The sequence below is a fragment of the Pseudomonas sp. GW456-E7 genome (assembly GCF_059424105.1).
This window is the reverse complement of the sequence record NZ_JBWKZB010000002.1, coordinates 115344-230686: the sequence shown is the minus strand read 5'-3', so window position 1 is coordinate 230686 and position 115343 is coordinate 115344. Positions and strand designations below refer to the sequence as shown.

Below are 115343 nucleotides of genomic sequence, written 5' to 3'. Positions count from 1 at the left end.
GTTGAGCTGCGGGCTGTTGATCAGGATGAACTCCAGGCGTCGGTCAGTGACCTGGCTGGTCTCCAGCAGGCGGTAAACGCTGGATTCCACGTAATTCTTGAGTTGCGGGTCGTTGAGCTGCGAAACCTGGCTGCGCAACATGGCCAGCCAGGCGCGGCCGAGCTGGTATTCCTGTTGTGGCGAGACAATGGCAGAACTGGCGTCGCCGAGTGACGGCAGGTCGTCGGCGAAGCCCGGTGAGGCGAGCAGGCAAGCGAGCGTCAGCAGGGTAGGGCGCAAAAATGTCATGCACAAAGCCTTAGTCGACAAAGACCTTACTGTAGCCGGACACCGGCGTTGCGACCAGATATTCTAGGCAACTCAACCACCTGACCCGGAGTGATGCAATGACCGATGCTGTAGAGCATGACGTTGAACTGGACGCCAGCGGCCTGAATTGCCCGTTGCCGTTGCTCAAGGCCAAGATGGAGCTCAACCGGCTGGCCAGTGGCGCAGTACTCAAGGTCATCGCCACCGATGCAGGTTCGCAGCGCGACTTTCGCACCTTTGCCCGATTGGCCGGTCATACCCTGCTTCGTGAAGAAGATGAGGCGGGTGTCTACCGCTACTGGTTGAAAAAAGCCTGAAGTCTGCTGCGTTTGCTCCTAAGGATTACTGATGTTCAAAGTGTTACGCGACTGGATTCAGCGCTATTTTTCCGATGAAGAAGCGGTGGTGCTGGCGGTCCTGCTGTTTCTGGCGTTCACCGCCGTATTGACCTTGGGCGGCATGCTGGCGCCGGTGCTCGCCGGGATGGTGCTGGCGTACCTGATGCAGGGGCTGGTGGTGACGCTTGAACGCCTGCGTGTGCCGGGCGGGGTCGCGGTGGGGCTGGTCTTTGCGTTGTTCATGGGGCTGTTGCTGGTGTTTATCGTGGTGGTCGTGCCGTTGTTGTGGCATCAACTGATCACGTTGTTCAACGAGTTGCCCGGCATGCTCGCCAAGTGGCAGTCACTGTTGCTGCTGCTGCCCGAGCGCTATCCGCATCTGGTGTCTGATGAGCAAGTACTGCAGGCCATCGAAGTGGCGCGCGGCGAAATCGGCAAGTTTGGTCAGTGGGCACTGACGTTCTCGCTGTCGAGCCTGCCCTTGCTGGTGAACATCATGATCTACCTGGTGCTGGTGCCGATCCTGGTGTTTTTCTTCCTCAAGGACCGGGCCATGATCGGCCAGTGGGTGCGCGGTTACCTGCCCCGTGAACGGGCGCTGATCACCCGGGTCGCCCATGAGATGAACCGGCAGATCGCCAACTACATTCGCGGCAAGGTCATCGAAATCTTCATTTGCGGTGGCGTGACCTACATCGCCTTTGTCGTGCTTGAACTCAACTACGCGGCGTTGCTGGCCCTGCTGGTGGGGATTTCGGTGGTGGTGCCTTATGTCGGCGCCGTGGTGGTGACTGTGCCCGTGTTTCTGATTGCGCTGTTCCAGTGGGGCTGGAGCGACCAGTTCATCTACTTGATGGCGGTCTACGGAATCATCCAGACGCTCGATGGCAACGTGCTGGTGCCCTTGCTGTTCTCGGAGGCGGTCAACCTGCACCCGGTGGCGATCATCTGCGCAGTGCTGTTGTTTGGCGGGTTGTGGGGCTTCTGGGGGGTGTTCTTTGCGATTCCCCTGGCGACGCTGTTCAAGGCGGTGCTGGATGCCTGGCCGCGCAAGGAGCCGGAGGTGGCGCCGTTGCTTTAGCGGCCAGCCTTGATTTTTCAGTGAGGGTGATGGCCTCTTCGCGGGCAAGCCCGCTCCCACAGTTGACCGAGTTGTTCAGGCGAACAAGGTCCAATGTGGGAGCGGGCTTGCCCGCGAAAGCGTCCGGATAGGCGCTATATAAGAATCAGGCTTTATCGAGGGCCTGAGCCGCCGCCAGAACAGCATCGACATGCCCCGGCACCTTCACACCACGCCATTCCTGGCGCAGCACGCCATTCTTGTCGATCAGGAAGGTGCTGCGATCCACGCCCATGTATTCCTTGCCATACAGCTTTTTCAGCTTGATCACGTCGAACAGCTGGCAGATGGCTTCGTCCTTGTCGCTGATCAGCTCAAAGGGGAATTCCTGTTTGCACTTGAAGTTCTCGTGGGACTTCAGGCTGTCGCGAGACACGCCGAACACTTCGGTATTGGCGGCCTTGAACGCAGCATACTGGTCACGAAAGCCCTGGCCCTCGGTAGTGCAGCCCGGTGTGCTGTCCTTCGGATAGAAGTAGATCACCACCTGCTTGCCCTTCAGGCCTGCGAGGCTGACGGTCTGCCCGCTGGTGGCGGGGGCTTCGAAATCGGCAACCGGTTGGTCGATGGCAACGGCCATGAAAGCTTCCTTACATTGGGTTCTGTGGGCGCCAGGGTTCGATCAGGGCGTCCAGGTTCAGCGCGTCGGCGAAATCCAGGAACTGATCGCGCAGCCAGCTGATCTGCACGCCGGCTGGCAAGGTCACGGTAAACGTGGCGTTGAGCATGGTGCCGCCGGTCTGCGGAGCCTGATAGGTGTCGCAGGTCAGGTTCTCCAGCTCGACATTGTGGTCCATGAAGAACTGGCACAACTCGTTGATGATGTCCGAGCGGTAGGCCGAGCTGACATAAGCGACGTACGGCAGGGCCTGTGGGCGGTTTTCCAGGGCGGCGCTGCGTACCACGTTGACGGTGAATGCGTGACGCTTGGCCAGCACGGGCAGGCTGCCTTCCAGGCGCGCCAGGGCATCCCAGCTACCGGAGATTTCCAGCACCAGGGCACTGCATTCGCCATGGCGGGTCAGGCGAGAGGTGACTACGGCGCAGCGGTTTTCATGGCTGGCGCGGCACAGGACGTTGGTCAGCTCCATGGGGTTGGCGCCGAGGGCACTGATAACAAGGAATTGTTCGCGAACTGTGGGGGTGGACATGCAGCATTCCTAAAGCGATGAGCGGTCGGTACGTCTAAGGGCTGATTGGCCGGGAGCGAGCCTGCGGATGCGAACTCAGAAAGTCCCAGTGACAGGTTGCGAACAGGCTCCGCCGGGGCGGGAGCGAGACGTGGCAACGCTGGATCAGGACTTGTGATGCCGAAAATGGAGGCTGAAACCCGACGGACGAGCTTGTCTGTAACGATCAAAGTCTGAAGGGTAGCGAAAACCGGCGCCAAGGGGAATGGCGGCAGCACAGTACTTCGCTTGTGCAAGCAACTTGGCGCCAGTACCATTACGGCTCTCTTTTTCCGGCAGGAGCGGTTTCATGATTGCGGGCAGTATGGTGGCACTGGTCACTCCCATGGATGCACAGGGGCGTCTTGACTGGGACAGCCTCAGCAAACTCGTGGACTTCCACCTTGAAAACGGCACCCACGCCATTGTCGCCGTCGGTACCACCGGCGAGTCGGCAACCCTTGATGTCGATGAACACATCGCCGTCATCAAGGCGGTAGTCAAGCAGGTCAATGGTCGCATTCCGGTGATTGCCGGTACCGGCGCCAATTCGACCCGCGAAGCCGTCGAATTGACCCGCAATGCCAAGGAAGCCGGCGCCGATGCCTGCCTGCTGGTCGTGCCGTACTACAACAAGCCGACCCAGGAAGGCCTGTACCTGCACTTCAAGCACATCGCCGAAGCGGTCGACATCCCGCAGATTCTCTATAACGTTCCCGGCCGCACCTCCTGCGACATGCAGGCCGAGACCGTGATCCGCCTGTCCACCGTGCCGAACATCATCGGTATCAAGGAAGCGACCGGCGATCTCAAGCGCGCCAAGGCCATCCTCGATGGCGTCAGCAAGGACTTCATCGTGCTGTCCGGCGATGATCCGACCGCGGTCGAGCTGATCCTGATGGGCGGCAAGGGCAACATCTCCGTCACCGCCAACGTCGCTCCGCGTGAAATGGCCGACCTGTGCGAGGCCGCCCTCAAGGGTGATGCCGAGACTGCACGGGCAATCAACGAAAAACTGATGCCGCTGCACAAGGACCTGTTCATCGAAGCCAACCCGATTCCGGTGAAGTGGGCTTTGGTCGAAATGGGCCTGATGCACGAAGGCATTCGCCTGCCGCTGACCTGGCTGAGCGCACCTTGTCACGAAACGCTCCGCACGGCCCTGCGCCAGTGCAGCGTCCTGGTTTAATTGAGGAAGTACAACGCATGAAGCGAATGGCCGGACTTTCCGCACTTGCCTTGATTATCTCCAGCACCAGTGGCTGCGGATGGATCTGGGGCCCGGAAGGTTATTTCCGTGACCGTGGTAGCGATTACCTGGAAGCGCAACAGACTGCACCGATGCAAATTCCGCCGGATATCCATACCGCCAAGCGTCTGGATCCGCTGTTGCCGATCCCGCGCAACGTGGCCGATGACACCGCCACGGGCGAATACATCGTTCCTCGTCCCCAGCCGCTGACGGCGGCTGCCGACGCCAGTCCCTATTCGCTGCAGAAGAGCGGCGGCACCAGCTCCATCCTGGCGCAGAACCCGCCGGCCGAAATCTGGCCTGTGGCCGTTCAGTTCTTCCAGGACAACGGTTTCCGTCTGGATGAACAGCGCCCGCAAACCGGCGAATTCACCACGACCTGGCAGCATGCCGATGAACTGTCTGCGGCCATGGCCAAGCGCCTGGGCGCGGCCGGCGTCAGCACCGACAGCGAAACCCGCGTGCGGGTGCGCATCGAGCCGGGCGTGCAGCGCAACACCAGTGAAGTCTACGTGGTCAGCGCCGAGCGTCCTGCCGGCAGCACCGCCGACGTCGAGTTCACCAACCGTTCGGTCAACACTGGCCTGGACGCGGCACTGGTCGACGACATGCTCGCGAGCATGAGCCGTATCTCGGAGAAGGGCGGTTCGGTCTCCATGCTGGCTTCGCGTGATTTCGACGCGCCCAGCCGTGTCAGCCTGAGTGAAGACGGCAGCGGCAACCCTGTGCTGAACGTCGGTACCGATCTTGACCGTGCCTGGTCGAGCGTAGGTCGTGCGCTGGAGCAAGGCGAATGGCGCGTTGAAGACATCAACCGCAGCCTGGGCCTGTACTACATCAACCTGGCCGAAAAAGCCGAGAGCAAGGACGACAAGCCAGGCTTCTTCAGCAGCCTGTTCGGCAGTGCGCCGACCAAGGAAGAGCTTGAAGCCCGTGCCGAGCGTTATCAGGTTCGCCTGAGCAAGGTTGGCGAGAACGTCCAGGTCACCGTCGAGAAGAACATCAACACCGTGGCGCCGGCAGATGTGGCGCGTAAAGTGTTGAGCAAGATTCAAGACAACCTGGGCTGATCCTATGCGTTTTGCCGTTCTCGGCAGCGGCAGTCAAGGGAACGGCACGCTGATAGCCAGCGCTGATACGTACGTGCTGGTGGATTGTGGTTTTTCCCTGCGGGAAACCGAAAAACGCCTGCTGCGACTGGGTGTGAACCCTGCGCAGCTGAGCGCGATACTCGTGACCCACGAACATGCCGACCACGTGCATGGCGTGGGTTTGCTGTCTCGGCGCTACAATCTGCCTGTCTACCTCAGTCGCGGGACCTTGCGCGGGATGCGCAAACCGATTGAACCCGCAGGCTTTCTGGCCGGCGGCGAGCAGTTGCAAATCGGCGACTTGAGCATCGGTGTCATTGCCGTGGCCCACGATGCACAGGAACCGACGCAGTATGTCTTCAGTGACGGTTCACGGCGTTTCGGCCTGTTGACCGACCTGGGCTCCTATTGCGACAAGGTGCTGGACGGTTACCGGGACCTCGATGCATTGATGATCGAGTCCAACCATTGCAGGGACATGCTGGCTCGCGGTCATTACCCGTACTTTCTCAAGCAGCGGGTGGGCGGTGAACTGGGACATTTGAACAACCATCAGGCGGCATTCCTGGTGGCCGAGCTGGGCTGGAAGGACCTGCAACACCTGGTCCTGGCCCATCTGAGCAGCAAGAACAACCTGCCGCAGCTGGCCCGGCAATGTTTTGTCGACACCCTCGGGTGCGACCCGGACTGGCTGCAACTGGCCGATCAAGATTCAGGGCTCGACTGGCGTCACATCGCCTAGCCCATCTACTTAGCAAGCGGAGCCCATCATGGAAAAACGTGAAGAACTCTACCGCGGCAAAGCCAAGTCGGTTTACAAGACCGACGACGCTAACCGTTTGATCCTGCTGTTTCGCAACGACACTTCGGCGTTCGACGGCAAGCGTATCGAACAGCTCGACCGCAAGGGCATGGTGAACAACAAGTTCAACGCCTTCATCATGCAGAAGCTCGAAGCGGCCGGCGTGCCGACCCAATTCGACAAACTGCTGGGCGACAACGAATGCCTGGTGAAGAAGCTCGACATGATCCCGGTCGAGTGCGTCGTGCGTAACTACGCCGCTGGCAGCCTGGTCAAGCGCCTGGGTGTCGAGGAGGGCATGAAGCTCAACCCTTACACCTTCGAACTGTTCCTGAAGGACGACGCCAAGGGCGACCCGTTCATCAACGAATCCCACGTCGTGGCTTTCGGCTGGGGCACCGCCGAGCAACTGGTTCGCATGAAAGAACTGTCGCTCAAGGTCAACGAAGTCCTGAGCAAACTGTTCGACGACGCCGGCCTGCTGCTGGTCGACTTCAAGCTGGAATTCGGCGTGTTCCACGATGGTTCCATCGTGCTGGGCGACGAGTTCAGCCCGGACGGCTGCCGTCTGTGGGACAAGGCTACCGGCAAGAAAATGGACAAGGACCGCTTCCGTCAGGGCCTCGGTGACGTCATCGAAGCCTACGAAGAAGTCGCCAACCGTCTGGGCGTACCGCTTTAACCGACGCAAGCATCTGAAAGCACAGAAATATTTCGCTTAGGGGGTTCGCTTCCGGCGAAAGTGTTGTTATGATGCGCGCCGTTGGAGAGATGCCAGAGTGGCCGAATGGGACGGATTCGAAATCCGTTGTACCTTCACCGGTACCTAGGGTTCGAATCCCTATCTCTCCGCCATTACATAGAGAAAGCCCCGTAGCTGAAAAGTTACGGGGCTTTCTCGTTTCTGAAGCTTTTTCAGTGGACTATCGCTGCCGGCATCTGATTAAGGGGACCCGCGAACAGACCTCGATCAAGGAAATCGAGTTGCCTAAACGTGAACCGCATCAGACTGTTGAACTTGAGTTGGATAGACGGCAGTTGCCCCGGCTACCTAAACTGTCAGCAGATTTGGGGATCGGGGACACTGGATGAATCGCAACGAACTTCGCAAGGCGGATATCAACCTGATGGTGGTATTCGAAACGCTGATGCTGGAGCGCAATGTCACCCGGGTGGCGGAGAAGCTGTTTCTCGGTCAGCCGACCATCAGTTCTGCACTCAACCGCTTGCGTGCGATGTTCAATGATCCGCTGTTCATCCGTGTTGGCCATCGCATGGAGCCGACGGCACGGGCAGAGGAGATCATCAGGCACCTGTCGCCGGCGCTGGATTCCTTGTCCGTGGCCTTGAGCCTGACCCATGATTTTGACCCGGCCAGCAGCACGATGACGTTCCGCATCGGGTTGTCCGACGATGTCGAGTTCGGCCTGTTGCCGCCCTTGCTGCGAACCCTGCGCCAGGAAGCGCCAAAGGTGGTGTTTGTGGTGCAGCATGTCGATTACTGGCGGATTCCCGACTTGCTGGCGTCCGGCGATATCACGGTGGGTATCAGCCAGACCCGTGGCTTGCCGGCCAATGCCAAGCGCAAGTTGCTGCGGCACATCCAGCCCAGCATTTTGCGCGCCGATGCCTCCGACACTCCGCTGACGCTCGATGAATATTGCGCGCGACCGCACGTGCTGGTGTCCCATACCGCCAACGTCAGTGGCTACGCCGACGAGTGGCTGGCGGAAATCGGCCGCACGCGCCAGGTGGTGCTCTCGGTGCCGCAATACAGTTCGTTGCCGGCACTGCTCGCCGGGACGGACCTGATCGCCAGCCTGCCGGACTACACCGCCGAGGCGATGGCTGCTTCGGGAGCGCTATTCAAGGAGCCCTTTCCGTTCAAGACACCGACCCTGGATTTGTCCATGGTCTGGCTCAGTCATGTCGATACCGACCCTGCCGAGCGCTGGTTACGTTCGCGCCTGGAGGCGTTCATGAGTGAGCGTGCCGTTTTGCCGCTGCCCGAATGAACAGGGCATGTTATACGTACGAGCTTTCCATCCCCTTCCAGGAGCCAACTCATGCCTCACCTGCACATGGAATACACCGCCAACCTGACTGACCTGAATGCCGATGTGGCGTTGATGCGGTTGAACAATACGCTGGTGGGTTCCGGTCAGTTTGCTGCCGAATTCGACATCAAGAGCCGCGCGGTCAGGGTCGAGACGTTCAAGGTTGGTACTGCTCTGGCTGAACGGGCATTCGTGCATGTGAAACTGGCACTGTTGAGTGGTCGTTCCGCACAGATCAAGAAACAACTCTCCGAAAGCCTGCTGGCGGTGGTTCAGGACCTGTGTGAGTGGCCGAGCGGCGTTGAAGTCCAGCTGTGCGTGGAAATTCTCGACATCGATCGCGATTCCTACAGCAAGACCGCCATCAGCCACTGAGTATCAGGCCGTTTCCTGCACGGCGCAGGCCTGGATCACTTGCGCTCGCAGCCAGGTGTTGGCGCTGTCCTGATCGACACGCTGGCTCCACTGCATGTCGAGGGTGAAACCCGGCAAACCCTCGGGCGCTTCACAGTGATTGAAGGTGTCGGTACTGGCCAGCAGCCGCTGGATGCGCCGAGGCAGGGTCAGGGCATAGTCGGTGCCGTTAATCAGCTTCAGCGCTGCGCTGTAACTGTTGGCGCGCGCGACGATCTGGCGCTGTTTGGCCTGCTGCGCGAGCCAGCCGTCGACCATGTTGGTGGCGGACGTCCAGGGTGTCGGGAACACGTGTCGACGTTCGACATAGGTTTGCAGGCTCAAACGCGGTTCCGCCGGGGTGGCGCGTTTGTCGAACACACAGACCAGATCATCTTCAAGCAGCGTCCGGGATTTGAAATCGACGTGGCTGCGATGAAAGTTCGGGCCGAAACACATCACCAGGTCGAGATTGCCTTCGCGCAACGCTTCGGCCGGGATGTCGGCTTCGAGTTTGAACACATTGACCGTCACCGGAAGATCGGCGAGGGCGAAGGTTTTCAACAGGCGCGGCAGGATCAACTGCTCGAAATATTCCGGGGCGCAGAGGTTGAACGTCACGGCTTGCAGGCCTGGGTCGAACGCGGGTGAGCCGGCGTGACACAAGTTGATGCTTTCCAGGATTTTCAGCGCGTGAGGGTACATCGCGCTGGCTTTGCCGGTGGGCTGCATGCCGCCGGTACGGGTATTGATGAACAGTTCGTTCTCGAAGCTGTTGCGCAGTTTTTTCAGGCAGTAACTCACTGTGGACTGGCTGACGCTAAGCATCTCCGATACGCCGGTGACGCTGTTCTGCTCGTACACGGCGACGAACACCATGAGGTCCTGCATGTCGAGTTTTCTAAGCGAATTACTGTTCAGCATCCATTGCGTCTCGCTGCGTCCCTTGCACTGACCCTGTGCAGGGTGGATGAATTATCCTAACGGAATGAGCGAACAGGGAAAATGCCTTGCAGGAAGTTTCGCCCTGGAGCCCTTCAACTCTGGACCATCGCCGACACGGCGCGGCGGCTGGAGATCAACAGCGCGAACATGCCGATGCCCACCAGCAGCGCGCCGGCCAACTCCAGCGGCAGCGGCATCTGTCGTCCCCAAAACCAGTGAAACAAGGTGATGAACAGCGTGCTCAGGTAGATGTAGGAAATCACCGAGGATGGCGCGATCACGCCGATGGCCCGATGCAGCAGCCAGAACGTCGCCAGGGTGGCGAACACCGCCAGGTACATCAGCCAATAGAAATCCTTGAGCGTCAGTGATGATGTCGAGCGCCAACCACCACTGAATCCGCAGAACACCAGCAGGAACAGCGCGCCGAACAGCATGTTCCAGAACGTCATGGGCACCGGCCCGCGTCCCTTCAGGCTATTGGATTTCAGGCGTTGGCTGAGCGGGGCGTAGAGTGCCATCGCCAGGCAACCGATGCCGTACACGGTCAGTGCATACGGCGATGGCAACTCGCCGGGGCCGGTGCCTTTCATGATCAGTAACACCGCCCCGGCAGCGGCGAGCAGCATCGGCACAATCCGTTGTTTCAGGCGGCTGTCAGGTATGAGCACGGCTTCGAAAGCCAGGGTCATCAGCGGCACCAGCGTAAACATCGTCCCGGTATTGACGGCGGAGGTGTAGCGCAATGCTTCGAACAGCGAGCCGAAGTACAACGCCAGCAGCAGGCCGAGCACCGCGTGACCCAGCAGCCCGCGGGCGGTCATGACGGCATTGCCTTCACGCAGCAACAGCGGCAGAAACACCAAGGCGCAGAACAACAGGCGCAAGCCGGTCAGCAGGATCGGGTCGATGGCCTGGCTGACTTGCGCCGCTGCGGAAAAGGAGACGGCGATCAACAAGGCCCAAAGCAGCATGCTGGCGTGAGCGGCGGCGAAACCGGTGGTTTTCATGGCAGGCTCCGGGTCAGTGGATGTGGCGGCTGTAGTGCCTTGGGTTGAAGCGCAAAACCATCAACATCATCAGCGCCATGACCGCCGCGAGCGACCACCAGGCCCATTCAAAGCTGCCGAGCCGGTCGCGGATGATCCCCGCCAGCAGAGGCGACAGGCTGGCGATCAGGTAGCCGATGCCTTGCACGAATGCGGTCAGGCCACCGGCGCGCAATGGATTGTCCAGGTGATCCAGCGATACGATCAGGCTCATCGGGAACAGCCCGCCAATGCCCAGCCCCAGCAGGCATGGCCACATCAGGCTCAAGTGCTGCGGGCTCAGAATCAGTCCGCAGAAACCGGTGATGATCAGTGCCAGCAAGACCATCAGCACGACGCGGCGGTCGCGGCTGCGATTGGCGATGAAGGGCGTCAGCAGGCCCGACAGCACTTCCATTGCGGTCAGAAACCCGAGCAGCAATCCGGCGTGTTGCTCGCTCCAGCCCTTTTCCACGTAGTACGGCGCCAGCCAGGCCAGAACGCAGGTGTAGGACGCAGTGCCCAGGCCAAAGAAGATCGCGAGTAACCACGCGCGGGAATTGGCGAAGAACGAACCTTTTTGGGGAGCCCTCGAGTCCAGTGTGGGCATCCCCGCGCTTTGGCTGCGCCAGAAGCGCAATGCCAGCACGGCGAGAACGGCCCAGATCGCCAGGCCCATACGCCAGCTGCCGCTAGACCCCATCACCAGCGGCGCAAAGGACGCACCCATGGCGGCACCGCCCATGATCGATGTGACGTAGAGCCCCATGCACAGGGCAACGTGTTCGCTGAAGCGGGATTTGATCAGCGCAGGCATCAGGGCCTGGATCAGGGCGATGCCGATACCTGCCAGCACGGCGCTGAGGATCAATTCGGCTACCGAATCGAGAAACAGGCGCGACACCGTGGCCACGCCTATGATCAGCAACGAAAGTACGACAGTGCGCTGTTCACCGAGACGCTGGCTGACACGCAGTCCGAAAAACATCGCCAGTCCCATGGTCATGACCGGCAGCAGGGTCAGCAGTGATGCCAGGCTGAAACTCAGCGGGATGTCCTCGCGAATCGCCGAGAGCAACGGCCCGACGGCGGCCATGGAGGGACGCAGGTTCAGGGCGACGAGAACAATGCTGAACATCAGCCAGAGGGCAGGGCGGGTAGTCGCGCGGGTGTTTTCCATGATCGGACCTTGAACGGTAGGGTTGCGATTAGGCGCGCGAGGCCGCAAGGCCGCAAATCAGAAAGTCTGGTGATGTATTTGGAAATTAAATAAGCGTGCGGTCATACGGACGCCGTTGAATGTTTAGTCAGACGACATCCAAGGTTCTTCAAATCCTGATTTAACGACCGAACCCATCGTGTGACGCTGCGGGTCATCTGTTTTCTGCGGTTCTCTCTATGGACGGTTGGCCAGTCGCAATCCACTTCAAGGCAACCATCGGCGCTCGAGCGTCGAGCCTTGGTCGTCGATTCACGCCCGCCACCGCGCCAAGCCTCTCTGCACTTCCTTCTGAACTGGCCTTCTGGGCGCTGTGGCATTGCCGACATGCGCGCCCGCCGGATTCCCGCTTTTTCCGCTGATTGTTCCTACATATTCCGGTTGGTACCGGAATTAAAGTGCGGGTGCCTTTGCGCACCCGTCAGACACGGAAAAAGAGAGTTTCCATGAGTACTGCCACGACCTCGTTTGCCACCCGTCTTGAAGCCCTGACCTTTCTGGAACAGAACCCGGATATTGAAATGTTCGAGCTGTTCATCCTCGACAACAACGGTGTACCGCGGGGCAAGCTGCTGCACCGTGACGAGCTGCTGGCGGTGTATGAAAGCGGGCGGCCATTGCCGAGCACCATCCTGGGCCTGACCATCAACGGCGATGACGTGGAAAACTCCGGGCTGGTCTGGGATGTCGGCGATATCGACTGCCGGGCCTACCCGATCAGCGGCAGCCTCATGCGTATGCCGTGGCGTCTGATACCGACCGCGGCCGTGCAGGTCAGCATGCACCCGACTGAGGGGATGCCCGCTACCATTGCCGATCCCCGTCACTTACTGGCGAAAGTCATCGAAGGTTTGCAGGCAGACGGCTATTACCCGGTCATGGCGGCGGAACTGGAGTTCTATCTGCTGGATCAGCAACGCGACAGCAATGGCCGGCCGCAACCGGCACGGGATGTCGATGGCGGGCGTCCGCGCGGCACCCAGGTCTATGGGTTGCGCGAGCTTGAGCAGATCGAGCCGTTCCTGGCTGATCTCTACAGCGCCTGCAAGCTCCAGGGGATTCCGGCGCGAACGGCCATTTCCGAATACGCGCCAGGCCAAGTGGAAATCACCCTCGAACACCGCACCGACGCGTTGCAGGCAATGGACGAAGCGGTGCGCTACAAGCGCCTGGTCAAAGGGGTGGCGCACAAGCACGGCATGACAGCGTGCTTCATGGCCAAGCCATTCGATGACCTGGCCGGCACCGGGATGCACATGCACGTGAGTCTGGCGGACAAGGACGGCAACAATCTCTTTGCCAGCGAAGCCCCGGATGGAACGCCCCTGCTCAAGCAGGCTGTCGCCGGCATGCTCAGTACCTTGCTCGATTCACTGTTGCTGTTCTGCCCCAACGCCAACTCCTACCGTCGATTCCAGGCCAACAGCTATGCGCCGCTGGCAGCCACCTGGGGTGTGGACAATCGCACCGTGAGTTTGCGCGTCCCTGGCGGGCCGGCGTATTCCCGGCACATCGAGCATCGAATTTGTGGCGCGGATGCCAACCCCTATCTGGCGGCGGCGGCGATTCTGGCCGGTATTCATCGCGGTATCCGCGAACAACTCGACCCGGGTGCGCCGGTGGAGGGCAATGGCTACGCCCAGGCCGCGAAACTGTTGCCGACGGACTGGCTGACCACATTGCGTTCGCTGGAAGGCTCCAGTTGGGCCAGGGAAGCCTTCGGCGGCGAGTTCCTCGGTGTCTACCTGGCGGTGAAACGCGCCGAGTATCGCCAATTCATGGGGGAGGTCGGCGAGCAGGACTGGCGCTGGTACCTGCACCAGGCTTGAGCCGAAACTGAACAAAAGCTGAACTATTCTCAAATAGTCTGAAGTTTCAGGCAGGCGTTATAAGCCAACTAATTGTTGGCTTCTTTTTCACAAAAAATTGATGGTTGGCTTCCTAAAATTTGAATGGTCTCGGTAAATGAAATTTTCACATTTACCGAAGGCACTTCTTTTCAGGACTCGCCGAACCTCATGTTTAAGATTAAAGCCGTGCGCCCCGAATGGGTGACACTGATTGCCAGTGCATTTTTGTTGGTTGGCTTCAACTTTGTACTCTGGCAACACCTGTTCGAAATCACCACGTCCGAGGGCAAAGGCATCGTCATGCGCGTGGCCTTCGGGATGATGATTTTCGCGGCTTTCAACATCGTGCTGACCCTGCTGGCCTTCCGGCCGGTGCTCAAGCCGGTCCTGACCCTGCTGTTCATGGTCAGCGCGGGCGTGGCGTATTTCATGAGCCAGTATGGTGTCCTGATCGACACCGGCATGTTGCGTAACTTCGCTGAAACCAATGCCACGGAAGTGCGCGACCTACTGTCGTTCAAGTTGTTTGTTTATATTGTACTGCTCGGTGTATTGCCGTCATGGCTATTGTGGAAAGCACCAATTAACTATCGTCGCTGGCATCGTGAGCTGCTCAGTAAAGTCCTGGTGATGTTTGCTTCGGTGGCCGTCATTGGCGGTGTCGCACTGGTTAACTATCAAGGCCTGTCTTCGCTGTTTCGCAATCACCACGAGTTGCGCCTGATGGTGGTGCCAAGCAACTACATTGGTGCCTCGGCTGGTTTCCTGCGCGAGAAAGTAGCGACTGCGCGGCAACCCTTTGTCAAGATCGGTGAAGATGCCCAGCGCAATACGGCCTGGCAAACTCATGGACGCAAATCCTTGACGGTGCTTGTCGTCGGTGAAAGTGCCCGGGCAGAGAACTTCGGCATCCTGGGTTATAACCGCGACACCACGCCGAAACTGAGCAAGGAAGATGGCCTGATCGCTTTCACCGATGTGCACTCCTGTGGGACTGAAACCGCTGTATCGGTGCCTTGCATGTTCTCCAACATGGGGCGCAAGGACTACAACGCCAGCAAGGCCAAGAATGAAGAAGGCCTGCTGGATGTGCTCAAGCATGCGGGTATCGACGTGATCTGGCGTGACAACCAGTCGGGCTGCAAGGGTACATGCGATCGCGTCACAATCCAGGACGTCAGCAATCTGAAAGACCCGGCGCTGTGCGCCAACAGCGAATGCCGCGATGAAATCCTGCTGCAGGGACTTCAGCGCTTCATCGATACCCTGGACAAGGACACCGTGCTGGTATTGCACCAGATGGGTAGCCACGGTCCGGAGTACTTCAAGCGTTATCCGAAAGAGTTCGAGCGTTTCACTCCGGTTTGCGAGAGTAATGCCCTGAACAATTGCAGTCGCGAAAGTATCGTCAATGGTTACGACAACACCTTGGTCTATACCGACCATGTGCTGTCGACCCTGATCGATCTGCTGCGCAGCAACCAGGACAAAGTGGACACCGCGATGCTGTACTTGTCGGACCACGGCGAATCCCTGGGGGAGTACAACTTGTTCCTCCACGGCACGCCTTACATGCTGGCGCCGGAGCAGCAAAAGCATGTAGCCATGTTTGCCTGGTTCTCCGACAGCTATAAAAAGTCGTTTGCGGTAGATACCCACTGCCTGCAACAGAGTCGTGAAAAGCCCCTGAGCCAGGACAACCTGTTCCATTCGATGCTGGGGCTGCTGGAGGTCAACAGCAAGGTCTACAACCAGGATCTGGACATGTTTGCCGGATGTCGTGGCCCGGTGACCGACGGCGTGTTGGCCAAGGACTGAGTGCTTCGATTTTGTTTCACGCGGCGGCTGCCGACCTGCGGCCTGTTGAACGTTTATCAAGAGCCCTTGCACATGTCCGCTCAGCCCCCATCCGCCATCGAACTCGAGATTGCCCGGCGCTACGACCAGGAACACGCGCGCGTCTGCCTTCAGCCGCAAGCGCCGGGCCTGACCGGGCGTCTGCTGCTCTGGCGTGAGGCGCGCCTGGTGCGCAATGCACTCAAGGTCGCCGGTGAACCGGGGCTGATCCTCGACGTGGCCTGCGGGGTGGGGCGTTTCTGGTCGGTGCTGGCCGAACATGCCAATCGGGTGATCCTCGCGACGGACCCGTCCCAGGACATCCTCGATCATGCCCGCACCCATCACCCGCAAAGCCTGTTGAAGCGGATCAAGACCTTTCAAAGCTCCGCCTTCTCGATTGGTTTGTCGGAGAACGCGGTCGACTGCATTTTTTGCATGCAACTGTTTCAGCACCTTTACAGTCCGGAGCATCGTCTGGCGATGCTGGGCGAGTTTTACCGGGTCAGTCGCGATACAGTGATTGTCGCGGTGCACCTCGACGGACGTTTCAAGGGCGCGCATTCAAGCGTGGAGGGTGCGCTACCGAGCAAGGCCGGGGTCGAAAGCGAGTTCAGGCAGGCGGGATTCCGTTTGCTCAGCCATCAGGATTTTTTTCCCGGTTGTGCACAAATGCGGGTCTACGTGCTGGGTAAGACCCGCTAGGCCGAGCTTGTCGGACTATTCTTCATGTCACGCAGTCATTTTCGCTAACGCTCTTGTTCAGTGGATGCGCGGAAATCGCCGGGGGCGATATATACTGCGCGCCATTCTTCAAGGGAGAGCCGTGTGGCCATCGATATTCACTGGATTCGCGACAACGATAGCCTCGATCGGTTTTGTGCCGAGTGGCAGCAGCTGCCATTCGTTGCCCTCGATACCGAATTCATGCGGGTCGACACCTTCTACCCGATCGCAGGCCTGCTGCAGGTCGGCGATGGCGAACGTGCCTACCTGATTGATCCGCTGACCATCGACAACTGGCAGCCTCTGGCCGCGTTGCTGGAAAACCCGGCCGTGGTCAAGGTTGTCCACGCGTGCAGCGAAGACCTCGAAGTGCTGCTGCGCCTGACCGGTAGCCTGCCGGCGCCACTGTTCGATACGCAATTGGCAGCCGCTTACCTGAACCTCGGTTTCTCCATGGGCTATTCGCGCCTGGTACAGGAAGTGCTCGGCATCGACCTGCCCAAGGGTGAAACCCGTTCCGACTGGCTGCAGCGTCCGCTCTCCGAAACCCAGATCAGCTATGCCGCTGAAGACGCCGTGCACCTGGCCGAAGTGTTCGTAAAGCTGCGTCCAAAGCTGTCTGACGAGAAATACGCCTGGGTTCTGGAAGACGGTGCCGAACTGGTGGCCAACCTGCGCCGCGAGATCGATCCGTACGAGGTCTATCGCGATGCCAAGCTGGCCTGGAAGCTGTCCCGTGCCCAACTCGCTGTATTGCGTGAGCTCTGCGCCTGGCGCGAAAAGGAAGCCCGTGCCCGCGACCTGCCGCGCAACCGGATCATCCGCGAGCATTCGTTGTGGCCGCTGGCGCGTACGCAACCGGATAATCTCGGCGCCCTGGCGAAAATCGAAGACATGCACCCGCGTACCGTGCGTCAGGATGGTGAGTTTCTGCTTGATCTGATCAAGCGCTCTGGCAGTGTGTCGCCAGATCAATGGCCGCCAGCCGTGCCGGAGCCGCTGCCGGTGGACGCTGCCGTGTTACTCAAGCAGCTCAAAGCCATCGGCCAGGCCGAAGCCGAGCGCCTGAACATTGCGCCGGAACTGATGCTGCGCAAGAAAACCCTGGAAGCGCTGCTCAAGAGCGGCTTCCCCAATGGGCCCTACCAATTGCCTGATTCGCTGCGTGGCTGGCGCCGCGAATTGATGGGCCAGGCGCTGCTGGACAGCCTGGTCACCGCCGGAGAACAGCCTTGAAACGTATTTGCTCCATCTACCGCAGCTCGAAAAGAAACGAAATGTACCTGTATGTGCTCAAGAGCGATGCTCTGGAGCGCGTGCCGGAACCCCTGATGGCAGCCTTCGGCAAGGCCATCCACGCCTTCGACCTGGTGCTCAGCCCCGAGCGCAAGCTGTCGCGCGAGGACATCACCGTCGTGCTGGATAACCTCGAAAAACAGGGTTATCACCTGCAAATGCCGCCTGCCGAAGACGAGTACATCGAGCACTTGCCGGAAGAATTGTTGCGCCGCAACGATCCAGTGTGAATGGCAGACAGGCTCTGTTCAGAGTGGTTATGAAACACTGATTGATTTTAGCGATGGCAGCATCGACCGAGCAGCGCTCTGTCGGCTGCCGTCTGCACCGTTTTTGAAAGGTTTGAAGCATGCGCGTCCTGATTGCTGAACACGACCACCCCGTGTACGCCCAACTGTTGCGCGAGGCGGCACCGGACCTGGAGGTGCTGACCAGCGGTGATTCCGCCGAGCTGGCCAGCCAGGCGGCCGATTGTCCGGTGTGGCTCGGCCAGCCTGATCTGCTGGCGACCCTGTTACGCCAGGGCCATCAACCGCAATGGCTGCAATCGACCTGGGCCGGCATTACGCCGCTGCTGGCCGATGGCTTGCCACGGCACTATCGATTGACCCGTGCAGTCGGCATCTTCGGGCAAGTCATGGCCGAGTACGTGCTCACCTATATGCTCGGTCATGAACGTGAAGTGCTGGCGCGACTGGTCAGCCAGGTCGAGCGCAAATGGGACAGCCGCCATGGCCAGAGCCTGGCGGGGCGCAAGGTGTTGATCGTCGGCACGGGTGATATCGGCCAGCGTGTCGCGCAGTTCCTCGTGCCGTTTGGTGTCGAGTTGTATGGCGTTGCCAGCAGCGCGCGGGAACAGGCGCCGTTCATCGAGGTCGGTTCACTGGCGGATCTGCCGCGGCTGGTCGGTGAAGTCGATTACGTGGTCAATCTGCTGCCGAACACGCCGGAAACCCACGATATCTACGACGCAGCCCTGTTCAAGCAATTCAAGCCGACCGGTTTGTTCATCAATGCCGGGCGCGGTGTGGCGGTGGTCGATGCGGATCTGGTGGAAGCCTTGAAGGAAGGGCATCTGGCGGGCGCGGTGATCGACGTGTGCCGTCAGGAGCCATTGCCCCAGCGGCATCCATTCTGGACAGCCTGGGGCCTGCTGCTCACCGGCCACAGCTCGGCACCGACTTCGCCGTCGATGATGGTGAAGCTGTTTGTCGAAAACCTGCGGGCGTTCGAGGCGGGAGAGGCGTTGCGCGGGGAAGTGGATTTCGATCGCGGGTATTGAAAGCACCCTCAAAAACTGTGGGAGCGAGCTTGCTCGCGATGAGGCCATTAGCTTCAACATCAATGTTGACTGACTGGCCGCCATCGCGAGCAAGCTCGCTCCCACAATGTTTTTTGCAGTGGCTTAGAGGGTGAAGTCGCCTTCAGCCGCCAGCTCGCTCAACGGACGACGCGGGCTTGGTACTTCACGAGCCTGCAGGTAATCCGCCAGGCTGGCCTTGTCCCCCAGCTTGCCCACCGCGACGGCGGCGTGCAGTGCGTAGCCTTCAGGAATGTTCAGCTCCTTGCGGGTCAGTTCCTGGTCGAAGCCGGCCATGCCGTGGGTGTGCCAGCCGCTCAGGCTCGCTTGCAGGGCCAGGTGGCCCCAGGCGGAACCGGTGTCGAAGGTGTGCCACAGGGCCGGGGTTTCTTCAGTGGCGCCAGGCGCGACGAAGGTGGTTTTCGAAATCACGATCACCAGGGCCGAGGCATGTTGCGCCCAGCTGCGGTTGAATTCGTTCAGCAGTCCCAGGTAGCGCTCCCAGTTCGGCGTGTCGCGACGTGCGTAAAGGAAGCGCCAGGGTTGCGAGTTGTAGGCCGAGGGTGCCCAGCGCGCGGCTTCGAAGAAGCTCAGCAGGGTTTCTACGGCAATGGCTTCGCCCGTGAAGGCGCGGGGCGACCAGCGATCGGTGAACTGAGGGTCAATGGTGTAATCGGCTACGCGTGGGTTGGCACTCATCAAGAGATTCCTTGCTACGTTTGAAAGTGGGAGCGACGAAAAACCCTACTTGGCAGCGCAGAAACTGACAAGCCCGTTATACCGACAGTCGCCAATGCTTGGCCCACGGGGCTTCGGGCACTAGACTGGCGGCCTTTTCACCACCTGATGTCGATGCTCGAACCATGGCCGCCAAAGTAGAACCGTTCTGGATACGCAAGACCCTCGATCAACTCGATCAGGAGGAATGGGAGTCGCTGTGCGACGGCTGTGGATTGTGCTGTCTGCAAAAGCTTGAAGACGAAGACGACAACAGCGTCTATTACACGCGCATCGCCTGCAAACTGTTGGACCTGAAAACCTGCCAGTGCACGGATTATCCTAACCGTCGCGACACTGTGCCGGACTGTATCCAGCTCACGCCGGGCAAGGCCGACGAATTCAAATGGCTGCCGCCGACGTGCGGCTATCGCCTGGTCAGCGAAGGCAAGGACCTGCCGTTGTGGCATCACCTGGTGTGCGGTGATCGCGATGCCGTGCATCACGAGCGGATTTCCCAGTCCGGACGCATGCTCGCCGAAGGCAGCGTGCCGGAAGACGACTGGGAAGATCACCTGATTTTCCGCGCAGGCTGACTGCCAGAGGCTCAACCTTTCACGAAGGAGTGTGTATGGCTGTGGGATGGCGGCAGGTGTGGGGCGTTGGATTGTTGGCCGTGAGTGCGCCCGTATGGGCCGCGAACAAGGTCGATCTGGATTATCACGTGCGCCTGTTGCCGCAGAACGATCAGGCCGAAGTGCGCCTGACGCTCGCCCAGGGCTCGGCGGTACGCAGCCTGGATTTCGACCTCGGCGACAGCAGCCACTACAGCGATTTCAAGGCCGATGGCCAATGGCAACTGACCCCTGGCAAAGCGGCGCGGGGTGTCTGGCGTCCAGCGGCCGACAAGGCCAGCCTGACGTATCGGGTGAATATCAACCACGGGCGCAAGAACGGCAGCTTTGACGCGCGCATGACGCCAAACTGGGCATTGATGCGCGGCGACGATCTGGTGCCGCCTGCCAGACTCGATCAACAGGATGGCATCGAACTGGTTTCACGCCTTGAATTCGAGCTGCCCGGTGGCTGGAAAAGCGTCGAAACCGCGTGGCCACGGATTGGCCAGAACAAGTTCCGTATCGATAACCCTTCCAGGTTGTTCGACCGGCCCACGGGCTGGATGCTCGCCGGCCAGCTTGGTAGCCGCCGGACCCGTCTGGGCGAGACTGAAGTTACCGTCGCCTCGCCGCTGGGGCAGGGCATGCGGCGTATGGATGTGCTGACGCTGCTGACCTTCGTCTGGCCGCAAGTGCAGGCGCTGTACCCGCGACACCCGGGCAAACTGCTGATCGTCGGAGCCAATGATCCGATGTGGCGTGGCAGCCGGTCGGCGCACGAGTCGATCTATCTCAACAGTCACCTGCCATTGGTCAGCGAAAGCGGCACCAGCGCCCTGGTCCGCGAGTTGGCCCAGGTGTTCGGACGGATCAACGGCACAAAGCGCAGTGACTGGATCAATGAAGGCTTTGCCGAGTATTACGCCATCGAACTGGTGCGGCGGGCCGGCGGCATGAGCGATGAACGCTACGAGAGCCTGCACGGCAAACTGGTCAGGACCAGCCAGAAGGTCAGCACGCTGCGCAGTGATCAGGCCAACCCGGCGCAGGTGGCCAGGGCGGTGGTGTTGCTGCAGGAGCTGGACCGCGAGATTCGCCTGAAAACCCATAACAAGCGTTCGCTGGATGACGTGTTGCGCGAGGCGATGCGGCTGGGGGATATCGACACCCAGGCGTTTGTTCAGCTCAGCGAGAGTGTGATTGGAGGGTCTTCAAAAGTGCTCAGTACCGAGTTGATTCAGTGAGTCCGTCATCGCGAGCAAGCTCGCTCCCACAGGGGATCTGTGTACACAAATCCCCTGTGGGAGCGAGCTTGCTCGCGATAGGGCCATCAGCCCCGCCGAACGATCCGGATCAAACCCCGGCTTTCGGCGACTTCAACGAATCATTACCCGTCACGGTTGCAGTTTTGGTCGCCGCCTCGGCATTGGCCTTCAACTGGCTCAGCTCCTCACCGGCCCGCTGGATTTTCGCCCGCACGTTGTCCATGTCCTGACGGCTTTTCTCCAGCAGGCTTTTCGCCGAACTGTGGCCGGTAATGCCGCGCGCCAGGGCTACGCCGCCGATGGCCACCTGGATCAGGCCGAAGATCCCGCCCCGACGCAGGCCCTTGCCCACCATCACCACGCCGCCGGCCAGGGAGCCGATGCGTTCCCAGCCCTGCACGTTTTGCTCGGAAGGGCTTTGGAAGGGGGTGGATTCGATACGCTCGACGCGTTTGAGTTCGCTCATGGTCTGTCTCCAGGCTTCAGTGATCGATAGACAAGCTGACCGCCGGGGCGGGCAGCTCGTTCAATCGGATGTGCGGCGATTCAGCGGAATTTTGGACCGGAGCGGGTATTGAGCCCCTTGGACATGCGGTCGTAGAGCACGACGTTGACCGTGGCGGCCAGGTTCATGCAACCGGTGGTCGGAATGTAGACCACGTCTTCGCACCAGTCGCGAATCTCCTTATCCAGCGAGCCGTCTTCCGGGCCGAAGATGTAGAGCGCGCGATCCGGGTGGGTGTATTCCGGCAGAGGGCGGGCACCCTCAACCAGTTCCACGGCGACGGGCACACAATTGAGCGGCAGGATTTTCTTCAGGTCATCGATGCCGATCAGCGGGATGTCGTAGTGCACGCGCTTGGTATCGGTGACGAAGTCGGCGGCGCGCTCATAGCGCTTGCCGGTGTAGAACACCGACGCCACGCCATAACAGCCAGCGGCGCGCATCACCGAACCGACGTTCTCCGGTGACTTGGGGTTATACAAACCAATGCAGCTGTACCGTTTGTCTGCCACGAGCGGGGTGCCTTTCGGGAAAAAAGCGCGATTATACGGGGATTGGGCGGCAGTGGTCAGTTCGGAGATTGGCGGTGTAGCTGAGGCCGCCTTCGCGAGCAAGCCCGCTCCCACAGTTGACCGAGGTGTCCAGACGGGCGCGGATCAATGTGGGAGCGGGCTTGCTCGCGAAGAGGCCGGTTCAGGCGCTGAAGATCTTCAGTCTTCTTTTTTCATCAACCCAGCCAACGCCGCAAACGGATTGTGCGTGGCCTTGGCGATTTTCGGCGTGCTCAGCGAGCCTTCGCCGAAATACTGCTGGTCGGTATAGCGCGAGTGTTCGTTATCGTGGCAGTACAGGCACAACAGCTCCCAGTTCGAGCCGTCCTGCGGGTTGTTGTCGTGGTTGTGGTCGCGGTGGTGCACGGTCAGCTCGCTCAGGCGCTTGCCGGAGAACTCACGGGCGCAGCGGCCACAGACGTGCGGGTACATCTTCAGGGCCTTGTCGCGGTAGCCCATTTCCTTGTCGCGCTGGTTGTCGGCGAGGATGCGATCCAGCTTCGAAGTGTTGGTCGGGGTGGACGAACTCATGGGTTCACCTTTGTAGAATGACTAATGACGGTTATAGGGTGAAGTTTAGCCTAGCCCTTGAGCTTCTCGGCAATCCAGATGGTATGGCGGGTGCCCTTGTTGCCGTGGGCGAAGACCTGGACTTCCTCGGCCTTGAAGCCGGCTTTCTTCAGTTTGTCGGAAAATTGCCGATCAGCGCTGGCCGACCAGACCGCCAGCACGCCTTTGGGGCGCATGGCCCTGGCGCAGGCGTTTAGGCCCGCGGCGGAGTACAGCCAGCTGTTGGCCTTCTGGGTCAGGCCTTCGGGGCCGTTGTCGACATCGAGCATGATGGCATCGAAGCCCTGGGGTTCTGCTTGCAGGACTTTGGCCACATCTTCCATGCGAATCACCGTGCGCGGGTCGAGCAGCGGGTTGCCGGCCTTTTCGCCCAGCGGTCCACGGTTCCACTCAACCACGCCGGGGACCAGCTCGGCGACCACCACTTCGGCGGTCTTGCCCAGGTGCTTGAGCGCTGAGGCAAGGGTGAACCCCATGCCCAGGCCGCCGATCAGCACCCGCGAATTCGGTCGACCAGCGACTTTGCGGCAGGGGATCTCGGCCAGGGCGTCTTCGGAGCCGTGCATACGCGTGTTCATCAATTGTCCGCCGTCGCCACCCTGGATCTTGATGACGAAATCCTCGCCATATTCGAACAGGCACAGGGCACCGCCGTTTTCAGGAATGGGGGTGGTGTCCAGCAGAACGAAACGTTTCATGGGGCTCACTTGAAGAAAATTGGCAGAACTCGGGAGGGCAAACAGACGCAGTTGGGAGTAGCCTGTTCATGACGACAAGGCCAACGGAGCCATTGATGAAGCGCACCATTCTAACGGTCATTGCCCTGGCCGCGCTCTCGATAACTGCAGCGCAGGCCCAACAGTTGCAACCGATTCCCGTCAGCCCCGCGCCGATACCCGGTTCGCCGGGCACCGCCACGCCCACGCCTTACCCGCAAATCAGCCCGGCGCCGTTGCCGAAAGTCGGCCCCGGCAGTAGCGGGCCGCCGTTGGTGCCGATTGAAATGCCCAGCCCGCCAACCAAGGACCAGCCCGTGCCGGGAATCGAACCGAACCCGCCGAAAGTCAAATCACCGGGTGGCTAGACCTGCTGCGAAAGCAATTGACCGTCGGCCATGCGCAGGCGCTTGGACAGGGAGACGGCGAGGGCACGGATGATCTTGGCGGCGATTTTCGGTGCATCGTTGAGCATCTTTTCCAGCGAGTCCTTGCCCAGGTTGAGCAACTGGCAGTTGCTGGCGGCCACACAACTGGCCGAGCGCCGCTCGCCGTCGAGCACGGCCATTTCCCCGAACGAGCGGCCGCTGCGCAACGTGGCGATGGTGACTCGTTGCCCGTCAGCGGTGGTTTTCTGCACCGCCACCTGACCGGTATGGATGATGCACATGAAGCTGCCGGCATCGCCCTCCTGGAAGATCTCTTCGCCCTGGGCAATGGTGCTGATACTGAAGTAGCCCGAGGCCGCGACGAAGTCCGCCGGCAACAGTTGATTGAACAGGCCGCAATCCATCAGCCAGTCGCGAATTTCGTTGTTCAGAAAGGTTGATTCAGACATGTCGTCACGGTCTTTTGTTTGTCTGGTTCCCTGTAGGAGCTGCCGCAGGCTGCGATCTTTTGACTTTGATTTTTCAAGATCAAAAGATCGCAGCCTTCGGCAGCTCCTACAAGGGATCGGTGTTGTATCCGTCCGCAATCAAGGCCGGTTTATACCCAATACCTTGAACAAAAATGCATATTCGAGCGCTACGTCACGCAATCCCTGATACCGACCGCTCATCCCGCCATGCCCGGCACCCAGTTCAGTCTTGAGCAGTAGCGGATTGCTGTCGGTCTTGGTTGCGCGCAGTTTCGCCACCCACTTGGCCGCTTCCCAGTACTGCACACGGCTGTCGTTGTAACCGGCGATCACCAGGGTCGCCGGATAAGCTTGCGCGGTGACGTTTTCGTACGGGGCGTAGGCCTTGATCCGATCATAAACGTCCGGCTCTTCAGGGTTGCCCCACTCGTCGTATTCCGTCACGGTCAATGGCAGGTCAGGGTCGAGCATGGTGTTGAGGACGTCGACGAACGGCACTTCGGCAATGGCGGCGCCAAACAGCTGCGGCCGTTGATTGAGCACCGCGCCGATCAGCAAGCCGCCAGCGCTGCCGCCGCTGATTGCCAACTGCGGTGCAGTGGTGAAGCCTTGGGCGATCAGGTGTTCGGCGCAGGCGATGAAGTCGCTGAAGGTGTTGTGCTTGTGCTCCTGCTTGCCGGCGCGATACCAGGCTTCCCCCAGTTCGCCGCCGCCCCGTACGTGGGCAATGGCAAACGCCATGCCGCGATCCAGCAGGCTCAGGCGCGCGTGGGAAAACCATGGGTCGAGGCTTTCGCCGTAGGCGCCATAACCGTAGAGGTACAGCGGCACCGGTTTGCCGAGGTCGGTGCGTTTGATCACCAGGCTGATGGGCACTTGTGTGCCGTCCGGCGCCGTGGCCCACAGGCGCTGGCTGATGTAGGCGTCGGCGTCGAACGGGCCGAGCACCGGGGTTTGCTTGAGGACTTTCTGTTCGCCGGTCGCGAGCTCCAGTTGGCGGATTTGCGCCGGACGGTTCAACGCTTCGTAGCGCAGGCGAATCCGCTCGCTTTCGAACTCCAGGCTGTTTTGCACGTGCAGGCTGTAGGCCGCATCCGGCAGTTGTACGCGATAAGGCGCCAGGCCTTGCGGGTGTACTTCAATGACCGGCAGACCGCCAAGCCGCAGGCTGAGGGTCATGGCCCCGGTGTTCAGGCTGATGCCGTCGATCATCACCGTGTCGCTATGGGGGATCAGGTTCTGCCAGTCGGCTTCGGTGGGCGCGGCGCCGGTATCGACGGCCGTGTACAAGGCGAAGTTGATGCCGTCGCGGTTGGTGCGGATGAACCAGGTCCATTGCCCGTCCAGTGCGCCGTGATCCACGTCGTATTCATGATCCTCAACCCGTGGCGCCAGGCAGGTAAACGCCTGCTGGGGCCGGGAGGCATCGAGGACCCAGACTTCGCTGGTGGTCTTGCTGCCCACGGAAAGCAGCAGTTGCTGCTCGGAGCTTGAACGGTAGCAATGCATGAAGAAGCGACCGTCCGGCTCATGGAACACTTCTTCGGCCGCCGTACCGTCCAGTCGATAGCGATACAACTTGTGTGGGCGATGGGTGTCGTCCAGCTCGCCAAAGAACAGCGTCAGGCTGTCATTGGCCCAGGTCATGCTGCCGTCACAGTCCTGGAACTCCAGCTCGCTGACGCGGCCGTCGGACAATTCCTTCACGAACAGCGTGTAAATCTCGTCGCCACTGGAGTCGATGCTGTAGGCCAGGCGCTGATGGTCCGGGCTGATGCTGAACGCACCCAGGGAAAAGAAGCCGCCGTTGGCCAGTTCGTTGGGGTCCAGCAGCAGTTGTTCGCGGCTTTCGTCGAGCGTCAGGCTGTCATCGGCCGGACGCGGGCAGCGGTAGTGCCGGGCATATTCATCGCCTGCGGTGGTGCGGGTGTAGTACAGATACGGTCCCCAGGGCGAGGGCAGGGACAGGTCGGTCTCGAGAATCCGCCCCTTGATCTCCTCGAACAGGGTCTCGCGCAGCCCGGCCTGGTCGGCGGTTTGCGCCTCTTGATAGCTGTTTTCGGCTTTCAGATAGTCGAGTACTGCATCGGTGTCGCGCTCTTGCAGCCAGGCATACGGATCGGAGCCATCAGCCTTGTGGGCAATCGGAGCGTCGTGAATGTTGGCGGGTAGGGGCATGAAGGACTCTCGAGCAGTGTACGGAATTGGGGGTGAATAACCTGTGGGAGCGAGCTTGCTCGCGATGCGGCCGGTTCATTCAACAGCAGTGTTGACTGTCAGTCCGCTATCGCGAGCAAGCTCGCTCCTACAGGGTTCTATGTCTTGATGCAGCCTGACGGGCGAAAAGCCGTTATCATAAGCGCCTCTTTGCCTGCCTTGCCATGGACACCATGACCGAGAACGACTATCTGATCGCTTGGGGCCTCTACGCCTTCGCCGCTTTGGGCTGCCTGTTGGTGTGGATGCGCTTGACCCGCTGGATGTGGCGTTGGCTGCGTGAGCCGCTGCGGCTGCTGATGGTCGTGCTGCTGTTCAGCCCGACCATCATCGACCCGGTGAAGGACAAAGTCGCACCGGCCGTCGCCATTACCGCGCTCGACCTGCTGTTCAAGGTCGGCAACAACGCCTGGCGGGCCATTTCCGATCTGTTCATGTACGGCATGATCGCATTCGGCCTCTATCTGGTGCTGGTAGCGATCCGTTTCCCCATCGAACGCGCCGCCAACGCCCGCAAGGAGCGAGAGGCTGCCAGCAAAGCTGCCGTCCGCGCCGAAGAGCCTGAGGATGATCAACCGTTTGGCGGTGCCGGCGATGATCGTTACGGCCGTCCGCCCGTGCCGAGCAATCCTCAGCGGATGCGAGTCGAACCCCGTCTGTAACCTTGCCCCTGCGATTGAGCGAGAGTCCGAGCATGTGTGAGTTATTGGGCATGAGCGCCAATGTCCCGACCGATATCGTGTTCAGCTTTACCGGGCTGATGCAGCGCGGCGGCCGCACCGGCCCGCACCGCGATGGCTGGGGCATTGCCTTCTATGAAGGCCGTGGGCTGCGGCTGTTCCAGGACCCGGCGGCCAGCTGCGAGTCGGAAGTCGCCAACCTGGTGCAGCGCTATCCGATCAAGAGCGAAGTGGTGATCGGGCACATCCGCCAGGCCAACGTCGGCAAGGTCTGCCTGTCCAACACCCATCCATTCGTCCGCGAGTTGTGGGGGCGCAACTGGTGTTTCGCCCATAACGGCCAGTTGGCGGATTTTCAGCCAACGGCCAGTTTCTACCGCCCCGTGGGCGATACCGACAGCGAAGCGGCATTCTGCGATTTGCTCAACCGTGTGCGTTCGGCATTCCCCGAACCGGTCGAGGTCGAAGTGTTGCTGCCGGACCTGGTGGCCGCTTGCGCCGAGTACCGCAGCAAAGGCGTGTTCAACTGCCTGCTCAGCGACGGTGACTGGCTGTTCTGCTATTGCTCGACCAAGCTGGCGCAGATCACCCGTCGTGCACCCTTTGGCCCGGCGCGCCTGAAAGATGTCGACGTGATCGTCGACTTTCAGGCCGAAACCACACCCAACGATGTGGTCACCGTCATCGCCACCGAACCTTTGACCGAAAACGAAACCTGGACCCGTTACGAAGCGGGTCAATGGAGCCTGTGGCGACGCGGCGAATGCGTCAGCCAGGGCACGACCGAATAAGGACTCCTTGCATGTTGCTCAGTTATCTACGGCTGGTGTTGTTTGCGGCGGGCCTGTTGATCGGTGTCCAGGTGCCGGGGTTCATCAACGATTACGCCAAGCGGGTCGAAGCCCATCTGATTGAGGCGCAAGCCGGGTTGAGCGGCTTCCAGAACACCGCCAATCAGTTCTTCAAGGGCGACATGCAGGCGCTGGTCGCGCATTACCGCGCCAGCGAGGACCCGATCTTTCGCAGCGACGCCGACAGCCTGAGCAACCTGCTGACCCGTCAATTGGCGTTGGATAAACAGTTCCAGGCGATGCAAGGCCCGTGGTACATCCGCTTCCTGCAAGTGGTGCTGGCCGCCGATCCGGACATCCGCAAGGAAACCTGGAACGGCTACAGCTACCAGATCCTGTTGACGCCCGAAGCGATGATCTGGGGCATGAGCGGCGCCTTGCTGCTGTCGTTCGGGATCGAGTGCCTGTTCCGGCTGATCGACTGGGTGGTGCTGGGCGGCAAGCGTCTGCGCCAGAGCCGGCCGATCGAAGAGCGGGATTTGCGCGGGTTGTAAGGCCAAAAGATCGCATTCCAATGTAGGAGCTGCCGAAGGCTGCGATCTTTTGATTTTCAACGATTCAAAACGATGTAATTTTCACCGACCCGGTGCGCATACCCCTCCAGCACCTGCTGACACAACGCCACAATCTCCTCGACCCACTCCACACCCACCCGCCACGACACCACCACCTGCAAGTCGGGTGGTCGCTGATCGATGTCCAGCAGGGTCAACTCCCCCCGTGCCAGCTCTTCGGCCACCAGCACCGGCGGCAAGGCGCCGATACCGAAGCCGTCGCGCAGCAGCCGGGTAATCGCCGACACCGAGTTCACGCAGTTCAGGCGCGGTGCCATCACGCCATTGGCCTGCATCAGGGCCAGCACTTCCTGGTGCGGATGGGAGTTTTTCGAATAGGTGATGATCCGCTCGCCCGCCAGGTCAGCGATGCCCGAGTAATCGCGGTTGTAAATGGAGTTGCTGGCGACGATCCAGCCCATGGGGTGGCTGGCCAGTTCGAGGCTGCGCACGCTTTCCTGGCGCAGCAGGTCGGTTTGCAGGATCACATCGAGAAAGCCTTTTTGCAGTTGATCGCAGAGGTTGAGCGAGGTATCGGCCACCAGCTCGATTTCCACCAGCGGGTAGTGATCGGTCATCTGCGCCACCAACGGGCTGAGCCAGGTATGGATCACCGTGTCCATCACGCCGATGCGTACCCGTCCGGCCTTGCTCGAGCGGGTCTCGATCGACTGCTTGAGTGCTTGCATGGTGTCCAGCATCTGCTCGGCGTAATCAAGCACTTTGAGGCCTTCGGGCGTCAGGCTTACGCCGCGCGAATCACGCAGAAACAGCTTCACCCCGAGCTCGCCTTCAAGCACCGCAATCCGGCTGGAAATCGAAGCCTGAGTGGTGAAGAGCTTGTCGGCGGTCAGGCGGAAACTCTTGAGTCGGGCAACCCAGACAAAGGTCTCGAGAAACTTCAGGTTCATGGGATAAAGATTTCTTATGTCTAAGGCGGGTTTTTATTAGTTGGACGCGGCAGGGGCGCGCGTCCAAAAATCGGCGCATCCGGTTCCCACGATAGGCGTCGTCGGGGCTCAGAACAATACCAATAAAATAAGCGCGGAGATTTGCCATGAGTGCGCCCGACACCCCCGTCATTGCGAAAGCCACGGCTCGCCCGGGACCTTTCGACTGGTATCGCAACATCAATCAGCAGGAACGCCGCACCTTCTGGAGCTGCAAGATCGGCTATGGCCTGGACGGCATGGACACCCAGATGCTCAGCTTCGTGGTGCCGACCCTGATTGCCATGTGGGGCATCACCACCGGCCAGGCCGGGCTGATTCACACCAGCACCCTGATCGCTTCGGCTATCGGTGGCTGGGTCGCAGGGATTCTCTCCGACCGCATCGGGCGTGTGCGCACCCTGCAACTGACCGTGTTGTGGTTTGCCTTCTTCACCTTCCTCTGCGGCTTCGCCCAGAGCTACGAGCAACTGCTGATTGCACGGACCCTGATGGGCTTCGGTTTCGGCGGCGAGTGGACAGCCGGCGCCGTGCTGATCGGCGAAGTCATTCGTGCCAAGGACCGCGGCAAGGCTGTGGGCATGGTGCAATCCGGCTGGGCGCTGGGTTGGGGGTTGACGGCGATCCTGTATGCGCTGCTGTTCTCGGTATTACCACCGGAAGACGCCTGGCGCGCGCTGTTCATCCTTGGCATCGTGCCGGCGATTTTCGTGATTTTTGTCCGCCGTCTGGTCAAGGACCCGGAAATCTATCGCCAAGCCAAAGCCCGGCAGGAGCCGAGCAACCCGTCGAAGTTCTACGAGATCTTCGCCCCCGGCATGCTGTTCACCACGATTCGCGCTTCGTTGCTGACCACCGGCGCATTGGGCGGCTACTACGCCATCACGTCCTGGCTACCGACGTTCCTGAAAAACGAACGCGGTTTGAGCGTACTCAATACCAGCGGTTATCTGGCGATGGTGATCGTCGGTTCCTACGTGGGTTATGTCATCAGCGCCTATTTGACTGACATCCTCGGACGCAAGAAGAACTTCATCCTGTTCGCCGTCGGTTCGTTCACCATTGTCTTGCTGTACACGCAAATGCCGGTCAGCAACGGCGTGATGCTGTGGCTGGGCTTTCCGCTGGGCTTCTTCGCCTCAGGGATTTTCAGTGGCATGGGCGCATTCCTGACCGAATTGTTCCCCACGCGCATTCGCGGTTCGGGCCAGGGGTTTTGCTACAACATCGGCCGCGCGCTGGCTGCGTTGTTCCCGCTGCTGATCGGCCTGCTCAGCCAGACCGTACCGCTGAGCGTGGGCATCGGTGCCTTCGCGGCGGTTTCCTACGGTGTGGTGATTCTCGCGGCCCTGAGCCTGCCGGAAACCCGTGGCAAGCAACTCGACGCCCAGTAACTGATAACCTGCGGGACTGTCTTATAGGTATGTCCCGCAGCTGAAAAGAATAAAACTACAGGAGTGTTCAGTGTGAGCCGCCTGCTATTGAACTGCGACATCGGCGAGAGTTTCGGCAGCTGGACCATGGGTCTGGACGCCGAAATCATGCCCTTCATCGATTGCGCCAACATCGCCTGCGGTTTTCACGCCGGCGACCCGAGCATCATGCGCAAGACCGTCAGCCTGGCCCTCAGCCACGGTGTGCAAATCGGCGCGCATCCGGCCTATCAGGATCTGGTGGGCTTCGGCCGCCGCTCCATGGCCTATGCCACCCAGGAGCTGCAAGACATCCTGCATTACCAGATCGGCGCCCTCGACGGCATCTGCCGGGCCCAGGGCGGCCGGGTCAGCTACGTCAAACCCCATGGTGCGATGTACAACGACATGATGGCCAATCCGGCGCAACTGCGCGCCGTTTTGCAAGCGGTGGCGTCCTACGACCGCACGCTGCCATTGATGCTGATGGCGACCCGCGACAACAGCGCGGCCCAACAAATGGGCGATGAATACGGCGTGACGCTGTGGTTCGAGGCCTTCGCCGATCGCGCTTACGACAGCGCCGGCAGGCTGGTCTCGCGACAACTGCCGGGCGCGGTGCATCACGACCCGGAAACAATCATCGAGCAGGCGCTGACCATTGCCCGTGGCGATCAGCTCACCGCCAGCGACGGCAGCGCCCTGCATTTGCAGGCCAACACCCTCTGCGTGCACGGCGACAACGCCAGTTCGGTCGCTGCCGTGCAACGCATCCGTGAAGCCTTGAACCGGCAGAGTGCGTCATGAAGCTGCGGGTGGAAGTGGTGGCGCTGGATTGCCTGATGGTGCGCCTGTTCGATGAAATTGCCGAAAGCAACATGCCGTGGATGCTCGCGGCCAGTGAAAGTCTGCGCATGGCATTTGCCGGGCACCTGATCGATCTGGTGCCGTCCTACACCACATTGATGGTGCATTACGACCTGACGGCATTGAGCCCGAGCCAGGCACGGGAATTGATCGCCCAGGCACTGATCGATCTGTCGCCCAATGCGCGCACTCGCGGTACCTGTCATGTGTTGCCGGTGTGGTACGACTTGAGTGTCGGACCGGAATTGACGTTGTTGTCGCAGCGCAGCGGATTGGCGGTGGAGGAGGTGATCCGTCGCCACAGTGAGCGTGAATACCAGGTGTTCGCCCTGGGGTTTGCACCGGGCTTCGCCTTCATGGGGCTGGTGGAAGAAGCGCTCGCTGCGCCGCGTCTGAACACGCCACGCAAAAAAGTCGCGGCCGGCAGTGTCGGCATCGCCGAGCGGCAAACGGCGGCCTACCCGGTGGTGTCGCCGGGCGGCTGGAACCTGATCGGCCGCACGCCGGCCAGATTGTTCGACCGCAACCGTGACGGCTACAGCCTGATGCAACCCGGTGACACCGTACGGTTCGAAGCGGTCGGCCATGCCGAGTTCATTAACCTTGGGGGTGACGATACGCCTCTGGAGGCCCAGGCATGAGCCGTCTGATGATTGAAGCGAGTACGCCGCTGTGCCTGTTGCAGGATGCCGGGCGATTCGGCGTGCGGCATCTGGGCGTGACCCAGGGCGGAGCGGCCGATTGGCGTTCGATGTCCTGGGCCAACTGGCTATTGGGCAACGGACTGGATGCACCGGTGATCGAAATCACCCTCGGCGGGTTTACCGTCGTTGCTGAGCAAGACTGCGTGCTGGCCTTGGCCGGGGCGGATCTTGGCGCGCGGGTGGACGGCGAGGCTTTGACCCCGTGGCGCAGTTTCAGGCTGCACAAAGGCCAGCGTTTGCAATTCACTCAGCCGCTGCTCGGAGCCCGGGCTTATCTGGCGGCGCCGGGTGGGTTTGATGCGCCGAAAGTGCTGGGCAGTAGCGCGACGGTGGTCCGGGAGGAACTCGGCGGGCTCGACGGCATGGGCCGAGCGCTGGGGAAAGGGGCGAGCTTGAGCTATTCGGGCTACCCGGTGATGTTGCTACGCGAATTGGCCGCAGAGCAACGACCGGACCTGAACCTTGATGCGCCGTTGGACCTGGTCCTCGGTGCACAGATCGGCGAGTTCAGCGGGCAGAGCCTGTTCGACGCGTTCAACAGCGTATGGCACCTCGACAGCCGTGCCGACCGGATGGGTATTCGCCTGCTGGGTACGGCGCTGCAGTACCAGGGCAAGCCGATGATTTCCGAAGGCATTCCGTTGGGTGCCGTGCAGGTGCCGCCCGACGGGCAGCCGATTGTGTTGCTCAATGATCGGCAGACCATTGGTGGATATCCGCGCCTGGGGGCGTTGACGCCGTTGGCGCTGGCGCGGCTGGCGCAGTGCCTGCCGGGGGCGCAGGTGCGGTTGAGGCCGGTGGTGCAGGATGTCGCTCATCGTGAGCATGTCGAGTATTTGCAGCGCTTCACACGCCGCTAAAAGCTTCGTCGGATCGCCGCCCGGAGCAAGCCCGCTCCCACATTTGATCTGTGTCGTGCACAAAACCAATGTGGGAGCGGGCTTGCTCGCGAAGAGGCCTTCACAAACGACGGATTTCTACTTGGATAGAAACCGCATCCCTTCCTCCAACCCCCGCAAGGTCAGCGGATACATCTGGTCATCGATCAAGTCGCGCACGATGTTGGTCGAGGAGGTGTAACTCCAGGTGTCCTTCGGATACGGGTTGATCCAGATGAGCTTCTTGTACTTTTCCTTGAACCGCTGCATCCACACGTAACCGGCTTCTTCGTTCCAGTGCTCGACACTGCCGCCCGGCTGGGTGATTTCATAGGGCGCCATGGCGGCGTCGCCGATGAAGATCACTTTGTAGTCGGCGCCGTACTTGTGCAGCAGGTCCATGGTCGAGGTGCGCTCGGAGGTGCGGCGCATGTTGTTCTTCCACACCGATTCATAAATGAAGTTGTGGAAGTAGAAGTACTCCAGGTGCTTGAACTCGGTCTTGCAGGCCGAGAACAATTCCTCGCAAATCTTCACATGGGCGTCCATCGAGCCGCCGATGTCGAACAGCAGCAACAGCTTGACGGTGTTGCGCCGCTCCGGCCGCATCTGGATGTTCAGCAGGCCGGCATCCTTGGCGGTATGGTCGATGGTGCCATCGATGTCCAGCTCTTCCGCCGCGCCCTGACGGGCGAACTTGCGCAGGCGGCGCAGGGCGACCTTGATGTTGCGCGTGCCCAATTCCACCGAATCGTCGAGGTTCTTGTATTCGCGCTGGTCCCAGACCTTGGCGGCCTTGCCCTGGCGCTTGCCGGCGTCGCCGACCCGAATGCCTTCCGGGTTGAAACCGCCGGAACCGAACGGGCTGGTGCCGCCGGTACCGATCCATTTATTACCGCCGGCGTGACGTTCCTTCTGTTCCTCTAGGCGTTTCTTGAACTCTTCGATCAGCTTGTCCAGGCCGCCGAGGGACTGGATCGCCGCCCGTTCTTCGTCGGTCAGCGAGCGTTCGAATTCCTTGCGCAGCCAGTCTTCGGGGATCAGCGCCTGAAGATGGTCGTCGAGCTTTTCCAGGCCATTGAAGTAGGCACCGAACGCCCGGTCGAACTTGTCGAAATGCTTTTCGTCCTTCACCAGGATCGCCCGGGACAAGTAATAGAACTCGTCCATGTCGGCGAAGGTCACGCGCTGTTTCAACGCGTTGATCAGGTCCAGCAGCTCGCGTACCGAGACCGGCACCTTGGCTGCGCGCATTTCATTGAACAGGTTGAGCAGCATGGCATCAGCCTCTTAGCGGGTGCCGCGACGGCTCATGAACGCCAGACGCTCAAGCAATTGCACGTCCTGTTCGTTCTTCACCAGGGCGCCGGCCAGTGGCGGGATGGCCTTGGTCGGATCGCGCTCGCGCAGCACCGCTTCGCCGATGTTGTCGGCCATCAGCAGCTTCAGCCAGTCCACCAGCTCGGAGGTCGAAGGCTTCTTCTTCAGGCCCGGCACCTTGCGCACGTCGAAGAACACGTCCAGCGCTTCGCTGACCAGGTCTTTCTTGATGTCCGGGTAGTGCACGTCAACGATCTTTTGCAGGGTGGTGCGGTCGGGGAAAGCGATGTAGTGAAAGAAGCAGCGGCGCAGGAAGGCGTCCGGCAATTCCTTTTCGTTGTTGGAGGTAATGATGATGATCGGACGCTTTTTCGCCTTGATGGTCTCGTCGATCTCGTAAACGTAGAATTCCATCTTGTCGAGTTCTTGCAGCAGGTCGTTGGGGAATTCGATGTCGGCCTTGTCGATTTCGTCGATCAGCAGGATGACCCGCTCGTCGGATTCGAAGGCTTCCCAGAGCTTGCCCTTTTTCAGGTAGTTACGAACGTCGTGGACTTTTTCGTTGCCCAGTTGCGAGTCGCGCAGGCGGCTGACCGCGTCGTACTCGTACAGGCCCTGGTGAGCCTTGGTGGTGGACTTGATGTGCCAGGTGATCAGCTTGGCGCCAAAGGATTCGGCCAGTTGCTCGGCGAGCATGGTCTTGCCGGTGCCCGGTTCGCCCTTGACCAGCAACGGCCGCTCCAGGGTGATGGCGGCGTTGACCGCCAGCTTCAGGTCATCGGTGGCGACGTAGGCCTGGGTGCCTTCGAACTTCATCTGCTAATCCTCGAACGGTAACGCCGACCTGAACGCGGCAGGGCGGGGGGGCGCAATAAAAGGGTCAGCCCCGACTATAACGCGCTGCCCGGTCGACTGTGAACGCAGACGGCTTATTCAGTCTCTGAATGGGGCGTCACTTAGTGACTTAGCCGGCATCCGGCTTGGGCCGTTCATACCGCGCATTGAACGCCTGGATGAAACCATTGCGTAAAATCTGCAAAAAAGCCTGGAACGCGCTGATATCCTTCTGGTGAACGTTGCCGCTGAGTTCGACCTTTGTCGCAAACTGGTTTTTGCCCTGGTTTTTCAGGACCGTCTCGGTTCCACCGACGAGGGCTTCCCATATCGAGCGGAACAGCCCTTTGTCCTTGTTTTCCACGTCCTGCTGCCAGTTGAACACGTCAACATCGCGCATCAGCGGCTTGATATAGCCGGTCAGTCGGCCCTTGTTGGCCTGGGCTTCGATCACCACGTCGCCATGGCCGGCATTGAAGTCGAACTTGCCGTAGGCCGCGGCGAAGTCGTTCAGGCGCTTGAGTTCGATATCCGTGGTGCGCAAGCGAAACTCGAAGTCTTCGAAATCGCTCAAGGGATCGAAAGTGGCCGTGGTTTCCAGTGGCGCGTGCCCTAGAAGCAAGGCTTTGCCTTCAAAACGTGCGTCGCGTTTGCCTTTGGTGTCGACCACGTTGGTCAGGTTGAAAATACTGGCATCCACCTTTGTGGCGTTCATGTTCACCGGTGGTTTGGAGCTGAAGTTGCGAAAACTGATCTTGCCGTCGCTGATCCGCACTTCGTTCAGGGTAATGGGCAGCAGCTTGCCCAATTGGGCACGCCAGTCGGTGCCCTGGCCGGTCTGGGAATTTCGCTTGTTGGCCCCGTCGACGAAGTTGACCTCGGGCTTGATGAACTGCACTTGGGCCACCACCGCGTGGTCGTGCCACAGTGAGTGCCAACTCACCGAGAGGTCGATCAATGGCGCGTTGACGAAAGGCACCGGAACCTTGCCATCGACCTTGACGATTTTCAGTCCGTTGATCTTGTAGGCACCGCGCCACAAGGCCAGGTCCACGTCGGTGATCTGGCCCCGGTAGTCGCCCATGTCCGCCAGCCTCTCATTAAGGTAATCGCGCACCAGATAGGGCAAGGCGATGTGCAACGTTATCAGCAGTACAACGAGGCCGATGAGGGTCCACAGGGGCCAGCTGTATCGACGTTTCATGGCGGCAAATCTCTGGCGATCTAAAGCCATTGACTGCACTGATAGGCGGACGTTCGACCCGACTGGACGCCTGCGGGCAAGAGGGCTTACCTTGATGCCCTATTTCAATGCTGTCGTTAAGGACCCAGCCATGAGCCGCATTTTCGTTGACAACGCCCACTCCATCGGCAACACGCCGCTGGTGCAGATCAATCGCATTGCGCCGCGTGGTGTGACCATCCTGGCCAAGATCGAAGGGCGCAACCCCGGTTACTCGGTCAAGTGCCGGATCGGCGCAAACATGATCTGGGATGCCGAGAGCACTGGCAAACTCAAACCGGGCATGACCATCGTCGAACCCACCTCCGGCAATACCGGTATCGGCCTGGCGTTCGTGGCCGCCGCCCGTGGCTACAAACTGATGCTGACCATGCCGGCGTCCATGAGTATCGAACGCCGCAAGGTGCTCAAGGCACTGGGTGCCGAGCTGGTGTTGACCGAACCGGCCAAGGGCATGAAGGGCGCTATCGAAAAAGCCGGTGAAATTGTTGCCGGCGACCCGTCGCAGTACTTCATGCCGGCGCAGTTCGACAACCCGGCCAACCCGGCCATCCACGAAAAAACCACCGGCCCGGAAATCTGGAACGATACCGACGGTGCCGTCGACGTGCTGGTGGCAGGCGTCGGAACCGGTGGAACCATCACCGGGGTTTCACGGTATATCAAGAATACCCAGGGCAAACCGATTCTCTCGGTGGCGGTGGAGCCGGCGGTGTCACCGGTGATTACCCAGGCCCTGGCCGGTGAGGAAATCAAGCCCAGCCCGCACAAGATCCAGGGCATTGGTGCCGGTTTTGTGCCGAAGAACCTCGATTTGTCGATCGTCGACCGGGTAGAGCTGGTCAGTGACGAAGAATCCAAGGCCATGGCCTTGCGCTTGATGCAGGAAGAAGGAATCTTGTGCGGGATCTCCTGCGGCGCTGCCATGGCAGTGGCCGTGAGATTGGCGGAGACCCCGGAAATGCAGGGCAAGACCATCGTCGTGATCCTGCCGGATTCCGGTGAGCGTTATCTGTCGAGCATGTTGTTCAGTGATCTGTTTACCGAGCAGGAGAATCAGCAGTAAACGCTGAACATTGGCGGATCGTGGCTGTTGGCGGTTGATGATGGATTCGCATCAGCCGCCGTTCAGGTGCCGCATGTTAAGAAGTGCTTTGTTGCACATTCGTTAACATTGAATGTTGAAAAGTGCAGGTTTTTCACCGGTTCGGCAGTGTTTATCATGCCGCAAACCACGTCGGGCAATGGGCGTGGCGCAAAGTCGCTTATCTTCAAAGGAGTTGTTGATGACCTTTTCGTTTGCCGCGAAAGCCTCGTTGTTGTTTTTGTTTCTGGGCAGCACCCTGTATGTGCACTTGCGCGGTAAGGCGCGTCTGCCGGTTTTGCGCCAGTTCGTTAACCATTCGGCACTGTTCGCCCCCTATAACGCCTTGATGTACCTGTTTTCCGGTGTGCCTTCCAAACCGTATCTGGATCGCAGCAAGTTTCCCGAACTGGATGTGCTCAAGGACAACTGGGAAGTGATTCGCGACGAAGCGATGCACTTGTTCGACGAGGGGTATATCCGCGCGGCGGCAAAGAACAACGACGCCGGTTTTGGCTCGTTCTTCAAGAAGGGCTGGAAGCGTTTCTATCTCAAGTGGTACGACAAACCGCTGCCTTCTGCCGAAGTCCTGTGTCCGAGAACCGTGGCATTGGTCAGCAGCATTCCCAACGTCAAGGGCGCAATGTTTGCGCTGCTGCCGGGCGGCAGCCACCTCAACCCGCATCGCGATCCGTTTGGCGGCTCCCTGCGTTATCACCTGGGGCTGTCCACCCCCAATTCCGATGATTGCCGCATCTTTGTCGACGGTCAGGTTTACGCCTGGCGCGATGGCGAAGACGTGATGTTCGACGAGACCTACGTGCACTGGGTCAAGAATGAAACGCAAAAGACCCGGGTCATCCTGTTCTGCGATATCGAACGTCCGTTGAGCAATCGCTTCATGACCCGCATCAACCGCTGTATCAGCGCCTGGCTAGGTCGCGCCACCGCCCCTCAGAACCTGGAAGACGAACGTGTGGGCGGGATCAACAAGGCTTATGCGTGGAGCAAGAGCTCCAGCGATAGATTCAGTGGTGTGGTCAAGCAATGGAAGCGGCGCAATCCCAAGGCCTACCGTGTACTGCGCCCGGTGCTGGCGTTGGTGGTGCTGACGTTGCTGGGGTATTGGTTGTTTGGTTGAAGCCGGATACGGAATAAAAAAACGCTCGTTGTGAGTAATGCCGATCAGTTAAGCCGAGTCCACTGTGGCGAGGGAGCTTGCTCCCGCAGGGCAGCGAAGCGGCCCCAAAAAAATGGCCCTGCTGCGCAGTCCAGCGGGAGCAAGCTCCCTCGCCACAAGTTGATCAGCGCTGGTCGATCCCTTAACTGATCGGCATTACTCGTTGTGAGCGTTTTTTTTCGAGGAATACCGGGTACCCCCTTCAGATACTGACACTGTGCCGGCTGTCGTTACTGGCCTTTTGACCAACTCGTTGCAATCCATGTCGAACGCTGGTTATAGTCGGCGCACGGTGAGTTTCGGACTCACTTTTTATCCCTCGAGCAAAGATCAGCCCAATGCCTGCATCCCTCCTCAACGCGGTAGTCGATTCAGCGGTCAACGCTGGCGTCGTGTCGTGCGGGAATCAGCAGCCCGGGCAGATCAGTCATTACCCCCCACCTGTCAGTAGCACGCCGGTGTGCGCAGTCGTATCACCGCCAGGCGTCGGCATTTCGGGCTGATCAGCTGTCTTCCGCTGTTCCCCCGCCCGCCTGAAAAAACTACTGGATTTCAGCTTTTGCTGAGTTGGCTTTTTGCCTGACTACAGGTGGTATTCATGTTTGTCCTTTCGAAAAAATCCGCGCTCGCGGCGGCGTCCACGAGCCTGTTCGTGCTGCTGTGGAGCAGCGGGGCGATCTTCTCCAAATGGGGGCTGGCCCACGCGTCACCCTTCGCCTTCCTGATGTTTCGTTTCCTCATCGCGCTATGCGGGCTGGTGTTGCTGGTGCCGTTGTTCAAGCTGAAGTTGCCCAAGGGCGGCAAGCCGATGCTGTATGCGATGGCCACCGGCGTGGTGTTGTTGGGGGCTTATCAGATTTTCTATCTGTTGGCCCTCGACCTGAAAGTCACCCCCGGGGTGATGGCGACCATCATGGGCGTGCAGCCGATTCTCACGGTGGTGCTGATGGAGCGTCAGCGTTCCTGGAGCCGGATGTTCGGTCTGGTCCTGGGGCTGACCGGTTTGATCATGGTGGTCTATCAGGGCATCGGCCTGGCCGGAATGTCGCTGGCCGGAATGCTTTTCGGTCTGCTGGCGCTGGTGAGCATGACGTTCGGTTCGATCATGCAGAAGCGCATCACTGAAAATCCCCTCGGCACGCTGCCGGTGCAGTACCTCGCCGGGCTGCTGTTGTGCGGGATTTTCGTACCTTTCCAGCCGTTTCACTTCGAACACAGCAGCGGTTTCATCCTGCCGGTGCTGTGGATGGGGCTGGTGGTGTCGGTGCTGGCGACGCTGTTGCTGTACCGCTTGATCGCCCGGGGCAACCTGGTGAACGTCACCAGTCTGTTTTACCTGGTGCCGGCGGTGACGGCGGTGATGGACTATCTGGTCTTCGGCAATCGCCTGGCGCTGTTGAGCCTGTTCGGCATGCTGTTGATCATCGTCGGGCTGGTGTTTGTGTTCCGTAAATCGGCTTAAAACCGCAAAGGTCCGGAGCAATGCTCCGGGCCTTTTTCATTTGGCCAGCGCATGCTCGGCCCGTACCGAATTCATGAACGCCTGCATCGCCGACGATTGAATGCGATGACGCCGGGTGATCAACCCGTACGGTGGCAGCCGCGCCTCGAACTTGATCGGCAACACCGCCAGCAGATCCCGACCGGGGTAATCCTCGACCACCGACACCGGCGTGACGCCGAGCATGTCGGTCTGCTGAATCAACGACAGCAAGGTCATGATCGACGTGGTTTCGACGATGCTGCTCGGGATGTCGACCCGCGCGTTGTGGAACACCTGATTGATGATCGCGCGCATCGGGCTGGGCTGCTGTTGCAGTACCCAGGTCATGTTCTGCAATTCGGCCCAGCTCAACTGTGTGGCTTTGGCCAGTGGATTCTGTGCGCCGGAAATCACGCACAGCGCTTCCTCGCCAAGGCTGTCGAACAGCAACTCCTCTGCCCGGGCACCGGCGGGTATCCGCCCCAATACGATATCCAGCTGATCTTGCAACAACGCCTGCACCAGCACGTCGCTGGTGTCGACCTGAATGCTCATCGACAAGCGTGGATGGCTTTGTTTCAAGGTGGCGATGGTACGCGTCAGCAGCCCCGAAGCCAGTGCCGGAATGGCCCCGACCGCGACCCGGCCAAGGTTGCCGGATTCGAGGGCGACCAGCTCTTCACGCATGCCGCTGAGTTCGGCGAATACCATGCGTGCGTAATAAATGACTGTTTCCCCGAACGGGGTAGAGCGCATGCCCCGGGGCAGGCGTTCGAACAGCTCGACGCCCAACAGGTCTTCGGCCTCATGCAGCATCTTGGTCGCGGCCGGTTGGGTCATGCCGATGTGATCGGCGGCGCGACGCAACGAGCCGAACTCCTGCAACGCCAGCATCAGCCGCAGTTGGCGCAGGCGCAGTCGGCTGTGGATTACGTTGGCAGCAGGAATTCGGGTCATGGGCCGTGCTCGCAAAAAAGTCCTGCGGCAAGCCTGACAACAAATGCCAGGCGTTGCCAGCTTTGGCGTGTCACAGCACCGATTTTGCTTTGGCGACTTGGGGTTTGCGCAGGCCGATCAAGGTTTGCAGCGCTTTGGAAATCAACGGCCAGAACAGCATCAGCAGCGCCGCCGTGGTCAGGCTGCCCACCAACGGATTGGACCAGAAAATCCCCAGGTGCCCGTCGGAGAACAGCATCGACTGGCGGAACGCATCTTCTGCCTTGTCACCCAGCACCGCCGCCAACACCAGCGGCGCAATCGGGTAGCCGAGTTTCTTGAACAGATAACCCAGCGCACCGAAGCCCAGCATCAGCACCACGTCGAAGAACGAGTTGTGCACCGAGTAGGCACCGATGGCGCAGACCATGATGATGATCGGCGCGATGATCGAGAACGGGATGCGCAGGATCGAAGCGAACAGCGGCACGGTGGCCAGCACCACGATCAGACTCACCACGTTGCCCAGGTACATGCTGGCGATCAGGCCCCAGACAAAATCGTGTTGCTCGACGAACAGCGTCGGCCCTGGGTGCAAGCCCCAGATCATCAGGCCACCGAGCATCACCGCCGCAGTCGCCGAACCGGGAATGCCCAGGGTCAGCATCGGCAGCAGGGCACTGGTGCCGGCCGCATGGTCAGCGGTTTCCGGGGCGATCACCCCTTCGAGTTCGCCCTTGCCGAAGTTGTCGCGGTTTTTCGAGAAGCGCCGGGCCAGGCTGTAGCTCATGAACGATGCGGCAGTCGGTCCGCCAGGGGTGATGCCCATCCAGCAACCGACCAGGGTGCTGCGCACAATCGTCCACCAGTAACGCGGCAATTTGGCCCAGGTGCGCAGGATCACCATGGGCGTGATCCGCGCATGCTCGCCGCGGAACACCAGTCCCTCTTCCACGGTGCAGAGGATTTCGCCGATGCCGAACAGGCCGATCACCGCCACTTCAAAGCTGATGCCGGTCATCAGGATCGGCTGGTCGAAGGTCAGGCGCAGGTTGCCGGACACGGTGTCCATGCCGACGGCGGCCATGGCGAAACCGATCATCATCGCCACCACGGTTTTCAGCGGCGGGTTCTTGCTCATGCCGATGAAGGTGCAGAACGCCAACAGGTACACCGCGAAGAACTCCGGCGAACTGAACGACATGGCGAACGCGGCAATTTTGGTCGACAGGAACGTCAGCAACAACACCCCGGCCAACGCACCCAGCAACGCCGAACTGAACGCGGCGGTCAGGGCTTCGGCGGCGCGGCCTTCGCGGGCCATGGGATAACCGTCGAAGGTAGTCGCCACCGATGAGGGCTCACCGGGGATGTTGAACAGGATCGAGGTGATCGAGCCGCCGAACAGCGCGCCCCAGTACATGCATGACAGCAGGATGATCGCCGACACCGGCGACATGGTGAACGTCAGCGGCAACAGTAACGCCACGCCATTGGGGGCACCGAGACCGGGCAGTACGCCGACCAGAATGCCCAGCAGCACGCCGATCACCATCAGGCCGATATGGCCCGGCGTGAGGATCAGGTTCATGCCTTGCAGCAGGGAATCGAACTCGCTCATTTGAAATGTCTCCCGGCCAGGGCAATCCAGTCGCCCATTGGGCCGGCATCCAGCGGCACTTTGAACCACAGCGCGAAAATCAGGTAACTGGCCAGCACCGCGCCCAGGGACACGCTACCGATCATCCATTTGCCGTAAGGCTGGGCGCGGACCTTGTCACGCCACATGAACCAGGCAATGAAGCAGGCCGAAGCGACGTAGATGCCGGTGAACGGCATTGCACCGACGAATAGCGCGATGGGCACGAACACCGACAGCACTTGCCTGAACGCACTGCGGCTGACGAATGAAATGCCCAGGGCTTGCCAGCGCACCAGGGTCAACACGCCGTTGGCCACACTGGCGGCGCTCAACATCAGGCCGATGTAGAAGGGAAAGTAACCCGGCTCGGGGCCGGCATCACCCCAGCCGATACCCTGTTCGACACTGCCGTACATCACCACCGCGCCGATCAGCGTGGTGAAGAGTGTCAGGCCGAGTTCGACCCAGCGTGTACCGACCAGCGCTGGTGAATCCGAAGAATGGGACATGAAAGCACCTCCAGAGGTGACGGCCGTACGCAGGGCGGGCGGCCGTGAGCAACTCAGTTTTTCAGCCAGCCGGCCTCTTTGAACACCGGCGTGACGCGGGCGGTGTCTTTTTCGATGTAGGCGGTCAGCGGCTCGCCCTCGAGGAAGGTCGGCACCAGGGCGTTTTGCTTCACGTAAGCCTTGAACTCATCGGTCTGGGTGACTTTGCGCATCAACTCGACATAGAACGCGCGCTGCTCGGCGGTGACGTCGCCAGGCATGAACACGGTGCGCGGGAAACGGTACTGATCGATGCCCAGGCCTTGTTCGTGACAGGTCGGGACGTCGGCCCAGGATTTGTCGCCGGCGACTTTATCGGTATAGCCCATGCGCTCCTTGCTGAACACGCAGAGCGGCTCGACTTGATCGCCACGCCATTGGCTGATGCTCTCGCTTGGATTGTTGACGTTGGCGGCGATGTGCTTGCCGGCCAGTTGCGTCGCGGCTTCGCTACCGCTCTTGAACGGGATGTACACCAGTTTGCTGTTGTTGGTCTGGTTCAGCAGCAGGGTCAGGGTCTGGTCGACGTCCTTGGACTGGCTGCCGCCCATGCGCAGGTTCGACGGGTCGGCCTTGACCGCTTCGTAGAAGCTTTTCGCATCTTTCCACGGCGCACCCTTGTAGCTCCAGAGAATGAAGTCATCCTCGGCCACGGCGGCAATCGGGGTCAGTTCCTGCCATTCGTAGCCGAGCTTGGACACCAGGGGCAACAGGTAGATGTTGTTGGTGCCGATCACCAGTTTGTCGGCATCGCCCTTGCTCATTTTCAGGTCGAGAAAAGCTTCGGCGCCGTTGCCACCGCCCTTGTTGAGGACGATGGTGTTCACGTCGAGCAGCTTGTGCGTGGTGATGATCGACTGGATCAGGCGACCGAGCTGGTCGGTACCGCCACCGGGACCGCCGGCTACGACGATTTCGACGTTCTTGTCCGGTTGCCAGGCGGCGTTGGCGAGAGCGGGAAGGGTACCGGCGGCGATCAGTGCGCAACCAAGAAACAGACGGGATGTACGACGGACGAATGCATTTCGCATGATGGAAGAGCCTCGTATTCATGTTCTTGTAATTGTTATGAGCGGCTTTTTTGCGCGGTAAAGCCGCAAGCCTGGCCCGAGTGTGTGAAGGTGCGGGCACGGCGTCTAGTCAAAACAATACATACACCGATAGCCTGGGGTTATAGCTCGGCAAACTACTGACTACTGACTACTGACTGCTGTAGGAGCGAGCTTGCTCGCGATGGACTCAAGGGCACCGCGTTAATTCAGGAAGCACGTGTTTTCGTTGAAGACCATCGCGAGCAGGCTCGCTCCTACAGAAAAGAATGCGTGGCAACGTTGAAAGGTCGTTGAAAGCAGGGCATGACATAACCCGAGGCTATCGCCTGATTTCAAGTTTTGATTAGACGGTTATCAGCGAGCCTTCGATAGTGCTCACAAATGTCGCCAGGAAGCGGCGCTGCAGTCTCCACAAAAATAATAAAAGAGGTACGCACCATGGCTCGTTCCAGTGCATCCCTGAACCTGGCCGGCGCGGATATCCAGCCCCAGGCCGCGGCACCCGCGCAGAGCTGCGCCGTCAAGGCCAGCAGCGTGCGCTGGCGGATCTTCGCGATCATCTTCGCGCTGACCATGGTCAACCTGATCGACCGGGTGTCGCTGTCCATTGCAATGCCGACCATCGCCCATGAGTTTTCCCTGTCGCCGAGCTTGCAAGGGCTGATCCTCAGCAGCTTTTTCTGGGCCTACGCACTGTTGCAGATTCCCGGCGGCTGGCTGATCGACCGCTTCGGCCCGCATCGGGTCATCAGTTGGTCCACCGGGTTGTGGGGCACGTTTCAGGTGCTGGCGGCGTTTGCTACCGGCGGCCTGTCGTTGTTGTTTGCCCGGGTTGCACTGGGCGCCGCCGAAGCACCGCTGTTCCCGTCGGGCGGCAAGCTGATTTCCCTGTGGCTGGCCCCCAGCGAACGCAGTCGCGGCGCGGTATTGATGGACAGCGGCAGCCCGTTGGGCGTGGCCCTAGGCGGGTTGATCATTGCCTGGCTGATTGCCTCGCTGGACTCCTGGCGCCTGGCCTTCGTGATCGCCGGTATCGCCACTCTGGTGCTGGCCTGGCTGGCGCGGCGTTATCTGCGCGATGACCCGGCCGGTCACCCGCAAGTCAATGCGGCGGAGCTTGAGAAAATCAACGCCGGCCGCGCCACGCCCGCCGCCGAAGCGGCCCGGGCGCCGGTCAAGGGGCTGGGTATTGCGCCGCGCTCGCTCAGCGGTTTGCTGATCGGCAGGGCGAGTTGGGCGATGGTGTATTTCGGCTTGCTGACCTGGGGTCCGAGTTACCTGGCCCAGGCCCGGGGTTTCGATATCAAGGGGATTGGTGCGGCGACCTTCGTGATTTTTGTCTGCGGTGCACTCGGTTCGTTGACCGGTGGTTTCCTCTGTGATGGCTTGATTCGCAAAGGCGTGAGTCGCGGGGTGGCGGTCAAGAGCCTGCTGGCGTTTTCCGGGCTGGTGGCCCTCGGCGCATTCCTGTTGCTGCCGACCTTGAGCAATCCTTTTGCGGCGGTGGCGCTGTTGGCCATGACCGCGTTCTTCCTGATGTGGGGCAGCCTCTACTGGAGCTTCCCGGCGCTGCTGGCGGCGCCGGCGCGGGTCGGTTTGATCGGCGGCGTGATGAACATGGCCGGTAGCTCCGGCGGCATCGCGGTACCGATCCTGGTGGGCGTGATCCTGCAGGCAACCGGTGGTTTTGCCCCGGTGCTCGGGTTCTTCGCGGCGTGCTCGGCAGTCTTCGTGCTGGCGACCTTGTTCATCAGCCTGGATGAGGTGCGCCATGACTAATGCGTTGTGGAATGGCCCGATCATCGACGCCCATCATCACTTCTGGGACCCGACCGTCAACGACCACCCATGGCTTGCCCCCGAGGCCAACATACCCTTTCGCTACGGAGACTACAGCGCGATCAAGCGCCGCTATTTTCCCGAGGATTACTTCGCCGACGCAGGTTCGCATAACGTCGTGCAAACGGTGTACGTCGAGACCGAGTGGAACCCCCAGGACCCGATTGGCGAGACCCGTTTCATCGAGCAACTGGCGGCCCGCTACGGCGTACCCAATGCGGTCGTGGCGCAAGCCTGGCTCGATCATCCGGACGCTATCGATGTGCTCACCGAGCAGGCGCGTTTCAAGCATGTGCGCAGCGTGCGCCACAAACCCGGTGGCCCGATCGCGCCGGCGCAGGTGGGGCACATGCGCAGCCTGATGAGTGACGAACACTGGCGCCGCAGTTACGCCGCGCTTGAAGGGCTGGGGCTGCATTTCGACTTGCAGACACCCTGGTGGAACCTGCACGAGGCCGAACGCCTGGCCCGGGATTTTCCCGGCATCACGCTGATTCTCAACCACGCCGGTTTGCCCAATGACCGCAGTGCCGAAGGCCTGGCGGGCTGGCGTCTGGCGATGGCGCGGCTGGCGCAGTGGCCGAACGTGCAGGTGAAGATTTCCGGCCTGGGGCAGGGCGGCCAGCGCTGGCGCGCCAAGGACAACGCCTGGATCGTGCGCGAGGTGATCGCCATGTTCGGCAGCCATCGGGCGATGTTCGCCAGCAACTTCCCCGTGGACAGCCTGTGCGGCTCGTTCGACGACATCTACAGCGGTTTCAAATCCATCGTCGCCGATCTGCCGACAGCCGATCAGGAACGACTTTTCTACAGCAACGCGCAGCGGGTCTATCGCTGCGAACCTTGCGCCAATGAGCGGGCGCAGCCTGAACCCTTGAGGAGTGAAGCATGAGCAAATCCACCATCGCGATGGTCCTGGGGGACCCGGCGGGCATCGGCCCTGAGCTGATTGCGCGCCTGTTGGGCGAGCCTGAAGTGAGTGCCCAGGCCAATGTGATCCTGATTGCCGACGAAGCGGAAATGCGTCGCGGCATGCGCATTGCCGGGATGGAATTTCCCTATCGTCGCGTCGAGTCCCTGGAGCAGCTGGCATTCGTCGATGACACGCCGCTGTTCTATGACTTTCGCGGTGACACCCTCGGTGAATTTCCGCGGAGCGAGGCCAGCGTCATCGGTGGCCGCTACAGCCTCGACACCCTGGAAAAAGCCCTGCGCCTGACCGAAGCGGGCATCACCGACGCCGTGTTGTTCGGGCCATTGAACAAGACTTCACTGCACATGGCCGGCATGGCCCACAGCGATGAGCTGCACTGGTTCGCCGAACTGCTGGATTTCCATGGACCGTTCTGCGAATTCAACGTGCTCGACAATCTCTGGACTTCGCGGGTGACCTCCCATGTGGCCCTGGCCGATGTACCGGGCCTGCTCAGTCAGCAACGGGTGGTGGAAGCGATTCAATTGATCGACACCGCGCTCAAGCGCAACGGGCTGGAAAAGCCGCGCATCGGCGTCTGCGGGCTGAACCCGCATAACGGTGATAACGGTTCGTTCGGTCGCGAGGAACTGGACATCATCGGCCCGGCGGTGCGTTCGGCGCAGGCACTGGGGATCGCGGCGGACGGGCCATATCCGGCCGACACGATCTTCCTCAAGGTCCAGGGCGATGCCAGTGCCTTCGACGCGGTGGTGACCATGTACCACGACCAGGGGCAGATCGCGATCAAGTTGATGGGCTTCTCCCGTGGCGTCACGGTGCAGGGCGGCCTGCCGATCCCGATCACCACCCCGGCCCATGGCACCGCGTTCGACATCGCGGGGCAGGGCAAGGCCAACGTCGGCGCGATCCGCCAGGCGTTCGAGATTGCGTGCCGGATGGGTGGCAACAGTTACTGATTGCTGAAAGATCAAAAGATCGCAGCCTTCGGCAGCTCCTACAGGGGATCGCATTCCTCTGTAGGAGCTGCCGAAGGCTGCGATCTTTTTTTGTTTCACCCTGATAACCCGATATGCCCACTAATCAGTTTTTGCTATCACCCCAGGTTATCGCCGGATACGCATAAGTGATTATCCGCAGCCCTTGGCCGCTGGCTAAAGTCGCTCCATCGAATGCGCAAGACCGCCACCCGAGCGGCATTGCGCAGCGACTCACAATGACAAGAAGCCGGCAGCGCAAGGAAACCGTATTCATGAAAATCAAAGCAATCCGTACCCGCGTTTTCGAGTGGAAAGGCAAGGTCGTGCCACCTCAGGCGCACTTCTGCACCAACGCCAGCGACATCCTGTTCGAGCGCGGCGACGCCATGGGCTCGTTCCGCTTCCACGGCTGGCTGGTGGTGGAAGTCGAGACCGACACCGGCCTCGTCGGCATCGGTAACTGTGCCCTGGCGCCGCGTGTGGCCAAGGAAATCATCGACACCTACCTGGCGCCGATCGCCATTGGCGAAGACCCGTTCGACAACGAATACATCTGGCAGAAAATGTACCGCCAGAGCCACGCCTGGGGCCGCAAGGGCATCGGCATGGCGGCGATCTCGGCCATCGACATCGCGATCTGGGACATCATGGGCAAAGCGGTGAACAAGCCCGTGTTCAAGCTGCTGGGCGGGCGCACCAAGGAAAAGATCTGGACCTACGCGTCCAAGCTCTACGCCAACGACAACCTCGACCTGTTCCTCGAAGAAGCACAGGGCTACCTGAGCCAGGGGTTCACCGCGCTGAAGATGCGCTTCGGTTACGGCCCGAAGGACGGTCCGGCGGGCATGCGCCGCAACATCGAACAAGTGCGCGCCCTGCGTGAGCTGGCCGGTCCCGACGTCGACATCATGCTCGAATGCTACATGGGCTGGACCCTCGAGTATGCCCGGCGCATGTTGCCGAAACTGGCCGAGTTCGAGCCGCGCTGGCTCGAAGAACCGGTGATCGCCGACGACATCGAAGGCTACATCGAGCTGAAGAAGATGGGGATCATGCCGATCTCCGGCGGCGAACATGAATTCACTTCCTACGGCTTCAAGGACCTGTTGGAACGCCGCGCCGTCGACGTGATCCAGTACGACACCAACCGCGTCGGCGGCATCACCGCCGCGCGCAAGATCAACGCCATGGCCGAGGCCTGGTCGGTGCCGGTGATCCCCCATGCCGGGCAGATGCACAACTACCACCTGACCATGTCCACCACGGCTTCGCCGATGGCCGAGTTCTTCCCGGTGTTCGACGTCGAAGTCGGCAACGAACTCTTCTACTACGTGTTCAAGGGCGAGCCGCAACCGGTCAACGGCTACATCCAGCTGGATGACAACAAGCCGGGCCTGGGCCTGGAAATCTCCGATGAGTACCTGAGCGATTTCAACATCATCGAGTGACCGTCCGGCGCCGCTTTCTCGCGGCGCCCACCACGACTTTTCGGAGGGCCGACATGCGCCTGATTCAGTTTGAAAACACCGATGGGCAACGCCAGGTTGGCGTGGTTGAGGGCGCTCGGGTCCAGGTGCTGCGCGATACCCGCAGTACCCGTGAACTGGCCCTGGCCGCCATCCGTGCCCAGTGCAGCCTGCAAGAAGAAATCGCCCGGCGCGGCAGCGAACCCGGTCCGGATTATGCGCAGCTGTTGCAGCAGCACAAGGTCCTGCCGCCGCTGGACCATGAAGACCCGGCCCATTGCCTGATCAGCGGCACCGGCCTGACCCATCTGGGCAGCGCCGCGACGCGGGACAAAATGCACCAGCACGACGGTGAAGTCGAAGCCGGCATGACCGACACCATGCGCATGTTCAAGTGGGGGTTGGAGGGCGGTAAACCGGCGGCGGAGCAGGTCGGCGCGCAACCGGAGTGGTTCTACAAGGGCGACGGCAGCATCGTCGTGCGTCCCGGTGCGGATTTCCCGGTGCCGCCGTTTGCCGAGGACGCCGGTGAGGAGCCGGAACTGACCGGCCTGTATGTGATCGGCGACGACGGCCAGCCGTACCGTGTCGGGTATGCACTGGGTAACGAGTTCTCCGACCACGTCATGGAGCGGCGCAACTACCTGTATCTCGCTCATTCGAAACTGCGTTGCTGCTCCTTTGGCCCGGAGCTGCGCGTCGGTGAATTGCCCAGGCATCTGGTCGGCACCAGCCGCATCACGCGCAACGGCCAGACGATCTGGGAAAAAGAGTTTCTCAGCGGCGAAGACAACATGTGCCACAGCCTGGCCAATCTCGAATTTCATCACTTCAAGTACGCGCAGTTTTTGCGTCCCGGTGATGTTCACGTGCACTACTTCGGTACCGCCACGCTGTCGTTTGCCGACGGTGTGAAGACCCAGCCGGGGGATAGCTTCCAGATCAGTCTCGATGAGTTCGGTGCGCCTTTGGTCAACGGCATCGGCGAGAGCGCCCAGCCACTGGCAATCGGTCAGGTACGCACACTTTGACCCCTGCAGGTCTGCAATCGATCAAGGAATCCACATGAGCCTGTTTCCTGGACACAACTACATCGGCGGTCGCCGCAGCGCCAACGGCACGTTGCAGCTGCAAAGCCTCGACGCCACCACCGGCGAGCCCTTGCCCGGAACTTTCTTCCAGGCCAGTGAAGCCGAAGTGGATGCCGCTGCCAAAGCGGCGGCTGCGGCTTACCCGACCTACCGCCACCTGAGTGCGGAAAAGCGCGCGCGGTTTCTCGACGCCATCGCCGATGAAATCGACGGGTTGGGCGATGAGTTTGTCGCCACCGTGTGTCGCGAGACGGCGTTGCCGGCCGGGCGTATCCAAGGTGAGCGTGGCCGCACCAGCGGCCAGTTGCGCCTGTTTGCCAAGGTGCTGCGTCGCGGAGACTTCTATGGTGCGCGCATCGACCGCGCCCTGCCGGACCGGCAACCGCTGCCGCGTCCGGATCTGCGTCAGTACCGCATCGCCCTGGGGCCGGTGGCGGTGTTCGGCGCCAGCAACTTCCCGCTGGCCTTTTCCACCGCCGGTGGCGATACCGCCTCGGCACTGGCCGCCGGTTGCCCGGTGGTGTTCAAGGCCCACAGCGGGCACATGGCGACCGCACAATGGGTGGCTGACGCGATCATCCGTGCCGCGGAAAAAACCGAGATGCCGGCCGGTGTGTTCAACATGATCTACGGCGGTGGTGTCGGCGAATGGCTGGTCAAGCATCCGGCGATTCAGGCGGTGGGCTTCACCGGTTCACTCAAGGGCGGCAATGCCCTGAGCCACATGGCTGCAAACCGGCCGCAACCGATCCCGGTGTTCGCCGAGATGTCGAGCATCAATCCGGTGTTCCTGCTGCCGCAAGCCCTCGCGGTGCGCGGTGAGCAGATCGCGGCGCAATTGGCAGGTTCGGTGACCCTGGGCTGTGGTCAGTTCTGCACCAATCCCGGGCTGGTCATTGGTGTGCGCTCGCCGCAGTTCAGTGCTTTTCTTGAGGTTTTTTGCGCCCACATGAACCAGCAGCCGGCGCAAACCATGCTCAATGCCGGCGCGCTGGCCAGCTACAACCGGGGCCTTGGCGAACTGCACGAACATCCGGGCCTGAGCCATCTGGCGGGCCGGCCGCAACAGGGCAATCAGGCGCAGCCACAGGTGTTCAAGGCCGATGCCAGCCTGTTGCTCAAGGGCGATGAGGTGCTGCAGGAGGAAGTGTTCGGGCCGACCACCATCGTCATCGAGGTCGAGGATCGGGCGCAGTTGGCGGCAGCATTGCAGGGCTTGCGCGGGCAATTGACCGCGACCTTGATTGGCGAAGCCGACGAACTGCTGGAGTACCGCTGGCTGGCGGAACTGTTGCAAGAGAAGGTCGGGCGGATCCTGCTCAACGGCTATCCGACCGGGGTCGAAGTCTGCGAGTCGATGGTGCATGGCGGGCCGTATCCGGCGACCTCCGACTCGCGGGGCACTTCGGTCGGCACCCTGGCGATCGATCGCTTCCTGCGGCCGGTGTGCTTCCAGAATTATCCGGACGCGCTGCTGCCCGAGGCGTTGCAGAACGGCAATCCGCTGGGGATTCGGCGGTTGGTGGATGGGGAGGTGAGTGATTCAGCCTTGTAGTGCCTGATCTGCCGCTTTCGCGAGCAGGCTCGCTCCCACAAGGGATCTTCGGTGAACACATGATTTGTGAACCCCCGGATCAAATGTGGGAGCGAGCCTGCTCGCGAAGGCGTCATCCACCACGCAACAATTCTACCGCTCAGCCACCAAACCCGGCTTCACCGCAGCCGGTTTCAACACCAACCACAACGCCAACGCAATCAACAGCCCACCATAGATATGCGCCATCGACAGCGGCTCATCGAGAAACAGCGCCCCCCACAACACGCCAAACAGCGGGATCAGGAAGGTCGTGGTCATCGATTTCACCGGACCGATCGAGCTCAGCAGCCGGAAGTAAATAATGTAGGCAAACGCCGTGCAGCCTAGCCCCAAGCCCAGCAACGACAGCCACACGCTCCAGCCGCCCCAGCTCGCCGGTGGCTGGCTGATCACGCTGTAGCCGAACAGCGGCAACAGGAACAAGGTCGCGCCAAGCATGCTGCCCAGTGCCGACAAACGGCTATCGAGACCGCCGGCCTGATCGAGCCAGCGGCGGGCGAGGAATCCGGCAAATCCGTAGCACGTGGTGGCGAGCAGGCAGGCGACGGCCCCCATCAGCAGTGACATGTCGAACGCCACCGGACCGGCACGGGTCAGCACACCCACGCCGAACAATCCCAGGAACACGCCGCCGAGCTTGGCGCCCGTCAGCCTTTCATGGAAAAACAGGCCGCCGATCAGCACGCCCATCAAGGGAGTCGTGGCATTGAAAATCGACGAATAACCGGCAGGCAGCACCTGCGCGGCGACGGAGTACAGGGTCGCCGGGATGCCGGAGTTGATCACCCCGAGCAGCATCACGGTCTTGAGTTTGCCCTTGAAGTCCCAGCTGATGCGCATCAGGCCAAGAATCACCAGCAACCCGACGGCGGCAATCGACACGCGGAAAAACGCGGTGGGCAGGGAGCCGATCACCGGGGCGATGATGCGCATGAACAGAAAACTCGCACCCCAAATAGCCGCCAGGGACAGTAAACGGAAAATATCGATGGGGTTCACAGCGCGGTCCTTCCTTGAGGGAGGGGCGAAAGTGTTGCTGAGTGTGTGATCGATGGCAACCGAAAACCGGGCATTGAACTCTTCAGGGCGTCGATGACGCGGCGCCTGGAAAATTACGCTTCTCCTGCACCCGGTTCACTGGCTAAGCTCAAGCCTCCCGAATTCCCGCAGAGGTCTCACCATGCCGCAGCAATGGCCAGCCGCCGACATCGCCCGTTTGATCCTCGATGGCTTTGACGATTACCGCGAGCATTTCCGGCAGATCACCGACGGTGCCCGGGCCCGCTTCGAACAGGCCCGGTGGCAAGAGACGCAATCGGCGTCGGCGGCGCGGATCAATCTGTACGAAGATAAAGTCAGTGAAACGGTGGAGCGACTGCGCACCGCGTTTGATGCCGACACCCTGGACGTCAGCTGCTGGCCACTGGTGAAAAGTGCCTACATCAGCCTGATCGACCTGCGCTTCGACGATGAATTGTCCGAGACCTGGTACAACTCGATCTTCTGCGGGCTGTTCAGTCATGACCTGATCAGCGACGGCTGCATGTTCATCCACACCACCCGGCCGAGCCTGCGCCGTGCCCGGGCCGCGCAAACCCGCACCTACAAGCCGCAAGGCCAATTGTCGGCGATGCTTGCCAGCATCTTCGCCGACTACCGCTTCAGCGAGGATTACGCCGACCTGTCCGGTGACCTGAAACGCCTCGAAGCGCAACTGCGCGAGAACCTGCCTGACTGGGTGTGCAAGGACCCGGAGCTGAGCGTCGAGCTGTTTTCTTCAGTGCTGTACCGCAATAAAGGTGCGTACCTGGTGGGGCGCATCTACACCGCCGACGAGCAATGGCCGCTGGCAATTCCCTTGCTGCACCTGGAAGGTCGCGGCATCCAGATCGATGCGCTGATCACCGACGAAGCGGACGTGTCGATCATTTTCTCCTTCACCCGCTCGTATTTCATGGTGGATGTGCCGGTGCCGGCGGAGTTCATCGGCTTCCTGCGGCGTATCCTGCCGGGCAAGCACATCGCCGAGCTGTACACCTCGATCGGCTTCTACAAGCACGGCAAGTCGGAGTTCTACCGGGCGCTGATCAATCACCTGGCCAACACCGACGACCAGTTCATCATGGCCCCCGGTGTGCGCGGCATGGTCATGAGCGTGTTCACCCTGCCGGGGTTCAACACCGTGTTCAAAATCATCAAGGACCGTTTCTCGCCGTCGAAAAACGTCGACCGCGCCACGGTGATCGAAAAGTACCGCCTGGTGAAAAGCGTCGACCGCGTCGGGCGCATGGCCGATACCCAGGAGTTCGCCGACTTCCGTTTCCCGCTGAGCAAGTTCGACCCGGCGTGCCTGGAGGAACTGCTGGACGTTGCGCCCTCCACGGTGTCGGTGGAAGGCGACACGGTGCTGATCCGTCACTGCTGGACCGAACGGCGCATGACCCCGCTGAACCTGTACCTGGAAAACGCCAACGAAGCGCAGGTGCGCGAAGCCCTGGAAGATTACGGCCTGGCGATCAAGCAACTGGCGGCGGCCAACATCTTTCCCGGTGACATGCTGCTGAAGAACTTCGGCGTCACCCGTCACGGCCGGGTGGTGTTCTACGACTACGACGAAATCTGCTTTCTCACCGAGGCCAACTTCCGCCACATTCCACAACCGCGCACGCCGGAAGACGAGATGGCGTCCGAACCCTGGTATTCGATCGGGCCGCTGGATGTGTTCCCGGAAGAGTTTCCGCCGTTCCTGTTTGCCGATTCGGGGCAGCGCCGGTTGTTCGATCAGTTGCATGGCGAGTTGTACAACGCCGATTACTGGAAGAGCCTGCAGGAGGCGATTCGGGCGGGGAAGGTGATTGATGTGTTTCCGTATCGGCGCAAGGGCCTCGATAACGAGTAGTTCTCTGCGATTGCATTGCAATCGATCGCGAGCAAGCTCGCTCCCACATTTGACCGTGGCGTGCCCCGATTTTGTGGTCGCTATAGATCCCATGTGGGAGCGAGCTTGCTCGCGATCGGCCGCGCAGCGGTCGTAAAATCTGCGACAATCGCCACCCTGCGCCACTAGACGACTGAATTGCGTACCTGATGACCGACGAATCGCCCTCCATCGACAAACTGCTGAAAAACCTCGATCACGCCATGCTCGCCGACCGCCACCGGCTGCGGCGGCAGTTGCTTGAGCTGCGCAAGAAACCCGACGAGGCCAAGCTGGGCCAGTGGGTGGCGCGCATGCAGGCGTCCTGTGAGCAGGTGCTGGCGCGTCGCGCCAGCCTGCCGGTGATTCGTTACGACGACAGTTTGCCGATTGCCGCCAAGCGCGACGAAATCAAGAAGGCCCTGGAAAAGCACCAGGTGCTGATCATCGCCGGTGAGACCGGCTCGGGTAAAACCACCCAGTTGCCGAAGATCTGCCTGGAAATCGGTCGCGGCCAGCATGGCTTGATCGGTCACACCCAACCACGGCGGATCGCGGCGCGCAGCGTGGCCAGCCGGGTCGCCGAAGAGCTTGGCACGCCGTTGGGCGCCCTGGTCGGCTATCAGGTGCGCTTCGAGGACCAGAGCGATTCCAATACCCTGATCAAATTGATGACCGACGGCATCCTGCTGGCGGAAACCCAGAACGACCGCTATCTGGAACGCTACGACACGATCATCGTCGACGAAGCCCACGAACGCAGCCTCAACATCGACTTCCTGCTCGGTTACCTGAAAACCCTGCTGCCGCGCCGCCCGGACCTGAAGGTCATCATCACCTCGGCGACCATCGACCTGGAGCGTTTCTCCAAACACTTCGACGATGCGCCGATTGTCGAGGTGTCCGGCCGTACCTTCCCGGTGGACACCTGGTATCGCCCGCTGACGCTTGAGCAGGACGAAGAGGGTAACCGCGTCGAGGACGACCTGACGGTGGATCAGGCAATCCTCGCCACCCTCGACGAAATTGCCGCCTACGAGCGCAGTGAGCGCCGCAGTCCCGGTGACGTGCTGGTGTTCCTGCCCGGTGAGCGCGAGATTCGCGACGCCGCCGACATGCTGCGCAAGGCCCAGCTCAAGCACACCGAAATCCTGCCGTTGTACGCGCGCCTGTCGCCGGCCGAGCAGCAGCGGATTTTCCAGTCGCACCCGGGGCGACGCGTGGTGCTGGCGACCAACGTCGCGGAAACCTCCCTGACCGTGCCGGGCATCCGCTACGTGATCGACAGCGGCACCGCGCGCATCAGCCGCTACAGCTACCGGGCCAAGGTCCAGCGCCTGCCGATCGAAGCCGTTTCCCAGGCCAGCGCCAACCAGCGCAAGGGCCGTTGCGGACGGGTCGAGCCGGGCATTTGCGTGCGCCTGTACAGTGAAGAAGATTTCCTCGGTCGCCCGGAATTTACCGATCCGGAAATCCTGCGGACCAACCTCGCGGCGGTCATTTTGCAGATGTTGCACCTGCGCCTTGGCGAGGTCAGCGCGTTCCCGTTCATCGAGCCGCCGGATGGCAAGGCCATCAGTGACGGTTACAACCTGCTGCAGGAACTCTCGGCGGTGGATCGCAACAGCCAGTTGACCCCGCTCGGGCGCCAATTGGCGCGGCTGCCGGTGGACCCGCGCATGGGTCGTATGTTGCTGGAAGCGGCGAAGCTCGGCAGCTTGCAGGAAGTGCTGATCGTCGCCAGCGCCATGTCGATCCAGGACCCGCGCGAACGACCGCCGGAGCGTCAGCAAGCGGCGGATCAGGCCCACGCCCAGTGGAAAGACGCCGACTCGGACTTCGCCGGTCTGGTCAACCTGTGGCGCGGATTCGAAGAGCAACGCCAGGCGCTGACCGCCAACCCGCTGCGCAACTGGTGCCGCAAGAACTTCCTGAATTACCTGCGCCTGCGCGAATGGCGCGACTCCCATCGCCAGTTGAGCCTGATCTGCCGCGACATGCAGTTGAGCCTCAATAAAGAGCCGGCGGATTACCCGAAACTGCACAAAGCGGTGCTGGTGGGGTTGCTCAGCCAGATCGGCCAGAAAACCGAAGAGGGCGATTACCTCGGCGCGCGTCAGCGGCGGTTCTGGATTCACCCGTCGTCGGGCATCGGCAAGAAGCGTCCGCAGTGGCTGATGACCGCCGAACTGGTGGAAACCACCAAGCTCTACGCGCGCATGGTGGCGAAGATCGACGCCGACTGGATCGAACCGCTCGCCGGGCACCTGATCAAGAAAAACCACTTCGAACCCCATTGGGAGAAGAAGCGCGGCCAGGTGGTTGCGTTCGAGCAGATCACCCTGTTCGGGTTGATCGTGGTCGGCCGGCGGCCGGTGCATTACGGCCCGGTGGATCCGGTGGTGTCTCGTGAACTGTTCATCCGCGAAGCGCTGGTGCGCGGCGAGATTCAGTCCAAGGCCAAGTGCCTGACGGCCAACAAACAGTTGCTGGAACAACTCGACGAACTGGAAGCCAAGGCCCGCCGTCGTGACATCCTGGCTGATGAAGAAACCCTGTACGCCTTCTACGACGCGCGCCTGCCAGCGGAGATTCATCAGACCGCGACCTTCGACAGCTGGTACCGGATCAACAGTCAGAAAGATCCGCAGCTGCTCATCATGCGCGAAGAAGACGTGCTGGCCCGTGAAGCCAGCGAGGTCACCGCACAGCATTACCCGGATACGCTGCACATCGGCGATCTGGAGTTGGCCCTCAGCTACCACTTCGAACCGAACCATCCACGGGACGGCGTGACCCTGCGCGTGCCGGCACCGCTGTTGCCGATGCTGCCACCGGAGCGCCTGGACTGGCTGGTGCCGGGTGTCATCGAAGCCAAGTGCATTGCCCTGGTGCGCAACCTGCCCAAGGCCCTGCGCAAGAATTTCGTGCCGGTGCCGGACTTCGTCAAGGCTGCCTTGCAGCGCATGACCTTTGCCGAGGGCTCGCTGCCCCAGGCCCTGGGTCGCGAGTTGCTGCGCATGACCGGTGCGCGGGTCAGCGATGAAGCTTGGGCCGAGGCGGCACAGCAGGTCGAAAGCCATCTGCGGATGAACCTGGAAATCGTCGACGGGCAGGGCAAGTTCCTCGGTGAAGGGCGTGATCTGGCCGAGTTGACGGCGCGTTTCGCCGAGGCCAGCCAGGCCGCCTTGGCGGTGCCGCAAACCGCGAAGAGCCAACAGCCGGTGGAGCCGAAAGTCTTCGCCGCCGTGGCCGAGAAAACCCAGCAGAAGATCGCCGGGCTGTCGATGACGGTCTACCCGGCGCTGGTGGAAGAGGGCGGCACAGTCAAGGAGGGGCGTTTCTCGACGCCGGCCGAGGCCGAGTTCCAGCATCGCCGTGCCCTGCAACGCTTGTTGATGCAGCAACTGGCCGAGTCGGCAAAATTCCTGCGCGGCAAGTTGCCGGGCCTGACCGAACTGGGCCTGCTGTACCGCGACATGGGGCGTGTCGATGCGCTGGTGGAAGACATTCTGCTGGCCAGCCTCGACAGCTGCATTCTCGAAGGTGAAGACCCGCTGCCACGCGATGGCGCCGGATTGGCGTCCCTGGCCGAACGCAAGCGTGGCGCCTGGACCGAGCACGCCGAGCGTGTGGCGAAGCTGACCCTGGAAATCCTCAAGCTCTGGCATGGTCTGCAAAAACGCTTCAAGGGCAAGATCGACCTGGCGCAGGCCGTGGCCCTGAACGACATCAAGCAGCAGCTCAGCCACCTGGTCTATCCGGGGTTTGTCCGGGAAACACCGATGCAGTGGCTCAAGGAATTGCCGCGTTACCTCAAGGCCATCGAACAGCGTTTCGAAAAAATCGCTGCCCAGGTGCAGCGCGACCGGGTCTGGAGCGGCGAATTGAGCGGCCTGTGGACGCAATACCAGACCCGCGCCAATAAACACGCCCAGGAAGGCAAGCGCGATCCGCAGCTGGAGTTGTATCGCTGGTGGCTGGAGGAATACCGGGTTTCGCTGTTTGCGCAGCAACTGGGAACCAAGGTGCCGATCTCCGACAAGCGCCTGAACAAGCAGTGGAGCCAGGTCGAACCCTAGACCTGAGACCACTGCAATACCCTGTGGGAGCGAGCTTGCTCGCGATGGGGGCATGACATTCAACATCTATGTTGCCTGTCAGGCCGCAATCGCGAGCAAGCTCGCTCCCACAGTTTTGCATGGCCCGCAGGTAGGGTTCATCCAGCAAAAAGGCGCCAAAACCCAATGTTTATGGCAAACTTCGCGCCTATAAATGCCGGCCCCGCGGTTTTGAGCCTTCACGGTCGCGGGCAGGTCGGAATAAAGCGATGCCAGGTTTGCGTCCCCGGACGGGAATAGACCCTTTGTGTGTTGGTACGACGGTGCCAATACTTTCTGCCTGAACAGATTAGAGACACGACCATGCATAACGTCGTCATCAGCGGCACCGGCCTGTACACCCCGGCCAACAGCATTTCCAATGAAGAGCTGGTCCAGTCTTTCAATACTTACGTCGCGCAATTCAACGCCGACAACGCCGACGCCATCGCACGCGGTGAAGTGCAGGCATTGACCGAGTCCAGTGCCGCATTCATCGAAAAAGCCTCCGGCATCAAGAGCCGCTTTGTCATGGACAAGGACGGCATTCTCGATCCGCAACGCATGGCCCCGCGCCTGCCGGAACGTTCCAACGACGAGTGGTCGGTGCTGTGCCAGATGGCCATCGGCGCGGCCGAACAAGCCCTGCAGCGTGCCGGCAAGACCGCAGCGGACATCGACGGCGTGATCGTCGCCTGCTCCAACCTGCAACGTGCCTACCCGGCCATTGCCATCGAAGTCCAGGAAGCGCTGGGCATCCAGGGTTTCGGCTTCGACATGAACGTGGCGTGCTCCTCGGCGACCTTCGGTATCCAGACCGCCGCCAACAGCGTGCAATTGGGCCAGGCCCGCGCGGTCCTGATGGTCAACCCGGAAGTCTGCACCGGCCACCTGAACTTCCGTGACCGCGACAGCCACTTCATCTTCGGCGATGCCGCCACCGCGGTGATCATCGAGCGTGCCGACCTGGCGACGTCCAAGTATCAGTTCGACATCGTCAGCACCAAGCTGCTGACCAAGTTCTCCAACAACATCCGCAACAACTTCGGCTTCCTCAACCGCGCGGCGGAAGAGGGCATCGGCGCCAAGGACAAACTGTTCGTGCAGGAAGGCCGCAAGGTGTTCAAGGAAGTCTGCCCGATGGTGGCCGAGCTGATCGCTGAGCATCTGCAAGAGAACCAGCTCAACATCAGCGACGTGAAGCGCTTCTGGCTGCACCAGGCCAACCTCAGCATGAACCACCTGATCGTCAAGAAACTGCTGGGCCGCGATGCGACCGAACAGGAAGCCCCGGTGATTCTCGACACCTACGCCAACACCAGTTCCGCCGGTTCCGTGATTGCGTTCCACAAGAACCAGGACGATCTGGCCGCCGGTTCCCTGGCCGTGCTCAGCTCGTTCGGCGCCGGTTACTCGATTGGTAGCGTGTTGCTGCGCAAGCGCTGATTCTGCGGCTAAAAAGATCGCAGCCTGCGGCAGCTCCTACAGGACCGGATTCACCGTGATATCACGTTGAAACCCAATCCTGTAGGAGCTGCCGAAGGCTGCGATCTTTTTTTGCGCGGAGTTTTTGTCTTGAGGGCTTTTGTGGCGAGGGGGCTTGCCCCCGTTCGGCGACGAAGTCGTCGTAAAACAGGCAGAGGTGGTATGTCCGGAAAATCGCGGTGGCTGGTTCCGGGACCGCTTCGCAGTCCAGCGCGAGCAAGCTCGCTCGCCACAATTGAATGGGTGCAGGCTGGGATAAGAAAACAGTCTCGCGTTGATGCATCGGAGGATGATGGGGACCGACACATCAACACCAGGCTGTAAAAGGGGCCCGGGCTTCCTTGCCCGAGTCGTGTGGCGGGGTGAATCAGAACTTGGCTTCGGCATCCAGTTGCAGGGTGTTGATGTCCGAATCCTTCTTGTTGATGTTGGCGTTGGTCTGGTCCGAGGTCGCCATGTAGTAGGTCGCGCCCAGGGCAAAGTTCTTGTCCAGGTCGTAGCTCACTTTCAGCTTGCTGCCGCGCGAACCGGTGAAGCCGTTGGCGAAGTCGGAGTCGGTGAAGGCACCCACCACAGCGTTACGCTGCACATCGCGGTAGTTGTAGTCCACGTTGAAGCCGTAGAGCTTGGACTTCACACCGGCCAGCCAGCCAGTGTCCTGGTCGTTGCTGGCATCGGTGTTGTTGACGTACTGACCGTAGATCGACAGCGGAACCGGCAGGTTGCTGAAGTCCAGCTGACCAAAGCCTTCATACAGTTTGAACTGTTCGCCCGGGCTGTTGCCGTTGACGGCCAGTGCGCATGGCGCAGTAACGGTACCCGAGGTCGGGCAGGCGCTGCTGTCATCGTTGTCGTAGGCGTAGAGACTGCCGCCCAAAGTCATTTTCATGCTGTCGGTGATGGCGAAGCGCGCACCCAACTGGCCAGCGTACAGACGCAGGTCGTGCTTGAATTGCACGCCTTCGCCGTCGACGTTGTCCTTGAGGGTGTAGTGACCGGCGCTACCGAACAGCTCGGTGCTGCCGCTCAACGGGTACTTGTAGGTGACGGCCAGGCCTTCCGGGTTGATGTCGCTATCCCAGATGATGTCGCCCATGCTCACCCATTGTTGCGGCATCTTGCCGCCAACCAGGTGCAGGTTCTTGATCGCGTCCGGGTGGTAGTCGATGTAACCCTGGTCCAGCCAGATCTGCTTCTTGTCGAAGTAGTTGTTCAGGTCCTGGTTGGTCGAGCGAGCGTCGTCGTTGCTGCCGGTGGCGATACGGATGCCGGTGTCGACCTGCGGGTTGATTTCGCTGTAGGCACCCAGGCGGGCACGAATGCGCTGACGATCCTGGTCCTTGTTGTTTGGCACGCCATCGTTGTGGACGTTTTCCTGACGAAAGCGCACGTCGCCCTTGAACTGGGTCTTTGCCGCCCAGGCAAGCTTCTGGTCGAAGGCGCTCAGCGTGTCGGTTTTCTTCGCGGTGGCCGCGATTTGCTCGTTGGTCTCTTGCTGAGCCTGACGGGCAATCTGCTGTTCTTTCTGATCCCTGGCCAGCTCGGCTTGCAATTCGCTGTACTGCGCGTTGGTGATCGAGCCGTTAGCCTTGAGCATGTCGAGCAGTTTGGCGTCGACTGCGGCACTGGCCGGAACACTCATGGCCAGCAACAGGCCACCGCACAAGGCCGCCGCAGTTTTCGTGGAAGCAAGACGCATATCAATCTCCGAAGATGAGAGGGGATGACAGAGCCATCCGGGGCACAACCGACCGTTAGGGGCGGAAAACTGTGGCCGGGTATAACCCGGCGCTCTAAAAACAGGCGCCAGTATCGCGATGGTTTATTACAGAGCAGTGGCAATGTGATGTCATGTCCATGACGATACAAAGCTGCCGTGAACGGTTGAGTTAGAGCACTGTCGTCGCTTTGCCCGTGTGCAAAGTGGAGCGATAGGCGATACTCGCGAAGCTTTCACGCCATGAAGAGTGAGGACGGTGATGCCGTTGCAACGCCTGCAAAAACTGTCAGAAATCGCCCCGCCGACCTGGGATGCCATGGTGCCGCAGAGCCAGCCTTTTCTGCGTCACGCTTTTTTGAGTGCACTGGAAGACAGCGGCAGTGTCGGCCCCCATTCCGGCTGGCAGCCCGAGCATCTGCTGCACGTTGAAGGTGATCGCCTGATCGCCGCGCTGCCCGGTTATCGCAAGTGGCATTCCTACGGCGAATACGTGTTCGATCACGCCTGGGCCGATGCCTGCGAACGCGCCGGCATCGATTACTACCCCAAACTGTTGAGCGCGGTGCCGTTCAGTCCGGTCACCGGTCCGCGGCTGTTGGCGGCAACGGTCGAAGACGGTTTCGAACTGTTGAAAAGTCTGCCGGGCTATCTTGAGCTCGAAGGGCTTTCCAGTGCCCACATCAACTTCACCGATCCATTCACCGATGCAGCATTGAGCGAGCAACCCGGTTGGCTGCAGCGCGTTGGCTGTCAGTATCACTGGCAGAATCGCGGCTACCGGGATTTCCAGGACTTCCTCGACATGCTCAGTTCGCGCAAGCGCAAACAGATGCGCAAGGAGCGTGAGCAGGTGGCCGGCCAGGGCGTCGAGTTTGAATGGCTGGAGGGGCGGGAACTGAGTCAGGCGCAATGGGATTTCGTCTATGCCTGCTACGCCAATACGTACGCGGTGCGTCGGCAAAGGCCGTATCTGACGCGGGAGTTTTTCAGCCTGTTGGCCGAACGCATGCCGGAGTCGATTCGCGTGGTGCTGGCCAGGCAGGGGTCACGGCCGGTGGCGATGGCGTTCAGTCTGGTGGGGGGCGACAGCTTTTATGGTCGTTACTGGGGTTGCCTGGCGGAGTTCGATCGCCTGCATTTCGAGACCTGTTTCTACCAGGGGATGGACTACGCCATTGCCAACGGTTTCCAGCGTTTCGATGCCGGTGCGCAAGGCGAGCACAAACTGATTCGTGGATTCGAGCCTGTCATCACCCATTCCTGGCACTACCTGCGGCATCCGGGGTTGAAGGCGGCGGTGAAAGACTTTCTGGAGCAGGAGCGGCTGGGGGTGCTGGCTTATGCAGAGGATGCGAAGTCAGCCTTGCCTTATCGACAAGGCTGATCTTCACCCTATGGTGTGTCAGTTGTCTTCCTTGCCCAGCCAGCGATATAGCACACCGCCGACTGCTGCTCCGAGCAGTGGTGCGACCCAGAACATCCACAGTTGTTGAATCGCCCAGCCGCCGACGATCAGCGCCGGGCCGGTGCTGCGCGCCGGGTTGACCGAGGTGTTGGTGACCGGGATCGAAATCAGGTGGATCAGCGTCAGCCCCAGGCCGATGGCGATCGGCGCCAGTCCTGCCGGTGCACGTTTATCGGTGGCGCCGAGGATGATCAGGATGAACATCGCGGTCATCACCAGTTCACAGACAAACCCTGCCGCCATCGAATAGCCGCCGGGCGAGTGTTCGCCGTAGCCGTTGGACGCCAGGCCTCCCGCCAGTTCGAAACCGGGTTTGCCGCTGGCAATGAAGTACAGCAGGGCGGCAGCAATCACGCCGCCAATGACCTGGGCAATGATGTAGGCCGGCAACTCCTTGGCCGGAAACCGCCCACCCACCACCAGGCCGAGGGATACCGCAGGATTGAGATGACAGCCGGAAATATGGCCGATGGCGAAGGCCATGGTCAGCACGGTCAGGCCAAACGCGAAGGACACCCCGAGCAAGCCGATCCCTACCTCTGGAAAAGCCGCGGCCAACACCGCACTGCCGCAACCACCCAATACCAGCCAGAACGTACCTACCAACTCAGTCGCCGAACGTTTTAACAGAGACATAAGAGAGTGCCCTTTCGAGATTATGCTGCCTTGAGCCTCCAGCCGATGGACTGCAGAACCACCTCCAGAACGTTGCAGTGAGTACAGCACGGTTTTTTCAGAATTCCAGCAGGCATAAAAAACCGCCAGGCCCCGTTGTTGACGGGGCCTGGCGGTTTTTTCAATCTTCGGTATGACGCTTATCCTTGTGGGAGCGAGCTTGCTCGCGATAGCGGTGGATCAGACGCCATTTTTGTCCACTGACACTCCGTCATCGCGAGCAAGCTCGCTCCCACAGGGATTGGCGTGTTGTTCAGGGACTCAATCGATCCCGACAAACCCACCCGTCTGGTGTTGCCACAACCGCGCATACAAGCCGCCATGGGCGAGCAACTCGGCGTGGGTTCCGGTTTCGGCGATCTTGCCGTTTTCCAGCACCACCAGCCGGTCCATCCGGGCAATGGTCGAGAGCCGGTGGGCGATGGCGATCACGGTTTTGCCCTGCATCAGGGTTTCGAGACTTTCCTGGATCGCCGCTTCGACTTCCGAATCCAGCGCCGAGGTGGCCTCGTCCATGATCAGGATCGGCGCGTCCTTGAGCAGCACACGGGCAATGGCGATGCGCTGGCGCTGGCCGCCGGAAAGTTTCACCCCGCGCTCACCGACATGGGCATCGAAACCGGTACGGCCTTCGGCGTCCGACAGTGCAGGAATGAAACCGTCAGCCCGGGCCTTGTGCACCGCTTCCCAGAGCTGGGCATCGGTGGCGTCGGGTTTACCGTACAGCAGGTTGTCACGGATCGAGCGGTGCAGCAGCGAGGTGTCCTGGGTGATCATGCCGATGCGCTCGCGCAGGCTTTCCTGGCTGACGTCGGCGATGTTCTGGCCGTCGATCAGGATGCGTCCGCCTTCGACGTCGTACAGGCGCAGCAGCAGGTTCACCAAAGTCGATTTGCCGGCGCCGGACGGGCCGATCAGGCCGATTTTCTCGCCAGCCTTGATGGTCAGGTTGAGGCCGCCGATGATCCCGCTCTGCTTGCCGTAGTGGAAGTCCACCTGCTCGAAACGCACTTCGCCACGGGCCACCGCCAGGGGTTTGGCCTGGTCGCGGTCGGTGACGCTGACCGGTTGCGAGATGGTCTGCAGGCCGTCCTGCACCATGCCGATGTTTTCGAAGATGCCGGTCACCACCCACATGATCCAGCCGGACATGTTGACGATGCGGATCACCAGGCCGGTGGCCAGGGCGATGGCCCCGACGCTGATCAGCGACTGCGTCCACAGCCACAGGGCCAGGCCGGTGGTGCAGACGATCAGCAGGCCGTTCATGCTGGTGATGACCACGTCCATGCTGGTGACCACGCGGCCGGCCAGTTGGGCTTTTTCGGTCTGTTCCTTGATCGCTTCGCGGGCGTATTGCTGCTCGAAGTTGGTGTGCGCGAACAGCTTCAGGGTGGTGATGTTGGTGTAGCCGTCGACAATCCGCCCCATGAGTTTGGAGCGCGCATCGGATGCCACCACCGAGCGATCCTTGACCCGTGGCACGAAGTACCAGAGGGCGCCGATGAACGCGAAGATCCACGTCAGCAGCGGGATCATCAGGCGCCAGTCGGCTTCGGCGAACAGCACCAGCGAACTGATGGCGTAGATCAGCACGTGCCACAACGCATCCACCGCTTGCACGGCGGAGTCACGCAGCGAGTTGCCGGTTTGCATGATGCGCTGGGCGATGCGTCCGGCGAAGTCGTTCTGGAAGAAATTCAGGCTCTGCTTGAGCACGTAGCTGTGGTTCTGCCAGCGGATCATGCTGGTCATGCTGGGGCTCAGGGTCTGGTGCACCAGCAGGTCATGCAGGCCCACGAATATGGGGCGCAGCACCAGCGCCACCACCACCATCCAGGTCAGTTCGAGGGCGTGCTCGCGGAACAGATTGGCGTTCGGCGTGCCTTGGGCCAGGTCGATGATGCGGCTCAGGTAGCTGAACAGCGCCACCTCGATCAATGCACCAATCAGGCCGACGATCAGCAGGGCGGCGAAGCTCGGCCAGACCTGCTTGAGGTAATAGGTATAAAAAGGGAAAACCCGGTCCGGCGGAGACGCCGTCGGTGCTTCACGGAAAACATCGATCAGTTTTTCAAAACGGCGATAAAGCATGAGTTGTTCGCCCGCGCGCGGGCTCTCCTTTTAACGTTTTGAGCGTTGCCGGCAAACGCCGGCAACGGCTCGGACATCCTTGTCCAGCTTAGTCTCAGTCGATGCGCTTGGCCGACTTGATGAACACCGGGTCGGCCGGCACGTCTTTCATGCCGCTACGAACGGTGGTTGGCGAATTGACGATGATGTCGACCACGTCCATGCCTTTGACCACTTTGCCGAACACGGCGTAGCCATCACCCTGGTCAAGGAAGTCGTTGTCCTTGACGTTGATGAAGAACTGGCTGGTGGCCGAGTCAGGCACCGAGGTACGGGCCATGGACAAGGTGCCGCGAACGTTGACCAGGCCGTTGTTGTGTTCGTTCTTGATCGGCGCCTTGGTTTCTTTTTGCTGCATGGCCTGGGTGAAACCACCGCCCTGAACCATGAAGCCGGGGATCACGCGGTGGAAAATCGTGTTGTTGTAGAAGCCGCTGTCGACGTACTCAAGGAAGTTCTTGGTACTGATCGGCGCCTTGACCGGGTCCAGTTCGATTTCGATCTGGCCGTTGGTGGTTTCCAGCAAAACGTGCGGCGCCTTGGCGGGCGTTGCGGCCATCAGGTTGGCGGCAAACAGGACGGTGCCAGCGGCGAGGGCGATTTTTTTCAGCATGGGTCAGTGATCCTGAGTGGTGGTGTCGACTGCGGTCAGAAAATCCAGCAGCGTTTGGTTGAAGTGTTCCGGCTGGTCCAGCGGCGTGGCGTGGCGTGAATCGGCGATCACCACCAGCCGCGCATCGGGCAGCAGTCTTACGTAGTTTTCCTTCAGCGCCACCGGTGTGTAGTCACGGTCGGCACTGACGATCAGGGTTGGACAGGTGACCTTGGAAAGTCGTTCCTGGACCCCCCAGCCAACAATGGCATTGAAGCTGGCGAGATAAGCATGTTTGTCGTTTTTTGCCCAGCGCTCGGCCATTTTTTGTCGCAAGTCGGCCTGCTCGGGCTTCGGGAACAACTTGCTGCCCAATGCCTTGCCGATGGTGCGCAGGCTGAGTGCGTGCATCAGGCTCCAGCGCTTGAACCACTGCCAGTAATCGTCGCGGCTGCGCAGTTTGACCTCTGGCGCACTGTTGACGATGCACAGGCTCTTGAGCAGTGTCGGCTGGTCCACACCCAGCTGGAAGCCGATCATGCCGCCCATGGACAAGCCGACGTAGTGTGTCGGGCCGAGATTGAGGTGCTCGATCAGCGCGATCAGGTCGGCGCTGAAACCGGCAATGCTGTAGCGCTCCCGGGGTTTGTCCGAACGGCCGTGACCGCGTACATCCGGGACGATCACCCGGTAGCGGGTGGCCAGTGCCGGGATCTGCTTTTCCCAGTCCAGGGTGCTGGAACCGAGGCCGTGGACCAGCAGCAGCGGCGTGCCGTGGCCATATTCCTCATAGTGCAGGTTGCAACCTTCGTGTTCGAAATAGGCCATGCATACACTCCGTGTCAGGCTTGTTCGGGGGCGGCGAACGGTGCGTCCAGTGGTGCGGTGTCAAAGGTGCGCAGCAGTTCGATGAGAATCTGCGTGGCAGGTCCCAGGGGTTTGTCCTTGTTCGAATATAGGTAGAAGCTCGGGTTGCGGCTACCGCCCTGATCCAACGGTAGCAGCTTGAGCGTTCCTTCCTTGAGTTCCCGTTCGATCAGGTGCCGGGGCAACCAGGCAAAACCCAGGCCGCTGCTGACGAAGGTCGCGGCGGTGGCCAGGCTGCCGACGGTCCAGCGCTGTTCGGCCCCGAGCCAACCGACGTCCCGTGGTTGCTGGCGGCCCGAGTCGCGGATCACCACTTGCATCTGGCTTTCCAGGTCCTGGAAGCTCAGTTCGCGGTTGAGGCGGTGCAGGGGATGCTCGGGGTGAGCGACCGCAACGAACTCGACGTCGCTCAATTCCGCGCCCAGGTAACCGGGAATACTGAAGCCCGTGATGGCCAGGTCGGCCACGCCTTCGAGCAGGACTTCCTCCACGCCCGACAGCACTTCCTCACGCAGGCGCACCCGGCAACCACGGCTTTGCGGCATGAACGCGGTCAAGGCGCGGACGAGGCGGGCGCTTGGATAAGCGGCATCGACCACCAGGCGCACTTCGGCCTCCCAGCCCTGTTCCATGTGATGGGCCAGGTCTTCGAGTTGGCTGGCCTGTTTCACCAGTTGCCGGGAGCGGCGCAACAGCACGCCGCCGGCTTCGGTCAGCACGGCTTTGCGTCCGTCGATGCGCAGCAACGGCACGCCGAGTTGATCCTGCATGCGTGCCACGGTGTAGCTGACCGATGATTGCGAGCGATGCAGCGCCTCGGCGGCCTGGGCGAAACCACCGTGATCGACCACGGCTTGCAGCGTTCGCCATTGATCAAGGGTCACGCGGGGCGCTTTCATGTTGAGCTCCTCTTGTCCTAAGCTGGCAGCCCTGACTGGAGGCTGCTGAATGAAAAAAATCTGTTGTGTGCTGCTGGCGCTGCTGCCGCTGACGGCGATGGCTTACCCGATCGATGTGAAGAAAGATCTCAACGGCATGAAGATCGATTACCAGACCTACGACACGGATAGCGACATCGGCTCCATCCAGGTGGCCAACTACGGCGACGTCGATGCAAGCTGCAAGGCCGTCTTCATCAATGGCCCGGAAGCCCCGCGTACCCGCAAGATCGACGTACCGGCCGGCAAACACAAAAACGCCACCGCCAAATTCAGTCGCAACATCATCAAGCTGCGTATCGAGCTGAGCTGCACCCCGAAATGACAGCAATCTTCTGTGGGAGCGGGCTTGCTCGCGAAAGCGGTATCAGCTTCAACATCAATGTTGACTGAAACACCGCCTTCGCGAGCAAGCCCGCTCCCACAGGGTATGTTGAGCTTATAAACGAATTTATTGATGGGTTATAGCAGTTATTTGCGCTTTTTCATCGATATGACTCTGTTTAACCTTCACTCCATCGACCTACAGCATTCTCAGATGGAGGCTACATCCCATGTCCCGCGTTCTGATCATCGAAAGCAGTGCCCGTCAGCAAGACTCGGTTTCCCGTCAACTGACCCAGACGTTCATCAGCCAGTGGAAAGCCGCTCACCCGAATGACCAGATCACTGTCCGGGACCTGGCCGTCAAGCCGGTGCCGCACCTGGACATCAACCTGCTGGGTGGCTGGATGAAACCCGCCGAGCAGCGCAGCGACATCGAACAGGCGTCCCTGGAACGCTCCAACCAGTTGACCGACGAATTGCTCGCCGCCGATGTACTGGTCATGGCCGCGCCCATGTACAACTTTGCGATCCCCAGCACCCTGAAAGCCTGGCTCGACCACGTGCTGCGTGCCGGCGTGACCTTCAAGTACACCGAAACCGGTCCGCAAGGCCTGCTCACAGGCAAGCGCGCCTACGTATTGACGGCTCGTGGCGGCATCTATGCCGGCAGCACCGCCGATCACCAGGAACCCTACCTGCGTCAGGTCATGGGTTTCATCGGTATCCACGACGTGACGTTCATCCACGCCGAAGGCATGAACCTGGGCGGTGACTTCCAGGAGAAAGGCCTGAGCCAGGCGAACGCCAGGCTTGCGCAAGTGGCCTGACCCGTTAATCGCCAGATAATCGCTGGATGGTCTAGTGATCTGGCGCAACCCTTCAAGCCTGTACGCGCATCGAACCTCCCTTCGCACTTTTAGCTCCTGAGTGCTCTGGCCCGATTGAACGCTTTAGCGAGATCGGGCTTTTTTTTGCCTGTGATTTAACAAGCACCTAAAAAACCTGTGGGAGCGAGCTTGCTCGCGATGACTGAGTGTCAGTCGACAATGATGTTGACTGATCCACCGCTATCGCGAGCAAGCTCGCTCCCACAATGGATTTTTGTATTGTTTGGGGGTTCGCGATCAGTAGCAAAACCCGCTATCGTCGCCGCCATTCGAAACGAGGCGAGCATGGGCTATCTACTTTTTGTCACGCTGATCCAGGCGTTTTCCTTCAGTTTGATCGGCGAATACCTGGCCGGTCATGTCGACAGTTACTTCGCAGTGCTGGTGCGCGTGCTCCTGGCAGGGCTGGTGTTCATCCCGCTGACCCGCTGGCGCTCGGTGGAACCGGCGTTCATGCGCGGCATGCTGCTGATCGGCGCCTTGCAGTTCGGCGTGACCTACGTCTGCCTGTACCTGAGCTTTCGTGTACTGACGGTGCCGGAAGTGCTGCTGTTCACCATCCTCACGCCGTTGCACGTGACCCTGATCGAAGATGCTCTGAATCGTCGCTTCAACCCCTGGGCCCTGGTCGCGGCACTGGTGGCGGTGGCGGGAGCGGCGGTGATTCGCTTTGACCGGATCAACCCGGACTTCTTCATGGGGTTCCTGTTGCTGCAACTGGCCAACTTCACCTATGCCGCCGGGCAGGTGCTGTACAAACACCTGGTCGCCCGCCATCCAAGCGATCTGCCGCATTACCGACGTTTCGGCTACTTCTACCTCGGCGCACTGGCGGTGGCGTTGCCGGCGTTTCTATTGTTCGGCAAACAGAACTTCCTGCCCGAAGCGCCTTTGCAATGGGGCGTGCTGCTGTTCCTCGGCCTGGTCTCCACTGCGCTGGGTTTGTATTGGTGGAACAAGGGCGCGTGCATGGTGAATGGCGGGACCCTGGCGGTGATGAACAACCTGCATGTGCCCGTGGGCTTGCTGATCAATCTGCTGATCTGGAACCAGCATGAAGAACTGGGGCGATTGTTGCTCGGCGGTTCGGTGATTTTGCTGGCGGTGTGGATCAGTCGGTTGGGCACCAGAAGCAAGGGCGCACAACCTGCGTAGGAGCTGCCGCAGGCTGCGATCTTTTGATTTCAAGATCAAAAGATCGCAGCCTGCGGCAGCTCCTACAGAAGATTTGCGGTGTTACATGACGTGTTTTTCAGGCTCGGGGATGTGGCTGGCGCCCAACACCGCCGGCAGCAGTCCCGCACGTAGATCCGTTCCGCTCGGCTGCTGATACAGGCTCAACCCGAACTCCGGCAGCACCGCCAGCAGGTAGTCGAAAATATCCCCCTGGATCCGCTCGTAGTCGGCCCAGGCCGTGGTGCGGGTAAAGCAGTAGATTTCCAGTGGAATGCCCTGGGCGGTGGTCTGCATCTGGCGGACCATGCAGGTCATGTTCGGCTGGATTCCCGGATGACTCTTCAGGTAGGCCAGCGCATAGGCGCGCAAAGTGCCGATGTTGGTCATCCGCCGGCGATTGGCCGACATGGCCGCGACGTTGCCCTGGGCCTCGTTCCAGGCCTTGAGTTCGGCCTGCTTGCGGGTCATGTAGTCGGTGAGCAAGTGCACCTGGGACAGCTTCTGCTCCTCGTCGTCGCGCAGGAAGCGCACGCCGCTGGCGTCGATGAACAGGCTGCGCTTGATCCGGCGGCCACCGGAAGCCTGCATGCCGCGCCAGTTCTTGAACGACTCGGACATCAGGCGCCAGGTCGGAATCGAGACGATGGTCTTGTCGAAGTTCTGCACCTTGACCGTGTGCAAGGTGATGTCCACCACATCGCCATCGGCGCCCACCTGGGGCATTTCGATCCAGTCGCCGACCCGCAGCATGTCGTTGCTGGTCAATTGCACGCTGGCGACGAACGACAGCAGCGTGTCCTTGTAGACCAACAGAATCACCGCCGACATGGCGCCCAGGCCCGAGAGCAGCAACAGCGGCGAGCGATCGATCAAGGTCGCGACGATGACGATCGCGCCAAACACGTACAACACCATTTTCGCCAGTTGCACATAGCCCTTGATCGAGCGGGTACGGGCGTGTTCGGTGCGGGCGTAGATGTCCAGCAGGGCATTGAGCAGGGCGCTGACCGCCAGCAGCAGAAACAGGAAGGTGAAGGACAGGGCGACGTTGCCGAGGAAATTGAGACTGGTCTTGCTCAGGTTCGGCACCAGATTGAGACCGAACTGGATCACCAGCGAAGGTGTGATCTGCGCCAGGCGATGGAACACCTTGTTCTGCAGAAAATCATTGACCCAGTGCAAGGCCGGCTGGCGGCTGAGCATTTTGGCCGCGTGCAGGATGAGGTAGCGCGCCACCCGTCCGAGGAACAGCGCAATGGCCAGCAACAGCAGCAGCGCCAGGCTTGAATGTACGAGCGGGTGCTGGTCGAGGGCCCCCCAAAGGTCCAGGACGTTGATCCAGAGCTGTTTGATATCCATGGTTGAAAACGATTCTTCTGTAGGGCGCGAGAGGCGATTAGAGCATTTAAGACGCTTTGTATTGCGTTTTGGGAAAAACAAGGCAACAAAAAACCAACTGTTTACCGCCATTTGCATAAAGAAACTCGGCCTGAGCGCTCGAAACCGTTACCCTATGCAGCTGTTTTTTTGCATTTCTTCGAGGTAGCACCCGTGTTTTCCCAATTCGCCCTGCACGAACGCCTGCTCAAAGCCGTGGCCGAGCTGAAATTTGTCGAGCCAACGCCTGTGCAAGCCGCGGCCATTCCGCTGGCGCTCCAGGGGCGTGACCTGCGGGTGACGGCGCAAACCGGTAGCGGCAAGACCGCTGCATTCGTTTTGCCGATCCTCAACCGTCTGATCGGCCCGGCGAAAATCCGCGTCAGCATCAAGACCCTGATCCTGCTGCCGACCCGCGAACTGGCCCAGCAGACGCTGAAGGAAGTTGAACGCTTTTCGCAGTTCACCTTCATCAAGTCCGGCCTGATCACCGGCGGCGAAGACTTCAAGGTCCAGGCCGCGATGCTGCGCAAGGTGCCGGACATCCTGATCGGTACGCCGGGCCGGATGATCGAGCAACTGAACGCCGGCAACCTCGACTTGAAAGAAGTTGAAGTCCTGGTGCTCGACGAAGCCGACCGCATGCTCGACATGGGCTTTGCCGAAGACGTGCAGCGTCTGGTGGACGAATGCACCAACCGTCAGCAGACCATGCTGTTCTCCGCCACCACCGGTGGTTCGGGCTTGCGCGAGATGATCGCCAAGGTCCTGAACAACCCTGAGCACCTGCAGCTCAACGCGGTCAGCCAGCTGAACGACACCACCCGCCAGCAGATCATCACCGCTGACCACAACCAGCACAAAGAACAGATCGTCAACTGGTTGCTGGCCAACGAGACCTACCAGAAGGCCATCGTCTTCACCAACACCCGGGCCATGGCCGACCGCATCTACGGCCGCCTGGTGGCGCAGGAATACAAAGCGTTCGTGCTGCACGGCGAGAAAGACCAGAAGGATCGCAAACTGGCGATCGACCGTCTGAAGCAGGGCGGCGTGAAAATCCTCGTGGCCACCGACGTCGCCGCTCGCGGCCTGGACGTTGACGGCCTGGACCTGGTGATCAACTTCGACATGCCGCGCAGTGGCGACGAGTACGTGCACCGTATCGGTCGTACCGGTCGTGCCGGTAACGATGGCCTGGCCATCTCGCTGATCTGCCACGGCGACTGGAACCTGATGTCGAGCATCGAGCGCTACCTCAAGCAGAGCTTCGAGCGCCGCACCATCAAGGAAGTCAAAGGCACCTACGGCGGACCGAAGAAGGTCAAGGCCTCGGGCAAGGCTGTCGGCGTGAAGAAGAAAAAGACCGACGCCAAGGGCGACAAGAAGAAAACTGCCGCCAAGACCCCGACCAAGCGCAAGAGCGCCAACCGGCCGAAGAGCGATTCCCTGGTCAGCAAGGACGGCATGGCGCCGCTCAAGCGCCGCAAGCCGGAAGCGCCAGCGGCTGAGTAAGCCACTGTAAGCGACCCAGGAAAAACCCGGACAGTGTCCGGGTTTTTTTATTCCTGGCGTCTATCAGCTTTCGGCTTTCTTCTCGGCAGAGCCCAACTCCTTCAAGCGCTGGTCGATCAACTGGCACTTGTCCGGCAAGTCTTTCGAGGCAGTGCCCAGATCCATTTTTTGCAACTCGTCATTGATCTCTTTGGCCTTGGTCGGGTTCTGCTCGGTGAGCTTGGCCACTTCCCGGGCCAGCTGTTCGCGTTTGGCGTTGGCTTCCTCGGGCGTGCAGGCCCAGGCGGGCAGGGCACAAGCGAGGGCAGCGGCGAGAGTGAGCTTCTTCAGCAGTGGTTTCATGGGGGCGGGCCTCAGTTCCGGTCAAGGCGGGTTATCCGGTTGAGCGCTGGCCCTTTGGGAAAGTTCAGTCTGTGATATTTGCGTGGGTTGTCAGGACCCCTTCGCGGGCAAGCCCACAGGTTTTGTGAACAACACGGAAAACTGTGGGAGCGGGCTTGCCCGCGAAGGCCTCGCCTCGGTGCCTGGGGCTAACCACCATGGCAGCAACTCGACCTGGCCTGTTCCTCATATTTGTCATGGTGCCGCACCCACTCCATGATCTCCTCCTCGTTGCGCCCCTTGGGCGTCAGGTCGAGGTAGTTGTAGGCGCCGACCAGCATGTCCAGGCCGCGGGCATAGGTGGAGTAGGTGTGGAAGATTTCGCCGGCTTCATTGCGATAAAACACGCTGAGTCCGGGGAGTTCTTCCTCGGCGCCGTCGGTTTTTTCGTAGTTGTACGTAGCCTTTCCTGCGGCGACCTCTTCGGCCCGGGCACAGACGCCAAAGTCGTAGTTGAAGTCGCATCCTTCCGACGACACCCAGTCGAACTTCCAGCCCATGCGCCGCTTGAACGCCTGGAATTCGGCGAACGGTGCGTGGGAAACCGCCACCACGGAAATGTCGTGGTGGGCCAGGTGCTGGTTGGCGCCGTCGATGTGATCGCTGAGGTACGAGCAACCGGGGCAGCCCTCGTCCCAGCCCTCGGCGAACATGAAGTGGTAGATGACCAACTGACTGCGGCCGCCGAACAGGTCCGCCAGTTTCAGTTCGCCATTGGGCCCCTGGAAATGGTAGTCCTTGTCGATTTTCACCCAGGGCAGGGCGCGGCGTTCGGCGCTGAGTTTGTCCCGTTCCCGGGTGAAGGCCTTCTCGTGGATCAGGTGCTGTTTGCGGGCGGCGAGCCATTCTTCCCGCGAAACGACGGGGTGATTCTGGATGTTCATGTTGTGTTCTCCTGCGTGGGGCTGGGAGGTGACGTACACAGCCTAGTCGTTTGGCTCGGGTGGAATTCGACATACCGCCGGTCGGTCGTCAGCGAAAGCCTGGCTGAACGGCCGCCGGGCGTTCCGGTCACAACCTGTAAGGCCCGTTCAATTGCACGGGCATCCATCGAACGGACACCGGAGGTTGAATCAGGATGACGACTTACAACTGGGACTTGATTGAGCGCTTGCTGCATGAAGTGCAAAACAGCGCGGGCCACAACTTCACGCCGCGGCCTTACGCCGAACAGCATGCGGCGCAGAAGGCCGCGGAAGGCGAGTCGATTGAAAATCTTGATCACTTGAAAACGGTGGCTGGCGAGTACGAAAAGCTGCTGCTGTTGCGTGGCTATATCGAGCCACGGCCGGAGGACGAAGGTGGCACGGGTGCCAATTACATTTTGACGGCGCGGGGTTCGCGTTTGTTGAGCCTGATCGACAGCAGTATTCCCGGTAATGATCACCCGCGGCAGGTGCTCGATGAGCAGGACGATGCGCTTGATGAAGCGACATTCGATGAGGTGGCGTCGAAGGCGCAGATTGCTTGAGATGCCGTTGTGCCCTTGTGGGAGCGGGCTTGCTCGCGAAAGGGGGCTGTCAGTCACATCCATGCTAGATGTGACGACGTCTTCGCGAGCAAGCCCGCTCCCACAGGGGGGGGGCGCTTAGCCTTGTTTCGCCGCTTTCAGGCACTTCAGGTCACTGAAGTCCTTTCTTACACCTTCGATTTTCTTCAGTAATCGCTCACGCTGGCTCGGTGTGCTTGCCGCCATGAGATCCACGAACAGCGAACGTGCCTGGGCCTCGGTGTTGGCAAAGGCCTGACGATAGGCGGGTGTCCACAAACTCTCGCGATTGATCAGAAGTGTCTCGATTCGTTGTGGGAATTGTGGACTGTGGCGTTGCGCAACGGCCGCGCTGAACTGTTTCTGCCAATGGACACGATTGGCCAGCCACTGCGTATTCTGATCACCCAAGGCCCGGGACCATGCGGCGACCCGCTGTTGCTGGGTGTTGTTCAGTGGGCCGAGCCAGTCGTTCAGGCGCTTCTCCATGCGTGCGCTGCGCTCCTTGATCTGCTGGTCGAGGGTGGGCTTGAGGTATTCCTCCTGGCGTTTGCGCCGGTCCCTGGCGAAGGCATCGTTCATTTCGGCGACTTGCTTGTCATCCAGCCCTTGCAGCAACTCGATGGCCGACGGGGTGATTTCCCGCGCGGTCTCGGCGATCGCCTGTTCGGCTTCGTGGGCACGGGCCTTCAAGGCGGCATCGGTGACCTGGTTGGTCGCGATCATGGTTTGCAAGCGGTCCAGCCAGTCGAGGTAGTCGGGCAACTGGGTGGTGCAGTGCCAGCTCAGGTGTTCCTTCAGGCGTTCGTCCAGCCAGCTTTTCTGCTCGCCGTTCATGTCCAGGTAGTCGCTGAGCGTCCACGGGATGATCACATCGAGATTGCGGTAGGCCAGGCCCACGCGGCTGCAGGCGCCGAGGGCGAGGGCAACGGTCAACACAACGGCGATATGTTTGAACCAGCGGGACATGGGCGAATCCTTGCGAAAGCCAGTCTTCGGGGTCTGATTCTCTTGTGAACCCAGGAGAGGGCCGGCAGTTCAGCCGATCAATAGAACGCGTGTTCGGCCTTGAGCGTCACCAGCCCGTCGCATTGGCTGTTGTGCCCGGCATAGGCCGAGCAACCGCTGCCGCTCAGGCTGGAGTCACTGTAGATCAGGTCGAGGTCGATGCCCATGAACGGGCGGGACAATTTCAGCGACCAATCGGTAAAACTGCCTACATACCCGCCATCCACCGCCACTGGCGTATTGAATTGGTGGGTGGTGTATTTCAGGCTGATGCCGACACCGAACGGTTGATTGCCGCTCAAGTCAGCGAACAGCGTGTTGTTCTGTTTGTCCGGGTCATTGCTGAAGGCGATGCCGAAACGGCTGCCGAGCAAGGTCAGGCCGCCGAACAGTTCCTGGCTGGCAGGGGTGGTGACTTCGGGGTAGCTGTAGCGGATCAGGCCCACTTCGTAGCCGAGGGTTTGGTCGAAGGGTTGTTTAAAGCCCGCGTAGGAGTCGATCTCGAGGTCTTTCCCCGGGCTGATGCCCATGCTGGGTGACCATTGGCCCACGTAGAAACCGCTGTCGTGGCTCAGGTCCAGGCCTCCGTGGAACGAACCGACAGCCGAGGGTTTGACCAGGCCTTGAGCCATGCTGCGGGTGGGGGTGGTGCCCATCTTGAGATCGAAGGCACCCAGCTCACGCTGAAAGATTTGTGCGTGTGCTGCGGAGCAAACCAACAGGCCGCCGAGCAATGCCGATAAACAGAAAGGTTTGAACATGCGTCACTCCATGAACAGCGAGGGCAGGCTGGCGAGCCCGCTGAAACGCTTGATCCAGACGCGTGCAAGGATACCGGCGAATGATCGGCAGCGAAGGCCGTTCGTCGATTTCCATGGATTTGAAGGGGTGTCGGAGGGGGTGACGAGGGTTCCAGTCCAAGCGCTTCGAGGCTCAAAGCGCTTTGGGACCAGGTGACGCGAGGGGGTTACTTTTTGCCCAGGGTGATCTGCTTGGACGGGCCGAACGTCTGGCCGCTGACGCCTTTGGCAATTTGCTGGATTTCACCGCCGGACTTGAGGAACGCTGCGATCTGGCTGTTGATCGACTCGCTGGTTTCAACGGCTGGAGCTGGCTTTGCTTTGCTGGTGGATGCTTTTACGCGCATGGCGGCCATTAACCTGTAGAAAATTAACTTGGCCAGGCATCGTACAGGAATTACCTGATAATTGCTTGGCAAATATCCCCTCGCAATAATCCTGAGGTCGGGGTAATCAGTGCTCGGACAATATTCGAAATATGCGCCTAAGCCGCTGTTTTAAATAAGAACATCGCCCTGAAAAATACCGCGTTACGCTTGTCTGGGCATGGCGTAAATGCCCGGATCGGTCTGACGAGCGGCCAGGCATGCGATGAAAGCCCGTGAAAATCAAGGCCTTCAGAGGATTTTCTCGCGCCACCGGGCCGGGGGCCGAACGCGGCGCTTAAAACCGGGTAGAATGCCGCCCACGCAATGAGGGTATTGGACATGGCTTTAGTCGGGCGTTACAACAGTTTGCAAGTGGTTAAACACACTAACTTCGGTTTATATCTGGACGGTGGCGCGGATGGCGAAATCCTTCTGCCAAATCGTTATATTCCAAAAGATATTCCTAGCGAAGATGAAGACTGGCTCAACGTTTTTATATATCTGGACAGCGATGACAAACTCATCGCCACTACTGAAAAACCAAAAGTTCAAGTGGGTGAATTCGCCAGTCTGAAAGTTGTTGAAGTCAACAGCATCGGCGTATTCCTGGACTGGGGCTTGCCCAAGGACCTGTTGCTGCCGTTCTCCGAAGAGAAGCGTCAGATGACGGCGGGCGAGTATGTGGTGGTACACGTCTACCTCGACAAGCACACCCGCCGCATCACCGCGACCGCGCGCCTGGACCGCTACCTGGACAAGACCCCGGCCAACTACACGGCCGGCCAGGAAGTGGACTTGCTGGTGGCCGAAGCCACGGACATGGGCTTCAAGGCCATCATCAACAACAAGCATTGGGGCCTGATCCACAAGAACGAAATCTTCAAGTTCATGCGCGCCGGTAAAGAAGAAAAGGGTTTCATCAAGGAAGTTCGCGCCGACGGCAAGATCAGCCTGAGCCTGCAGCCGGTTGGTCAGGAAGCGGCCACCAGCCTGAACTCGAAGATCCTCGCCAAGTTGCGTGAAAACAACGGCACCCTGGCCGTGAGCGACAAGAGCGATCCGGCGTTGATCAGCAGTCTGTTCGGTGTCAGCAAGGGCAACTTCAAGAAGGCCATTGGCGCGTTGTACAAGAATGGCCAGATTGTCATTCATGCCGATCGTATCGATCTCAGTTGATCCCACTCTGCCCTTGTAGGAGCTGCCGAAGGCTGCGATCTTGATTTTAAGGATCAAAAGATCGCAGCCTTCGGCAGCTCCTACAAGGGCATTTTCCGGCCGTCTGGTTGATAATCGACTGCTTTTACTGCCGAGTCTTTGCCATGGATTGTGTTTTCGAGGTGTTCCGGTGAGCGCCACCCGGCGCAGTACCGACGGGTTTGCCCTGCAAGTGATGGTCGGGCTGTGCCTGGTCTGGGGCGTTCAGCAAGTGATGATCAAGTGGGCGGCGGCCGATATCGCGCCGGTGATGCAGGCGGCCGGGCGTTCCGGCATGTCGGCGTTGCTGGTCGGGCTGCTGATCTGCTGGAAGGGCGGCTGGAACCAGGTGAGTACGACCTGGCGCGGCGGTCTGCTGGCCGGTGCCTTGTTCGGCCTGGAGTTCTTCTTCATATCCGAAGGCCTGCAATTGACCACGGCGGCGCACATGTCGGTGTTCCTCTACACCGCGCCGATCTTCACGGCATTGGGTGTGCACTGGTTATTGCCCAGTGAGCGCTTGCGACCCCTGCAATGGTTGGGGATTGTCCTGGCCTTTATCGGCATTGCCATCGCGTTTGCCGGCGGGGTGTCCTGGGACAACCTTGATTACCGCATGTTGATGGGCGATGCCTTGGGGGTGCTGGCGGGGGCCGCCTGGGGCGCGACCACGGTGGTGGTGCGCGCCTCGCGCCTGTCGGAAGCGCCGGTGACCCTGACGCTGTTTTATCAATTGATTGTCGGTTTCTTCGGTTTGCTGTTGATCGCGCTGCTCAGCGGCCAGATCACCCATGTCAGCCTGACCACTGTAGCGGTCACCAGTGTGCTGTTTCAGGGCGTGGTCGTGTCGTTCTTCAGTTACCTGGTCTGGTTCTGGCTGTTGCGCCGTTACCTGGCGGCGAACCTCGCGGTGTTTTCGTTCATGACGCCGTTGTTTGGCGTCACCTTTGGTGTCGTGCTGCTGGGCGAGGAACTGAGCCTGAACTTCGTTCTCGGCGCCGTGCTGGTGTTGGCGGGCATCACCTTTGTCAGCGCTGAGCAGTGGCTGCGCCGTCGTTTGCGCAAAGCGCTGGGGCAGCACTGACCGGCGCGAGCAACAGACCGCCGGCGACCAGCAAGCCGCAGCCGGCGACCACCAGTGCCGGCTGCAAGCCGCCACTGAAATGACTGCTGAGCGCCGCCAGCAATGGCCCGCTGAGCTGGCCCACGGCAAAGCAGGCCGTCAGCAGGCCGGCATTGCGTTGGGTGGCATGGGGAGCCAGTTCCCGGGAACGCTGGATCACCAGTTGCATGCAGGCCAGGAACGGCGTGCCACACAGGATCACACCCAATGCCAGCCCCGGACCGTTGGCCAGCAGGCAGGCAAACACGCCCGCAGCTTGCAGCCATAACGTTGCCATCAACCAGCGCCGCGTTGCGCCCGCTTTATGGCGACGCAGACTCACCAGTACCACTCCCGTAGCCGCCGCAAGACCGAAGCACGGCCAGAACAGGTCGGCCTGCCATTGGCCATGGAATTGCGCATTGGCCATTTGCGACAGAAAGGTCGCCGGGATGATGTAGCCCAACCCGTACAAGCCGTAGATCAAGCCCAGGCGAGCGATGCCTTGAGTGCCCGGTGCGCTGGCGCCGGGCGCAGCGGTCGCGGTTGCGCTCGCTTGCGGCAGGAACGGCAGAATTCCCAGCAGCATCGCCAGCCCTGCAGCGGCGTACACCAGCCACAAGGTGGCGGAAGTCTGGCCCAACAGATTTGAGCCCAGGGCCAACAAACCTGTGAGAAAAATCCCCAGGCCCGGTCCGGCGAAGACCAGAGCGCCGAGCCGGGGACGGCCGGCCGCTGCCGCGAGCGGCTGGCTCAGTGCGGTGATCATCACCAACACCCAGGCGCTGGCCACACCGGTGCCGAAGCGCAGCAGCAGGTGCGACCAGAACCCGTTGGCCCAGAACGACGCCAGGGTCAGCAACACGCAGAGCCACAACCCGCCCAGCAAGCGCCGGCGCACTTGCGCGGGACGCCGGGAAAACATGGCGTCCACCGTGCCGATGAAATATCCGAGGTAGTTGGCGGCGGCAATCAGCCCGGCGGCGGTCAGGTCGATCTGACCTTCGCTGAGCAGGTGTGGCAGTTGCGGCGTCAGGGCAAAACGGCCGATGCCCATGGCCATCATCAGGGCAACGAAACTGGCGGATAAGCGAATCAGGGGAGACATGGTCTGGATACCGTTCAGAGGATCGATGACCGTCAGGCTAGGGCTGATTGACTTTCTTTAAAAATGAATAATAGTGAGTAACTTGTTCTTTTTTGGAGAATGTCGTGGAGTTCAGCCAATTGCGTATCTTCCAGGCGGTGGCGGAGGAAGGGTCCATCACCCGGGCCGCCGAACGGCTGCATCGAGTGCCGTCGAACCTGTCGACCCGGCTCAAACAGCTGGAAGAGCAACTGGGTGTAGAACTGTTCCTGCGCGAGCGTCAGCGCTTGCAGCTGTCGCCTGCGGGAAAAGTCCTGCTGGACTACACCGCCAAGCTGTTTGCGCTGCGCGACGAAGCCAGCGCGGCGGTGCAGGGCGGGCAACCGGCGGGCGACTTCGTGCTCGGCACCATGTACAGCACGGCCGCTATTCACCTGCCGGGGCTGTTGGCGCGCTATCACCGCTTGTATCCGGCGGTGAATCTGCAAGTGCAATCCGGTCCCAGCGGTGAATTGCTCGAAGGCCTGCTCACCGGTCGACTCGATGCGGCGCTGGTGGATGGCCCTATGGAGCTGGCCGGGCTCGACGGTGTGCCCTTGTGCGAGGAGCGCCTGGTGCTGATCAGCGAGGCCGATCATCCGCCCGTGCGCAACGCGCTGGATGTGGAAGGGCGCGCGGTGTTCACCTTTCGCCAAGGCTGCTCCTACCGCATGCGCCTGGAGGCCTGGTTCGCCCATGACCATGCGGCGATGGGCCGGGCGATGGAGATCGAGTCCTATCCGGGAATGCTTGCGTGTGTGATTGCCGGTTCCGGTGTGGCGCTGATGTCGGAGTCGATGCTCGCCAGTTTGCCGGGCCGCGAGAGTGTGGCCGTGCATCCGTTGGCCGAACCGTTTGCCAGCGCGACCACCTGGCTGATGTGGCGCAAGGGCATGGTCGGGGCCAACCTGAATGCCTGGATCGAGCAGCAGCAGGCGGTTTTTCCGCAGGCAAAGGTGCAGGCGCAGGAAATTGCCTGAACGCCGGCTGATTGTGATGGATTCAGTAACAGATCATTGCGACTTTGCACGAGCATTGCGTAGGACTTCGGACTATTATCAGTGCGAAGGGGCTACAGAATTTTGGCCGCTCGGCACTACCCTGAAGGGGGCACCATGAAAGAGAAAATCCAAAACTGGCTGCATGACCTGGGCGTGGCGCTCGGCTTGATCGAACCGCCTCTGCAACCCGTGCCTGTTCGTACTGACGACGAGCAACGTCGGCGCCAGCAGCGACGCCGGTAATGGCTCCGGATCGCCAGTGAGAGGGGCTTGCTGTGGCGAGGGGGCTTGCTGTGGCGAGGGAGCTTGCTCCCGCTGGGCTGCGAAGCGGCCCCAAATAGTCACTGAGTTTTAGCAGGTCATTGGATTGCAGGTTTTGCGACTGCTGCGCAGTCGGACGGGAGCAAGCTCCCTCGCCACGATTCAGGTCGTTGACGATCAGCCTCAATCCCGCCCAATCTCCAGCAAAAACCGGCTCAAATCATTCACCGTCCTGGCGGTCTTGAGCATCCGGTCTTCTTCCACGGTAAACGCCGTCACACCCAGCTCATCTTCCAGATGGAAGATCAGCTCTTCGATATCTTTTTTGTCCAATCCCAACTGCGCCAGGCTGGCGTTGTCGTCAAAGTCATCCCGGCCTTCCAGCAGGCGGCTGATGTAGCGATGTACGACAGCACGAAGGGCGGCTTCTTTCATGATCGTTCTTCGAGGAAGTGGGTGCAGTTCTCCCTGCCGGTGCAGTCCCTGCCGTTGAGTACAGCAGGCTTTAGCCGTGTGAGCGCTGCCATTCGTCAATCATGCTGCGCAAATGCTCTCCGGAAAAACTGCCGAAATGCCCGCCATGCACCGTACGGATCGGCAGCGCATGCAGGCGTTGCAGGCTGCGTGCGTAGTCCTCGAGGTTGGAATGGTAGGCGTCTTCGATCAGCGGCCCGTCGTAGATGATGTCGCCGCTGAACAAGGTCTCGGTGGCGGCTTCGTACAGGCAGATGCCACCCGGCGAGTGTCCCGGCGTGTGCACCACCTGCAACACGCGGTTGCCCAGATCCAGCACATCTCCATCTTCGACAAAACCCGTGGCCGGCGCGGCCTTGACACGGTATTCGGCGTAGCACAGCGGGCAATCGGGGTGCGCCTCGAACATGTCGTCGCCGACAAAGGCTTTGCTCAAGTCGTTGTCGCCATCCGGCGCGGCCAGGATGTCCGCCTCGGCCGGATGCACCAGGCGCTCGGCGAATTCGTGATGACCGGCGATGTGATCGAAATGGCAGTGGCTGGCCACGGCCACCAGCGGCCGCTCGGTGATCCATGGCAGTTGCTCGCGCAGGCTGACCAGGCCCGAGCCGCTGTCCAGCAGCAGGTCCTTGTCACGGCCCTGGATGTGCCAGAGGTTGCAGCGGTAGAAAGGCCGGATGTACGGCTCGTGAATCAGGCGGATGCCGTCGCTGAGATGTTTGACCTCGAACCACTGGTCGCGGCTGACGATCTTCATGAGCAGTTTCCTTCAGACGAAAAAAAACGAGTGTGGCAACCGACGCCACACCCGTCGAAGAAAGCATCGAGTCGTTATGTTTCAGCTTAGGCGGCGCTCGCCACCACAGCCGTGCGACGGGACAACAGGCTGACCAGCACGAAGCTCACCAGGCCTACACCGAGGCTGTAGTAGATCGGGGTGTTGGCGTCCAGGCCGTCCTTGAACATGAACAGCAGCGCGGTGGCGAAGCCCATGCCCATGCTGGCGATGGCGCCGGCAGTGGTGGCGCGTTTCCAGAAGATCGCGCCCATCAGCGGGATCAGCATGCCGCCCACCAACAGGTTGTAGGCCAGGGTCAGGGCGCTGATCACGTCATTGACCACCAGGGCGATACCCAGCACTACAATACCGGTCAGCATGGTGACCAGGCGGTTGAGGCCCAGGCTCGACTGTTTGCCGCCGCGCAGTTTCGGCAGCAGGTCTTCGGTCAGGGTGGTGGCAGCGGCCAGCAGGCCGGCGCTGGCGGTGGACATCATGGCGGCCAGTGCGGCAGCGATCACCAGGCCACGGATACCGTCCGGCAGGGACAGTTTGACGATGGCGGCGAAGGCGTTGTTGACGTTGTCCAGATCCGGGATCAGTACGTGTGCAGCCATGCCGATCAGGGCGCAGGCCAGACCGTAGAGGATGCAGTAGATACCGGCAGCGGTACCGGCAACCTGAGCCACTTTGGCGGTCTTGACGGTGAACACCCGTTGCCAGATGTCCTGACCGATCAGGATGCCGAAGAAGTAGATCATGAAGTAGGTGATGATGGTGTCCCAGCCGATGGTGGTGAAGCTGAAGCTCGCCGCCGGCAGTTTCATTACCAACTCATCCCAGCCGCCGACGCGGTACATGCAGATTGGCAGCAGGATGAACATCAGGCCCACGGTCTTGATCACGAACTGGACGATATCGGTCAGGGTCAGGGACCACATGCCGCCAATGGCCGAATAGATCACCACGACGCCACCGCCCAGCAGTACCGAGATCCAGAACGGCAGGCCGAACAACACTTGCAGAACGGTGCCGATCGCCAGGATCGAGGTCACGCCGATCATCAGCGCGTAGGCCAGCATGATCACCGCGCTCGCGGAGCGGGCCATCGGGTTGTAGCGTTTTTCCAGCACCTGGGTAACGGTGTAGATCTTCAGCTTCAGCAGCGGTTTGGCGAGGAACAGGTTCAGCGCCACGATCCCGCAACCCAGCGCGGCACACAGCCAGAAGCCGGAGATGCCATGCACGTAGCCCAGACGCACGGTGCCCACGGTGGACGCGCCGCCCAGAACGGTGGCAGCCATGGTGCCCATGTAAAGGCTTGGGCCGAGGTTACGACCGGCGACCAAAAAGTCTTCGTTGGTCTTGGCCTTGCGCATGCCGTAATAGCCGAGCAGCAGCATCGCGGCGGCGTAGATGAGTACAACGAATAAATCCAAAGCCATTATGGCGTGTCTCCGATTGTCTTTTTTATGTGAGGCTGAAAATCAATCCCTGTGGGAGCGGGCTTGCTCGCGAAAGCGGTCTGTCAGTCACATCAATGTTGGATGTGCTGCCGTCTTCGCGAGCAAGCCCGCTCCCACAGGTCTTGTGTTACATCAGGCGACTTGACGCATCGCCGGTTTAGCGAGCGAATCCGTGCTCTTGCTGCGAGCGTCGTTCGGGCCGAACACTTCGCGCGATTCCGGGAACAGGCTCAGCAGCGCCAGGTACACCAGCGAGGCCAGGCCCAGGGTCACTGGCAGGCTGATGTCGATGCCACCGGCCATTTCGCCCAGCGGCCCGACAAACTGACCCGGCAGGTTCACGAAGCACAGGCCGACGGCCGCGCTCGGGATCCAGGCACCCAGGCCACGCCAGTTCCAACCGTGGGTGAACCAGTAACTGCCACCTTTCTCGCCGCGGGTGAACACTTGCAGGTCATCCGGGCAGTAGAAGCCGCGGCGCACCAGCAGGCCGATGATCATGATCACCATCCAGGGGGTGGTGCAGGTGATGATCAGCACGGCGAAGGTCGACACGCTCTGCACCAGGTTGGCCGCGAAGCGCCCGATGAAGATGAAGGCAATCGACATCACACCGATCAGCAGCGTGGCCTTGACCCGCGACAGTACCCGTGGGAATACGCTGGACATGTCCAGGCCGGTGCCGTACAGCGAAGTGGTGCCGGTGGACATGCCGCCGATCACCGCGATCAGGCACACCGGCAGGAAGAACCAGCTCGGCGAGACTGCCAGCAGGCCGCCGACATAGTTGTTGGCCGCGATGTAGTCCGGTGCCTTGATCGCTACGATGGTGGCGGTGGTCAGGCCGAACAGGAACGGGATGAACGTTGCGATCTGCGAAATCACCACCGCCGCCATGATGCGGCGCTTGGAGGTGTCACGCGGAATGTAGCGCGACCAGTCGCCGAGGAACGCACCGAAGGAAATCGGGTTGCTCATGGCCACCAGCGCAGCGCCGATGAAGGCAGCCCAGAAACCGGGTTGGCCCATGTTGACGCTACCGGCGTAGTTCGCATCGAAGGGACCGGCGAAGGCGAAGATACCCAGCAGGAACAGCAGACTGGCACTCCACACTGCGATCTTGTTGACCCACAGCAGGAAGCGGAAGCCATAGATGCACACGGTCAGCACCAGGATCGCGAACAGACCGTAGGCCAGGCCCAGGGTCAGGTCGGTTTCCGGCAGGCCGATCAGGCGTTTGGCGCCACCGATCAGCGCATCACCCGAACTCCACACCGAGAGCGAGAAGAAGGCGATGGCGGTTAACAGCGACAGGAACGAACCGACGATCCGCCCGTGCACGCCGAAGTGCGCACCGGAAGATACGGCGTTGTTGGTGCCATTGATCGGGCCGAACAGGCCCATTGGCGCGAGGATCAGCGAACCCAGCAACACCCCCAGCACAATCGCCCAGACGCCCGCCTGGAAAGACAGGCCGAACAGGACCGGGAAGCTGCCGAGTACGGCGGTTGCAAAGGTGTTGGAACCACCGAAGATCATCCGGAACAAGTCCGTCGGGCCTGCGGTGCGTTCGTTATCAGGGATCTGTTCGACCCCGTGGGTTTCAATTTGCGTAAGGCTTTGGTCTTTGTTGTTGTTATTCATGATCAGCTCCGATCATAAAGGCGCGCTCATCGTGCGTGAGCGTCACCTGTGTTGGCTAAGGGGGTGGCAGCCCTTCCGGCATCGCGGACAAATGTTCGTGGCAGGCCAGCCATAGGCCTTGTTGTTCTTGGCCAGACGCTTGTTTCTTGAAAACAATCGTCTCGCGCTCCTGGCTAAAGTGCTGCTCCCCTTGCATGCGCAGCTCGGTGGCTACGTCATGGATGAAAATCGCCACGTCACCCTGCAGGCTGACGAAAGCGTTGCTCGAGGTGCACGAGAGCACCTCGAAGCCATCCTCGGCGCGCCAGCCGTCCCACATCGCCTGGTAGGCGTCGCGCGACAGCAGGGGCTTTTCGAGGGTGTAGAAGACGAAGCTGGCATCGGCGCTGAAAGCGCCGAAGTAGGCTTCGCGATCGTTACGGGCAAAAGCGGACACCAGATCAGCGGCGGCTTTCAGAACCTGATCGCGTTCGTTCATGAACCATCCTCAGCGGTGGACTACGCCAGGCAGTACGCAGAGCATTTCGTACAGCAGGTTGGCGGCCAGCAGCGAGGTGTTGCCGGTGGTGTCGTAAGCGGGCGAGACTTCTACCAGATCGCAACCGACCAGGTCGAGGCCTTGGCAGCCGCGAACGATCTCGATCGCCTGAATGGTCGTCAGACCGCCGATTTCCGGGGTGCCGGTACCTGGCGCCCAGGCCGGGTCGATACCGTCGATGTCGAAGCTCAGGTAGACAGGACCGCCACCGACTTTCTCGCGGACTTCAGCCATCAACGGCTCCAGCGATTTGTGCCAGCACTCTTCGGCCTGAACCACACGGAAGCCCTGGTTGCGACTCCAGTTGAAGTCGTCAGCGGTGTAGCCCTGGGCGCGCAGGCCGATCTGCACCACGCGGTCCGGGTCAATCAGGCCTTCTTCGACGGCGCGACGGAACGTGGTGCCGTGGGCGATTTTCTCGCCGAACATGTGATCGTTCACGTCAGCGTGAGCGTCGATGTGCACCAGGCCGACCTTGCCATGCTTCTTGTGGATGGCACGCAGGATCGGCAGGGTGATGGTGTGGTCGCCGCCCAGGGTCAGGGGGATCACGTCGTGTTCGAGGATGTTGTCGTAGGATTCTTCGATGATCCGCACGGCATCCAGCAGGTTGAAGGTGTTGATCGCGATGTCGCCGATGTCGGCAACCGACAGCGAGTCGAACGGCGCAGCGCCAGTGGCCATGTTGTACGGGCGGATCATCACCGATTCAGCGCGGATTTCGCGAGGCCCGAAACGGGTGCCAGGGCGCAGCGAGGTACCGATGTCCAGCGGCACGCCTACGAAGGCAGCGTCCAGGCCGGCAGCGGTATTCAAGTGGGGGAGTCGCATCATGGTGGCGATGCCGCCGAAGCGCGGCATTTCGTTGCCGCCCAGTGGTTGGTGAAGAATCTTGTCCACGGGTAGGGCCTCATCGTCGTTGTTTTATTTATAGGGTTGCGCCGTTCACGGAAGGTACGGGCACCGTTGTGGGCCGATTCTGCGAAATGTAGTGGTCGGGAAGAATCGCTACGGGCAAATACTTAGTTCAGATTTTTCTAAACTAATGGCCAGGGCGGCGGTAGACTTCACCACTCGTTTAACAGCTGATGGCTAACCCTGTAGGAGCTGCCGAAGGCTGCGATCTTTTGATCTTCATTCTTGGCGACCATGAAGCCGCCGAAAATCAAAATCAAAAGATCGCAGCCTTCGGCAGCTCCTACAGGAGACAGCTGGAAATCAAATGGTGTCAGGAGTATCCATGGCCAACGCATTACCCGACCTGAAACTGTTGCGCATCTTCGTCAGCGTGGTGCGTCACCAGGGCTTCGCCAACGCCCAGCAGGAGCTCAACCTCTCGACGTCGGCCATCAGCACCTACATGAGCCAGCTCGAAGCGGCCCTCGGCCTGGTGCTCTGCCATCGCGGTCGTGGCGGGTTCAGCCTGACCAGCAAGGGTGAGTTGTTCCATCAGGAAACCCTGCGTCTGTTGGGCGAACTCGAAGGCTTCGAGCAGTACGCCGCCGCCCTCAAGGGCGAGTTGCGCGGCACCTTGAACCTCGGGGTGATCGACTCCACGGTCAGCGACAAGGCCCTGCCGTTCGCCGAAGCCATCGGCGCCTACAGCCAGGAACACCCGGCCGTGCACTTGCACCTGTCGGTGATGAGCCCTTACGAACTGCAACTCGGCGTGCAGGACAACCGTCTCGACCTGGCCATCGGTGCGTTTTCCACGCGCATGAGCGGTCTGGTGTATATGCCGCTGTACCGTGAGCAACACTGGTTGTACTGCAGCACGCGGCATCCGCTGTTCAATGAGCGGCGCATTCCCGAGCAGGTCATCACCCAGCAGCGCATGGTCGGCCGTGGCTACTGGAGCCAGGCCGAGCTGGCGCGTCACGGCTTCAAGCACAGCGCCGCGACCGTGGAAAGTATGGAAGCCCAGCTGATTCTGGTGCTGTCGGGCGCCTACATCGGCTACCTGCCGGAGCACTACGCCCAGGCCTGGGCCGACAAGGGCGACTTGCGGGTGCTGTTGCCGGCGACCTTTGGTTATCAGGCGCCGTTCTCGATGATCGTGCGCCGGGGCCGTAGCCGCGAGCCGCTGATCCAGACGTTCCGTGATTTGCTTAAAGCCCAACTGAATCAGGCCTGAGAAGATGTCCAGAATCCAGTGCCCGCGCTGCCTGCGTCCGCAATCTCACTGCCTGTGCCCGTTGATCCCCAATCTCGACAGCCGCACTCGCGTGCTGTTGTTGCAGCATCCGAGCGAAGTGAACCATGCGCTGAATACGGCGCGGTTGGCGGCGTTGGGCTTGGAGAATGCCGAGTTGATCGTGGGTGAGGTGTTCGAGGATTTGCCGGTGTTGTTGAATCAGCCGGGATATCAGGCACGCTTGTTGTTCCCCGGCGAGGGTGCGCAGCCGATGCAGGTTTATGCGCCGACGGACGAACCGTTGTTGCTGGTCGTCCCGGATGGCACCTGGCGCAAGGCGCGCAAGATGCTGCACCTCAATCCGCTGCTGGCGGCGTTGCCGAGGGTGACGCTGGCCGAAGGCGGTGTGTCCCGTTATCGGCTGCGCAAGGCACCGGGACCGGGGGCGTTGTCGACAGTGGAGGCGATTGTGCAGGCGCTGGAAACCCTCGAAGCGCCGACTTCGTTTGTACCGTTGTTGAAACCGTTCGAAGCGTTGATCGAGGGGCAGATTGCGGCGATGGGGGAGGAGGTTTACCAGCGTAATCATGCCGACAGGTGATCGGCGTATGTGCCGGCCTCTTCGCGGGCAAGCCCGCTCCCACAGGTTCAGTGGCGTTCGCAGACTTTGTGTACACAACGGACACTGTGGGAGCGGGCTTGCCCGCGAAGAGGCCGGTTCAGTCACTGTAATCTTCGAAGAATGCCTACCTTTCCCGCATCGCCTCGGTCCGCGCTTTCAACACCGGCTTAAGCAGATAATCCAGCACCGTTTTCTCCCCGGTAATAATGTCCACCGTCGCCACCATCCCCGGGATGATCAGCAGCGGTTTCACATCCCCGCCCAGATGGTTTTTGTCAGTGCGTACCTGAATCAGATAAAAGCTGTTGCCCTTGTCGTCGGTGATGGTGTCGGCGCCGATCAGCTCCAGCTTGGCGCTCAGGCCGCCGTAAATGGTGTAGTCGTAGGCGCTGAACTTGACCATGGCTTTCTGGCCCGGATGCAGGAATGCAACGTCTTGCGGGCGGACCTTGGCTTCGATCAGCAGGTTGTCTTCCAGCGGCACGATTTCCACCATGTCACTGCCGGGCTGGACCACACCACCGATGGTGTTGACCTTCAACACCTTGATGATGCCGTGCACCGGCGAGACCACGGTGGTGCGGGTCACGCGGTCGTCGATGGCGATGCTCGATGCCGTGATTTTCGACAGGTCGGTGCGCTTCTCGTTCAGCTCTTTGGCGGCCTCCGAGCGGAAGGTCTGTTCCGACTCGTCGATCTTGCTTTTGATCTCGTTGATCGCCGATTCCGCCCGGGGGATCGCCAGGGTGGTGGCGTTCAGCGAGCCGCGAATCTCCACGGCGCTGCGTTTGAGGCGCAGGATTTCCACCGGTGACACGGCACCGGTGCCCACCAGCGGTGTAGACATGTTCATCTCTTGCTGCAACAACGCCAGGCTTGAACTGAATTGCCCCTGTTTCGAGCGGAACTCTGCCAGTTCCTGGGTTTTTTGCCGAAGTTGTTCGGACAATGTGCGCTGTTCGCTCGCGAGTCGCCGTTGCCGCTGCTCGTACAGCGAGCGCTCGTCTTCGGCCACTTGCGGAGCCTTGGCGATCACTTCTTCTGACAGCTTGAACGGCCGGCCTTCGGCTTCGGCCGAGAGCCGTTCGACCTGCGCGGTCAAGGCGTAGCGATCGGCTTCGCTTTCGCCCTTGTTCGACAGATAACGCGTGTCATCCAGGCGCAGCAAGGTGTCGCCCTTGTTCACCATCTGCCCTTCGCGGACGAAAATTTCGGTGACGATGCCGCCCTCCAGGTTCTGGATCACCTGGACCTTGCTCGACGGTATCGCCTTGCCTTCGCCCATGGTGACTTCCTGCAACACGGCGAATTTGGCCCAGACCAGCGCGCAGATCAGCAGTGCGGCGGCCAGCCACACGGTGATCCGTGACCAGCGCGGTGAGTCCTGCAATGAGGCGCCGGCGGTTTCCGGCATGAATTCGACTTCGGCGCTTTTGCCGAAGCTGTTGAAGTAGCCTCGGGGCGCTGAATCTGGCGTTTGAGCAGACATGGGCGATACCCGTCAGTTAAGAGAAATAGTGCCGAACACAATCCTGTGGCGAGGGAGCTTGCTCCCGTCCGACGGCGAAGCCGTCGTAAAAACTGCTGGCGCGATCCAGATGACACAACGAGGGGGCTGCTTCGCAACCCAGCGGGAGCAATCTCCCTCGCCACAGGTTGTGTATTTGCATCCAGAGGGCCACTCCTAGACGGCCGCAGAGCCGACACGGCCCTTGCGCAGTGCATCGATGACTGCTTCTTTCGGCCCGTCGGCGACGATCCGTCCGTTGTCCAGCACCACCAGCCGATCCACCAGGCTCAGCATCGAGGTGCGGTGAGTCACCAGCAGCACGGTTTTGCCCTGGACCCAGCCGTGGAGTTTTTGCCGCAGGACGTCTTCGCTGCTGTTGTCCATGGCGCTGGTCGGTTCGTCGAGCAACAGGATCGGCGGGTCGAGCAACAAGGCCCGGGCCAGCAAAACCGCCTGGCGCTGCCCCCCGGACAGCAACTGTCCGCGCTCGCCCACGGGCCGGTCGAAGCCTTGCGGGTGTTGCCGGGCCAGTTCGGTGACGCCGGTGAGCTCGGCCACTTCGAGCATGCGTGAGTCACTGATGTAGCGCGCGCCGAGGGTCAGGTTATCGCGCAGGCTGCCGGCCAGTAGTGGCAGGTCATGAGCGACGTAACCGATCTGATGGCGCAGGTCGGCGACGTCCAGCTGTCGCAAGTCCAGGCCATCGAGCAATAGCTGGCCTTCTTCCGGTTCGTAGAAACCCATCACCAGCCGCGCCAGGGTGCTTTTGCCCGAGCCGCTGCGACCGATCACGCCGATTCGCTCACCGGGTTTCACGCTGAAACTGACGTTGGCCAGCGACGGGGTATTCTGGCCGTTGTAGTGGAAGGTCACGCCGACAACATCCAGCGCCCCTTGCAGTTGCGTGCGCTCCAGTGGCCGTTGTTTGGCGTCGCGCTCCTGGGGCAGGCCCATCAGCGCGTCGGTGCTTTTCATGGTCAGTTGCGCTTGCTGGTAGCGGGTGATCAGGCCGGCGATCTGTCCCAGTGGCGCCAGCACCCGACTGCCGAGCATGTAGCTGGCCACCAGGGCACCGACACTGAGGTTGCCGGCGATGATGCTGTAGACCCCGGCGACGATGGTCGCCATGCCGGACATCTGCTGGATGAACAGCGTGCCGTTGGTGGCCATGGCCGAGAGGTTGCGTGCATGGCTATCGAGGCGGGTGAGGGCGCCGTGGGTGCTTTCCCATTTGTGCTGGCGTTCGCTTTCGGCGCTGCAGGCCTTGAGGGTTTCCAGGCCGCTGAGGGTTTCGATCAGCAACGCCTGGCGTTCGGCACCGAGGCTGAGGCTTTTCTGTACGGTGTCACGCAGGCGAACCTGGATCACCATGGCGAAAATGATGGTGATGGGAAACGCCAGAATCGGAATCACCACCAGCCAGCCACCGAGCAGGCCGATCACCAGCAGCATCAGCAGGCAGAAGGGCAGGTCGATCAGGCTGGTGAGGGTCACGGCGGTGAGAAACTCCCGCAGGCCTTGGAAGTCATGGATGCTTTGGGCAAAACCCCCGATGGTCGCTGGCCGCGCTTTCATCGCCATGCCGGTGATGCGCTCGAACAGGGTGGCGGACAGGATCACGTCGGTTTTCTTGCCGGCGGTATCCAGCAGGTGCGCGCGAACGACCCGCAGCACCAGTTCGAAAGCGGTGCCGATCAGCAGACCGATCGCCAGCACCCACAAGGTCGAAGTGGCCTGGTTCGGTACCACGCGGTCGTAGGTCTGCATCACGAACAGCGGCACCATCAGCCCCAGCAGGTTGATCAGGAAACTCGCCAGGATCGCGTCGCTGTACAGCCATTTCGACAGCTTCAGCGTGTCGCGGAACCAGGCCTGGACCCGAGGCACCAGCGGCGAGCGCAAGTCTTCGAGTTCGTGGCGTGGCCGGGCAAACAACGCCTGGCCGCTGTAGTGTTCGGCCAGCTCTTCAGGGCTGAGCCATTGTTCGCCGCCGTCGGCTTCGCTGGGCAGGATCAGCACCTTGCCGTCCTCGGCATAACGACGCAGGACGGCCGTGCGGCCGTTGTTGAGCAACAGCAGCACGGGCAGGTTGAGCGGCGAGATGTCCTTGAGGTCACGGCGCAGCAGGCGCGCCTGCAAGCCGGCCCGGGCCGCTGCACGGGGCAGCAGGTCCAGGCTCAGGCGTTGGTGTGCCATGGGAAGCCCGGCACTGAGGCTGGCGCGACTGACCGTCGCACCGTGGAGTTTGCAGAGGATCAGCAGACCGTCCAGAAGCGGGTCATCGAAGCTCAGGCGCGGATCGACACCGGTGTTGCCGGGTTCCATGCTGGTCAAATTGATTGCTCCCGTTGCTCTGTGGCAATTGACAGATATCTGCATATCTCACTGTTGGAGCTGCCGCAGGCTGCGAACTTTTGACTTTGCTTTTCAGCAAACACGATCAAAAGATCACAGCCTGCGGCCGCTCCTGCACGGGTACTTCGTTATTTCATTTCCGGCAGACGAGCTTCGTTTGTCACTTCGGTCTGGGCGATCGCGTCGGCGGGCAGTACGACCCGTTGTTTGCTCAACAACTGACCCATGTTTGCCAGGATGCGGTACATCGAAAACTCTTCGGTGTAGCGCACTTCGGTGTAGCGACGGTTGGCGTTGTAGAGTTCGTTTTCGCTGTCGAGCAGGTCAAGCAGGGTCCGCTGGCCGAGGCCGAACTGATCCTGATAGGCAATGCGTACGCGCTTGCTGGTGTCGGCGTATTCACGGGCGGTCGGGGTTTGTTTCTTGGCATTGACCATGGCGTTCCAGGCCAGGTGAATATTCTCGTTGAGCTGGCGCAGGGCATTGTTGCGGATGTCCATGGCCTGGTTGATCTTGTGCGCGTCGGAGGCCAGACGCGCCTTGTCGCTGCCGCCGCGGAACAGGTTGTAGTTCATTACCACGCCGACCCGCCACTCGTTGTCGTGGCCTTCGTCACCCTGCACGTTGTTGTTCGCGCCCACTGCCGCCTCGGCGTCAAGGCGTGGGTAGAAGGGCGACTTGGCAACTTCGTACTGGCTTTCGGCCGATTGCACGTCGGCCTGGGCGGATTTCAGGTAAGGGTTGTTTTCCACCATGCTCTGCTGGGCTTCGGGCAGGGAGGTTGGGACTTCACCGCGAATCGACGGCGGGGCTTCGAGTTCATCGGGCATACGCCCGACAACGGCGTAAAAGTTCGACTCGGCGTCAGCCAGATTGACTTCGGCGGTGTCGAGGTTGTTTTCTGCCAGTGCCCGGCGAGCGCTGGACTGGTCGGCATCGGCGTTGCTACCCACGCCGCGCTGGGTGCGCAGGCCGATCTGGTCGTTGACCCGCAAGTGCGCTTGCAGGTTGTTCTTGGCCAGGGTCACCAGTTCGCGGTGCTTGAGCACCTCGAGATAGACCTCTGTGGTACGCAAGGCCAGATCCTGAGCCGTTCCCTGAGCGTAATAGGCTCGCGAGTTGACCACGCCTTTGGTGCGCTCGACTTCATTGGCGGTGTTGAACCCGTCAAACAGCATTTGCCGCAGGCGCAATTCCGACTGGGTGTAATTGAGGATTTCGGTGTGGTGATTGCCGAGCGCCCGGGTATTGGTGTTATCGCTGTACCCGCGCCCGTAAGCAGCGTTCAGATCGACCGATGGATAAAAGCCCCCTTTGGCGACCTTCACGTCTTCGTCAGCCGACAGACGGCTGTCCACTCGGGATGCCAGTTCCGGGTGCGTCGCGATGGTGCTCTGGATCGCTTCGGTCAGCGTCATGGCCTGAGCCTGGGACGAGCAGGCCATGGCCAAAAGAACCGCGCTGCAGAGGGGGGTTAATAGGCGCATGTACATCTCCCTGATTCCTGATGGTGCTTATCAGTCGCCAATTATTTGACGACATTTATAGGTAAAGTTGTTTCATGTCTTTAACAAAAGAGCTAAGAACATTCTGGAGCGTAGCTAAGAAATTTTTTTCATAACGGTTATGCCAAAAAAAACTTATGCGCTCTGCGAAATCCAGCACATTGTTCAATGCGAAAGCCCTTGTTTTATGAGCTCTGGGGCGCTCGTCGGGGTTTGAGGAAAGTTCCAATCCACTTATCGACTTAGAGCGGAGAAGTGCTGGAGGGGAGGGACGCTAGCGATCTAAGGGTGACGGTTTTTTGTCACTTGAGTGATTCAAGATCGTTACGCATCGTTCACAGGCAAGGTTGTTGCGTACAGGGATCCGATGCCATTGATTGCAGAGGAGTTTTCCCTAAACCGCAAACAGCGCCGTGAGCGAATGGCTGGGCGAGATCGTTGCCGGGGCCTCGGCTTACTCAAGTAAACCGGGACCCCGGAACACGATCCGCCAGACAACCCGCTTGAGCCATGAGCACGTTCTTCGCACAAACAAGGTGCCGACAGCGGTTGGCAGCGGAGGAAGTGCACATGGCTACGCTCATCGGAATCGTCAGTAAGGTCATTGGTCAGGTGTTCGCGGTCGCGAGCGACGGCACCCGGCGCGCGCTGGTCGAGGGGGACAAACTGTTCGCCGGCGACCAACTGAGCACTGGCGCCGAAGGCGCGGTAGCGGTGCATCTGCAAAATGGCCAGGAACTGACCCTCGGGCGCGGCAGCAGCATGCAGATGACCCCGCAATTGCTCGCCAATCAGATTCCCCACGTGGACTCGTCCGAGGCGGTGACGCCGAGCCAGGCGCAGTTGACGGATGTCGAACAGCTGCAAAAAGCCATTGCGGCGGGCGACGACCCGACCCAAACCGCTGAAGCCACCGCTGCCGGGCCTACCACGACTGCCGGTGTACCGGGTGGCATCGCGGGCAGCGGCCATAGTTTCGTCATGCTCGAAGAAGTGGGCGGGCGAGTCGACCCCACCATCGGTTTCCCCACTGCCGGTTTCAACGGCATTCCCGAATTTCCCGAAGAACGCCTGAACGCTGATCCGGACAATAACGCCGTAGCGGCCGATACCCCTGTGGTGCCGCCAGTGACGCCCGAGGTGCCGAACAATCCGGTCACCCTTGATGGCCTGTCGGTGGAGAATGGCGAGTTGACCGTCAATGAAGCCAACCTGGCCGACGGTTCGGCGAGGAACCCTGGTGCGCTGACCCAAAGCGGCACCTTCACCGTCAATGCCCCCGACGGGCTGGCCAGCCTCAGCATCGGCGGCATCAACGTGATCAGCGGCGGCGTGGCGGCAGGTTTTCCGCAGTCGATCACCACCCCGCTGGGCAGCACGCTGACTGTCACCGGCTATAACCCGGCCACGGGCGTGGTCAGTTACAGCTATACCCTCAACGGTGCCGAAACCCATGCAAGCGGTGAGACTGCCAATACGCTCGGCGAACACTTCGTCGTGGTGGCCGGCGACAGCAATGGCGATAGCGCCACCGGTTCGCTGGATGTCAACATCGCCGACGACGTGCCCCAAGCGGTCGACGACAGCAATGGCATCGCCTCGGAAACCTTGCTGACGCTTAACGGCAACGTGCTGAGCAACGATGTGCAAGGCGCTGACCGTGTGCCGGTCGGTGAAAACAGCGGGCCGATCACGCCCGGCACCTTCACCGGCATCTACGGCACCCTGGTGCTGAATGCCAACGGCACCTACACCTACACGCTCAACACCAGCGATGCCGATTTCAAGGCGTTGCACGGCGGTGGCGAAGGCACCGAAAGCTTCACCTATACGCTGACGGACGCCGATGGCGACAGCAGCACGGCGACCCTGGTGCTGCAGATCCACAACAACGATGACCCGGACACGATTGGCGGATTGAATGTCGGGGGCGGCGAGTTGACCGTCTTCGAGAAAAACCTCGGCGACGGCAGTGCTCCGGATACCACGGCGCTGACCCAGAACGGCACGTTCACCGTCACCGCGCTGGACGGCGTGACCACCTTGACGGTCGGCGGTATCGCCGTGGTTACGGGAGGCGTAGCAGCGGGCTTCCCGCAATCGATCACCACGCCGTTGGGTAGCACGTTGACCATCACCGGCTTCAACGCCGCGACCGGTGTCGTGAGCTACAGCTACACCCTCAATGACAACGAAGCGCATCCGACCGCCAACGGTGCCAACACTCTGCCTGAGCAGTTCGCCGTGACCCTGGTCGATGACAACGGCACCACCGCCACGGGTAGTCTCGACGTGAACATCGTCGACGACCTGCCACAAGGCGTGAACGACAGCAACGCTTCGACGGCGTCGGAAACCCTGTTGACCCTCAACGGCAACGTATTGACCAACGACGTACAAGGCGCTGACCGGGTAACCCTTGGTGAAGGAACTGGCCCGATCACCCCAGGCACCTTTACCGGCACCTACGGCACCTTGGTACTCAACGCCAATGGCACCTATACCTACACGCTAAACACCAGCGATGCCGATTTCAAAGCCCTGCACGGCGGTGGCGACGGCACGGACACCTTCACCTACACCATCACCGACGCGGACGGTGACAGCAGCACCGCCAACCTGGTGCTGCAGATCCACAACAACGACGATCCGGTGACGATTGGCGGTTTGAACGTCGAGGGCGGCGAACTCACCGTCTTCGAGAAGAACCTCGGAGATGGCAGCGCACCGGATACCACTGCGCTGACCCAGAACAGCACGTTCACCGTCACTGCGCTGGACGGTGTCACCAGCCTGACCGTGGGCGGCATCGCCGTGGTCACTGCGGGTGTGGCCGCGGGCTTCCCGCAATCGATCACCACCCCATTGGGCAGCACGCTGACCATCACTGGCTTTAACGCGGCGACCGGTGTGGTGAGTTACAGCTACACCCTCAACGACAACGAAGCGCACCCAACCGCCAACGGTGCCAACACTCTGCCTGAGCAGTTCGCCGTGACCCTGGTCGATGACAACGGCACCACGGCGACCGGTTCACTGGACGTGAACATCGTCGACGACCTGCCACAAGGCGTGAACGACAGCAACGCTTCGACCGCTTCGGAAACCTTGCTGACCCTCAACGGCAACGTATTGACTAACGATGTTCAAGGCGCTGATCGCGTGACAGTCGGGGAAAACACCGGCCCAATCACTCCCGGCACCTTCACTGGCACCTACGGCACCCTGGTGCTGAACGCCAATGGCACCTACACCTACACGCTGAACACCAGCGATGCCGATTTCAAAGCCCTGCATGGCGGTGGCGACGGCACCGACACCTTCACCTACACCATCACCGATGCGGACGGTGACAGCAGCACGGCCAACCTGGTGCTGCAGATCCACAACAACGACGATCCGGTGACGATTGGCGGTTTGAACGTCGAGGGCGGCGAACTCACCGTCTTCGAGAAAAACCTCGGCGACGGCAGTGCTCCGGATACCACTGCGCTGACCCAGAACGGCACGTTCACCGTCACTGCGCTGGACGGTGTCACCAGCCTGACGGTGGGCGGCATCGCCGTGGTCACGGCGGGTGTGGCGGCGGGCTTCCCGCAATCGATCACCACGCCGCTGGGCAGCACGTTGACCATCACCGGCTTCAACGCGGCGACCGGTGTGGTGAGTTACAGCTACACCCTCAATGACAACGAAGCGCATCCGACCGCCAACGGTGCCAACACCCTGCCTGAGCAGTTCGCCGTGACCTTGGTCGATGACAACGGCACCACCGCGACCGGTTCACTGGACGTGAACATCGTCGACGATCTGCCACAAGTCGTGAACGACAGCAATGGCACCGCCTCGGAAACCCAACTGACCCTCAACGGCAACGTGCTGACCAACGACGTGCAAGGCGCCGACCGCGTAACGGTCGGTGAAAACGCCGGCCCTATCACCCCCGGCACTTTCACCGGCACTTACGGCACCCTGGTACTCAACGCCAACGGCACTTACACCTACACCCTCAACACCAGCGACGCCGACTTCAAGGCGTTGCACGGCGGTGGCGACGGCACGGACACCTTCACCTACACCATCACCGACGCGGACGGCGACAGCAGCACGGCCAACCTGGTGCTGCAGATCCACAACAACGATGATCCGGTGACGATTGGCGGTTTGAACGTCGAGGGCGGCGAACTCACCGTCTTCGAGAAAAACCTCAGCGACGGCAGTGCACCAGATACCACGTCGCTGACCCAGAACGGCACCTTCACCGTTACCGCACTGGACGGCGTAACCACCCTGACCGTGGGCGGCATCGCCGTGGTCACCGGAGGCGTAGCTGCCGGCTTCCCGCAATCGATCACCACCCCATTGGGCAGCACGCTGACCATCACTGGCTTTAACGCGGCGACCGGTGTGGTGAGTTACAGCTACACCCTGAACGACAACGAAGCGCACCCGACCGCCAACGGCGCCAACACTCTGCCTGAGCAGTTCGCCGTGACCCTGGTCGATGACAACGGCACTACCGCGACCGGCTCACTGGACGTGAACATCGTCGACGACTTGCCACAAGGCGTGAACGACAGCAACGCTTCGACCGCTTCGGAAACCTTGCTGACCCTCAACGGCAACGTATTGACTAACGATGTACAAGGCGCTGATCGCGTGACAGTCGGGGAAAACACCGGGCCGATCACCCCCGGCACTTTCACCGGCACTTACGGCACCCTGGTACTCAACGCCAACGGCACCTACACCTACACGCTCAACACCAGCGACGCCGACTTCAAAGCCCTGCACGGCGGTGGCGACGGCACGGACACCTTCACCTACACCATCACCGACGCGGACGGCGACAGCAGCACGGCCAACCTGGTGCTGCAGATCCACAACAACGACGATCCGGTGACGATTGGCGGTTTGAACGTTGAGGGCGGCGAACTCACCGTCTTCGAGAAAAACCTCGGCGACGGCAGTGCTCCGGATGCCACGTCGCTGACCCAGAACGGCACCTTCACCGTTACTGCCCTGGACGGCGTGACGACCCTGACTGTGGGCGGCATCGCCGTGGTCACCGGAGGCGTAGCGGCGGGCTTCCCACAATCGATCACCACGCCATTGGGCAGTACCCTGACCATCACCGGCTTCAACGCCGCCACCGGTGTAGTGAGCTACAGCTACACCCTCAACGACAACGAAGCACACCCAACCGCCAACGGCGCCAACACCCTGCCTGAGCAGTTCACCGTGACCGCGGTCGACGACAACGGCACCACGGCGACCGGTTCACTGGACGTGAACATCGTCGACGACTTGCCACAAGGCGTGAACGACAGCAACGCTTCGACCGCTTCGGAAACCTTGCTGACCCTCAACGGCAACGTATTGACTAACGATGTACAAGGCGCTGATCGCGTGACAGTCGGGGAAAACACCGGCCCAATCACTCCCGGCACCTTCACCGGTACCTACGGCACCCTGGTACTCAACGCCAACGGCACCTACACCTACACCCTCAACACCAGCGACGCCGATTTCAAAGCCCTGCACGGCGGTGGCGACGGCACGGACACCTTCACCTACACCATCACCGACGCGGACGGTGACAGCAGCACCGCCAACCTGGTGCTGCAGATCCACAACAACGACGATCCGGTGGTCCTCAACGGCCTCAACGTGTACGGCGGCGAACTGACGGTCTACGAGAAAAACCTCAGTGACGGCAGCAACCCCAACGCACCAGCCTTAACCCAGAACGGCACCTTCACCGTTACCGCGCTGGACGGCGTGACCACCTTGACGGTCGGCGGCATCGCCGTGGTCACCGGAGGCGTGGCAGCGGGCTTTCCGCAATCGATCACCACGCCACTGGGCAGCACCCTGACCATCACCGGCTTCAATGCCGCGACTGGCGTGGTGAGCTACAGCTACACCCTCAACGACAACGAAACGCACCCAACCGCCAACGGCGCCAACACCCTGCCTGAACAGTTCACCGTGACCGCGGTCGACGACAACGGCACCACGGCGACTGGTTCATTGGACGTCAACATCGTCGACGACCTGCCAAAAGGCGTGAACGACAGCAATGGCACCGCCTCGGAAACCTTGCTGACGCTGAACGGCAACGTATTGACCAACGACGTGCAAGGCGCTGATCGCGTGACAGTAGGGGAAAACGCCGGCCCGATCACCCCCGGCACCTTCACCGGTACCTACGGCACCCTGGTACTCAACGCCAACGGCACCTACACCTACACCCTCAACACCAGCGACGCCGACTTCAAAGCCCTGCACGGCGGTGGCGACGGCACGGACACCTTCACCTACACCATCACCGACGCGGACGGTGACAGCAGCACCGCCAACCTGGTGCTGCAGATCCACAACAACGACGATCCGGTGGTCCTCAACGGCCTCAACGTGTACGGCGGCGAACTGACGGTCTACGAGAAAAACCTCAGTGACGGCAGCAACCCCAACGCACCAGCCTTGACCCAGAACGGCACCTTTACTGTCACCGCCCTCGATGGTGTGACGACCCTGACCGTCGGCGGCATCGCCGTGGTCACCGGAGGCGTAGCTGCAGGCTTCCCGCAATCGATCACTACGCCATTGGGCAGCACCCTAACCATCACCGGCTTCAACGCTGCGACTGGCGTGGTCAGTTACAGCTACACCCTGAACGACAACGAAGCCCATCCGACGGCCAACGGCGCCAACACCCTGCCTGAACAGTTCACCGTGACCGCGGTCGACGACAACGGCACCACGGCCACGGGCAGCCTCGATGTCAACATCATCGACGACCTGCCAAAAGGCGTGAACGACAGCAATGGCACCGCCTCGGAAACCCAACTGACCCTCAACGGCAACGTATTGACCAACGATGTGCAAGGCGCCGACCGGGTGACGATTGGTGAAGGCACTGGCCCGATCACCCCCGGCACTTTCACCGGCACTTACGGCACCCTGGTACTCAACGCCAACGGCACCTACACCTACACCCTCAACACCAGCGATGCCGACTTCAAAGCCCTGCACGGCGGTGGCGACGGCACGGACACCTTCACCTACACCATCACCGACGCGGACGGCGACAGCAGCACGGCGAACCTCGTACTGCAGATCCACAACAACGACGATCCGGTGACCCTCAATGGCCTCAACGTGTACGGCGGCGAGCTGACGGTCTACGAGAAAAACCTCAGTGACGGCAGCAACCCCAACGCACCAGCCTTGACCCAGAACGGCACGTTCACCGTTACCGCACTGGACGGCGTGACCACCTTGACTGTCGGCGGCATCGCCGTGGTCACGGGAGGTGTGGCCGCGGGCTTCCCACAATCGATCACCACGCCATTGGGCAGTACCCTGACCATCACCGGCTTCAACGCCGCCACCGGTGTAGTGAGCTACAGCTACACCCTCAACGACAACGAAGCGCACCCAACCGCCAACGGCGCCAACACCCTGCCTGAACAGTTCACCGTGACTGCGGTCGACGACAACGGCACCACGGCCACGGGCAGCCTCGACGTCAACATCATCGACGACCTGCCAAAAGGCGTGAACGACAGCAATGGCACCGCCTCGGAAACCCTGTTGACCCTCAACGGCAACGTGCTGAGCAACGACGTGCAAGGCGCCGACCGGGTGACGATTGGTGAAGGCACTGGCCCGATCACCCCCGGCACTTTCACCGGCACTTACGGCACCCTGGTACTCAACGCCAACGGCACCTACACCTACACCCTCAACACCAGCGATGCCGACTTCAAAGCCCTGCACGGCGGTGGCGACGGCACCGACACGTTCACCTACACCATCACCGACGCGGACGGCGACAGCAGCACTGCGAAACTGGTGCTGCAGATCCACAACAACGACGATCCGGTGACTCTCAACGACCTCGATGTGTATGGCGGCGAGTTGACGGTCTACGAGAAAAACCTCACTGACGGTACTGACCCCAACACACCGGCCCTGACCCAGAACGGCACCTTCACGGTCACCGCTCTCGATGGCCTGCAAACCCTGACCGTGGGCGGCATCACCGTCGTCAGCGGTGGCGTGGCCGTCGGCTTCCCGCAAACCACCGTCACGCCGCTGGGCAGCACCCTGACCATTACCGGCTACAACCCGACCACCGGCGTGATCAGCTACAGCTATACCCTCAACGACAACGAAGCCCATCCAACCGCCAACGGCATCAACAGCCTCACCGAGAACTTCAACGTCATTGCTACCGACACCGATGGCGACATCGCGAATGGGCAGATCAACGTCAACATCATCGACGACCTGCCGACCGCCAAAGCCGATGCGGACTCGGTGCAGGAGGGCGGCACCGTCAGCGGCAATGTCCTGGACAACGACATCGCTGGAGCCGATGGCCCGGCTGCCGCTGGCGCCGTGGTCGGCGTGCGTGCGGGTAGCGATACATCAACTTCAGCCATCGGCGGGCTGGGCAACCCGATCAACGGCACCTACGGTTACCTGACCCTCGATGCCAACGGCAATGCCGTGTATCACAGCACGCCTAACGCGGTGAGCGGTCCTGGCGCGGTGGATGTGTTCACCTATACCGTGCGCGACTCCGACGGTGACGAAAGCACCACCACCATCACCATCGACGTTTACAACAGCTGCCTGAAAGCGGTCAGCGACAACGATGTAACGGTCTACGAAAAAGCCCTCGACCTGAGCCAGGGTGGCCAGGACCTGGCTGCCGGTACGGTCGTCGGCAGCGATCCGACCAGCACGGGCGAAACCGCTTCCGGCACACTGGTGGGCTCGGTCACTAACGCCGTCGGCGCGATCACCTACGCCCTGGTCGGCAGCAATGTGGGGACCTACGGTCAGATTCAGCTCAACGCCAACGGCACCTACACCTACACCCTGACAACCCCGCCGAGCACCACACCGAACGCCAATGACGGCCCGAACGTGATGCACGAGACCTTCAGCTATCAGGCTACCGACTCCCTGGGCAATATCGTCACCAGCACCATCGTGGTGGACATTGTCGATGACATGCCCAAAGCGATGAACGACAGCAACCTCGGCACCGCCTCGGAGACGGTGGCGAGCCTCAGCGGCAATGTGTTCAACAACGACGTGATCGGTGCCGATAAAGTCGCCATCGGCCTGAATGCCGGCCCGGTCACCCCAGGCACATTCACCGGCACCTACGGCACCCTGGTGCTCAACGCCAACGGCACCTACACCTATACGCTAAGCACCAGCGATGCCGACTTCAAAGCCCTGCACGGCGGTGGCAACGGCACCGAAACCTTCACCTACACCATCACCGACGCGGACGGCGACATCAGCACCGCCAACCTGGTGCTGAACGTTCACAACAACGACGACCAGGTAACCCTTGGCGGCCTCGACGTGTATGGCGGCGAGCTGACGGTCTACGAGAAAAACCTCAGTGACGGCACCAATCCCAACTCGCCGGCCCTGACCCAGAGCGGCACTTTCACGGTCACCGCCCTCGATGGCCTGCAAACCCTCACCGTGGGCGGCATCACGATCGTCAGCGCTGGCGTGGCCGTCGGCTTTCCGCAAACCGCCGTCACGCCGTTGGGCAGCACCCTGACCATTACCGGCTACAACCCGACTACCGGCGTGATCAGCTACAGCTACACCCTCAACGACAACGAAGCCCATCCAACCGCCAACGGCATCAACAGCCTCACCGAGAACTTCAACGTCGTCGCTACCGACACCGATGGCGACATCGCGAACGGGCAGATCAATGTCAACATCGTTGACGACCTGCCGACCGCCAAACCTGACTCGTCGTCGGTAACGGAGGGCGGCACGGTCAATATCGGTGTGCTGGGCAATGACATCAACGGCGCCGATGGTCCGGCGACGGTAGTCGGCGTGCGCGCCGGCAGCAATACCGCGACTTCGGCCATCGGCGGGCTGGGCAACCCGATCAACGGGACCTACGGTTACCTGACGCTCGATGCCAACGGCAACGCGGTGTATCACAGCAACCCGAATTCAGTCGGAGCTGCCGGGGCCACGGATACGTTCACCTACACCGTGCGCGACGCCGATGGCGATGAAAGCACCACCACCATCACCATCGATGTGGCCAACAGCATTATCAAGGCCAACCCCGATAGCGACGTGACGGTCTACGAAAAAGCCCTCGACCTGAGCCAGGGCGGCCAGGACCTGGCCGCCGGTACGGTCATCGGCAGCGACCCGGGCAATACCGGTGAAACCGCGTCCGGGACCCTCGTCGGATCCGTCTCGGGTGCCAGCGGCGCGCTCACCTACACCCTGGTCGGCAGCGCCACCGGCACCTACGGGCAGATCCTGCTCAACTCCGACGGCAGCTACACCTACACCCTGACCTCGGCGCCAAAAACCTCGCCGAATGCCAACGATGGTCCGAACAGCCTGAGTGAAAGCTTCACCTACAAGGCCACCGATGCGTCGGGCAACAGCAGCACCAGCACCATCGTGGTCAACATTGTCGATGACGTGCCCAAGGCGGTGGCATCGGATCGCTCGGTGGCAGCGGTGGAGATCGATTCCAACCTGCTGATCGTGCTTGATGTCTCCGGCAGTATGGCCGACGCTTCCGGCGTACCGGGCCTGTCGCGCCTGGCCCTGGCCAAGCAGGCCATCAGTGCCTTGCTGGATAAATACGACGACCTGGGCGATGTAAAAGTGCAGCTCGTCACCTTCAGCAGCAGCGCTACCGACAGGACCTCGGTGTGGGTCGATGTCGCCACCGCCAAGACGCTACTCGCCGGTCTGACTGCGGACGGCGGCACCAACTACGACGCGGCCGTGGCGACCATGCAGACCGCGTTCAACACCCCGGGCAAACTGACCGGTGCGCAAAACGTCGGCTACTTCTTCTCCGACGGCAAGCCCACCACCGGCCAGGAAATCGGCACCGCCGACGAAACCGCGCTGAAAGCCTTCCTCGATGCCAACAACATCAAGAACTACGCGATCGGCCTGGGCAGCGGTGTGAGCAACGCCAACCTCGATCCGCTGGCCTATGACGGCAGCAGCCACACCAACACCAATTCGGTGGTGGTGACCGACCTCAACCAGCTCAACTCGGTGCTGTCCGGCACTGTGATCGGCGCACCGGTGACCGGCTCGCTGCTGGGCGAGGGCGGAACCTTCGGTGCCGACGGCGGCTTCATCAAGACCATCACCGTGGACGGCACCACGTACACCTACGATCCGAGCGGCAACAGCAATCAGGGGGCGCTGACCTACAGCGGCGGCGTCAACCATGGCACGTTCAACACCGTGAACAACACGTTGAGCATTGCCACCAACAACAGCGGTACCTTGCTGGTCAATCTGGATACCGGCGAGTACACCTACATTTCGCAGAAAACCACCTCGGTGGTGATCACCGAAAACGTCGGATTCACCGTCAGCGACAACGACGGCGACCTGGCCAGCTCCACCCTGACGATCAAAGTCATTCCGAACGCACCGCCAGTGGCCGCCGATGACCACGTCATCACCAACGTGCTCTCGGGCACCGTCGTGGTGCCGGGCGAGTTGTTGCTGGCCAACGACACCGACCCTAATGGCGATCAGCTCTCGGCGACTCCGACCTCCTTCAATACCGGCTGGATAGCGAGGGGCGCGGACTTCATTGGCACCAATCCGAGCTTCGGTTTCACCGGCAACAATGCGAAGACCGTGACCATAGCCCGCAGTGCCTTCGTCGCCGACGCGGTGGCCATGACCGCTATGCTGGTGGTCAGTGGCGCGCTGGGTTCGGTCGGCAGCAATACCGGTGAAGACTTCATTACCGTCAACCTCAAGGACGGTGAAACCCTCAACCTGAATCACAACCTGGCGGCCGGGCGTATCAGCATGGAGTACTCGGTCAACGGCGGTGGGTTCACCTCCATCACCGACGGTCAGACCATTACGGCGACAGGGGATGGGACCTACCAGATCCACGTCACCAACATCCCCAACAGCTCGGGCGGCAACGGTTCTGAAACCTATCAACTGACCATGACCGTCAATTACGCCGGGGCCCATGACATTGCCCCGGACTACCACGGCACCTACACCGCCAACGACAACCATGGCGGCAGCGACTCGGCCAACCTGACCATCAGCTATCAGGATGGCCACACCCTCACCGGCACCAGCGGGGATGACGTCCTGGTGGCGGGCACGGGCAGCAACATCATCAATGCCGGCGACGGCAACGATGTGCTCACCGCCGGCTCCGGCAACAACGAGCTGCACGGCGACGCCGGCAATGACTTGCTCTTCAGCGGCCAGGGCAATGACACCCTGGATGGTGGCACGGGCATCGATACGGCCAGCTATGCCCACGCCACCGCCGGGGTCACGGTCGACCTCAGTCTGCTCGCTGCGCAGAACACCCTCGGCGCGGGCACGGACACCCTGACGGCTATCGAAAACCTCACCGGCTCTAACTTCAACGACACCCTGACCGGCAATAACGCCAACAACGTGATCAACGGCGGCCTGGGCAACGACATCCTCAATGGCGGGGGCGGCGATGACTTGCTGATCGGTGGCCTGGGCAACAACACCCTCACCGGCGGGGCAGGGGCCGACACCTTCCAGTGGCTCAAGGGCAACAGCGGTCATGACGTGATCACCGACTTCACGCCCGGCACCGACAAGCTCGACCTGTCGCAACTGCTGCAAGGGGAAAACGGCACCACGGCTTCGCTGGACGACTACCTGCACTTCACCGTCACCGGCAGCGGGGCGTCGACGGTGACCAGCATCGACGTCAGCGCCATGGCCGGCGCCGCACCGAACCAGACCATCGACCTGGCCGGCGTCAACCTTGCCAGTCAATACGGTGTCACGCCGGGAGCGGGTGGCGTGGTCGCGAGCGGGCATGACACGGCGACCATCATCAACGGCATGCTCAACGATCATTCGTTGAAGGTGGATACCGTGTGACCTGAAACCTTAAGCGAAAAAACCCGCCATCCCTGTGCAAGGGATGGCGGGTTTTTTATTGTCCGAGACAAAGAGGAATCTCCGACCAGTGGTAGCAAAACCTGTAATTTCTGACAGTAGCCAGCCATTTGTAACTGCCTTTAAATCGAGTCATCGATCAAGCGACAGCCTCGGTGCACACACACTCGAGTCCCCCGTGTTTTTCGCCCGGATTCAGCGGTAGCGGGCGTATGCCAGCTTTATCGAACAACCGCCGGTCTTTGATTTACCGGGCGTCCGATAGTTACACCGTTGGCGCATTGCGTCCGGTCACGGAAAGGAACTACGAAATGTCGACATTCAATAAATTGTCTGCTCAACAGCAACGGCTGCTCGATTACAAAGCGATGCTACGCGGGCGCCGAACCGAAAATAGTTTTCCAGCGCCGGAGCCAATGCCAAACAAGTTGTTGCCGGAGACGGATGATGACCCGGGCAATCAAGTTCCAAAAAGTGAACAAGGGCTTGCCATGACTTTTAAAGTCCCCAAGTTTGCGGAATATGATCTGCCAGATGACCGGCAAGTAACAATGCAGCTCATGCTTGGCGATAGTGATGATGATAAAGTCGGCACTCCCTTGACAGGTAGGAGACCTTTGGACGAGAGCTGGTTTGATCAGCGAATTACCTTGCCGGCTGGATACACCGACAAGGCCGGTGAGCATAAGGTATGGATTTTTTTGACTGTGCGTTTCAATACATCCAGGTCGGAACAATTTATATTGCGAGTAGATAGACAGCCGCCTAGTCCAACGGTAAAGACCGTAGTTCCGGACGCGATTAAAGATGGGATTACAGCAGAGTATTTCGATTCCAATCCCAATGTGTTGCTGAGTTATCCAGGCAATTATGGCGATGCAAAAATCGGTGATGTCATTGAGTTTATGCTGGCGGAATATAACGCAAGTGGTGGTGTGGATTTTGATACCGAACGAGTTATCGGTACGGCGGTGCGCTTGACCCCTACGACTCCGCTGCAAACAACCAATTTGAACAAGGACTTTCTTGAACGTGGAAACGATGAGGGCAAACGGGCTATTTTTGTTTATGCGAGGGATCGAAAAGGCAATAAGAGTGTGGCTTGTCCTCCGGTAGAAGTTGATGTTTCACTGATTCCAGCGCCAAAAAATCAAGCCGTTACTGTTGCGCTGCATGATGATGACAATCTGATTTTACTGGCGGATGCACAGCCGTCGATCATCGCCGAGTTTGATTACGACAACTTTCAGCCAGGAGATCAAATCAGGGTCAGTATCGATAAGCAGCCATTGGGTGATATTACGGTGGGCAGCGTTCCTTTCGAGTTACCGCTGACGTATAAGCAGCTGTTTAATGGGGATCTTGGCCTTAAGACGGTAGATTTGGAATGGCAGGTTCGGCGCAAAAATAAATTCTATCCACCTGCGCCAGATGTCAAAAAATTAAATATAGACCTGAGAAAGCCGGGTATGCCCGTGGACCCTGATAAACCTGGTACTCCTGGTTCGCCAGATCCGAGGTTGCAACCGGTCACGGTATTTGGAGTAAACAGGCTGGAGCCTAATAAACTGAGTAAGTTGGATATCGAGAACGGAGCATTGGTTACCGTTCCAATTTATGAAGGCCATAAAGCCAAAGATCGAATTCAACTTCGTTATATGGGTGTTGAGATACTTGAAAGCGAGGGCGGGGTTGTGATACTTGCTGGTGATGAAACAGATGAGACCGTTCTTGAAATGAGGATTCCTGGAGAGGATATTAAAGCGGTTGGGAACAATGATAATGCATTCGCGGATTACACGATCAGTCATGAAGAGGTGAACGAGACCATTGCGCTTGCGCCTCGTCAGACAGTTGAGGCTCGCATTGTCCCCGGTGTAATGGTTCAGCCTAATTTTGAGAGGTCTGACGTTGATGATGACGGTCCTGAACTGCATTGCAAGTCTTTGGTTGTAGATCCGGATACGGGGCGAAAGGCTGTGGAGGTCACGTTTTCCGGTGACGCCAGATTGAAAGACGTCGATGTCAAGTTCTTTGTGCAGGGTTATGAGAACGCTAAAGAAGACGGTACAGACAAAAATATCCCGGGGGATATCATCCTCGATGCTGCGTTGATGGTAGAGAAGACCCCCAATGAGGATGAGGCGAGTACCGGTTTCAGTGTGTTTTTCCCATGGGAGGTATTTGACAAGATTCGCGATGGCTGGTGCACGTTGCACTGCTCGGCAAAACTTAATGGATACACAACACCCTCTGATCCGAAGTTGTACAGGGTGGGGATGTTCAATCCGGGTAATGGCGACTTCTGTGAACTGATTTAATAACCAATAAAGGGAGGTGCGTAGGCGTCTCCCTTTTTTATGCATTCGGTGTTTGACGGACGGGGCTTAGAGAGGCTTTAGGATTACTCCTACATTTTTTTGTCGGAAGAGAGGCTATCTTGCGCCGCCCTTGTAGTCCTCCAGCCCGTTTGATCGGCGAGGACGGATCGATGAATAGGAAATTACCATGGCAATCGACAAACCGGCATCTCGTCCAGCTGTCATTTCAGGCTCCAACGCAAGGCTGGCATTAGTGCCAGCTTTTTTTTTCATGAGTTCTACCGTTTTTGCGGCAGTGATTGTCGATAACGGATCCACCCTGGATATCGATTCAACGGCTGCACCTGACAGCTATTCGGTGAGAAACAACAGTACGTTGAACATGACCGATGCGACCACCCGAAATGTCTCTGTCCAGACCGGCTCTACCCTGAACATCAATGGCGCGACCGTCACCGGTAACCCGGGCCAGGCGGGGATATCCATCAACTCCAGCCGCGCAACCATTGATCGGGCGACGGTCAGCAGCGACACCATTGCGTTGCTGGTCAATCGCACGGTAGGAGGAAGGACTGGCTCGACCGTAACCGCCGCCAACAGCGTATTCAGTGGTGGCTCTGCCGGTGCCGTGGTGACGGGTTTCAGTACCCTCGGGCTGATCAACTCCGAAGTCACCGGAACGGGCGCAGGCAGCTTTGGCCTGATCGTGGCGGGAGGCTCCGTCACCGCATCCGGCAATACGCGAATCAGCGGTGAAGCTGCAGGTGTGCGATTTGAAACGGATCCACCCGTGGGCACTGCATCGCTGGTGCTGGACGGCTCAAGCGTCGTGGGCCGCGACGGGCCGGCGATTCAAGTGGACGACGGTGTCGACGCCAGTATCGAAGTGTTGAACGGTTCCACGCTGGCGGGCAGTAACGGCAACCTGCTGGAAGTGCTGGGAGCATCGACGGCCGCCATGAGAGTGGCCGGCAGCACCTTGCAAGGCAACGTGCAAGTCACTGACTCCAGCACCGCCAACCTGACGTTTGATCAAGGGCAGATGGTTGGCGACGTGGTGGTCGAGGACGGTTCTACCGCCAATGTCACCCTGCAAAATGGCTCGAAATTCACCGGTCGACTGGATAACGTCACGGGCGTCACCCTCGGTCAATCGAACTGGACCATGACCGGCAATGACACCATCGGCAGCCTGAGCATGGATGGCGGCCGGGTGGATTTCGGTGATGCCGGGGGGGCATTTCGTCAACTGAACGTTGGCACCCTCGATGGCAGCGGCACCTTTGCCATGAAGGGCGATTTCTCTACCGGTGCCGGTGATTTTCTCAATGTGACCGGCGCAGCCAATGGTCAATTCGGCCTGGAGGTCGAGGCTTCCGGTACGGATGCGGTGGCCACGCAACCATTGGCATTGGTGCGCACCGCCAGCGGCGATGCGCAGTTTTCGCTGGTCGGCGGTCGGGTGGACCTGGGTACCTGGTCCTACGATCTGGCGAGTGCCACCGATGGCAGCGGCGGTACAGAGTGGTTCCTCGACCCCGCCACCAAAACGGTCAGCTCCGGTGCCCAGACAGTGATGGCGCTGTTCCGCACCGCGACGACCATTTCCTATGGCGAGCTGAAATCACTCGAAAACCGTATGGGTGATTTGCAATCGGACGGCAAGTTACATGGTGTTTGGATACGACCTTACGGCAACAAATACAACGTTGGCGAGGGCGCGGGCGTGGCCTATCAGCAACGGCAACAGGGTGTTTCCATGGGCGCAGACACCCGTCTGGGCGATGGTCCGTGGAGCGTCGGGGCACTGGTCGGTTACAGCCAGTCGGACATTGATCTCAAAGGCGGAAGCAGCGCAACGGTCGATAGCTTCTACGCCGGTCCATACGTTGGCTGGCAGGATCCGAACGGCTACTACATGGGTAGTGCAGTGAAATTCAACCATTTCCGCAACGACTCGAAAGTCCGTTTGAGCGACGGAACCCGCGCCAAAGGCGACTACAGCAACTCGGCGGTCAGCGCCCTGGTGGAAGTCGGCCGCAACATCCGGCTGGCAGATGACTGGCGGGTCAAACCTTCCGCGCAATTGTCGGCCGGCGTCATCGAGGGCGCGAGCTATGACCTGGACAACGGCATGGACGCCGACGGCGACCGGACACGTTCGTTGCGCGCCAAGCTGGGTGTCGCTGCCGGTCGTGACTTCAAGCTGGGCAGCGGTACCGTCGTGCAGCCATACGGGCGTGTCGCGATGGTTCATGAATTTGCCAACAATGACAACGTGCATGTCAACGGCAACGAACTGAACAGCGATTTGTCGGGTAGTGGTGTTGAGGTGGGTGGCGGAGTGGCTTTTTCCCTGCGGTCTAATGTACGGCTGAGTGCGGACGTCGACTACGGCAAAGGGAAAAACTACGAGCAGCCATGGTCGATGAAGCTGGGGGTGAGCTACGGGTTTTGATGGCCTGGTATAAAGGAATGAAAAAAACCGCGTAAAGCGGTTTTTTTCATCCAATAGTTTCTAACTGAAGATCTGCCTGAGCAAACGGTGAATCATGCTGGAGTTACATGATAGCTCCAGTATTGAGACAGTTGACCATCGGCATCTCTAACTCTAAGTGTGTATGGGCCACCTGGAGTTACTGGCGTGTTAGTCACAAATTGCCACGTTCCCTTGGAGCTGGCATTTATGTTCGACACTGGATTGTGGTTCCACAATAAGGTGACTCGTCTGTCGGGGGCGGCACCATACCCGTCGATAGTCAATTTTCCACCAGGCGTACTGCCTCCATTAGAAACGGGGTCACCTGCACGGTTAGTGACACTTTCGATGGTCGGCCTAAGAGTCTCAACCACCTTGAATGTCCGGGGCGGGTCGGTGATTTCGTTGTCGCCATAGTTCGCGTGAGCGGTCAGGCTGTAGTCACCGTCTGTCACATCGAGCGTATATTTCCAGACGCCAAATTCGAGATCGGCAGTTGCGATGGCACCTTCTATCGGGTCGCTGCCATTGAATAGCTGAATGCTCTCACCGGGCCGGGCATGTCCCGTGATGAACAACGGAGTCTTGTCGGTGGTCCCAGCTTCATCGACAGGGGGCCCGCCCTCGAATTCGAGGACGTCATCCAGGCTCAGCTTTTCGTCCTCCTTCACGGAAACACGGAAGTTGAACACATCGGACTCTTTACCATTGGCTGCCTTGATCTTGATCTTGTAGGTGCCATCGGTGAGTCCATCGAGGGTGAGT

Annotated in this window: 97 protein-coding genes and 1 tRNA gene (2 of these 98 cut by a window edge); 52 read left to right on the top strand and 46 right to left on the bottom strand. The window is 60.5% G+C overall.

Annotated features, from left to right (window positions below):
* Positions 1 to 288: the start of a M48 family metalloprotease gene (locus tag AC07YV_RS02525; protein ID WP_102698987.1), read on the bottom strand. Its footprint begins 1146 nt before the window's first position; only the first 288 of its 1434 coding nucleotides appear in the window; it begins with the start codon at positions 286 to 288; the stop codon falls past the left edge of the window.
* Between the two features lie 98 nt (positions 289 to 386).
* Between AC07YV_RS02525 and AC07YV_RS02520 the strand changes: the two genes are divergently transcribed.
* Positions 387 to 626 carry a sulfurtransferase TusA family protein gene (locus AC07YV_RS02520; RefSeq protein ID WP_007979782.1) on the top strand — a complete coding sequence of 80 codons (240 nt, stop codon included), beginning with the start codon at positions 387 to 389 and terminating at the stop codon, positions 624 to 626.
* A gap of 31 nt (positions 627 to 657) precedes the next feature.
* Positions 658 to 1728, top strand: a complete 1071-nt coding sequence (locus AC07YV_RS02515; protein WP_007979780.1) for an AI-2E family transporter — start codon at positions 658 to 660, stop codon at positions 1726 to 1728.
* Between the two features lie 145 nt (positions 1729 to 1873).
* On the opposite strand, the gene AC07YV_RS02510 is transcribed toward AC07YV_RS02515, so the two are convergent.
* A complete protein-coding gene (locus AC07YV_RS02510) occupies positions 1874 to 2347 on the bottom strand; it encodes a peroxiredoxin (protein WP_102698986.1) in 474 nt (157 codons plus the stop codon).
* Positions 2348 to 2357: 10 nt separating this feature from the next.
* Complete coding sequence (locus tag AC07YV_RS02505) at positions 2358 to 2918, bottom strand: glycine cleavage system transcriptional repressor (RefSeq protein ID WP_007979776.1); 561 nt, start codon at positions 2916 to 2918, stop codon at positions 2358 to 2360.
* A 328-nt stretch (positions 2919 to 3246) separates the two neighbouring features.
* Here AC07YV_RS02505 and dapA point away from each other — a divergent pair, with 328 nt between their 5' ends.
* The 7 genes from dapA to AC07YV_RS02470 all read left to right on the top strand — a co-directional run bounded on the left by dapA (position 3247) and on the right by AC07YV_RS02470 (position 8513).
* Positions 3247 to 4125, top strand: coding sequence for a 4-hydroxy-tetrahydrodipicolinate synthase (gene dapA / locus AC07YV_RS02500; protein WP_007979774.1), 879 nt, complete (start codon positions 3247 to 3249; stop codon positions 4123 to 4125).
* Positions 4126 to 4142: 17 nt separating this feature from the next.
* The gene (gene bamC, locus AC07YV_RS02495) at positions 4143 to 5258 is read left to right on the top strand and encodes an NlpB/DapX family lipoprotein (protein WP_102698985.1); all 1116 of its coding nucleotides are present in this window, start codon (positions 4143 to 4145) and stop codon (positions 5256 to 5258) included.
* A gap of 4 nt (positions 5259 to 5262) precedes the next feature.
* Positions 5263 to 6021 (top strand): MBL fold metallo-hydrolase, encoded by a 759-nt coding sequence (locus tag AC07YV_RS02490; protein ID WP_102674437.1) that lies wholly within the window; start codon positions 5263 to 5265, stop codon positions 6019 to 6021.
* A gap of 28 nt (positions 6022 to 6049) precedes the next feature.
* The gene (gene purC / locus AC07YV_RS02485) at positions 6050 to 6763 is read left to right on the top strand and encodes a phosphoribosylaminoimidazolesuccinocarboxamide synthase (RefSeq protein WP_007944067.1); all 714 of its coding nucleotides are present in this window, start codon (positions 6050 to 6052) and stop codon (positions 6761 to 6763) included.
* Between the two features lie 83 nt (positions 6764 to 6846).
* Positions 6847 to 6936 (top strand) — tRNA-Ser (locus AC07YV_RS02480).
* A gap of 233 nt (positions 6937 to 7169) precedes the next feature.
* Positions 7170 to 8096, top strand: a complete 927-nt coding sequence (locus tag AC07YV_RS02475; RefSeq protein ID WP_102698984.1) for a LysR substrate-binding domain-containing protein — start codon at positions 7170 to 7172, stop codon at positions 8094 to 8096.
* A 51-nt stretch (positions 8097 to 8147) separates the two neighbouring features.
* Positions 8148 to 8513 carry a 5-carboxymethyl-2-hydroxymuconate Delta-isomerase gene (locus AC07YV_RS02470; RefSeq protein ID WP_007979758.1) on the top strand — a complete coding sequence of 122 codons (366 nt, stop codon included), beginning with the start codon at positions 8148 to 8150 and terminating at the stop codon, positions 8511 to 8513.
* Between the two features lie 3 nt (positions 8514 to 8516).
* On the opposite strand, the gene AC07YV_RS02465 is transcribed toward AC07YV_RS02470, so the two are convergent.
* The 3 genes from AC07YV_RS02465 to AC07YV_RS02455 all read right to left on the bottom strand — a co-directional run bounded on the left by AC07YV_RS02465 (position 8517) and on the right by AC07YV_RS02455 (position 11684).
* Positions 8517 to 9455, bottom strand: coding sequence for a LysR family transcriptional regulator (locus AC07YV_RS02465; RefSeq protein WP_102698983.1), 939 nt, complete (start codon positions 9453 to 9455; stop codon positions 8517 to 8519).
* Between the two features lie 113 nt (positions 9456 to 9568).
* Positions 9569 to 10486, bottom strand: coding sequence for a DMT family transporter (locus tag AC07YV_RS02460; protein ID WP_102698982.1), 918 nt, complete (start codon positions 10484 to 10486; stop codon positions 9569 to 9571).
* A 13-nt stretch (positions 10487 to 10499) separates the two neighbouring features.
* Positions 10500 to 11684, bottom strand: coding sequence for a cyanate transporter (locus tag AC07YV_RS02455; protein WP_102698981.1), 1185 nt, complete (start codon positions 11682 to 11684; stop codon positions 10500 to 10502).
* A 485-nt stretch (positions 11685 to 12169) separates the two neighbouring features.
* Between AC07YV_RS02455 and AC07YV_RS02450 the strand changes: the two genes are divergently transcribed.
* The 6 genes from AC07YV_RS02450 (at position 12170) to AC07YV_RS02425 (ending at position 18713) form a co-directional block, all read left to right on the top strand.
* Positions 12170 to 13552, top strand: coding sequence for a glutamine synthetase family protein (locus AC07YV_RS02450; protein WP_102698979.1), 1383 nt, complete (start codon positions 12170 to 12172; stop codon positions 13550 to 13552).
* A gap of 189 nt (positions 13553 to 13741) precedes the next feature.
* Complete coding sequence (locus AC07YV_RS02445; protein ID WP_102699036.1) at positions 13742 to 15391, top strand: phosphoethanolamine transferase; 1650 nt, start codon at positions 13742 to 13744, stop codon at positions 15389 to 15391.
* Positions 15392 to 15463: 72 nt separating this feature from the next.
* On the top strand, positions 15464 to 16114 hold the full coding sequence (locus AC07YV_RS02440; protein ID WP_102698978.1) for a class I SAM-dependent methyltransferase: 651 nt from the start codon (positions 15464 to 15466) through the stop codon (positions 16112 to 16114).
* A 123-nt stretch (positions 16115 to 16237) separates the two neighbouring features.
* A complete protein-coding gene (rnd, locus tag AC07YV_RS02435; RefSeq protein WP_102698977.1) occupies positions 16238 to 17371 on the top strand; it encodes a ribonuclease D in 1134 nt (377 codons plus the stop codon).
* Entirely contained in the window at positions 17368 to 17661 is a 294-nt protein-coding gene (locus AC07YV_RS02430) for a YcgL domain-containing protein (protein ID WP_102698976.1), read from the top strand. Before rnd ends, AC07YV_RS02430 begins: the two co-directional genes overlap by 4 nt.
* A gap of 119 nt (positions 17662 to 17780) precedes the next feature.
* The gene (locus AC07YV_RS02425; RefSeq protein ID WP_102698975.1) at positions 17781 to 18713 is read left to right on the top strand and encodes a D-2-hydroxyacid dehydrogenase; all 933 of its coding nucleotides are present in this window, start codon (positions 17781 to 17783) and stop codon (positions 18711 to 18713) included.
* Between the two features lie 123 nt (positions 18714 to 18836).
* On the opposite strand, the gene AC07YV_RS02420 is transcribed toward AC07YV_RS02425, so the two are convergent.
* On the bottom strand, positions 18837 to 19430 hold the full coding sequence (locus AC07YV_RS02420) for a nitroreductase family protein (protein ID WP_102698974.1): 594 nt from the start codon (positions 19428 to 19430) through the stop codon (positions 18837 to 18839).
* 164 nt (positions 19431 to 19594) lie between these two features.
* On the opposite strand from AC07YV_RS02420, the gene AC07YV_RS02415 reads away from it, so the two are divergent.
* Positions 19595 to 20044 carry a YcgN family cysteine cluster protein gene (locus AC07YV_RS02415; RefSeq protein ID WP_007984794.1) on the top strand — a complete coding sequence of 150 codons (450 nt, stop codon included), beginning with the start codon at positions 19595 to 19597 and terminating at the stop codon, positions 20042 to 20044.
* A gap of 35 nt (positions 20045 to 20079) precedes the next feature.
* Positions 20080 to 21309, top strand: a complete 1230-nt coding sequence (locus AC07YV_RS02410; RefSeq protein WP_102698973.1) for a hypothetical protein — start codon at positions 20080 to 20082, stop codon at positions 21307 to 21309.
* 109 nt (positions 21310 to 21418) lie between these two features.
* Here AC07YV_RS02410 and AC07YV_RS02405 read toward each other — a convergent pair whose 3' ends face one another.
* The 4 genes from AC07YV_RS02405 to AC07YV_RS02390 form a co-directional block, all read right to left on the bottom strand.
* Positions 21419 to 21796 carry a YgaP family membrane protein gene (locus AC07YV_RS02405; RefSeq protein ID WP_007972408.1) on the bottom strand — a complete coding sequence of 126 codons (378 nt, stop codon included), beginning with the start codon at positions 21794 to 21796 and terminating at the stop codon, positions 21419 to 21421.
* Between the two features lie 80 nt (positions 21797 to 21876).
* A complete protein-coding gene (locus tag AC07YV_RS02400; RefSeq protein WP_007993783.1) occupies positions 21877 to 22347 on the bottom strand; it encodes an RNA methyltransferase in 471 nt (156 codons plus the stop codon).
* A 198-nt stretch (positions 22348 to 22545) separates the two neighbouring features.
* A complete protein-coding gene (locus AC07YV_RS02395) occupies positions 22546 to 22917 on the bottom strand; it encodes a YajD family HNH nuclease (protein WP_007944009.1) in 372 nt (123 codons plus the stop codon).
* 50 nt (positions 22918 to 22967) lie between these two features.
* Entirely contained in the window at positions 22968 to 23654 is a 687-nt protein-coding gene (locus AC07YV_RS02390; RefSeq protein WP_007972413.1) for a spermidine synthase, read from the bottom strand.
* Between the two features lie 95 nt (positions 23655 to 23749).
* Between AC07YV_RS02390 and AC07YV_RS02385 the strand changes: the two genes are divergently transcribed.
* Positions 23750 to 24040 (top strand): hypothetical protein, encoded by a 291-nt coding sequence (locus AC07YV_RS02385; RefSeq protein ID WP_007972415.1) that lies wholly within the window; start codon positions 23750 to 23752, stop codon positions 24038 to 24040.
* On the opposite strand, the gene AC07YV_RS02380 is transcribed toward AC07YV_RS02385, so the two are convergent.
* Complete coding sequence (locus tag AC07YV_RS02380) at positions 24037 to 24510, bottom strand: cyclic nucleotide-binding domain-containing protein (RefSeq protein WP_007972417.1); 474 nt, start codon at positions 24508 to 24510, stop codon at positions 24037 to 24039. The genes AC07YV_RS02385 and AC07YV_RS02380 overlap by 4 nt on opposite strands.
* Positions 24511 to 24648: 138 nt before the next feature.
* On the bottom strand, positions 24649 to 26709 hold the full coding sequence (locus AC07YV_RS02375) for a S9 family peptidase (RefSeq protein WP_102698972.1): 2061 nt from the start codon (positions 26707 to 26709) through the stop codon (positions 24649 to 24651).
* Positions 26710 to 26912: 203 nt separating this feature from the next.
* Between AC07YV_RS02375 and AC07YV_RS02370 the strand changes: the two genes are divergently transcribed.
* From AC07YV_RS02370 to AC07YV_RS02360, 3 genes are read left to right on the top strand one after another with little or no spacing between them, the layout of a single operon-like run.
* On the top strand, positions 26913 to 27410 hold the full coding sequence (locus tag AC07YV_RS02370) for an MFS transporter (RefSeq protein ID WP_102698971.1): 498 nt from the start codon (positions 26913 to 26915) through the stop codon (positions 27408 to 27410).
* Positions 27411 to 27442: 32 nt separating this feature from the next.
* Entirely contained in the window at positions 27443 to 28219 is a 777-nt protein-coding gene (locus tag AC07YV_RS02365; protein WP_102698970.1) for a class II glutamine amidotransferase, read from the top strand.
* Between the two features lie 11 nt (positions 28220 to 28230).
* Positions 28231 to 28773 carry a DUF2937 family protein gene (locus AC07YV_RS02360; protein ID WP_007972421.1) on the top strand — a complete coding sequence of 181 codons (543 nt, stop codon included), beginning with the start codon at positions 28231 to 28233 and terminating at the stop codon, positions 28771 to 28773.
* 56 nt (positions 28774 to 28829) lie between these two features.
* Here the strand turns inward: AC07YV_RS02360 and AC07YV_RS02355 are convergent, their stop codons facing one another.
* Positions 28830 to 29744: a LysR family transcriptional regulator gene (locus tag AC07YV_RS02355; protein WP_102698969.1), complete on the bottom strand. Its 915-nt coding sequence runs from the start codon at positions 29742 to 29744 to the stop codon at positions 28830 to 28832.
* Between the two features lie 146 nt (positions 29745 to 29890).
* On the opposite strand from AC07YV_RS02355, the gene AC07YV_RS02350 reads away from it, so the two are divergent.
* The 4 genes from AC07YV_RS02350 (at position 29891) to AC07YV_RS02335 (ending at position 33626) form a co-directional block, all read left to right on the top strand.
* On the top strand, positions 29891 to 31177 hold the full coding sequence (locus AC07YV_RS02350; protein ID WP_007972423.1) for an MFS transporter: 1287 nt from the start codon (positions 29891 to 29893) through the stop codon (positions 31175 to 31177).
* 72 nt (positions 31178 to 31249) lie between these two features.
* Entirely contained in the window at positions 31250 to 32002 is a 753-nt protein-coding gene (locus tag AC07YV_RS02345) for a 5-oxoprolinase subunit PxpA (RefSeq protein ID WP_102698968.1), read from the top strand.
* Entirely contained in the window at positions 31999 to 32703 is a 705-nt protein-coding gene (locus AC07YV_RS02340) for a 5-oxoprolinase subunit B family protein (protein ID WP_102698967.1), read from the top strand. The genes AC07YV_RS02345 and AC07YV_RS02340 overlap by 4 nt, the downstream gene beginning before the upstream one ends.
* Positions 32700 to 33626 (top strand): 5-oxoprolinase subunit C family protein, encoded by a 927-nt coding sequence (locus AC07YV_RS02335; RefSeq protein WP_102698966.1) that lies wholly within the window; start codon positions 32700 to 32702, stop codon positions 33624 to 33626. Before AC07YV_RS02340 ends, AC07YV_RS02335 begins: the two co-directional genes overlap by 4 nt.
* 117 nt (positions 33627 to 33743) lie before the next feature.
* On the opposite strand, the gene AC07YV_RS02330 is transcribed toward AC07YV_RS02335, so the two are convergent.
* The 3 genes from AC07YV_RS02330 to AC07YV_RS02320 all read right to left on the bottom strand — a co-directional run bounded on the left by AC07YV_RS02330 (position 33744) and on the right by AC07YV_RS02320 (position 37032).
* Positions 33744 to 34922 carry a vWA domain-containing protein gene (locus tag AC07YV_RS02330; RefSeq protein WP_007972429.1) on the bottom strand — a complete coding sequence of 393 codons (1179 nt, stop codon included), beginning with the start codon at positions 34920 to 34922 and terminating at the stop codon, positions 33744 to 33746.
* Positions 34923 to 34934: 12 nt separating this feature from the next.
* Positions 34935 to 35780, bottom strand: a complete 846-nt coding sequence (locus AC07YV_RS02325) for an AAA family ATPase (protein WP_007972431.1) — start codon at positions 35778 to 35780, stop codon at positions 34935 to 34937.
* 148 nt (positions 35781 to 35928) lie between these two features.
* A complete protein-coding gene (locus AC07YV_RS02320) occupies positions 35929 to 37032 on the bottom strand; it encodes a DUF748 domain-containing protein (RefSeq protein ID WP_494990262.1) in 1104 nt (367 codons plus the stop codon).
* Between the two features lie 100 nt (positions 37033 to 37132).
* Here AC07YV_RS02320 and cysK point away from each other — a divergent pair, with 100 nt between their 5' ends.
* The 3 genes from cysK (at position 37133) to AC07YV_RS02305 (ending at position 40767) form a co-directional block, all read left to right on the top strand.
* On the top strand, positions 37133 to 38107 hold the full coding sequence (cysK, locus tag AC07YV_RS02315) for a cysteine synthase A (protein ID WP_102698964.1): 975 nt from the start codon (positions 37133 to 37135) through the stop codon (positions 38105 to 38107).
* A 220-nt stretch (positions 38108 to 38327) separates the two neighbouring features.
* Positions 38328 to 39266 (top strand): aspartyl/asparaginyl beta-hydroxylase domain-containing protein, encoded by a 939-nt coding sequence (locus tag AC07YV_RS02310; RefSeq protein WP_102698963.1) that lies wholly within the window; start codon positions 38328 to 38330, stop codon positions 39264 to 39266.
* A gap of 637 nt (positions 39267 to 39903) precedes the next feature.
* Positions 39904 to 40767: a DMT family transporter gene (locus AC07YV_RS02305; RefSeq protein ID WP_102698962.1), complete on the top strand. Its 864-nt coding sequence runs from the start codon at positions 39904 to 39906 to the stop codon at positions 40765 to 40767.
* Between the two features lie 36 nt (positions 40768 to 40803).
* Here the strand turns inward: AC07YV_RS02305 and AC07YV_RS02300 are convergent, their stop codons facing one another.
* From AC07YV_RS02300 to AC07YV_RS02285, 4 genes are all read right to left on the bottom strand, one after another.
* A complete protein-coding gene (locus AC07YV_RS02300) occupies positions 40804 to 41745 on the bottom strand; it encodes a LysR family transcriptional regulator (protein ID WP_102698961.1) in 942 nt (313 codons plus the stop codon).
* A 70-nt stretch (positions 41746 to 41815) separates the two neighbouring features.
* The gene (locus AC07YV_RS02295) at positions 41816 to 43345 is read right to left on the bottom strand and encodes a tripartite tricarboxylate transporter permease (protein ID WP_102698960.1); all 1530 of its coding nucleotides are present in this window, start codon (positions 43343 to 43345) and stop codon (positions 41816 to 41818) included.
* Positions 43342 to 43875 carry a tripartite tricarboxylate transporter TctB family protein gene (locus tag AC07YV_RS02290; protein WP_102698959.1) on the bottom strand — a complete coding sequence of 178 codons (534 nt, stop codon included), beginning with the start codon at positions 43873 to 43875 and terminating at the stop codon, positions 43342 to 43344. Before AC07YV_RS02290 ends, AC07YV_RS02295 begins: the two co-directional genes overlap by 4 nt.
* A gap of 53 nt (positions 43876 to 43928) precedes the next feature.
* Positions 43929 to 44945, bottom strand: coding sequence for a Bug family tripartite tricarboxylate transporter substrate binding protein (locus tag AC07YV_RS02285; RefSeq protein ID WP_007972451.1), 1017 nt, complete (start codon positions 44943 to 44945; stop codon positions 43929 to 43931).
* A gap of 459 nt (positions 44946 to 45404) precedes the next feature.
* Here AC07YV_RS02285 and AC07YV_RS02280 point away from each other — a divergent pair, with 459 nt between their 5' ends.
* The 6 genes from AC07YV_RS02280 (at position 45405) to AC07YV_RS02255 (ending at position 52831) form a co-directional block, all read left to right on the top strand.
* Positions 45405 to 46745 carry an MFS transporter gene (locus tag AC07YV_RS02280; protein WP_102698958.1) on the top strand — a complete coding sequence of 447 codons (1341 nt, stop codon included), beginning with the start codon at positions 45405 to 45407 and terminating at the stop codon, positions 46743 to 46745.
* On the top strand, positions 46738 to 47697 hold the full coding sequence (locus tag AC07YV_RS02275; protein ID WP_102698957.1) for an amidohydrolase family protein: 960 nt from the start codon (positions 46738 to 46740) through the stop codon (positions 47695 to 47697). The genes AC07YV_RS02280 and AC07YV_RS02275 overlap by 8 nt, the downstream gene beginning before the upstream one ends.
* Complete coding sequence (locus AC07YV_RS02270; RefSeq protein WP_102698956.1) at positions 47694 to 48698, top strand: 4-hydroxythreonine-4-phosphate dehydrogenase PdxA; 1005 nt, start codon at positions 47694 to 47696, stop codon at positions 48696 to 48698. Before AC07YV_RS02275 ends, AC07YV_RS02270 begins: the two co-directional genes overlap by 4 nt.
* A 293-nt stretch (positions 48699 to 48991) precedes the next feature.
* Entirely contained in the window at positions 48992 to 50167 is a 1176-nt protein-coding gene (locus tag AC07YV_RS02265; RefSeq protein ID WP_015096352.1) for an L-rhamnonate dehydratase, read from the top strand.
* A gap of 53 nt (positions 50168 to 50220) precedes the next feature.
* Entirely contained in the window at positions 50221 to 51216 is a 996-nt protein-coding gene (gene araD1 / locus AC07YV_RS02260; protein ID WP_102698955.1) for an AraD1 family protein, read from the top strand.
* A gap of 34 nt (positions 51217 to 51250) precedes the next feature.
* The gene (locus AC07YV_RS02255) at positions 51251 to 52831 is read left to right on the top strand and encodes an aldehyde dehydrogenase (NADP(+)) (protein WP_102698954.1); all 1581 of its coding nucleotides are present in this window, start codon (positions 51251 to 51253) and stop codon (positions 52829 to 52831) included.
* A gap of 132 nt (positions 52832 to 52963) precedes the next feature.
* Here AC07YV_RS02255 and AC07YV_RS02250 read toward each other — a convergent pair whose 3' ends face one another.
* On the bottom strand, positions 52964 to 53872 hold the full coding sequence (locus AC07YV_RS02250) for a DMT family transporter (RefSeq protein ID WP_102698953.1): 909 nt from the start codon (positions 53870 to 53872) through the stop codon (positions 52964 to 52966).
* 181 nt (positions 53873 to 54053) lie between these two features.
* On the opposite strand from AC07YV_RS02250, the gene aceK reads away from it, so the two are divergent.
* From aceK to AC07YV_RS02235, 3 genes are all read left to right on the top strand, one after another.
* Positions 54054 to 55772, top strand: a complete 1719-nt coding sequence (gene aceK / locus AC07YV_RS02245) for a bifunctional isocitrate dehydrogenase kinase/phosphatase (protein WP_102698952.1) — start codon at positions 54054 to 54056, stop codon at positions 55770 to 55772.
* A gap of 188 nt (positions 55773 to 55960) precedes the next feature.
* Positions 55961 to 59872: an ATP-dependent RNA helicase HrpA gene (gene hrpA / locus AC07YV_RS02240; protein WP_102698951.1), complete on the top strand. Its 3912-nt coding sequence runs from the start codon at positions 55961 to 55963 to the stop codon at positions 59870 to 59872.
* A gap of 342 nt (positions 59873 to 60214) precedes the next feature.
* The gene (locus tag AC07YV_RS02235; protein ID WP_102698950.1) at positions 60215 to 61336 is read left to right on the top strand and encodes a beta-ketoacyl-ACP synthase III; all 1122 of its coding nucleotides are present in this window, start codon (positions 60215 to 60217) and stop codon (positions 61334 to 61336) included.
* A gap of 406 nt (positions 61337 to 61742) precedes the next feature.
* Here AC07YV_RS02235 and AC07YV_RS02230 read toward each other — a convergent pair whose 3' ends face one another.
* Positions 61743 to 63074, bottom strand: coding sequence for a putative porin (locus AC07YV_RS02230; protein ID WP_102698949.1), 1332 nt, complete (start codon positions 63072 to 63074; stop codon positions 61743 to 61745).
* Positions 63075 to 63354: 280 nt separating this feature from the next.
* Between AC07YV_RS02230 and AC07YV_RS02225 the strand changes: the two genes are divergently transcribed.
* Positions 63355 to 64479 carry a GNAT family N-acetyltransferase gene (locus tag AC07YV_RS02225; RefSeq protein ID WP_102698948.1) on the top strand — a complete coding sequence of 375 codons (1125 nt, stop codon included), beginning with the start codon at positions 63355 to 63357 and terminating at the stop codon, positions 64477 to 64479.
* 18 nt (positions 64480 to 64497) lie between these two features.
* Here the strand turns inward: AC07YV_RS02225 and aqpZ are convergent, their stop codons facing one another.
* The 5 genes from aqpZ to AC07YV_RS02200 form a co-directional block, all read right to left on the bottom strand.
* Complete coding sequence (aqpZ, locus tag AC07YV_RS02220; RefSeq protein WP_095963781.1) at positions 64498 to 65196, bottom strand: aquaporin Z; 699 nt, start codon at positions 65194 to 65196, stop codon at positions 64498 to 64500.
* 300 nt (positions 65197 to 65496) lie between these two features.
* Complete coding sequence (locus AC07YV_RS02215) at positions 65497 to 67329, bottom strand: ABC transporter ATP-binding protein (RefSeq protein ID WP_102698947.1); 1833 nt, start codon at positions 67327 to 67329, stop codon at positions 65497 to 65499.
* Between the two features lie 94 nt (positions 67330 to 67423).
* A complete protein-coding gene (locus AC07YV_RS02210; protein WP_102698946.1) occupies positions 67424 to 67981 on the bottom strand; it encodes a peptidylprolyl isomerase in 558 nt (185 codons plus the stop codon).
* Between the two features lie 3 nt (positions 67982 to 67984).
* Entirely contained in the window at positions 67985 to 68788 is an 804-nt protein-coding gene (locus AC07YV_RS02205; RefSeq protein ID WP_102698945.1) for an alpha/beta fold hydrolase, read from the bottom strand.
* A gap of 14 nt (positions 68789 to 68802) precedes the next feature.
* Positions 68803 to 69726: a PA3225 family LysR-type transcriptional regulator gene (locus AC07YV_RS02200; RefSeq protein WP_007972479.1), complete on the bottom strand. Its 924-nt coding sequence runs from the start codon at positions 69724 to 69726 to the stop codon at positions 68803 to 68805.
* Between the two features lie 49 nt (positions 69727 to 69775).
* On the opposite strand from AC07YV_RS02200, the gene AC07YV_RS02195 reads away from it, so the two are divergent.
* The 3 genes from AC07YV_RS02195 to AC07YV_RS02185 all read left to right on the top strand — a co-directional run bounded on the left by AC07YV_RS02195 (position 69776) and on the right by AC07YV_RS02185 (position 72134).
* Complete coding sequence (locus AC07YV_RS02195) at positions 69776 to 70090, top strand: hypothetical protein (protein WP_007972481.1); 315 nt, start codon at positions 69776 to 69778, stop codon at positions 70088 to 70090.
* 229 nt (positions 70091 to 70319) lie between these two features.
* Complete coding sequence (locus AC07YV_RS02190; protein WP_102698944.1) at positions 70320 to 70919, top strand: FMN-dependent NADH-azoreductase; 600 nt, start codon at positions 70320 to 70322, stop codon at positions 70917 to 70919.
* A gap of 345 nt (positions 70920 to 71264) precedes the next feature.
* On the top strand, positions 71265 to 72134 hold the full coding sequence (locus AC07YV_RS02185; protein ID WP_102698943.1) for a carboxylate/amino acid/amine transporter: 870 nt from the start codon (positions 71265 to 71267) through the stop codon (positions 72132 to 72134).
* An 81-nt stretch (positions 72135 to 72215) separates the two neighbouring features.
* Here AC07YV_RS02185 and AC07YV_RS02180 read toward each other — a convergent pair whose 3' ends face one another.
* Entirely contained in the window at positions 72216 to 73514 is a 1299-nt protein-coding gene (locus tag AC07YV_RS02180; protein ID WP_102698942.1) for a mechanosensitive ion channel family protein, read from the bottom strand.
* A 192-nt stretch (positions 73515 to 73706) separates the two neighbouring features.
* Here AC07YV_RS02180 and AC07YV_RS02175 point away from each other — a divergent pair, with 192 nt between their 5' ends.
* Entirely contained in the window at positions 73707 to 75047 is a 1341-nt protein-coding gene (locus tag AC07YV_RS02175; RefSeq protein ID WP_007972492.1) for a DEAD/DEAH box helicase, read from the top strand.
* A gap of 63 nt (positions 75048 to 75110) precedes the next feature.
* Here the strand turns inward: AC07YV_RS02175 and AC07YV_RS02170 are convergent, their stop codons facing one another.
* Both AC07YV_RS02170 and AC07YV_RS02165 read right to left on the bottom strand, forming a co-directional pair.
* Positions 75111 to 75389: a hypothetical protein gene (locus tag AC07YV_RS02170; RefSeq protein WP_102698941.1), complete on the bottom strand. Its 279-nt coding sequence runs from the start codon at positions 75387 to 75389 to the stop codon at positions 75111 to 75113.
* Positions 75390 to 75577: 188 nt separating this feature from the next.
* Positions 75578 to 76312, bottom strand: coding sequence for a DUF899 domain-containing protein (locus AC07YV_RS02165; protein WP_102698940.1), 735 nt, complete (start codon positions 76310 to 76312; stop codon positions 75578 to 75580).
* 194 nt (positions 76313 to 76506) lie between these two features.
* Here AC07YV_RS02165 and AC07YV_RS02160 point away from each other — a divergent pair, with 194 nt between their 5' ends.
* Positions 76507 to 76899: a transcriptional regulator gene (locus AC07YV_RS02160; RefSeq protein WP_102698939.1), complete on the top strand. Its 393-nt coding sequence runs from the start codon at positions 76507 to 76509 to the stop codon at positions 76897 to 76899.
* A 117-nt stretch (positions 76900 to 77016) separates the two neighbouring features.
* On the opposite strand, the gene AC07YV_RS02155 is transcribed toward AC07YV_RS02160, so the two are convergent.
* The 3 genes from AC07YV_RS02155 to AC07YV_RS02145 all read right to left on the bottom strand — a co-directional run bounded on the left by AC07YV_RS02155 (position 77017) and on the right by AC07YV_RS02145 (position 79081).
* The gene (locus AC07YV_RS02155) at positions 77017 to 77886 is read right to left on the bottom strand and encodes a DUF6279 family lipoprotein (protein ID WP_102698938.1); all 870 of its coding nucleotides are present in this window, start codon (positions 77884 to 77886) and stop codon (positions 77017 to 77019) included.
* A gap of 77 nt (positions 77887 to 77963) precedes the next feature.
* Positions 77964 to 78686: a TorF family putative porin gene (locus AC07YV_RS02150; RefSeq protein ID WP_102698937.1), complete on the bottom strand. Its 723-nt coding sequence runs from the start codon at positions 78684 to 78686 to the stop codon at positions 77964 to 77966.
* A gap of 206 nt (positions 78687 to 78892) precedes the next feature.
* Complete coding sequence (locus tag AC07YV_RS02145; RefSeq protein ID WP_015096330.1) at positions 78893 to 79081, bottom strand: PFL_1563 family small protein; 189 nt, start codon at positions 79079 to 79081, stop codon at positions 78893 to 78895.
* Between the two features lie 351 nt (positions 79082 to 79432).
* On the opposite strand from AC07YV_RS02145, the gene AC07YV_RS02140 reads away from it, so the two are divergent.
* Both AC07YV_RS02140 and AC07YV_RS02135 read left to right on the top strand, forming a co-directional pair.
* Positions 79433 to 80269 (top strand): CvfB family protein, encoded by an 837-nt coding sequence (locus AC07YV_RS02140; protein ID WP_007972500.1) that lies wholly within the window; start codon positions 79433 to 79435, stop codon positions 80267 to 80269.
* Between the two features lie 169 nt (positions 80270 to 80438).
* The gene (locus AC07YV_RS02135; protein WP_102698936.1) at positions 80439 to 81371 is read left to right on the top strand and encodes a DMT family transporter; all 933 of its coding nucleotides are present in this window, start codon (positions 80439 to 80441) and stop codon (positions 81369 to 81371) included.
* On the opposite strand, the gene AC07YV_RS02130 is transcribed toward AC07YV_RS02135, so the two are convergent.
* Positions 81316 to 82497, bottom strand: coding sequence for an MFS transporter (locus AC07YV_RS02130; protein WP_102698935.1), 1182 nt, complete (start codon positions 82495 to 82497; stop codon positions 81316 to 81318). The two genes, AC07YV_RS02135 and AC07YV_RS02130, sit on opposite strands and share 56 nt — an antisense overlap.
* 104 nt (positions 82498 to 82601) lie before the next feature.
* Here AC07YV_RS02130 and ptrR point away from each other — a divergent pair, with 104 nt between their 5' ends.
* Positions 82602 to 83495 (top strand): putrescine utilization regulator PtrR, encoded by an 894-nt coding sequence (gene ptrR, locus AC07YV_RS02125; RefSeq protein ID WP_102698934.1) that lies wholly within the window; start codon positions 82602 to 82604, stop codon positions 83493 to 83495.
* A 135-nt stretch (positions 83496 to 83630) separates the two neighbouring features.
* Positions 83631 to 83759, top strand: coding sequence for a PA1414 family protein (locus AC07YV_RS02120; protein ID WP_007972508.1), 129 nt, complete (start codon positions 83631 to 83633; stop codon positions 83757 to 83759).
* A 201-nt stretch (positions 83760 to 83960) separates the two neighbouring features.
* On the opposite strand, the gene AC07YV_RS02115 is transcribed toward AC07YV_RS02120, so the two are convergent.
* The 7 genes from AC07YV_RS02115 to AC07YV_RS02085 form a co-directional block, all read right to left on the bottom strand.
* Positions 83961 to 84212, bottom strand: a complete 252-nt coding sequence (locus tag AC07YV_RS02115) for a phosphopantetheine-binding protein (RefSeq protein ID WP_095963797.1) — start codon at positions 84210 to 84212, stop codon at positions 83961 to 83963.
* Positions 84213 to 84282: 70 nt separating this feature from the next.
* Positions 84283 to 85008, bottom strand: a complete 726-nt coding sequence (locus AC07YV_RS02110) for an MBL fold metallo-hydrolase (protein ID WP_102698933.1) — start codon at positions 85006 to 85008, stop codon at positions 84283 to 84285.
* 86 nt (positions 85009 to 85094) lie between these two features.
* The gene (locus AC07YV_RS02105) at positions 85095 to 86474 is read right to left on the bottom strand and encodes a sodium:solute symporter family protein (protein ID WP_102698932.1); all 1380 of its coding nucleotides are present in this window, start codon (positions 86472 to 86474) and stop codon (positions 85095 to 85097) included.
* 153 nt (positions 86475 to 86627) lie between these two features.
* The gene (locus tag AC07YV_RS02100) at positions 86628 to 88139 is read right to left on the bottom strand and encodes a purine-cytosine permease family protein (protein WP_102698931.1); all 1512 of its coding nucleotides are present in this window, start codon (positions 88137 to 88139) and stop codon (positions 86628 to 86630) included.
* A 55-nt stretch (positions 88140 to 88194) separates the two neighbouring features.
* Entirely contained in the window at positions 88195 to 88617 is a 423-nt protein-coding gene (locus AC07YV_RS02095) for a YybH family protein (protein ID WP_102698930.1), read from the bottom strand.
* 9 nt (positions 88618 to 88626) lie between these two features.
* The gene (gene speB / locus AC07YV_RS02090; protein WP_007972517.1) at positions 88627 to 89577 is read right to left on the bottom strand and encodes an agmatinase; all 951 of its coding nucleotides are present in this window, start codon (positions 89575 to 89577) and stop codon (positions 88627 to 88629) included.
* Positions 89578 to 89744: 167 nt separating this feature from the next.
* The gene (locus AC07YV_RS02085) at positions 89745 to 89930 is read right to left on the bottom strand and encodes a hypothetical protein (protein ID WP_102698929.1); all 186 of its coding nucleotides are present in this window, start codon (positions 89928 to 89930) and stop codon (positions 89745 to 89747) included.
* Here AC07YV_RS02085 and AC07YV_RS02080 point away from each other — a divergent pair.
* A complete protein-coding gene (locus AC07YV_RS02080; RefSeq protein WP_007972518.1) occupies positions 89918 to 90811 on the top strand; it encodes a LysR family transcriptional regulator in 894 nt (297 codons plus the stop codon). The two genes, AC07YV_RS02085 and AC07YV_RS02080, sit on opposite strands and share 13 nt — an antisense overlap.
* A gap of 4 nt (positions 90812 to 90815) precedes the next feature.
* On the top strand, positions 90816 to 91412 hold the full coding sequence (locus AC07YV_RS02075) for a tRNA-uridine aminocarboxypropyltransferase (RefSeq protein WP_102698928.1): 597 nt from the start codon (positions 90816 to 90818) through the stop codon (positions 91410 to 91412).
* A gap of 145 nt (positions 91413 to 91557) precedes the next feature.
* Here the strand turns inward: AC07YV_RS02075 and AC07YV_RS02070 are convergent, their stop codons facing one another.
* The 3 genes from AC07YV_RS02070 to AC07YV_RS02060 all read right to left on the bottom strand — a co-directional run bounded on the left by AC07YV_RS02070 (position 91558) and on the right by AC07YV_RS02060 (position 96785).
* A complete protein-coding gene (locus tag AC07YV_RS02070) occupies positions 91558 to 92922 on the bottom strand; it encodes an HlyD family type I secretion periplasmic adaptor subunit (RefSeq protein WP_102698927.1) in 1365 nt (454 codons plus the stop codon).
* A gap of 195 nt (positions 92923 to 93117) precedes the next feature.
* Positions 93118 to 95277 carry a type I secretion system permease/ATPase gene (locus AC07YV_RS02065; protein WP_102698926.1) on the bottom strand — a complete coding sequence of 720 codons (2160 nt, stop codon included), beginning with the start codon at positions 95275 to 95277 and terminating at the stop codon, positions 93118 to 93120.
* Between the two features lie 149 nt (positions 95278 to 95426).
* Positions 95427 to 96785, bottom strand: a complete 1359-nt coding sequence (locus tag AC07YV_RS02060) for a TolC family outer membrane protein (protein ID WP_102699035.1) — start codon at positions 96783 to 96785, stop codon at positions 95427 to 95429.
* Between the two features lie 588 nt (positions 96786 to 97373).
* On the opposite strand from AC07YV_RS02060, the gene AC07YV_RS02055 reads away from it, so the two are divergent.
* The 3 genes from AC07YV_RS02055 (at position 97374) to AC07YV_RS02045 (ending at position 114557) form a co-directional block, all read left to right on the top strand.
* Positions 97374 to 109760, top strand: coding sequence for a retention module-containing protein (locus AC07YV_RS02055; RefSeq protein ID WP_494990261.1), 12387 nt, complete (start codon positions 97374 to 97376; stop codon positions 109758 to 109760).
* Between the two features lie 329 nt (positions 109761 to 110089).
* Positions 110090 to 112099: a hypothetical protein gene (locus AC07YV_RS02050; RefSeq protein ID WP_102699495.1), complete on the top strand. Its 2010-nt coding sequence runs from the start codon at positions 110090 to 110092 to the stop codon at positions 112097 to 112099.
* Between the two features lie 271 nt (positions 112100 to 112370).
* A complete protein-coding gene (locus tag AC07YV_RS02045; RefSeq protein WP_494990260.1) occupies positions 112371 to 114557 on the top strand; it encodes an autotransporter outer membrane beta-barrel domain-containing protein in 2187 nt (728 codons plus the stop codon).
* Positions 114558 to 114649: 92 nt separating this feature from the next.
* Here AC07YV_RS02045 and AC07YV_RS02040 read toward each other — a convergent pair whose 3' ends face one another.
* On the bottom strand, positions 114650 to 115343 hold the 3' portion of the coding sequence (locus tag AC07YV_RS02040) for a carboxypeptidase regulatory-like domain-containing protein (RefSeq protein WP_146025349.1). 527 nt of this gene lie beyond the right edge of the window; 694 of the gene's 1221 nt are visible here — the last part of the coding sequence; its start codon lies off the right edge, out of view; the stop codon is at positions 114650 to 114652.

What these genes read in the sequence shown, in the direction of transcription:
- AC07YV_RS02415 (WP_007984794.1), top strand. Translation starts at nt 19,595, where the DNA reads ATGGCCGCCAAAGTAGAACCGTTCTGGATACGCAAGACCCTCGATCAA.
- dapA (WP_007979774.1), top strand. Translation starts at nt 3,247, where the DNA reads ATGATTGCGGGCAGTATGGTGGCACTGGTCACTCCCATGGATGCACAG.
- AC07YV_RS02380 (WP_007972417.1), bottom strand. Translation starts at nt 24,510, where the DNA reads ATGTCTGAATCAACCTTTCTGAACAACGAAATTCGCGACTGGCTGATG.
- aceK (WP_102698952.1), top strand. Translation starts at nt 54,054, where the DNA reads ATGCCGCAGCAATGGCCAGCCGCCGACATCGCCCGTTTGATCCTCGAT.
- araD1 (WP_102698955.1), top strand. Translation starts at nt 50,221, where the DNA reads ATGCGCCTGATTCAGTTTGAAAACACCGATGGGCAACGCCAGGTTGGC.
- purC (WP_007944067.1), top strand. Translation starts at nt 6,050, where the DNA reads ATGGAAAAACGTGAAGAACTCTACCGCGGCAAAGCCAAGTCGGTTTAC.
- AC07YV_RS02045 (WP_494990260.1), top strand. Translation starts at nt 112,371, where the DNA reads ATGAGTTCTACCGTTTTTGCGGCAGTGATTGTCGATAACGGATCCACC.
- AC07YV_RS02075 (WP_102698928.1), top strand. Translation starts at nt 90,816, where the DNA reads ATGTCCAGAATCCAGTGCCCGCGCTGCCTGCGTCCGCAATCTCACTGC.
- AC07YV_RS02130 (WP_102698935.1), bottom strand. Translation starts at nt 82,497, where the DNA reads ATGTCTCCCCTGATTCGCTTATCCGCCAGTTTCGTTGCCCTGATGATG.
- AC07YV_RS02110 (WP_102698933.1), bottom strand. Translation starts at nt 85,008, where the DNA reads ATGAAGATCGTCAGCCGCGACCAGTGGTTCGAGGTCAAACATCTCAGC.
- AC07YV_RS02460 (WP_102698982.1), bottom strand. Translation starts at nt 10,486, where the DNA reads ATGAAAACCACCGGTTTCGCCGCCGCTCACGCCAGCATGCTGCTTTGG.
- AC07YV_RS02305 (WP_102698962.1), top strand. Translation starts at nt 39,904, where the DNA reads ATGTTTGTCCTTTCGAAAAAATCCGCGCTCGCGGCGGCGTCCACGAGC.
- AC07YV_RS02355 (WP_102698969.1), bottom strand. Translation starts at nt 29,744, where the DNA reads ATGAACCTGAAGTTTCTCGAGACCTTTGTCTGGGTTGCCCGACTCAAG.
- AC07YV_RS02275 (WP_102698957.1), top strand. Translation starts at nt 46,738, where the DNA reads ATGACTAATGCGTTGTGGAATGGCCCGATCATCGACGCCCATCATCAC.
- AC07YV_RS02405 (WP_007972408.1), bottom strand. Translation starts at nt 21,796, where the DNA reads ATGAGCGAACTCAAACGCGTCGAGCGTATCGAATCCACCCCCTTCCAA.
- AC07YV_RS02440 (WP_102698978.1), top strand. Translation starts at nt 15,464, where the DNA reads ATGTCCGCTCAGCCCCCATCCGCCATCGAACTCGAGATTGCCCGGCGC.
- AC07YV_RS02300 (WP_102698961.1), bottom strand. Translation starts at nt 41,745, where the DNA reads ATGACCCGAATTCCTGCTGCCAACGTAATCCACAGCCGACTGCGCCTG.
- AC07YV_RS02475 (WP_102698984.1), top strand. Translation starts at nt 7,170, where the DNA reads ATGAATCGCAACGAACTTCGCAAGGCGGATATCAACCTGATGGTGGTA.
- AC07YV_RS02185 (WP_102698943.1), top strand. Translation starts at nt 71,265, where the DNA reads ATGGGCTATCTACTTTTTGTCACGCTGATCCAGGCGTTTTCCTTCAGT.
- AC07YV_RS02515 (WP_007979780.1), top strand. Translation starts at nt 658, where the DNA reads ATGTTCAAAGTGTTACGCGACTGGATTCAGCGCTATTTTTCCGATGAA.
- AC07YV_RS02140 (WP_007972500.1), top strand. Translation starts at nt 79,433, where the DNA reads ATGGCTTTAGTCGGGCGTTACAACAGTTTGCAAGTGGTTAAACACACT.
- AC07YV_RS02450 (WP_102698979.1), top strand. Translation starts at nt 12,170, where the DNA reads ATGAGTACTGCCACGACCTCGTTTGCCACCCGTCTTGAAGCCCTGACC.
- AC07YV_RS02235 (WP_102698950.1), top strand. Translation starts at nt 60,215, where the DNA reads ATGCATAACGTCGTCATCAGCGGCACCGGCCTGTACACCCCGGCCAAC.
- cysK (WP_102698964.1), top strand. Translation starts at nt 37,133, where the DNA reads ATGAGCCGCATTTTCGTTGACAACGCCCACTCCATCGGCAACACGCCG.
- AC07YV_RS02190 (WP_102698944.1), top strand. Translation starts at nt 70,320, where the DNA reads ATGTCCCGCGTTCTGATCATCGAAAGCAGTGCCCGTCAGCAAGACTCG.
- AC07YV_RS02335 (WP_102698966.1), top strand. Translation starts at nt 32,700, where the DNA reads ATGAGCCGTCTGATGATTGAAGCGAGTACGCCGCTGTGCCTGTTGCAG.
- AC07YV_RS02205 (WP_102698945.1), bottom strand. Translation starts at nt 68,788, where the DNA reads ATGGCCTATTTCGAACACGAAGGTTGCAACCTGCACTATGAGGAATAT.
- AC07YV_RS02155 (WP_102698938.1), bottom strand. Translation starts at nt 77,886, where the DNA reads ATGTCCCGCTGGTTCAAACATATCGCCGTTGTGTTGACCGTTGCCCTC.
- AC07YV_RS02255 (WP_102698954.1), top strand. Translation starts at nt 51,251, where the DNA reads ATGAGCCTGTTTCCTGGACACAACTACATCGGCGGTCGCCGCAGCGCC.
- AC07YV_RS02365 (WP_102698970.1), top strand. Translation starts at nt 27,443, where the DNA reads ATGTGTGAGTTATTGGGCATGAGCGCCAATGTCCCGACCGATATCGTG.
- AC07YV_RS02375 (WP_102698972.1), bottom strand. Translation starts at nt 26,709, where the DNA reads ATGCCCCTACCCGCCAACATTCACGACGCTCCGATTGCCCACAAGGCT.
- AC07YV_RS02210 (WP_102698946.1), bottom strand. Translation starts at nt 67,981, where the DNA reads ATGCTGAAAAAAATCGCCCTCGCCGCTGGCACCGTCCTGTTTGCCGCC.
- AC07YV_RS02325 (WP_007972431.1), bottom strand. Translation starts at nt 35,780, where the DNA reads ATGAAGTTCGAAGGCACCCAGGCCTACGTCGCCACCGATGACCTGAAG.
- AC07YV_RS02455 (WP_102698981.1), bottom strand. Translation starts at nt 11,684, where the DNA reads ATGGAAAACACCCGCGCGACTACCCGCCCTGCCCTCTGGCTGATGTTC.
- aqpZ (WP_095963781.1), bottom strand. Translation starts at nt 65,196, where the DNA reads ATGTCTCTGTTAAAACGTTCGGCGACTGAGTTGGTAGGTACGTTCTGG.
- AC07YV_RS02470 (WP_007979758.1), top strand. Translation starts at nt 8,148, where the DNA reads ATGCCTCACCTGCACATGGAATACACCGCCAACCTGACTGACCTGAAT.
- AC07YV_RS02505 (WP_007979776.1), bottom strand. Translation starts at nt 2,918, where the DNA reads ATGTCCACCCCCACAGTTCGCGAACAATTCCTTGTTATCAGTGCCCTC.
- AC07YV_RS02340 (WP_102698967.1), top strand. Translation starts at nt 31,999, where the DNA reads ATGAAGCTGCGGGTGGAAGTGGTGGCGCTGGATTGCCTGATGGTGCGC.
- AC07YV_RS02520 (WP_007979782.1), top strand. Translation starts at nt 387, where the DNA reads ATGACCGATGCTGTAGAGCATGACGTTGAACTGGACGCCAGCGGCCTG.
- AC07YV_RS02100 (WP_102698931.1), bottom strand. Translation starts at nt 88,139, where the DNA reads ATGAATAACAACAACAAAGACCAAAGCCTTACGCAAATTGAAACCCAC.
- AC07YV_RS02395 (WP_007944009.1), bottom strand. Translation starts at nt 22,917, where the DNA reads ATGAGTTCGTCCACCCCGACCAACACTTCGAAGCTGGATCGCATCCTC.
- AC07YV_RS02230 (WP_102698949.1), bottom strand. Translation starts at nt 63,074, where the DNA reads ATGCGTCTTGCTTCCACGAAAACTGCGGCGGCCTTGTGCGGTGGCCTG.
- AC07YV_RS02095 (WP_102698930.1), bottom strand. Translation starts at nt 88,617, where the DNA reads ATGAACGAACGCGATCAGGTTCTGAAAGCCGCCGCTGATCTGGTGTCC.
- AC07YV_RS02120 (WP_007972508.1), top strand. Translation starts at nt 83,631, where the DNA reads ATGAAAGAGAAAATCCAAAACTGGCTGCATGACCTGGGCGTGGCGCTC.
- AC07YV_RS02265 (WP_015096352.1), top strand. Translation starts at nt 48,992, where the DNA reads ATGAAAATCAAAGCAATCCGTACCCGCGTTTTCGAGTGGAAAGGCAAG.
- AC07YV_RS02445 (WP_102699036.1), top strand. Translation starts at nt 13,742, where the DNA reads ATGTTTAAGATTAAAGCCGTGCGCCCCGAATGGGTGACACTGATTGCC.
- AC07YV_RS02280 (WP_102698958.1), top strand. Translation starts at nt 45,405, where the DNA reads ATGGCTCGTTCCAGTGCATCCCTGAACCTGGCCGGCGCGGATATCCAG.
- AC07YV_RS02085 (WP_102698929.1), bottom strand. Translation starts at nt 89,930, where the DNA reads ATGCGTTGGCCATGGATACTCCTGACACCATTTGATTTCCAGCTGTCT.
- AC07YV_RS02050 (WP_102699495.1), top strand. Translation starts at nt 110,090, where the DNA reads ATGTCGACATTCAATAAATTGTCTGCTCAACAGCAACGGCTGCTCGAT.
- AC07YV_RS02060 (WP_102699035.1), bottom strand. Translation starts at nt 96,785, where the DNA reads ATGCGCCTATTAACCCCCCTCTGCAGCGCGGTTCTTTTGGCCATGGCC.
- AC07YV_RS02105 (WP_102698932.1), bottom strand. Translation starts at nt 86,474, where the DNA reads ATGGCTTTGGATTTATTCGTTGTACTCATCTACGCCGCCGCGATGCTG.
- AC07YV_RS02360 (WP_007972421.1), top strand. Translation starts at nt 28,231, where the DNA reads ATGTTGCTCAGTTATCTACGGCTGGTGTTGTTTGCGGCGGGCCTGTTG.
- AC07YV_RS02410 (WP_102698973.1), top strand. Translation starts at nt 20,080, where the DNA reads ATGGCTGTGGGATGGCGGCAGGTGTGGGGCGTTGGATTGTTGGCCGTG.
- AC07YV_RS02295 (WP_102698960.1), bottom strand. Translation starts at nt 43,345, where the DNA reads ATGAGCGAGTTCGATTCCCTGCTGCAAGGCATGAACCTGATCCTCACG.
- AC07YV_RS02330 (WP_007972429.1), bottom strand. Translation starts at nt 34,922, where the DNA reads ATGCTGCTCAACCTGTTCAATGAAATGCGCGCAGCCAAGGTGCCGGTC.
- AC07YV_RS02290 (WP_102698959.1), bottom strand. Translation starts at nt 43,875, where the DNA reads ATGTCCCATTCTTCGGATTCACCAGCGCTGGTCGGTACACGCTGGGTC.
- AC07YV_RS02180 (WP_102698942.1), bottom strand. Translation starts at nt 73,514, where the DNA reads ATGGATATCAAACAGCTCTGGATCAACGTCCTGGACCTTTGGGGGGCC.
- AC07YV_RS02510 (WP_102698986.1), bottom strand. Translation starts at nt 2,347, where the DNA reads ATGGCCGTTGCCATCGACCAACCGGTTGCCGATTTCGAAGCCCCCGCC.
- AC07YV_RS02310 (WP_102698963.1), top strand. Translation starts at nt 38,328, where the DNA reads ATGACCTTTTCGTTTGCCGCGAAAGCCTCGTTGTTGTTTTTGTTTCTG.
- AC07YV_RS02165 (WP_102698940.1), bottom strand. Translation starts at nt 76,312, where the DNA reads ATGAACATCCAGAATCACCCCGTCGTTTCGCGGGAAGAATGGCTCGCC.
- AC07YV_RS02070 (WP_102698927.1), bottom strand. Translation starts at nt 92,922, where the DNA reads ATGTCTGCTCAAACGCCAGATTCAGCGCCCCGAGGCTACTTCAACAGC.
- AC07YV_RS02145 (WP_015096330.1), bottom strand. Translation starts at nt 79,081, where the DNA reads ATGGCCGCCATGCGCGTAAAAGCATCCACCAGCAAAGCAAAGCCAGCT.
- AC07YV_RS02270 (WP_102698956.1), top strand. Translation starts at nt 47,694, where the DNA reads ATGAGCAAATCCACCATCGCGATGGTCCTGGGGGACCCGGCGGGCATC.
- AC07YV_RS02385 (WP_007972415.1), top strand. Translation starts at nt 23,750, where the DNA reads ATGAAGCGCACCATTCTAACGGTCATTGCCCTGGCCGCGCTCTCGATA.
- AC07YV_RS02055 (WP_494990261.1), top strand. Translation starts at nt 97,374, where the DNA reads ATGGCTACGCTCATCGGAATCGTCAGTAAGGTCATTGGTCAGGTGTTC.
- AC07YV_RS02490 (WP_102674437.1), top strand. Translation starts at nt 5,263, where the DNA reads ATGCGTTTTGCCGTTCTCGGCAGCGGCAGTCAAGGGAACGGCACGCTG.
- AC07YV_RS02170 (WP_102698941.1), bottom strand. Translation starts at nt 75,389, where the DNA reads ATGAAACCACTGCTGAAGAAGCTCACTCTCGCCGCTGCCCTCGCTTGT.
- AC07YV_RS02200 (WP_007972479.1), bottom strand. Translation starts at nt 69,726, where the DNA reads ATGAAAGCGCCCCGCGTGACCCTTGATCAATGGCGAACGCTGCAAGCC.
- AC07YV_RS02225 (WP_102698948.1), top strand. Translation starts at nt 63,355, where the DNA reads ATGCCGTTGCAACGCCTGCAAAAACTGTCAGAAATCGCCCCGCCGACC.
- AC07YV_RS02215 (WP_102698947.1), bottom strand. Translation starts at nt 67,329, where the DNA reads ATGCTTTATCGCCGTTTTGAAAAACTGATCGATGTTTTCCGTGAAGCA.
- AC07YV_RS02195 (WP_007972481.1), top strand. Translation starts at nt 69,776, where the DNA reads ATGAAAAAAATCTGTTGTGTGCTGCTGGCGCTGCTGCCGCTGACGGCG.
- AC07YV_RS02080 (WP_007972518.1), top strand. Translation starts at nt 89,918, where the DNA reads ATGGCCAACGCATTACCCGACCTGAAACTGTTGCGCATCTTCGTCAGC.
- AC07YV_RS02465 (WP_102698983.1), bottom strand. Translation starts at nt 9,455, where the DNA reads ATGCTGAACAGTAATTCGCTTAGAAAACTCGACATGCAGGACCTCATG.
- AC07YV_RS02150 (WP_102698937.1), bottom strand. Translation starts at nt 78,686, where the DNA reads ATGTTCAAACCTTTCTGTTTATCGGCATTGCTCGGCGGCCTGTTGGTT.
- AC07YV_RS02115 (WP_095963797.1), bottom strand. Translation starts at nt 84,212, where the DNA reads ATGAAAGAAGCCGCCCTTCGTGCTGTCGTACATCGCTACATCAGCCGC.
- AC07YV_RS02370 (WP_102698971.1), top strand. Translation starts at nt 26,913, where the DNA reads ATGGACACCATGACCGAGAACGACTATCTGATCGCTTGGGGCCTCTAC.
- hrpA (WP_102698951.1), top strand. Translation starts at nt 55,961, where the DNA reads ATGACCGACGAATCGCCCTCCATCGACAAACTGCTGAAAAACCTCGAT.
- bamC (WP_102698985.1), top strand. Translation starts at nt 4,143, where the DNA reads ATGAAGCGAATGGCCGGACTTTCCGCACTTGCCTTGATTATCTCCAGC.
- AC07YV_RS02390 (WP_007972413.1), bottom strand. Translation starts at nt 23,654, where the DNA reads ATGAAACGTTTCGTTCTGCTGGACACCACCCCCATTCCTGAAAACGGC.
- AC07YV_RS02420 (WP_102698974.1), bottom strand. Translation starts at nt 19,430, where the DNA reads ATGAGTGCCAACCCACGCGTAGCCGATTACACCATTGACCCTCAGTTC.
- AC07YV_RS02320 (WP_494990262.1), bottom strand. Translation starts at nt 37,032, where the DNA reads ATGGCTTTAGATCGCCAGAGATTTGCCGCCATGAAACGTCGATACAGC.
- AC07YV_RS02350 (WP_007972423.1), top strand. Translation starts at nt 29,891, where the DNA reads ATGAGTGCGCCCGACACCCCCGTCATTGCGAAAGCCACGGCTCGCCCG.
- AC07YV_RS02425 (WP_102698975.1), top strand. Translation starts at nt 17,781, where the DNA reads ATGCGCGTCCTGATTGCTGAACACGACCACCCCGTGTACGCCCAACTG.
- AC07YV_RS02160 (WP_102698939.1), top strand. Translation starts at nt 76,507, where the DNA reads ATGACGACTTACAACTGGGACTTGATTGAGCGCTTGCTGCATGAAGTG.
- AC07YV_RS02285 (WP_007972451.1), bottom strand. Translation starts at nt 44,945, where the DNA reads ATGCGAAATGCATTCGTCCGTCGTACATCCCGTCTGTTTCTTGGTTGC.